Here is a 114,415-nt window from a genome sequence, read left to right on the forward strand (position 1 = left end):
GGGCTCACGGTCTGCGCCGGCACCGGCCGCCGGGCCTCCGAGGCCCGCCCGGCCGACGAGTCCTTCCGGCCCCACGAGCAGGACACCGCGCTGCTGCTGACGCTCCCGCGGGGCCTCGACTGGCGGACCCAGCCCTTCTCCCACGTCGGCGGCCCGGGCTCACGCCCGATGCGGGTGCCGACGATGCGGCGCGAGGCGGCCTAGCCAGGGCCTGTCCGGCGGATCAGGCCGCAGGAGGGGTGCGGCGACTGGTGCGTCCGGCTGCACGGCGCAGGAGGGCGGCAACGCGATGGGGGGGTCCCCCGCTCGAGCTCAGTCGAGCCTGGGGCGCGTCCGCGGCGTGATCCGCCGGGCGGGCCTCGGGACGCGGTTCGGCGCGCCTCCCCCGCAGCACGGGTGGGCGGCGCGCCGAGGCAGGTCGGGCAGGGTGCGGCAAGGACGGATTGGTGCCGGACGCCCGCGAACTCACTCTCGATTCCGCGGGCCGGTGACCTGTCCGCACGGTGCCGCGTTGCCCTGGTATGACCCCCACGTACTCGGCGACCGGGCCTCGGCGCCGCGTGTTCGTCCCGGTGCCCGCCGGTCCGGTCCCGCCGGCTCCGCAGCTCCCGGACCCGCCGATCTACCGTGAGCTGATGCGCACCTGGGCCGACCGCGGCCGAACCCTGCCCGGGCGCGACGATCCCGAGTGGGTGAGGCTCGCGGCGCCCCCGCGCGGGCTCGGGGACTTCTTCGCCACCGGTGACTTCCGGGTCACCGGTGACTTCAGCGTCCCTCGGGACCCGCGAGATGACGGGCGATGACCATCCGCTGGATCTGGTTGGTGCCCTCGACGATCTGCAGCACCTTGGCCTCGCGCATGTAGCGCTCGGCCGGGAAGTCGGCGGTGTAGCCGTAGCCGCCGAGGATCTGCACGGCGTCGGTGGTGACCCGCATCGCCGTGTCGGTGCAGTGCAGCTTGGCCATGGCCGCCTGCTTGGCGAACGGCAGTCCGGCGTCGCGCAGCCGCGCCGCCGTCAGGTACAGCGCGCGGCCGGCCTCGATCTGGGTCGCCATGTCGGCGAGCATGAAGCGCACCCCCTGGAAGTCGGCGATCGGCTTGCCGAACTGGCGCCGCTCCGCCGCGTAGGTCACCGCCTCGTCGAGCGCCGCCTGGGCCACGCCGATCGCGCAGGCGGCGATGCCGAGCCGCCCGGAGTCGAGCGCGGACAGGGCGATCGCGAAGCCCTGGCCCTCGTCCCCGATGCGCCGGGTGTCGGGAACCCGCACGCCGTCGAGGTGGACCTGCGCGGTGGGCGATCCCTTGAGCCCCATCTTCTTCTCCGGCACCGCGGCGCTCAGCCCCTCGGCGCCGCCGGGGACCAGGAAGGCGGTGATGCCGCGCGGGCCGTCCTCCCCGGTGCGCGCCATGACCGTGTAGAAGTCGGCGATGCCGCCGTGCGTGATCCACGCCTTGGTGCCGGTGATGACCCAGTCGTCGCCCTCCCGCACCGCCTTGGTGCGCAGGGAGGCGGCGTCCGAGCCGGAGGCGGGCTCGGAGAGGCAGTAGGCGCCCAGCAGCCCGCCGCCGAGCATCGCGGGCAGGTGCTCGGCCTGCTGCTCCTTGGTGCCGTAGGCGGCGAGCGCGTAGGAGGCGAGGGTGTGCACGCTGACGCCGAGGCCGACGGTGAGGCGGGCCGCGGCGAGTTCCTCGAGGACCTGGAGGTAGACCTCGTACGGCTGCTCGCCGCCGCCGTGCTCGGTGTCGTAGGGCAGGCCGAGCAGGCCGGATTCGGAGAGCAGGGCGAAGACCTCGCGCGGGAAGCGTCCGGCGTCCTCCTCCTCGGCCGCGCTCGGGGCGATCTCACGGAGCGCGATCTCGCGGACGAGTGAGATCAGGTCCCGTGCCTCGTCCGTGGGCAGTTGCCGGTCCACCGGCTGCGGGGCGCGGTCGGGCATGGCGACGCTCTCCTCCCTGTCGGGCGCGTCGGCGGAGGGGCGCCTTGGGTGGACGCGGTTCCGCCGGCTCTGTTCGGCTGGGCCGATGCTCGCACTCCCGGGTCGCGGAAGCGGCTGACCAGCGGCTGTGGCCTGTGAGTATGCCCGATCGGAGGCACGGCGTCACCAGTTAACGACCGCTTACTTCGAGAAAGGTCCGGAAGGGCTCCGGCGGTCCCGGTCGGCCCCTGGTCAGTCCCGGCGGGCGGCGGGCGGGGCCGGGTAGGCGGGGTCCAGCTCCTCGATGGCGCGCAGGGTGCCGCCGAGCGACTTCACCAGCAGGTCGCGCATGGTGTCGCGGGGCAGTTCGGGGCGGCCGATCCAGTCCAGGGTGGCGCCCTCGACGCTGCACACCCAGGCGAGCAGGCCCATGCGGGCCAGCGGTCCGACGTCCGAGCGGCCGTACGCCCCCTCGGCGATGGTGACGACGATCGCCTCGCGCACCCCGTCCCGGATGGCGTGCACCTCGGCGTCGAAGCCGACGCCGCCGCTGACGATGGTGCGGTAGGCGGCCTGGTGGTGCTCGGCGTAGCGCAGGTAGCCGTCGATGGTGCGGTGGACGCGGTCCACCTGCGGCAGTTCGGTGCCGCCCGCGGCGGTGGTGACCAGTTCGCCGACGGAGTCCTGGATGATCGCCAGGTAGTAGCCCCGCTTGGAGCGGAAGTAGTAGTAGATCAGCCCCTTGGCGACATGCGCCTGGCGGGCGATGTCGTCCATCGAGAGCGCGTCGTACGACGTGTCGGCGAACAACTTCCGCCCGATGGCGATGAGTTCGGCGCGGCGTGCGAGCGAACGCTCGGTGCCGCGCGCCTGGGGACGGACGCCGGCGCGCTGTTGACTGATATTCAATTTCGACCCTGGTCTCCTACGGGGGGCGGGACATCCGCAGTATGGCAGGTCGGGTCGTGGGGCAGGTCACATGCGTGTCACGTCACAGCAGGCCCAGTTGGACCACGAGCATCGCGAGCACCACGACAAGGGTCCAGCCCATGACGTGCTCGAGGATCTTCGGGCCGTCGTCCTTGGGGCCGCCGGTACGGACACGGGTGGCGGTGGCGGTGTGTGCGGTCATGGCTTCTCGCTGCTCTCGGGCTTCGGCTTCGGTGAGGTCCCCCCGCTCACGGTGTCCACCTTGCCACCGTGAGCGGCTTTTGCGGCCGAGAGCTTGGTCACAGCGGGGCCGGTCAGCGCACGCCCACCGCCGCGAGGGCCTTGCGCTGGCGCGGGCTGGGGTGCGCGGGGAAGTACAGGTAGCAGACGCCGCCGGTTCCGGAGACGACCTTGCCACTGGCGTTGTACCGCTTGGTCCGCAGCCAGATGTTCTCCCACTCGCGCCGCTGGTAGACGCGGCGCACGGCCTCGTTGTCGTCCGAGGCGGGGTCGTTGGCGATGACGTCGCCGTCGGCGGTGAAGCCGACCACGGTCATCAGGTGGCCCGAGGTGCCGTAACCGGCCCCGGTCAACTCCTCCTCCAAGAAGGACTGGGACGTGATGGCCGGAATGCCGGCCGCGATCAGCGTCTCCAGGTCGGTGAGGGAGCCGAGGCGGGTGACCACGCCCTGGAGGTCCTTGAAGGTGGCCGCGTAGGCCGCGTTGAAGGGCCAGTTGCCGCAACCGGCGTACTGGTGGTCGTACGTGTACCGGGCCGCGTGGCAGACCTGCGGGTCGGCGTAGGAGGGGTCGACCCAGGCGAGCTGCTCCTCGGTGAGCCGGCCGCCCCAGTACTCGACGATCATCTGCGAGGAGGTGGGGCTGCACCAGGCCTCGCCCCCGTTGTCGTACTCGGGGTACTGGCCCTTGTGGATCTCCTGGGAGTAGCGCGGGACGCGCAGTTCCCGGGCGAGACGCGGGGTGGAGGCGGGCACGGTGAAGCGGTCGGGGACGTCGGAGCCCATCGCGCCGAGCCGCCAGACGGTGGGCGTGGCCTTCGTGCCCGGGCGGCGGTACAGCGTGAGCCGGAGCCGGTACGAGGCCAGGCACAGGCCGGTGGAGGCGTCGTCGATCGAGAAGGTGTCCGTCCAGACGCTGCTGCGGCCGTCGCCCTGGCCGTCGACCGAGGTGCGCCGGATGTCCTGGTCGCCGTCGCCCGCCGCCCAGCGGCCCATCACGTACCAGGGCGTGTCCGTGCCGTCGGAGTAGGTCCCCTTCAGCTCGACCTGGATCCAGGTGCCGGACGGGGTGTGCGCGTTCCAGGAGGCGATGGCCTCGGTCGCGGGCACGGCGAGCCGGTGGGCGGGCGAGGTCCAGGTCGCGTACTCCCAGGCGGCGGCCTCGCCGGTGTGCGGGTCGGTGTAGTCGGCGGTGCCCGCCGGTGCGCCGATCACGACACCGGGCCGGGCACCGGCGACGGGGCGGGCGCCCCGCACGGTTCCGCACCGCCAGTCCCGGAACGTGGTCCAGGCTCGGTAGTCGACCTGTCGGCCGGGGGTGCGGTCGGCGTCCGCCGGTCCGCCGCCCTCCCCCGGTGCGGCTTCAGCGGCGGTGGCCGGGATCGCACCGCCGGTCACCGCGGCGGCGACCGCGGCGGCCAGGACGATTCTGCGGGACGGCTGTTCGGCTCTGCTCATGGGTGGAAGACCCCCAGGTGTCCGAGTCGGGCGTGTCCTTGCACGGTCGTGCGCCAACTATGGCCGCAGGCGTCCGCTCCTGCCAGCACTTCTGCGCGCGCCACGCCATGAACATTGGTGTCTACCAGTGGCGGGGTTAGGGTGCCTGCGAAACGCCGTCCGCACCTCCGCACCGCCCGGGACCAGCCATCCACGACCTCGCAGCCCAGCTCCGCCGGCTTCCCCCGTCCTGCGGCCCCGTACGCCTGATCGGCGTCGACGGGCACGCCGGTTCCGGGAAGTCCACCTTCGCCGGGCTGCTGGCCGCGGAGCTGGGGGGCGCGCCGGTGCTGCACCTCGACGACATCGCCAGCCACGACGAGCTCTTCGACTGGACCGGACGGCTGCTGAGCCAGGTGATCGAGCCCCTGCGGCGGGGCGACACCGCGCACTACGCCCCCTACGACTGGCGGGCCCGGCACTTCTCCGCGCCCCGCCCTCTGCCGCCGGCCCCGGTGGTCCTGGTCGAGGGTGTGGGGGCGGGGCGCGAGGCGCTGCGCCCGCACCTGGCCCGGCTGTTCTGGATGGAGTTGCCGCGCCAGGAGGCGTGGGCGCGCGGACGGGCGCGCGACGGAGCGGAGCAGCGGGCGTTCTGGGACGGGTGGGTCCCGGCGGAGCGCCGGCACTTCGCCACCGACCCGTCACGCCCTTTCGCGCACCTTCTGGTGCTGCGGAGCGAGGAGGGGTACGAGGTGCTGCCGGGGCCCGCGGGATGCGACTTCCCACCCTGATTCCTCACTCAGAGTGACGAGCCGTCCGCAATGTGCTGAACTCGTGAAGATCGCCGCGCGACACCGGGCCGAAGCGCCTCAACTCCGCTTGACCCAGGGCCCGTACAGGTCTTACTTTCTGGTTGTGCGGCCGTTCGGAGCCGCCCGCAGACGCGAAGCCCCCGGTTGTTCCCCCGTGACCGGGGGCTTCGTTCTGCCCTGAGCCCGTTTCGCGGCTGCTCCGCGACGCTGTCCGCTCACCCTCGGTGACGTTCCCGCACGCGCCCCGTCGGCTCCGACCTCGTGCAACGGGCCTCCCCGGCGCCCTTCGGAGGGAAGACCGCCGCGGGTACGATGCCCTCGGTGCGACCCGGGGCGCAGTTGCCGCGCGCACCTTGCAACTCCGGCCCGCGGCAGAGCCGTTGGCCGAGGCGGCCGGCGGGCGACGGCCCGGCGGCATACCGACGGGGGCACGGTACGTGGGGGACGGGATGGACTTCGGCACGCAGGGCCCGCAGGCCCCGGCCGACCTCGCCTGGCTGCGCGGCGTGGACGCCTACACCATGGGGGCCTATCCGCAGGCCGAGGAGGAGTTCCGGGCGGCGGTACGCATCGATCCCGCGATGGCCGACGGCTGGCTGGGACTGCACGCGCTGCGCGTCGACACCACCAACGCCCTGCTCAGGATGTTCCGGCACCGCGAGCGCTTCGGCGAGCAGCGCGCCCGCCACCGCCGGACCCTCAACTCCTGGTACTGGCTGGGCTGGTGGGTGCAGCCCGTGCTGGAGAGTCCCCGCGACCTGCTGCTCGCGCACGCCTCCCACTGGCTGGACGGCCGCCACGTCCCGGAGCTGGACCGGGCCCTGGCCGGGCTGCCGCCCGTGGACACCGACCCCCAGGTCCGCTTCCTGCACGCCTGCCGTGCCTACCTGGTCAAGGACTGGGAACAGCTCGTCCGGCACACCGACCCGCTGCTCGGTGACCCCCTGCTGGGCATCGAGGCCGGTCTGTTCAGCGGCATGGCCCGGGTGCGGCTGGAGATGTACGGGCAGGCCGAGCCGCTGCTGTCGGCGGCCCTGATGCGGTGCCGCAGCGAACAGCCGCAGCGCAAGGAGCTGCGGTACTGGCTGGCGCGGGCGCACGAGGGCACGGGCCGCAGCGCGGCGGCGCTACCGCTGTACCGGGCCGTGCACCGCGTCGACCCCGCCTTCATGGACACCTCGGCCCGGCTGGCCGCGATCGCCGAGGGCGACGGCTACGACGACGCCGCCGACCTCGCGGGGCTGGCGCCGGCCGGCCTGGGGCCGGATTGCCTGGACGGGCTCGACGCCCTGTCCGGCGCCGACGAACGCGACCTCAAACTGTCCGTCCCCGAGCCCGGTCCGGCCGCCCCGCTGCCCTCGCTGTCCGGACCGCCGGTGCGCGAGAAGACCGACGGGACGGACCCTTCCCTGCCCACCGGTCCCACCGACCCCGCGTTGCTGGAGGAGGCGCTCGCCGAACTGGAGCGCATGGTGGGGCTCGAACCGGTCAAGCGGCAGGTCAAGGCCCTGTCCGCCCAGCTGAACATGGCGCGGCTGCGGGCCGGGCAGGGGCTGCCGGTCCAGCCGCCCAAACGTCACTTCGTCTTCTCCGGCCCCTCGGGCACCGGCAAGACCACCGTCGCCCGCATCCTGGGCCGCGTCTTCTACGCCCTCGGCCTGCTCGGCGGCGACCACCTCGTGGAGGCGCAAAGGGCCGACCTCGTCGGCGAGTACCTGGGCCAGACCGCCGTGAAGGCCAACGAGCTGATCGACTCCGCGCTCGGCGGCGTCCTCTTCGTGGACGAGGCGTACTCCCTGTCCAACTCCGGATACGGCAAGGGGGACGCGTACGGCGACGAGGCCTTGCAGGTGCTGCTGAAGCGGGCCGAGGACAACCGCGACCACCTGGTGGTGATCCTGGCCGGCTATCCGGAGGGCATGGACCGGCTGCTGGGCGCCAATCCCGGGCTGTCCTCGCGCTTCACGACACGGGTCGACTTCCCCTCGTACCGGCCGCTGGAGCTGACCTCCATCGGGGAGGTGCTCGCGGCCGAGAACGGGGACGTGTGGGACGAGGAGGCGCTGGACGAGTTGCGGTCGATCGCCGGGCACGTGGTGGATCAGGGGTGGATCGACGAGTTGGGGAACGGGCGGTTCCTGCGGACGCTGTACGAGAAGAGCTGTGCGTATCGGGATCTGCGGCTGTCGGTGTATCCGGGGGTGTTGAGCAGGGACGACCTGGCGACTTTGCGGTTGCCGGATCTGATGCAGGCGTACGGGGAGGTGCTGTCGGGGAGGGGGCCGGGGGATCCGTCGGCCCTGTGAGGTGCCCCGCAGCTGGGGCGGCTACGTAGCCAGGGTCACCTCGCGGTGGGCCGGGTCGCGTACCTCGCCGACCAGGAGTTCCAGCACGTCCTCCAGGGCGACCAGGCCCAGGACCTTGCCCGACGCGTCCGTGACCTGGGCCAGGTGGGTGGCGGCGCGGCGCATCACGGTGAGGGCGTCGTCGAGGGGGAGGTCGGGGCGGAGGGTCGTCATCGGGCGCCAGAGGTGCTGCGGGACGGCCCGGTCGGGGTCCTCGGCGTCGAGGACGTCCTTGACGTGGAGGTAGCCCATGAAGGGGCCCTGCCCGGCCGCGACCGGGAAACGTGAGTACCCGGTGCGGGCGGTGAGGGCGACGATCTGCCCCGGGGTGACCGACGGGCCGACCGTCACCAGGGACTCGCGGCCGAGCAGTACGTCCGTCACCGGGCGGGAGCCCAGTTCCAGGGCGTCCTCCAGGCGTTCCTGCGCCTCGGGGTCGAGCAGGCCGGCCTGACCGGCGTCCTCCACCAGCCGGTTGAGCTGTTCACTGGTGAAGACGGCCTCGACCTCGTCCTTGGGCTCGACGCGGAACAGCCGCAGGATGCCCTGGGAGCAGGCGCCCAGGGCGAAGGTGATCGGCTTGCAGAGGCGGGCGAAGGCGACCAGGCCGGGGCTCAGCCACAGCGCGGTCCGCTCGGGGGCGGCCATCGCGAGGTTCTTCGGGACCATCTCGCCGATGACGAGGTGGCAGAAGACCACGGCGGCCAGCGCGATGACGTAGCCGAGCGGGTGGATGACTCCGTGCGGCAGGTGCATCCACTCGAAGACCGGTTCCAGCAGGTGCGCGACGGTCGGTTCGGCGACCGCGCCGAGGGTGAGGGAGCAGACCGTGATGCCGAACTGGGCGGCGGCCATCATCTGCGGCAGCCGCTCCAGGCCGTACAGCACCTGGCGGGCTCGGGCGGTGCCGAGCGGTTCGATCTGGCTGCGGCGGACCGAGACGAGGGCGAACTCGGCGCCGACGAAGAAGCCGTTGGCGAGCACGAGCAGCGCGGCGAAGAGGAGTTGCAGGAAGCTCATCGGGCGGCCTCCAGCACGGAGACCGGTGCGGTCCGCACCAGTCGTATGCGCTCGGCGCGGTAGTGGCCGACCTGGCGGACGGAGAGGCGCCAGCCGGGCAGTTCCGCGCGGTCGCCGACGGCCGGGATGCGGCCGAGCAGGTCGGCGACGAGGCCGGCCACGGTCTCGTACGGGCCCTCGGGGGCGTCGAGGCCGATGCGGCGCAGGGCGTCGACGCGGCAGCTGCCGTCGACGTCCCATGCGGGCCGGCCGTCCTCGGGCGGGGCGACGGCGAGTTCGGGGGCGTCCAGGCCGTCGTGCTCGTCGCGGACCTCGCCGACGAGTTCCTCGACGATGTCCTCCAGGGTGACGACGCCGGCCGTGCCGCCGTACTCGTCGACGACGACCGCGATGGGCTGCTCGCTGCGCAGGCGGGTGAGGAGGGGCCGGACGGGCAGGGTCTCGGGGACCAGCAGCGCCGGCTGGGCGATACGGCCGGCGGGGGTGCGCAGCCGGTCGTGCGCGGGGACGGCGAGGGCGTCCTTGAGGTGGACCATGCCGACGATCTCGTCGATCTTCTCCCGGTAGACGGGGAAGCGGGACAGGCCGGTGGCGCGGGTCAGGTTGACCACGTCCTCGGCGGTGGCCGAGGAGTGCAGGGCGCTGACCTTCACGCGCGGGGTCATGACGTGCTGCGCGGTCAGTTCGCCGAGCGACAGGGTGCGGACGAACAGGTCGGCGGTGTCCTGTTCCAGGGCGCCGGCCCGGGCGGAGTGCCGGGCCAGGGAGACCAGTTCGTCGGGGGTGCGGGCGGAGGCCAGCTCTTCGGCTGGCTCGACGCCGAGCGTGCGGACCAGGCGGTTGGCCACGGCGTTCAGCGAGGCGATCACCGGGTGGAACAGGCGCGCGAAGGCATGCTGGGGGCCCGCGACGAAGCGGGCGACCTGGAGCGGCCTGGACACCGCCCAGTTCTTGGGCACCAGCTCGCCGATCACCATCTGGACCGCCGAGGCCAGCAGCATGCCGACGACGACCGCGACACCGGGGACGGCGCCGTCGGGGATGCCGATCGCCGTGAACGGGCCGTCCAGGAGGCGGGCGAGCGCCGGTTCGGCGAGCATGCCGACGACGAGGGAGGTGATGGTGATGCCGAGCTGGGTGCCGGAGAGCTGGAAGGACAGCTCCTTCAGGGACTCGACGACGCGGCGGGCACGCCGGTCGCCGTCGGCGGCGGCCTGTTCGGCGTCGGGGCGTTCGACGGTCACCAGGCCGAACTCGGCGGCGACGAAGAAGCCGTTGGCGAGGATCAGCACGAAGGCGGCTGCCAGGAGCAGCAGGGGGGTGGTCATGATGCCGCCGCCTGTGGGGATTCACAGCAGGGGGCGGCGCAGGTACTGCAGGACGATCCGTCCATCGCCGGAGGGAGTCACTCCTCGGGTAGCGGGGACCCCCGCGCACCGGGCGGAGCGACGGGGGCGAGGACGCGACGGCCGCGTCCTCGTTCCCAGATTAATCACGAAAAGGGCGCCCGCGGCAGGGGCGGCGCCCCCGCGTCAGCCGCGCGGCGCCTCGGGGGCGGCGGTGGAGCGGGCCTCGACGAGGGCGCGCAGGGCGCGCGCGTCGTGGATGGCGCGCTGCCGGGCGATGCCCGGCTGGATGCCGAGCGCGGGCAGGCTGGTGCCGTCGCTGAGGTCGAGGAAGGCCCAGGGGTCGCCCTGCCGGAGGTTGACCCGGAGGATCTCGGCCCAGGCCAGGCGCCGCTTGGTGGTGAGGTTGACGACGGTGACACCCGTCTCGTCGGCGGTGACGTGGGGACGGGCCAGCAGGAACAGGACCCCGGCGAGGAGGAGGGCGGTCAGCATGAAGCTGAGGCGCTCCCCCGTACCGAGGCCGTCCAGCACCATGCCGACCGCCGTGATGGCCGCGAAGGTGAGGACGGCGAGGACGGTCAGGACGGCGCGGGTGCGGCCCGGCCGGAAGGTGACGGGCAGGGCCGGCAGGTCCGGCGTGGTGTCGGGCATGGCGTTGCTCCGGTGTCCCGCTCAGAGGCGGCAGGCGTGGATGGCCGTGGTGAGGATGGCGCGGGCGCCGATCTCGTAGAGGTCGTCCATGATCCGCTGGGCGTCCTTGGCGGGGACCATGGCGCGGACGGCGACCCAGCCCTCGTTGTGCAGCGGGGAGACGGTCGGGGACTCCAGGCCGGGGGTGAGGGCGACGGCCTTCTCCAGCTGCTCCACGCGGCAGTCGTAGTCCATCATCACGTACGTCCGGGCCACCAGGACGCCCTGGAGGCGGCGCAGGAACTGCTGGACCTTGGGCTCCTCGGCGTCCGCGCCGGAGCGGCGGATGACGACGGCCTCCGACTTCATGATGGGCTCGCCGAAGACCTCCAGGCCCGCGTTGCGCAGCGAGGTCCCGGTCTCGACGACGTCCGCGATGACCTCGGCGACGCCCAGTTCGATGGCGGTCTCGACGGCGCCGTCGAGGTGGACGACGGAGGCGTCGACGCCCTGCTCCGCCAGGTGGGCGGCGACGATGCCCTCGTAGGAGGTGGCGACGGTGCGGCCCTTGAGGTCGGTGACGCCGTTCGCGGTGCCCGGCTTTCCGGCGAAGCGGAAGGTGGAGCGGGCGAAGCCGAGGGGGAGGATCTCCTCGGCGTCGGCGCCGGAGTCGATCAGCAGGTCGCGGCCGGTGATGCCGATGTCGAGCTTGCCGGAGGAGACGTAGATCGCGATGTCGCGGGGGCGCAGGTAGAAGAACTCGACCTCGTTGGTCGGGTCGACGATGCGCAGTTCCTTGGACTCGCGGCGCTGCTGGTAGCCGGCCTCATGCAACATCTCCCCCGCGGGGCCTGACAGGGAACCCTTGTTGGGGACGGCGATGCGCAGCATGAGGTCGGCTTCCTTTGCGTGAAGGGGTGGGAAGGGCTTTACGAGAGCTGGGCTTACAGGTGGGCGTAGACGTCGTCCAGGGAGATGCCGCGGGCGACCATCATCACCTGGACGTGGTACAGCAGCTGGGAGATCTCCTCGGCCGCCGCGTCCTTGCCCTCGTACTCGGCGGCCATCCAGACCTCGGCGGCCTCCTCGACGACCTTCTTGCCGATGGCATGGACCCCCTTGTCCACCAGTTCGGCGGTGCGGGAGGTGGCGGGGTCGCCGTTCGCGGCCTTGTGCTGGAGCTCGGTGAAGAGCTCCTCGAAAGTCTTCTTGGACATGGTGCCGACCACTCTACGGGTTGTGCCGGTCGACCTAACGCCAGGGTTCAGATACTGAACGGAGCGTAGCCGCCGTCGCGACGGCCGCGGTCACCGCCTCGTGGCCCTTGTCCTCGTTGGAGCCCTCGATACCGGCCCGGTCGAGGGCCTGCTCCTCGGTGTCGCAGGTGAGGACGCCGAAGCCGACGGGGACGCCGGTCTCCACGGAGACCTGGACCAGGCCCTGGGTGACGCCCTGGCACACGTAGTCGAAGTGGGGGGTGCCGCCGCGGATGACGACGCCGAGGGCGACGATCGCGTCGTAGCCGCGGCCCGCGAGGACCTTGGCGACGACCGGGAGCTCGAAGCTGCCGGGGACCCTCAGCAGGGTCGGCTCGTCGATGCCCAGCTCGTGCAGGGCGCGCAGGGCGCCGTCCACCAGTCCGTCCATCACCTTGTCGTGCCACAGCGACGCGATGACGGCGACCCTGAGGTCCCCGACGTTGCGTACGGACAGTTCCGGTGCACCCTTGCCGCTCACGTGTCTCCTAAGGTCCCTTGCTTACTGGTTGCCGCAGGTGGACACGGGCGTCGTGTCCAGCCAGGGCAGGTCGTGTCCCATCCGGTCCCGCTTGGTGCGCAGGTAGCGGAGGTTGTGTTCGCCCGCCTGGACGGGCATCGGCTCGCGGCCGGTGACCTGGATGCCGTGCCGTTCCAGGGCGTCGCTCTTGTCAGGGTTGTTGGTCATCAGGCGGACGGAGCGTACGCCGAGGTCGTCGAGGATCTGGGCGCCGGCGCCGTAGTCGCGGGCGTCGGCGGGCAGGCCGAGTTCCAGGTTGGCGTCGAGGGTGTCGCGGCCGCGCTCCTGGAGTTCGTAGGCGCGCAGTTTGGACATCAGGCCGATGCCGCGTCCCTCGTGGCCGCGCAGGTAGACGACCACTCCCCTGCCCTCGGCCTGGATGCGGTCGAGGGAGGCGTCGAGCTGGGGGCCGCAGTCGCAGCGCTGGGAGCCGAAGACGTCGCCGGTGAGGCATTCGGAGTGGATGCGGACGAGGACGTCCTTGCCGTCGCCGATGTCGCCGTGCACGAGGGCGACGTGCTCGACGCCGTCGACGGTGGAGCGGTAGCCGTACGCCGTGAACTCGCCGTGCCGGGTGGGCAGGTGGACCTCGGCCTCGCGGCGGACGGTGGGTTCCTCGCTGCGGCGGTAGGCGATCAGGTCCTCGATGGAGATGATCGTCAGGCCGTGCTTGCGGGCGAACGGGATCAGCTCGGGCAGCCGCAGCATGCGCCCGTCCTCGCCGGCGATCTCGACGATGGCGCCGGCCGGGCGCAGGCCCGCGAGGCGGGCGAGGTCGACGGCGGCCTCGGTGTGGCCGTTGCGCACGAGGACGCCGCCGGAGCGGGCGCGCAGCGGGAAGACGTGCCCGGGGCGGACCAGGTCGGTCGGCTCGGCGGTGCCGCTCGCCAGGAGCCGGAGGGTGGTGGCGCGGTCGGAGGCGGAGATGCCGGTGCTGACGCCGTGCGCGGCGGTGGCGTCCACGGAGACGGTGAAGGCGGTCTTCATCGACTCGGTGTTGTCGACGACCATCTGCGGGAGCCGGAGCCGGTCCAGTTCGTCGCCCTCCATGGGGGCGCAGACCAGACCGCGGCACTCGCTCATCATGAAGGCGACGATCTCCTCGGTCGCCTTCTCGGCGGCGATGACGAGGTCCCCCTCGTTCTCGCGGTTCTCGTCGTCGACGACGACGACCGGGCGGCCGGCGGCGATGTCGGCGACGGCCCGCTCGACCGGGTCGAGGGTCAGGTCGTCGAGGCCGTCGGTGCTGTAGAGGATGGGTGCCGTGCTCATGCGGGCGCTCCTTCCGGGACGGGCCGCGCCGCGGTGCGGGAGCGCAGCCACCAGTCGCGCAGGCCCCACAGGACGAGCGCGCCGTAGATGACGTAGACGAAGCCGGAGAAGGCGAAGCCGTTGGCGAAGTTCAGCGGTACGCCGACCAGGTCGACCAGCAGCCAGGCGAACCAGAACTCGACCATGCCGCGCGCCTGGGCGTACATGGCGACGACGGTGCCGACGAAGATGTACGCGTCCGGCCAGGGATCCCAGGACAGGGTGGGGAAGGCGGTGAACAGGCCGCCGACGGCGAGGGTGCCGACGACGGCGGCGGCGACGAGGGCGCCGCGCTCGCGCCAGGTGGCGAACCGGACGGCGATGGAGCCGTCCTGCGTCTGCTGCCGGCCGCGGTTCCACTGCCAGAAGCCCCAGGCGGCGACGACCATCACCACGACCTGCTTGCCGGCGCTGCCGGAGAGGTGGGCGGTGGCGAAGGCCGTGAAGAGGATCAGCCCGGAGACGAACTGCACGGGCCAGGTCCAGATCGAGCGCCGCCAGCCGAGGGCGAGGCCGAGCAGACCGATCACGTTGCCGATCATGTCCGACCACTTGATGTGCTGGTCGAAGAGGGTGAAAGCCTCGGAGTTGAGCCAGTTCACCGGGTGCCCCCCTGGGTGCCGAGCAGCCGCTCCACGTACTTGGCGATGACGTCCACCTCGAGGTTGACCGGGTCGCCGGGCTGCTTGATGCCGAGCGTGGTCAGGGCGAGGGTGGTGGGGATGAGGCTGACGGTGAAGAAGTCGGGGCCGGCGTCGACGACGGTGAGGCTGATGCCGTCGACGGTGATGGAGCCCTTCTCGACGACGTAGCGGGCGAGGTCGGCCGGGAGGGAGATCTTGACGAGCTCCCAGTGCTCGGAGGGCTTGCGCTCCAGGATCTCGCCGGTGCCGTCCACGTGGCCCTGCACGATGTGTCCGCCGAGGCGGGCGCCTACGGCGGTGGGGCGCTCCAGGTTGACGCGGGAGCCAGTGGTGAGGACGCCCAGGCTGGAGCGGTTCAGGGTCTCCGCCATCACGTCGGCGGTGAACTCGTCGCCCTCGTGGTCGACCACGGTGAGGCAGACGCCGTTGACGGCGATGGAGTCGCCGTGCCGTGCCCCTTCGGTGACGACGGGGCCGCGCAGGCGGAAGCGGCAGGCGTCGTCGAGGGTCTCGACGGCGGTGACCTCGCCCAGCTCTTCGACGATTCCGGTGAACACTTCCCGGGTCCTCCTGCCTCTTCGGGCACGGACTCCGGGGCTGTCGAGAGCGACAGAGATCGCGAGCGAGGACACCGGGAGCGACGCCGGACGGGCCCACCCGTGACGGGCGAGCCCAGAGATCGGCGGCGCGCACGCATGCTCGCCCGCCGCGCACTGCCTCCCATCCGGACTTTAACCGTCGGTCCAGGAATTTCACCTGGTCAACCGGTCGCTGGAGGCGACCGGGTCGCGGACTGTAACCGCCGGTTCGGACTTTCACCGACCCCGGAGTGCGCTGCTTCTGGTACAGGGCCAGTGTGCCACGCCCGATGACCGTCCATGCGGACGGAGTGTGTGGGGTGGCTCACAGAGCGCTCCTCCAGTGCGGCTCCACCGCGCCGTGGTGACCCAACTGGGCCGCCGTCCAGGCGCCTTGAGATTGGTCCATACCTATTGACTCACTGGTCTAGTCCTCTCTAGGGTCTGCGCAACTTCCGTGGAGAGGAACCGACTGTGCCTTCCCCCTCACGCTCCAGAACCGGCCGCGGAGCGAGACCTGCCCTGTTCGCGGCGGCCGCCGCCGTCGCGGGCCTGGTGCTCGCCGGCCTCCCGGCGACCGCGTCGCAGGCCGCCGGCCAGGAGAGCTGCCGCCCCGACGGGCTGTACCAGACCCCCGGCGTCGACGTCCCGTACTGCTCGGTCTACGACGCCGAGGGCCGGGAGAAGATGGGCGCCGACCACCAGCGCCGGGTGATCGGCTACTTCACAGGCTGGCGCACCGGCAAGGACGGCAAGCCCGCCTACCTCGCCTCGGACATCCCCTGGGACAAGATCACCCACATCAACTACGCCTTCGCGCACGTGGACGGCGGCAACAAGCTCTCCGTCGGCTCGGACCGCGCGACGAACCCCGCCACCGGCATGACGTGGCCCGGGGTCGAGGGCGCCGAGATGGACCCTGACCTCCCCTACAAGGGTCACTTCAACCTGCTCAACAAGTTCAAGAAGCAGCACCCGGACGTCAAGACGCTGATCTCGGTGGGCGGCTGGGCCGAGACCGGCGGCTACTTCGCCGACGACGGCACCCGCGTGGACTCGGGCGGCTTCTACTCGATGGCCACCAACGCCGACGGCTCGGTCAACAAGGCGGGCATCGACACCTTCGCCGACTCGGCGGTCGACTTCATCCGGAAGTACGGCTTCAACGGCGTCGACATCGACTACGAGTACCCGACGACGATGAAGGACGCGGGCAACCCCCTCGACTGGTCCTACGCCAACGGACGCCGGGCGGGGCTGGTCAAGGGCTACGCGGCGCTGATGAAGACGCTGCGCGAGAAGCTCGACCGCGCGGGCGCCGCCGATGGAAAGCACTACCTGCTCACCGTCGCCGCGCCGTCCTCCGGTTACCTGCTGCGCGGTATGGAGACCTTCCAGGTCCAGAAGTACCTGGACTACGTCAACATCATGTCGTACGACCTGCACGGCGCCTGGAACGAGCACGTCGGCCCGAACGCCTCGCTCTTCGACGACGGCAAGGACCCCGAGCTCGCCGGCGCGGGCGTGTACACGACCTCCCAGTACGGCGGCATCGGCTACCTCAACACGGACTGGGCGTACCACTACTTCCGCGGTTCGATGCCGGCCGGGCGGATCAACATCGGGCTGCCGTACTACACGCGCGGCTTCAAGAACGTCACCGGCGGCACCAATGGGCTCTGGGGCAAGGCACCCTCCACGGACTGCCCGGCCGGCTCCGGTCTGACCAAGTGCGGCGACGGGGCGGTCGGCATCGACAACCTGTGGCACGACCTGGACACCGACGGCGAGGAGTCGCCCGCCGGTTCCAACCCGATGTGGCACGCGAAGAACCTGGAGAAGGGCATCGTCGGCGACTACGTCACCGACTACGGCTTCCCGGCCGACACGAAGCTGACCGGGACCTACGAGCGCAACTACGACGCCACGCTGGTCGCGCCCTGGCTGTGGAACGCCGAGAAGAAGGTCTTCCTGTCCACCGAGGACGAGCAGTCGGTGCAGGCCAAGGCCGACTACGTGGTCGACCGCGGCATCGGCGGCACGATGGTGTGGGAGCTCGCGGGCGACTACGCCTGGGACGAGGCCAAGGGCCAGTACGTGCCGGGTTCGACGCTCACCGACACGATGTACCAGGCGTTCAAGAACGCCTCCCCGTACGGTGCGAAGCGCGCCACGACCGACATGCCGGCCGAGGCGCTGGACGTCGACGTGGAGTTCGGGGAGTTCCCGCTCGGCGACTCCAACTACCCGATCAGCCCCAAGCTGAAGATCACCAACAACACGGGGACGGCCCTGCCCGGCGGTACGGAGTTCCAGTTCGACTACTCCACCTCCGCGCCCGGCAATGCCAAGGACCAGTCCGGCTGGAACACCTCGGTGATCCGCAGCGACCACACGGGCGACAACGTGGGCGGTCTGAAGGGCGACTACCACCGCGTCTCGCTGAAGCTGCCGGCCTGGCAGTCGCTGGCGCCGGGCGCGTCCACGACGGTCGACTTCGTCTACTACCTGCCGGTGTCGACCCCGTCGAACTGGACGGTGTCCTTCGGCGGTAAGACGTACGCCCTGGCGGGTGACCTGGCCCGGGGAACGACCGTGGTGGAACCGGGGACGGAGACCCCGGCCCCGACGCCCACGCCGACGGAGACCGGGTCCCCGAGCCCGACGCCCGGCCCGACGGACGGCACCGGGCAGTGCACGACGCCGGCCTGGGACGCGACCTCCCCGTACGGCGGGGGCGTGACCGTCTCCCACGAGGGGCACTCGTGGAAGTCCAAGTGGTGGACGAAGGGCGAGGAGCCCGGAACCACCGGCGAGTGGGGCGTCTGGCAGGACCTCGGCGCCTGCTGAGCCCCGGCAGTACCGGCCCGGCGGCGGTGACGACGGCCCTTGCCCGCCGCCGGGTCTCTCAACGGTTACCCGCGTGTCGCGTCCGTGGGCTGAACAGCCTCTGCCACGACCCTGGTGACCGGCGACACCGGCACGCTCGGCCGTCCCGTCCCGTCCCGTCACGTCACGTCACGTCACGTCACGGAGCGGCTGCGCCCGGACCGGCACGAGGTGCGGGGCCCATGGACGCTCCACGCGCCGGCACGGTCGCGCCGTGCGCGAGCAGTACGGCGTGCGGTGCCCGGACCGGGCAGGGGGTGAGGCCGGCGGCCCGGCGGTCCGGGCAGGCCCGCACCCGCCGGTCTGCCCGGTGCGCCGCCGGCTACCGCTCCGGCGGCGCGAACAGCTCGTCCTGCGCGCGGTCCCGGGCCGTCAGCAGTGCCCCTCGCAGGACGGCGCCGCCGCCCAGTGCGGTGGCCCGCACCTCGGTGGCCAGCGGCGACATGCGGGTGAGACGGTCCTGGACGCGGGCGGCGAGCGCGTCGGCGCCGGCCCGGCCGACCTCGCCGGCGAGCACCACGCAGCCGGGGTCCAGGACGGAGACGACGGCGGCCGCGCCGAGGGCGACGCGGTCGGCGAGGGCGTCCAGGAAGCCGGCGGCCTCCGGGGCCGTGGCCGACCGGCGCACCGCCTCCCGGACCAGCGCGGCGGCGTGCGGCTCGGGCCCCTCGGGCACGGCCGTCACCCCGTGCTCCGCCGCCAGCGCGCTCACCGCCGCCGCACCGGCCACGGAGTGGAACCCGCCGTCGCAGTCGGTGGCCGACGGCAGGCCCGCGGTGCCCGGCACCGGCATGAAGCCGATCTCGCCCGCGCCACCGGAGACGCCCCGGCGCAGCGTGCCGTCGAGGACGACCGCGGCGCCGATGCCGAGGCCGAGCCAGAGCAGGACGAACGTGTCCCGGTCCCGGGCCGCCCCGTCGCGCTGCTCGGCCAGGGCGGCGAGGTTCGTCTCGTTCTCCACGCCGACCCGCGCCTCGGGGAACCTGTCCTGAAGGGCGGCCGTCAGCCGGCGGTGCCACGCGGGCAGGCCCGTGGACGGGCGGAGGTCCCCGCTCGCCGGGTCGATCAGGCCGGGCGCGCCGATGCCGACGGTGTGCAGCCGGTCGGCCCCGGCCTCCTTCGCCGCCCGCTCGACCAGGCTCACCGCCTGCTCCACCGCGGGCCCCGTCCCGGTGTCGTCGCCGATCGGCACGGAGGCCTCGGCGAGGACGCGGCCGAGCAGGTCGGACACGAGGACGGTGACGCTCTCGGTGCGCACGTCGAGGGCGGCGAGGTACGCGCGGCCGGCGACGATGCCGTACAGCTTGGCGTTGGGGCCGCGGCGCTGCTCGCCCGACTCCCCCACCACCTCGACCAGTCCGGAGGCGGTGAGGCGTTCGACGAGGTCGGCGACGGTGGGCCGGGACAGGCCGGTCAGCGTCTTCAGCTGCCCCGCCGTCAGCGGGCCCTCCTGCTGGAGCAGGCGCAGGGCGAGCCGGTCGTTGATGGCCCGGGCGGTGCGCGGTGATGCGGGCATGCCGGGATCCTTCCAGATCGGCGGCGCGGTGGCCCGCGCCTGATATCCCCTATCCATCAGGAAGGGTCCCTGATAGTTTACCCGGCGCAGCGCGGCAGCGAGCGATGCACAGGGAGACGAGCCGGGGCAGACCCGACGGAGGGGCCGAGAATGAGCGCAGTGGTCTACGAGCAACGCCAGGTGAGGCGCGCCCGGTACGCCGTGGCGGCCGTGTTCGCCGTGCACGGCGCGGTCACCGGTTCGTTCGCGACCCGGGTGCCGTGGATCCAGGACCACGCCGGAGTGAGCGCGGGCCAGCTGGGTCTGGCGCTCGCCTTCCCGGCGCTCGGCGCGTCGGTCGCCATGCCGCTGGCCGGCAGCGTCACCCACCGCTTCGGCGCCCGCACCGCCCTGCGCGGGCTACTGGCCCTGTGGACGCTGGCGCTGGTCCTGCCCTCCCTCGCCCCGAACCTGCTCACCCTGTGCCTGGCCCTGTTCGTGTACGGCGCCACGGCGGGCATGTCGGACGTCGCGATGAACGCGCTCGGCGTCGAGATCGAGAACCGGCTGGACAAGTCGATCATGTCTGGCCTGCATGGCATGTGGAGCGCGGGCGCCCTGATCGGCTCGGCGGCCGGCACGCTCGCCGCCCACCTGGGCGCGGACGCCCGCCTGCACCACGTGCTGGCCGCCGCGGTGCTGACCGTGGCAGGACTGGTGGCCTGCACCTGGGTGCTGGACCTCCAGCCCACCGAGGACGAGGACCCGCCGCCGAGGTTCGCGCTGCCGCCGAGGTCGGCCGTGCTGATCGGCGCGGTCGGGTTCTGCGCGGTGTTCGCGGAGGGCGCCAGCCTGGACTGGTCGGCCGTCTACCTGCGGGACGAGCTGGAGACGTCGGCCGGACTGGCGGCGGCGTGCACGACGGGCTTCACGCTCACGATGGCCGTGGCCCGGCTCGTCGGCGACAAGGTGGTGGACCGTTTCGGCGCGGTGCGCACGGTGCGCGTGAGCGGGGTGCTGGCCTCCCTCGGCGGCCTGCTCGTCGTCGTCGGCGGCCATCCTGCGGTGGCGATGGCCGGGTTCGCGCTGATGGGGCTCGGTATCGCCGTGGTCGTCCCGCTGTGCTTCGCGGCGGCCGGGCGGGCCGGATCCAATCCGAGCCTGGCCATCGCGGGCGTCGCCACCATCACGTACACCTCGGGTCTGGTCGCCCCGAGCGCGATCGGCGGACTGGCCCAGGCGACCAGCCTGGTGGTGTCGTTCGGCCTAGTGACCGTGCTGGCCTGCTGCCTGGTGGTGTTCGCGAAGGTGCTGCGCGCCGGGGACCGGGACCGGCCGAAGATCAGTCCGTCGAACGCAGGAGTGCTCGACCGGCAGTCTTGAAGCTGTCGCTCCACGGCGCCGGGCGCAGGGTCTCGGAGTCCAGCCGGACCAGCACCCGGGTACCGCGGGCGTACGTGGTGGTGCCGTCCGCCGAGCAGAAGCGGAAGCCGTAGGTCAGCCCGGTCGTGCCGAGCCGGTCCAGCCAGAGGTGGACGGCGTACGCGCCCGGCCGGGTGACCGGTGCCTCGTAGGTGATGGTCAGTTCCTTGACCGCGTTGCAGGCGTCGCCGGCCGCCGCCCAGTCGCCCTCGAACCGGAAGCCGTGCTCCGTCCACAGCTCGGCCCAGGCGCGCTCGGCCATCACCGGGTAGCGGGCGTTGTGCAGCAGGCCGAGCGCGTCGAGGTCGTCGAAGTGCACGGTGACGGGGACGAGGCGGCCGTACGACACGGCGGGGGCGGCGGGGGCTTCGGCGGTCACGGTGGGCTCCTGGGTGGTGCGGGGTGGTACGCGGTGCTGTGGGCGTACGGGCGATCCCCGCCATCCTAAGCGGACGCTCAGGACACTCGCCGGGGAAGGGTGCAGGTCAGCCGCACGGCCGGGCACCCCCGACAATGGTCCGGACAGTCATCACGTACAGAGAAAGCGAAACCTCACCATGGACCTCGGCGTGCGCTGGAAGCTGCACGGGGACGGGAAGGTCCCCGCCCCCGGAGCGGTGGTCCGCCCCGACGAACGGCTCTCGTGGCCCCGCACGTTCGGGCTCGGCGCCCAGCACGTGGTGGCCATGTTCGGGGCGTCCTTCGTGGCTCCGGTCCTGATGGGCCTGGACCCCAACCTCGCGATCATGATGTCGGGTGTGGCGACCGCCATCTTCCTGCTCGCCACCCGCGGCCGGGTCCCCAGCTACCTCGGCTGCTCGCTGTCCTTCGTCGGTGTCGCCGCGGTGATCCGGGCCCAGGGCGGTACGAGTGCCACGGTGACCGGCGCGGTGCTGGTGGTCGGGGCCGCGCTGTTCCTGGTGGGGCTCGCCGTGCAGCGGTTCGGGGCGCGGATCATCCATGCCGCGATGCCGCCGATCGTCACCGGCGCGGTGGTGATGCTGATCGGCTTCAACCTGGCCCCGGTCACCGCCTCCACGTACTGGCCGCAGGACCAGTGGACGGCGCTGCTGGTGATGCTGTTCACCGGTCTGGCCGTGGTCTGCCTGCGCGGTTTCTGGTCCCGGATCGCGATCTTCCTGGGGCTGGTCTTCGGGTACGTGCTCTCCTGGGCCCTGGACCGGATCTTCGGCAAGATCCACTCGGTGGACGGCAGCGGCAAGGTCACCGACCACTGGCGCCTGGACTTCTCCGCCGTGGGGCAGGCCGACTGGATCGGGCTGCCCTCCTTCCACGGGCCGAGCTTCGAGTGGTCGGCGATCCTGGTCGCGCTGCCGGTCGTCATCGCGCTGATCGCGGAGAACGCCGGGCACGTGAAGGCGGTCGGCGAGATGACCGGCGACCCGCTCGACGACAAGCTGGGCACCGCGATCTCCGCGGACGGCGTCGGCTCGATGCTGTCCACCGCGGTCGGCGGCCCGCCGAACACCACGTACTCCGAGAACATCGGCGTGATGGCCGCGACCCGGGTCTACTCGACGGCCGCGTACTGGGCCGCCGCCTGCTTCGCGCTCCTCTTCGGCGTCTGCCCGAAGTTCGGCGCGGTCGTCGCCGCGATCCCCGGCGGTGTGCTGGGCGGCATCACCGTCATCCTCTACGGCATGATCGGCCTGCTCGGCGCGCAGATCTGGATCAACGCCGGGGTGGACCTGCGCAACCCGCTGAACCTGGTGCCGGCCGCCGCGGGCATCATCATCGGCGTCGGCAACGTCAGCATGGAGATCAGCGACAACTTCTCGCTCAGCGGCATCGCGCTCGGCACCCTCGTCGTCATCACCGGCTACCACGCGCTGCGCGCCTTCGCCCCGGCCCACCTCAAGACGCAGCAGCCGCTGCTCGACGAGGGCACGTCGTCGTACGACGAGAAGGTCACGGACGGCGGCGGGTCCGGCGAGGGGCCGGGCGACGGGTCTCAGCGCGCCAAGTCGTAGGCGTAGGACGGCGTGAAGGTGCCCGGCTTGCCCTTGCAGCCGTCCGACTCCCCCGGCAGCTTGACCCACAGGTAGGCGTCGATGCGGCCCAGGCCGGTGCTCAGGGTCGGCGTCCGGCCGATCTCGCGGCCGGCCGGGTCGCACCACTCGCCGTCGGGCGGGGCGCCGTTGCCGTTGCGGCTGGTGTCGATGACGGCGCCGAGGCTCGCCGGGCCGCCGAGGGCGTCGAGGACCGCGCGGTCGTAGGCGACCTCGTCGGCGGTGGTGTGGAAGTTGGAGACGTTGCTGAAGATGCCGTCGGAGGAGGCGGCCGAGGCGGCGCCGGCCTCCTTCAGCCACCCCGCCTGCTTGGCGGGCGCGTGCCAGCCGGAGTGCCCCGCGTCGTAGTACACGCGGGCGTGGGGATTGGCGTCCTTCAGCACACGGCCGGCGCGGGCCAGGGAGGCGAAGCGGTCGGCGCGCTCCCCGGCGGACAGGCACTCCGCCTGGGCCACCGAGTCGGGCTCCAGGACGACCACGACCTCGCCGGAGCCGAGCCCGGCGGCGAAGAGGTCGATCCAGTCGTCGTAGGCGTCGAGGTCGGGCGCGCCGCCCTGGGAGTGGCCGCCGCAGTCCCGGTCGGGTATCGCGTACGGCACGACCACGGGCACCCGGCCCTCGGCGGCACCGCCCGACGTCACGGCCCGGACCCGGGAGGTGATGGTCGAGGGCGTGTAGTCGGCGAACCACACGGCGGCCGGATGATCGGCTATCCGCGACCGGATGACGTCCTGGCGCGGATCGTCGGGGTGGGCCCGGACCCAGGACAGGACCTGCGACTCGGGATGCCGGTAGAGCCGGGTGGACGCCGGGGTCGCCCGGGACTTCGCCTCCGGTGTCGTCTTCCGCGAGGGGCTGGGACCCGCCTTCTTCGCCGGGGCCGAGACCGAGGCGGAGGCGGACGGCGAGGCGGAGGCCGACGGTTTCGCCGACGGGGACGGGGACGGCACGACGGGCAGGGAGTGCAGCCTCGGCGAGCGCGTCACCTCCGGCCGGGCCTCGTCGGTGCCGCCGTCGTCGTCGCCGAGCGCGGTGAGCATGCCGGTCGCGGTGCCGACCGCGACGACGACGGACGCCGCCGCGACCATCGCGCTGCGGCGGGCGGCACGCCTGCGCTCGGCCCTGCGAGCGGCCAGGCGTCGGGCACGAAGGCCTGACACGTACGGTTCCCCCTCCCCCGCACGGCGGGCGCGTTCCCCCGTTCTGGGGAAGCGTCGGGCCCGCCGGCACTCCCGTCAGCCTAAAGCTGCGACCCTGCCGCCATGGCGCACTGCGAGCAAGTCCCGACGGCCGTCCGGTCGGTGGACACGGTCCTGACCCGGATGCGCGCCCTCGACGCGGCGCTGCCCGCGCCGGACGGGGTGGCGGTCTTCAATCGCGTCTACCTGACCGTCACGGAGGAGGTCGACCGGCACATCGACGGCGGCCGGTTCCCGGACGCCCGCTCGGCGATCGCGCTGGACGTGCGGTTCGCGGAGCGCTATCTGGCGGCCGTCGACGCGGTGGAGGACGGCCGCCGTCCGCCCGCCTGCTGGCGGCCCCTGTTCCAGTTCCGACGCCATCCCGGCGTACGTCCGCTGCAGTTCGCGCTGGCGGGCATCAATGCGCACATCGGGCACGACCTCGCGCTGGCCGTGGTGGACACCTGCCGTACGCTCGGCTGCGAACCCGTCGACGTGGAGGACGAGTTCGACCGGGTGGGCGATCTCCTCGTGACGCTGGAGGAGCGGGTCCGCGAGGAGCTGATGCCGGGTCCCGACCTCCTCCAGATCGCCGACCCGCTGACCCATCTGCTCGGCTCCTGGAGCCTGGAGCGCGCCCGCGACGCCACCTGGGCGGCGGCCCGCGCGCTGTGGGCGCTGCGCCGACTGCCGGACGTCGCCGGGGAGTTCACCGAGCGGCTGGACGCGGCGGTCGGCTTCGCGGGCCGCATGCTGCTCACCCCGCTGCCGGACTGATCCGGCCGTTCCCCGGCGCGCACCTCCGGAACGCCCGTCCGGTCGTTGTACGTTGCACCCTTGAGCGACATCGCGTCCCGACGGCGAAGGAGCACCCGGACATGGCGACCCGGCTCGGCCTCGGCCTCCCCCAGATGCGGCAGTACGACCTCGGCAAGGACGTTCCCGACGTGGCCCGCGCGGCGGAGGGGATGGGCTACCAGAGCCTGTGGGTCTTCGAGCGTGCCCTGTTCCCCGAGCCCGCCACCCAGGGGCTGTACGGCATCGAGGGCCTGCCCTGGCCGGACTCCTACCGGAACGTGGCGGACCCGCTGATCACGCTGACCCTCGCCGCCGCGGCCACCGAGCGGGCGGAGCTGGGCAGCAGCGTGCTGGTCGCCCCGCTGCACGGGCCCTTCCAGCTGGCCAAAGCGCTGGCCTCGCTGGACGCGGCGAGCGGGGGCAGGGTGGTGGCGGGTTTCGGCACGGGCTGGTCGCACGACGAGTACGCGGCGGCGGGCGTGCGGCCGTTCGCCGAGCGCGGGCAGGCCCTGGACGAGCTGATCGGGGTGTGCCGGGCGGTGTGGGGCCCGGACCCCGTGGTGTACGACGGGCATGTCACGAAGATCGCGTCCGCCGTGGTGGGCCCCAAGCCCGCCCGGCCGATCCCGGTGCTGCTGGCGGCGGGCAGCGGCAAGGCCCGGCGCCGGCTCGTGGACCACGCCGACGGCTGGCTGCCCAACGGCCTGGGCGCCGAGGTCGTGGCCGGCCAGTGGCGGCAGCTGCGGGAGCTGGCCGAGGAACGCGGCCGTACGGAGCCGATCCGGACGGTGCTGCGGGTCAACGCCCGGTACAGCGCGTCGGCCCGGACGGGCGCCGACCGCCGTCCCTTCCACGGCAGCGTCGACCAGATCGTCGAGGACCTCGCCGCCCACGCGGAGATCGGCCTCGACGAGATGCTGCTCGACCTCCAGGGCTCGGCCCGCGACGCCGGGGAGCTGAAGGACCTGGCCGCCCAGGTGTACGAGAAGGCCCGGGCGGCCGGGGTCTAGAGCCGTTCGAAGGGTCAGTCCTCGGGCAGCTCGACCGGCGCGATCTCCTCGTACACGTCGCCCGGGCCGGGGTTGGTCGCGTCGGTCTGCCCGCCGAAGTGGTGCATGACGCCCCAGACCGCGTTGAGCGCGGTCTGGACGGCTCCCTCGGCCCAGCCGGCCGTCCACGAGATGTCGTCGCCGGCGAGGAAGATGCCCCGCTTGTCCTCGGGCAGCTCCTCCTGCATGAAGTGCGTGAACAGGCGCCGCTGGTAGCGGTAGTGGCCGGGGAGGTTGGCCTTGAACGCGCCCATGAAGTAGGGCTCGTTCTCCCAGGAGACGGTCACCGGGTTGCCGATGATGTGCTTCCTGATGTCGACCTTCGGGTAGATCTCGCCGAGCGACTTCAGCATGACCTCCATCCGCTCGTTCGCGGACAGCGGCAGCCACTTCAGGCTGTCGTCGCACCAGGTGTAGGAGAGGCAGATGACGGCGGGCTTGTCGGGGCCGTCGTCGAGCAGGTAGGTGCCGCGGGTCATGCGGTCGGTGAGCGTCATCGACATGACGTCCCGGCCGGTGTCCTCGTCCTTGTCGAGCCAGAAGGGCCGGTCCACGGGCACGAAGAGCTTGGAGCTCTCCATGTAGTGGGTGCGCTCGATCGCGGTCCAGTGGTCGATCGGGAAGAGCGAGTCGTCGCAGGCGATCTTGGAGAGCAGCATCCAGGACTGGGCGGTGAAGATCGCCGCCTGGTACGTGCGGATGTCGCCGTCGGCGTCGGTCACGGTGATCCGGTTGCCGGCGGTGCGGTTCAGCCGGGTCACCGCCGGGCGCGGCTCGCCGTCCGTGTGCAGGGACTTCAGCGAGGTGCCGTACGGCCAGTGGACGATCTTCTCCGGCTCGCGCTCCCACATCCTCAGCGGCAGCTGCTGGGAGCCGCCGACGATGCCGCGGTGGTGGTCGTCGGCCTCGGTGTAGACGACGCGGAGGATCTCCAGGATGGAGTTGGGGAAGTCGGTGTCCCAGCCGCCGGTGCCGAAGCCGACCTGGCCGAAGATCTCGCGGTGCCTGAAGGACTTGAAGGCCTCGGAGTCGCAGAGGAAGCCGTAGAAGGTCTGGTTGTCGAGCTTCTCCACCAGCTTGGCCCAGATCTCGCGGATGCGCGGCACGTCGCGCTCGCGCAGGGCGCGGTTCATGTCGGAGAAGTCGGCGCCCTCCTCCAGGCACTTCGCCCAGGCGTCGGCGACGTCCCGGTAGACCTGCGGCAGGTCGTCGAGGGTCTCGGCGTAGTGCGACTCGCCCTTGAGGTCGACGACGGTGGAGGGCGTGGCCTCGGCGAGGGGGTTGGGGAAGGGGCTGGTCTTCAGGCCGACCAGGTCGATGTAGTGCTGGAGCGCGGTCGAGGAGGGCGGGAAGCGCATCGCGCCCATCTCGGCGGTCAGCGACTCGTCGCAGCCGTCGAAGCCGACGGTCCGCAGGCGGCCGCCGATCCGGTCGGCCTCGTAGACGACGGGCCTGAGGCCCATCTTCATCAGTTCGTAGGCGGCGACGATGCCGGACAGTCCGCCGCCGATGACGGCGACCTCGGTGCCGTGCTCGGTGGCCGGTATCTGGCCGAGGCCGGCGGGGTGGGCGAGGAAGTCGTCGTACGCGTACGGGAAGTCCGGCCCGAACATGGTGATCGGCGGCTGCTGCTCGTCTGCGTGCTCGATCGCGTTGGGCACGGTGGACGTCATGGGGTACGGACTCCTTGCGGGGTGAAGCGGGGGGCTGGGCTTCTCGGGGTTCAGCGGTTGCGGACGAGGGACCCGTAGAGGCCGGGAAGGCGGTCCTTAAGGTACGGGTTGGCCTCGCGGGAGGCGGCGAGGAAGGCCGGGTCGGCGTCGGCGAGGACCAGTTCCTCACCGCGTCCGGCGCGGGCACGGGACGTCCCGTCGGGGCCGGCGAGCACGGACAGCCCGACGAACTCGAAGTCGCCCTCCGGCCCGACCCGGTTGACGTACGCGACGTACATCTGGTTCTCGAAGGCCCGCACCGGCACGACGGACTCGGCGACGAACTGGAACGGGTGCATCTGCGCGGTCGGGACCAGCAGCAGGTCGGTGCCGGCCAGGGCGTGGGCTCGGACGTTCTCCGGGAACTCCACGTCGTAGCAGATCATCAGGCCGACGGTGAGGCCGTTCAGCTCGGCCTGGATGACGGGCTGCTCGCCGGGGGTGAAGTGGTGGCGCTCGAAGCAGCCGAAGAGGTGGGTCTTGCGGTAGTTCGCCAGACGGGTGCCGTCGGCGGCGATCAGCTGCACGGAGTTGAAGACGCGCTCGCCGTCCCGTTCGGGGTAGCCGTAGGCGACGGCCAGGCCGTGGCGCCCGGCGATCTCCGCGACGGCGTCGGCCGAGTCGCCGTCGGCGGGCTCGGCGAGGGCGTCGATGCCGTCGCCGATCGCGTACCCGGTCAGGAACAGCTCCGAGGTGACGAGCAGCCCGGCGCCCGAGGCCGCGGCGCGGGCGGCGGCCTCGTCGAGGACCTTGAGGTTCTCGGCGACGGAGCCGGGCCGGCCGGAGCTCTGGAGCAGGGCGGTGCGCATGCGTGTTCCTCACCGGAGGGAAGGGGGTCGGGGGGCCAGATAGACGGTACGGTCGGCGCGCTCGGCCGGACAAGAAGGACGTGTTGCGCGCCGGTGAGCGGATCGTTGCGTGCGCCCGGCATCCCCCGGCGATTCGTTGCGCCACCCCCGTGCCCCCTCCCGTCATCCCCGGGGAGGGGGTCCGTCCGCCTCTCCCCCGCCGCGCGGCGGAGGCCGCTCCCGCCCTGAGCGCGATGTGGTGCGGGCGCGGCGCCGGGACAGTGGTGACCGTTCGGTTCACCGGCTTCGATCTTTGGGAGAGGACCCGCCATGAAACGCCGTACGACGACCGCCGCGCTCTGTGTCGCACTGCTGCTGACCGCAGTCACCACGGGGGCGGCCGTCGCCTCCGGGCCCCACGAGGGGCAGCCCCCGCGGGAGGCGGCCGCGCTGACCGGCACCGCCAAGCTGTACCGGTCGGCCGGGGACGACATCACCTTCACCTTCGACGCCCATCTGGCGGCCAGGCACAACGACGATCCCCTGAAGGCCACCGGGACCTTCGAGTTCAGCCACTACCTGAACGGCTGGGGTGCCCGGGCGAAGGCCGAGGTCGACTGTCTGGTGACCGGCGGTGACGTGGCCGTCGTCTCCGGCGTCATCACCGACTCCGACCTGCCCGGTGCCGAGGGCAGGCGGGTCGGCGTCACCGTGCACGACCGCGGGCACCACGACCGGCTCGGCTACAGCTGGGCCGCGACGGGCAGTCCCGCCGAGGGCGGGGAGCTGCCCCGGTGCGTGTCGTCGGCGCCCTTCGAGAAGGTCGCGAAGGGGACCGGCGACTTCACGGTCGTGCCCTGGCAGCCGCGGCTGTAGTCCGGGCGGCGGCGGCCAGCAGCAGCGCCGTCAGCAGGTACGGCACCGCGGCCCAGGCGAACGCGGTGCCGTGCCCCGTCACCGAGGCGGCCGCCGCGTAGGCGCCGTACGTGGCGAGGGTGCCCAGCTCGGTGCCCAGGCCCGCGACCGAGGTCAGCGTGGCCCGTCCGGAGTCGTCGATACGCCGCTGGAGGCGGGCGTCGGCCAGCACGGTCGCCAGCTGGAAGCCGCCGAAGGCCAGGGCGACGAGGATCAGGGCGGGCGGGGTGCCCGCCGCGGCGCCGACCGCCAGGGCCAGCGCGGAACCGGCGAGCAGGACGGCGAACCCGGTGGTGGTCAGGCGTTCGGCGGGGCCGGCCAGCAGGCTCCCGGCCGTGGCGCCGGCCCAGATCACCAGCAGCAGCCAGGGAACGGTCTCCTGCGCCACGCCGGTGTCGTGTGCCAGCAGCGGCGTGTACTCGTCGAGCGCGCCCCACACCGCGGTCACGGCCGGGACGAGCAGGAGCGCCCCGCGCACGGAGCGGTCGGTGCGGGCCTCGGCGAGCCCGGCGCGCAGGGTCGCGGTCCAGCGGTCGCCGTCGGCGGACGGTGTGCGGTGCTCGGGGAACCGGCTCGCCACGGCCGCCCCGGCCAGGCAGACCAGTACGCTCGCCGCGCCCACCGCGTCGTAGCCGCCCCAGGCGAAGACGGGGCCGGCCAGCCCCATCGCGGCCATCGTCGCGGCGATGCCGATCGCCCGTGCCCGGCCCATGATGCGGGCGTACCGGTCGGCGGCGCCGGCCCGGTCCAGTTCGTCGTAGACCAGCGCTTCCAGCGCCCCCGAGCCGAGCGCCCCGCCGGCGCCCCACAGCACGAAGCCGAGCGCGAAGGCGCCGTAGGAAGGCACGAGGACCCACAGGGCGAAGCCGGCGGCGGTGAGCAACGGGCCGAGCACCAGCAGCAGCCGCCGGGAGAACGCGTCCGCCCAGGCGCCGGAGGGCACCTCCAGCAGGACGCCGGTCAGCGACCACAGGGCGAACAGGGACGACATCTGCCAGACGGACAGACCGGTGTCGCTGAACAGCAGCGCGTACACCGGGTAGAGCAGGACGAACTCGTCGCAGAACGCGGATGCGTACAGCGTGCGCGTCAGCCGCCGGACACCGGCGGTCGTGGGGGCACGCTCGGGTGAGAGAGTCATGAGGCCTTCCCGAGGGGGCGGATCGGACACCGGAGGTACGGCGTCCGAGGCGGCCCTCGGGAGGAGGCGCGGCTGGTGGATCAATGTCGCCAGGTCATGGCACCGATGGTAGTCGGGTGACCCCGCCTCGGTCTCGGGATTACGTGGGCGATCCAGACGAGTAGCGCCGCAGCAGCGGCGACAGGATCAGCACGGACTTGGTCCGCTCGACGAACGGCTCCCCGGCGATCCGCTCCAGGACCCGTTCGAAGTGGCGCATGTCGGAGGCGAATACCTGGGCGACCGCGTCCGCGTCCCCGGTGACGGTGGACGCGGCCACGACCTCCTGGTAGCGCTCCAGGCCTCGCTGGATGGTCTCCGGCGAGGTGTTGCGGCGGCAGAAGATCTCGACGAACCCCTCGGTCTCCCAGCCGAGCGCGGCGGGATCGACCCGTACGGTGAAGCCGGTGATGGCTCCGGTGGCGCGCAGCCGGTCCACGCGCCGTTTCACGGCGGGCGCGGACAGGCCGACCGACTGCCCGATGTCCGCGTAGGAGCGGCGGGCGTCCTCGGCGAGGGCGTGCACGATGCGTTCGTCGAGATCGTTCAGCACTGCGGGTGGTTCACTTCGCTTCTGGTGTCACGGTGTCCGGTGCGGCCAGCCGGGAGCGGCGGTGGCCGTACACGAAGTAGAACACGAGCCCGACCGCCATCCAGACACCGAACACGACCCAGGTCACGGTGGACAGGCTGCCCATCATCCAGACGCAGAAGGCGAAACCCAGCGCGGGCAGGACCGGCGACAGCGGCACCCGGAAGGTGCGGCGCATGTCCGGACGGGTCCGGCGCAGCACCACGACGGCCACGTTGACGAGGGCGAAGGCGAAGAGGGTGCCGATGCTGGTGGCGTCGGCGAGCTGCCCGAGCGGGATGGCGGCGGCCAGGACGCCGCAGAACAGGGAGACGATCAGCGTGTTGGCGCGGGGCGCGCCGGTCTTCGGGTGGACGCGGGAGAACACCTTGGGCACCAGCCCGTCGCGGGACATGGCGAACAGGACGCGGGTCTGGCCGTAGAGCACGGTCAGGACGACGCTGGCGATGGCGACGACCGCGCAGAAGGCCAGCAGGGTCCCCCAGAAGTCCTGCCCGGTGACGTCGGTCATGATCTGGGCGAGGGACGCCTCGGAGTCGGTGAAGGTGCGCCACGGGCGGGCGCCGACGGCGACGGCGGCGACGAGGACGTACAGCACCGTCACGATGACCAGGGAGAGCATGATCGCGCGGGGCAGGTCGCGCTGGGCGTTCTTGGCCTCCTCACCGGCGGTGGAGGCGGCGTCGAAGCCGATGTACGAGAAGAAGAGCGTCGCGCCGGCCGCGCTGACCCCGGCCATGCCGAGGGGCATGAAGTTCTCGTAGTTGCCGGAGCGGAAGCCCTGGACGCCGATCGCGCAGAACAGCACCAGCGCGGCGATCTTCACGACGACCATGATCGTGTTGGCGCGGGCGGACTCGCGGGCGCCGCCCAGCAGGAAGGTCATGGCGAGGAGCACGACGATCAGCGCGGGCAGGTTGAAGATGCCGCCGTCGCCGGGCGGGGCGGACAGGGCGGCCGGGATGGTGACGCCGATGGTGCCGTCGAGGAGTTCGTTGAGGTACTCGCCCCAGCCGACGGCGACGGCGGCGACGGACACGCCGTACTCCAGGACCAGGCACCAGCCGCAGACCCAGGCGACCAGCTCGCCCATCGTGGCGTAGGCGTACGAGTAGGAGGAGCCGGAGACCGGGATGGTGCCGGCCAGTTCGGCGTAGGACAGGGCCGAGAAGAGCGCCGTGAGTCCGGCGATGACGAAGGAGAGCGTGACCGCCGGGCCGGCCTTGGGGACGGCCTCGCCGAGGACGACGAAGATGCCGGTGCCGAGGGTGGCGCCGATGCTGATCATCGTGAGCTGCCACAGGCCGAGGGAGCGGCGCAGCGTGCCGCCCTCGCCCTGGCCGCCCTCGGCGACCAGCGTTTCCACGGGCTTGCGGCGCATGAGGCGCGCGGCCAGGCCCGGGGACGCGGGGCCGGCCGGTGGGTCGTGGTGCGGGGGTGCGCCTTGGTCGAGCACGCGTTGACTCCTTTGTCGCTGCCGGTCGGGCCCGTCGGTGTGAGCGGACGGGCTCGCGGCGGGCTCTGGAGCGGCGGGGACGCGGCGGGCACCCGTGCACAAGCACCGAGACCCACCGAGCGGGGTCCCCGCCACGCCACGTACAGCGCAGAACACTACGAGGGGGGCACCGCGCCGGTAATGCAGCAACCTTGCGCATCTGGGCACGATCGTTGCGTTGGCCGGGGCAGGGCGTGTGTTCGTTGCGCGGGCGGTGCACGGCGTTGCGCACGGGCTCGGCTGTCGACGGATCGAGCCTGGTCGGGGCCCGTTCGCAGGGCCGGGTCAGTCGCCGTCCGGGTCGCCCGCGACCGCCCGTGCCTCCGCCGCCTGGGCCGCGTCGAACCCGATCTGCCCGGGTCGCCCGCGGGCGGCCTCCTGCCCCTCGATCCAGCGCATGTGCGCCTCCCAGGCGGCCTGCTTGCTGGTGCCGAGCGCGGCCCCGATCAGGGACCAGGAGGCGCCGGCCTCGCGGGCGGCCCGGACGGTGAGCTGGCGCCCGTAGGCGGCCTTGCGGGCCACCACCTCGCTCAGCGCGAGCAGTTCGAGGAGCTGGGTGCGGTCGAGCTCCTCCTGGTCGCTGCCGCCCCCGGCCAGGGACTCACGGGTGCGCAGCTCGTCGAGGCGGGCCACGGCGGTCAGCAGGGTGTGCTGCGGCTCGATGCTCTGCGGTGTCGTCATGTGGTCAGCGTCTCGTCAGGCTGGCTTGACGTCAAGGTGCCCTGACGGGCGTCCGCTGTCGGCCGAACGGTACGAGGCGTCCGCTGCCGTCCCGGAAGCGTCCGCCCTCGTCCGGAATGGGAGCGGCCCCCATTCCTTCCCGGGCGGCGGGAGGAGCGGGGGCCGTGCGGCAGGCAACGGACGCGCGGCGTCAGCTCCAGCTGGCGTGCAGCGGCTTGCCCTCGGCGTAGCCGGCGGCGCTCTGGATGCCGACGATGGCCTTCTCGGCGAACTCCTCCAGGGAGCCGGCACCGGCGTAGGTGCAGGAGGAGCGGACGCCCGCGATGATCGCGTCGATCAGGTCCTCGACGCCGGGGCGGGTCGGGTCGAGGAACATGCGGGAGGTGGAGATGCCCTCCTCGAACAGCGCCTTGCGGGCCCGGTCGTAGGCCGACTCCTCGGAGGTGCGGTTGCGCACCGCGCGGGCGGAGGCCATGCCGAAGGACTCCTTGTAGGCGCGGCCGTTGGCGTCGTGCTGGAGGTCGCCCGGGGACTCGTAGGTCCCGGCGAACCAGGAGCCGACCATCACGTTGGACGCGCCGGCCGCGAGGGCCATCGCCACGTCGCGCGGGTGGCGGACGCCGCCGTCGGCCCACACGTGCTTGCCGTACTTCTTGGCCTCGGCGGCGCACTCCAGGACGGCGGAGAACTGCGGCCGGCCGACGCCGGTCATCATGCGGGTGGTGCACATGGCGCCGGGGCCGACGCCGACCTTGATGATGTCGGCGCCCGCCTCGATCAGGTCGCGCACGCCCTGGGCGGAGACGATGTTGCCCGCGACGATCGGCACCCGCGGGTCGAGGGCTCGCACCACCTTGACCGCGCTGATCATCGACTCCTGGTGGCCGTGCGCGGTGTCGATGACGAGGGTGTCGACGCCCGCGTCGAGCAGCTGCTTGGCCTTGCCGGCCACGTCGCCGTTGATGCCGACGGCGGCGGCGATGCGGAGCTTGCCGTTGGCGTCGACAGCCGGGGTGTAGAGGGTGGCGCGCAGGGCGCCCTTGCGGGTGAGGATGCCGGCCAGGCGGCCGTCGGCGTCCACGGCAGGCGCGTAGCGGCGGTTGGCGTGGTCGAGGGTGTTGAAGGCCTCGCGCGGGTCCAGGTCCGCGTCGATGAGGAGCAGGTCCTTGGACATGACCTCTTCGAGCTGGGTGAAGCGGTCGACGCCGGTCAGGTCGGTGTCGGTGACCACGCCGACCGGCTTGTTGTCCTCGTCGACGACGACACCGGCGTTGTGCGCCCGCTTGGGCAGCAGGGACAGCGCGTCGGCGACGGTCTGGTGCGGGGCCAGCACGATGGGGGTGTCCAGGACGTGGTGGCGGCTCTTCACCCAGGTGACGACGTCGGTGACGACCTCGATCGGGATGTCCTGCGGGATGACCACGAGGCCGCCGCGCCGGGCCATCGTCTCGGCCATGCGGCGCCCCGCGATGGCGGTCATGTTGGCGACGACCAGCGGGATGGTGGTGCCCGTGCCGTCCGGGGAGCCGAGGTCCACGCCCTGCCGGGAGCCGACGGCGCTGCGGCTGGGCACCATGAAGACGTCGTCGTACGTCAGGTCGTACGAAGGCTGGATGTCATTGAGGAAACGCACGTGCTGCACATCCCAGTCGATCAGAGGTGGCCCCCGGACAGGTCAGCCAGGGGGAAAGAGCACGTACTTCATTCTCCCATGCCGGGTGGCCGATAATCCCCGGGCAGATCATCCAGGCTGGTCAGCGGCCTCCTTGGAGGAACCTCCAGGGCCGAGGGTGACGAAGAGCCCCGGGCCCCGGTCCGTCGCCTCGGCGAAGACCTCCTCGGCGACGGCCCACTCGTCCGGCCGCTCCTCGGCGTACGCCCGCCAACCCCGTACGACCAGGACCAACCCCCGGTCCACCGCGCCCTCGGGCCAGACGGAGGGGTCGGCGAGGGAGTCGGCGAGCGCGTCCCAGTTCCGCCCGAACCAGTCGGGCAGCGCGAGGTCACGGGCGCAGCGGTCCATCAGGCCCGCCTTGTCCGTGACGCCGTCGAGGTCCAGCGTGACCACGAGCCGCCCCGCGGGGTCCTCGGCCATCGTCCTGCCCCTTCCGTCCGTGACCGGTCCGACTGGCCGTCAGACGCCGTCCGGGTCCGTCCTGTTGAGCGTCGACTTGGGCGTCGGGCCGGCCGTCATCAGGTAGTCCGCCGCCGACGTGTCCGTCACCAGGCTGGTGACCAGCCCGGAACGCAGCACCGCGTCGATGGCCGCCGCCTTGCGCTGCCCGCCCGCGATCGCCACGACCTCGGGGATACGGCGGAGCTGGTCGGCCTTGACCGTGATGCACCGCTCCCCCAGGTCGCGCCCGACCCGACGCCCCTCCGCGTCGAAGAGGTGCGCGGACATCTCGGCGGCGACACCGAGCGAGGCGTAGTGCGCGCGCTCCTCGTCGCTGAGCATGTCGTGCACCGTCGAGATGCCCGGCTCCCAGGAGCCGATGGAGACGCAGGCGACCGTGACCTTGTCGAAGTACTCGAAGGCCCGGGCGATCCCGGTCTGGTGGCGCAGCGCCTGCGCGGTCGCCGCGTCCGGGAGCAGCATCGGCGCGTAGATGGGGTGGGCGTCGCCGCCCGACACCTGGGCGGCGCGGCGGACGGCCTCGACCGAGCCGCGTTCGGCGGTCCCGGCGTCGTACACGCCCGTCAGCTGCACCACGGTGCACGGCGGCAGCCGGTCCAGCGCCGCCGCCATGTGGATGGTGGACCGGCCCCAGGCCAGCCCGAGCACATCGCCTTCGTTGACCAGCTCACCGAGCAGGTCGGCGGCCACCTCGCCCAGGTTCTCCGGGTCGGGCGTCTCCTCGGCGTCCGCCGGGGACTCCACGACCACGGCGTGCCTGAGGCCGTAGCGGGCCCGCAGGGCGTCCGAGCGCTCGGCGTCCAGCTCGGCCGGCACCCGGATCTCGATTCTCACTAGGTCTCTCTCGAGGGCGGTCTCGAGAACCCGGGCCACCTTGAAGCGGCTGACGCCGAACTCCTCCGCGATCTGGATCTTGGACTTGCCCTCGAGGTAGAAGCGGCGGGCCATGGCCGCCGCCTGGACCAGCTCAGCGGGTCCCATCCGCATGGCTGAACGGCCCGCCGACATACCCGACACGGCGTTCTCCTCACTGCTGTTCACACTCTGGATTCGCCGTTCATCCTTGCAGATTCGGCGCGCTTGATCAGCCCTGATGGGAGCCGTTCACGTTCTGTTCCTCAGTGGTCGCACGCCCAGGACGCCTTGGCGGTGGCCGAGTCGGCCTGGGTGCGCAGTGCACGTACCGCCTCGGCCGGGTCGGACGCCCCGTACACGGCGGAACCCGCGACGAAGACGTCCGCGCCGGCGTCGGCGCACTGCTCGATCGTCGACGCCGAGACTCCTCCGTCGACCTGGAGCCACAGCTCCAGACCATGCTTCTTGATCAGCTCACGGGTGCGGCGGATCTTCGGCAGCATGATGTCCAGGAACGCCTGCCCACCGAAGCCGGGTTCAACCGTCATGATCAGCAGCATGTCGAGCTCGGGGAGCAGGTCCTCGTACGGCTCGATCGGCGTCGCGGGGCGCAGCGCCATCGAGGCGCGGGCGCCCTTGGCCCGGATCTCGCGGGCGAGCCGCACGGGGGCGGTGGCCGCCTCGACGTGGAAGGTGACGGAACCGGCGCCGGCCTCCACGTACTGGGGGGCCCAGCGGTCGGGGGCCTCGATCATGAGGTGGCAGTCCAGCGGGGTGTCCGTCGCCCGGGCCAGGGACTCCACGATCGGGACGCCGAGGGTGAGGTTGGGGACGAAGTGGTTGTCCATGACGTCGACGTGAAGCCAGTCGGCTCCCTCGACCGCCTTGGCCTCGTCCGCGAGGCGGGCGAAGTCGGCGGACAGGATGCTGGGGTTGATCTGCGCGGCCATGCCCCCAAGCCTGCCATGCCCTCCGGGGGTCGGCGGCATCGGTCCCGGGGGCGGCCGGGGTTGGTCGTCGGGTGCGGGTGGGTGGGGGCTGGGCGCGCAGTTCCCCGCGCCCCTGGGGGTGACGGTGTGGGCGTGGGGGGACAGGGCCCCTCCGCGGAGGGCCCCGCGCGGGGTGCGGTTGTTCGTCGAGTGCAGGCCGGTGGGGGCTGGGCGCGCAGTTCCCCGCGCCCCTCGCGGGGCGTGTCAAGCGGTGCGGCGGATCAAGGTGAGGTACATCGCGTCGGTGCCGTGGAGGTGGGGCCAGAGTTGGATGTCGGGGCCCTCGCCGAGGTGGGGGACGTCCGGGAGGAGGGGGCGGGCGTCGATGAGGTCGGTGTCGGGGTGCTGCTTGAGGACGTCCGCGACGACCGCGCGGGTCTCGGCGAGGTGGGGGGAGCAGGTCGCGTAGGCGACGACGCCGCCGACGCGGACGGCTTCGAGGGCACTGCGCAGCAGGGCGCGCTGGAGCGGGGCGAATCCGTCCAGGTCCTCGGGGCGGCGGCGCCAGCGGGCCTCGGGGCGGCGGCGCAGGGCGCCGAGGCCGGTGCACGGCACGTCGACCAGGACGCGGTCGAAGCTGCCCGGGCGCCATGCCGGACGGGTGCCGTCGGCGGTGATCACCTGGTACGGGCCCGGGTTGCCGTCCAGGGCCTTGGCCACGAGCCCGGCCCGGTGCGGCTGCTTCTCGGAGGCGAGGAGGAAGGCACCGCGTTCGGCGGCCAGGGCGCCGAGCAGCGCGGCCTTGCCACCGGGGCCCGCGCACCCGTCCAGCCAGCGCCGGTCGGGGCCGTCCAGGGGCGCGTTGGCCAGGGCCAGGGCGACGAGCTGGCTGCCCTCGTCCTGGACACCGGCCCGGTTCTCGCGTACCGCGTCGACGGCGCCGGGCTCGCCGCCCTCGCTCAGGCGCACGGCGTACGGGGACCAGCGGCCCGGCACGGCGGCCTCCTCGGCGAGCAACTCGTCGCGCGTGGCACGCCCGGGGCGGGCGACCAGGGTGACCTCGGGACGCTCGTTGTCCGCGGCCAGCAGCTCCTCCATGCCGGCCCGGCCGCCACCGAGCGAGTCCCACAGCGCCGAGACGACCCAGCGGGGGTGCGAGTGCACGACGGCGAGGTGGTCCTCGGGGTCCTCGTCGTAGGGCGGGGCGACCCGCTCCAGCCACCCGTCGAGATCGTCCCGCGCGACCTTGCGCAGCACGGCGTTGACGAACTTGGCCCGCCCGTCGCCGAGCACGACCCGCGCCAGCTCCACGGTGGCGGACACGGCGGCATGGCTCGGGATCCGGGTGCCGAGCAGCTGGTGCACGCCGAGGCCGAGCACGTCCAGCACCGGCGGGTCGACCTCCCGCAGCGGCCGGTCGACGCAGTCGGCGACGATCGCGTCGTACGTCCCCTGCCTGCGCAGCGTCCCGTACACCAGCTCGGTGGCGAGGGCCGCGTCCCGAGCGTCGAAGTCGTCCCGCTCCCGCGCCTTGCGCAGCAGCGGCGGCAGCACGAGGTTGGCGTACGCGTCCCGCTCGTCCACGGCCCTGAGCGCCTCGAAGGCGAGGATGCGGACGGGGTCCTTCTGGGGCCTGCGGTACGGCTTGCCGGGCTTGCGGGGACGGCGGGGCTGCTCGCTCACGAAAAAGGTGCTCCGGGTGTGGGGTGAAGTGCGCTCACCAGCGTACGCCGGGCCGGTGAACGGTGCTGCGCATGCGCAGGTCAGCCGCCCAGCAGCTCGCCCTCGGCGATCCGCACGCCGCGTGCCCAGTCCGCGGCACGCATCGGCTTCTTGCCCTGGGCCTGCACCCACAGCAGCTCGACGGCGTGCGAGCCGGTGCCGACGTACACGTTGTTCTTGCCGACGGCGAGCTGCCCTGGGGCGAGGTCGGTCCGGTCGGGGGCGGGGACCGCCTGCACGAGCTTCAGCCGCTCGCCGCGGAAGGTGGTCCAGGCGCCGGGGGCGGGGGTGCAGCCGCGCACCACCCGGTCCACGCGCAGCGCCGGGGCGGCCCAGTCGACCCGGGCGTCCTCGACGGTGATCTTCGGCGCGAGGGTGACGCCGTCGGACGGCTGCGGCACCGCCTTCAGGCTGCCGTCCTCGATGCCGTCCATGGTGGCCGCCAGCAGCCCGGCACCGGCGAAGGCGAGCCGGGTCAGCAGGTCGCCGCTGGTGTCGGTGGAGCGGACGGTCTCGGTGACCGTGCCGTAGACGGGGCCGGAGTCCAGGCCCTCCTCGATCAGGAAGGTGGACGCGCCGGTGATCTCGTCGCCCGCCATCAGCGCATGCTGCACGGGCGCGGCGCCGCGCCAGGCGGGCAGCAGCGAGAAGTGCAGGTTGACCCAGCCGCGGGCGGGCACGTCGAGGGCGACGCGGGGCAGCAGCGCCCCGTAGGCGACGACGGGGCAGCAGTCGGGCGCGATCTCGCGCAGCCGCTCCAGGAACTCCGGCTCGCGCGGCTTGGCGGGCTTGAGCACCTCGATGCCGGCCTCCTCGGCCCGCTCGGCCACGGGAGAGGCGACCAGCCGGCGACCGCGCCCGGCCGGAGCGTCGGGCCGCGTGACGACGGCGGCCACCTCGTGGCGCCCGGAGGCGATCAGGGCGTCCAGGGCGGGAACGGCGACCTCGGGGGTACCGGCGAAGACGAGCTTCATGGGAGGGACGGGCCTCTCGGGCAGGGACGGACAGCGGGCAGCGCACCAGTCTACGAGCCCACCCCGAACGGAAAGCCGCCGACGGCGCCCCGCCCCCGCGGCAGACCCCAGCCTCTCGACCGACTGGAAACGGGTGGTGCGTGGGCGGGAGAGAAACACGCCAAGGGCCGAAGGCCGAGGCGCACACCCCCCGAAAACAGGCGCACGCATATGCCGCCACGCCCCCACCCCGTGACCAGCGGAGCGCCCACGCGTTGGTCAAGGAAGAGTTGACCACCGGGCCGCCCGCGCGGCCCGATTCCTTTCAACGCCGGTTCGAGAGGCTTGTTCATGGCCGACCACGCAACCCACGACGCCCAGGCTCGGGCCAGCCTGCACTTGCTGGTGCGGGACATCGAGCGGGTCCGCCGGCAGGTGGACGCACTGCGCACCCTCACCGCCCAGCTGGGCAACGTCTACCGCCCGCGCCGCTCCGGCCCCTCCACGGGCTTCGTCGTCTACGGACGCGCCCCCGCCCCGACGGTCCGCCTCGCCCAGGAACTCCGGGACAGTGTCGAGACCCTGGTCACGGCCGCCGTGGACTTCGACCGCTCGCTCGGCTTCTCGTGGGACGCGGTGGGCTCCGCGCTCGGCGTCACCAAGCAGGCCGTGCACCGCCGCTACGGTTCCCGCCGTGCCGCCGCCCAGACGGCGCCCGCGGCGGAGACCACCGAGCACGCACCGGAGCCGGCCGGCACCCGCCCGGTCAACGTGGGCTCCGGACTGCCCACCGTGCCCACCGTCCCGGCGGCCCGTTCGATGCCGACCCAGCCGACGGCGGGCAGTCCGGCCCTGCGCGACGACGTCCGGCCGACGGCCTTCCCCGGCCCGCGCAACGGCTGAGCCGCACGCACCGGGGCTCACACCGGCCCTCCGCCTCCCCGCTCCTCCGGGCAGACGGAGGGCCGGGCCGTGTGCGGGCGGTCTCAGCCGATGTCGGGCGGATCGATCCGCACCCACACCGCCGTGTCGCTCCCCCGCGCCATCCGCGCCGCCTGCGCGGCCTTCAGCGCACCCGCCAGCGCCGCCCCGCGCCCCGGCGGCACCCGGATCAGCGCCCGCTCCCAGTGTTCGCCCGGCGGCGGCGCGCCCACGCGACGCGGACGCCCCACGGCCGTGACCGGCAGCGGCACGGGACCGAGCACCTCGGCCTCGCCCGGCAGTCCGGCCGCCCGGAGGAAATCGGCCACCGCCTCCGCGGGCCCGGCCACGGACGCCATCCGCGAAACCGGCGGGAAGCCCAGCTCGGCCCGCTCGGCCAGCTCCCGCAGCGCATGGCCGACGGGATCCCAGCGCACCAGTGCCTGCACCGGCCGCAGGGTCGGCTCGGCGACCGCGACGACGGTGCCCCCGGCGCCCTGCGGGCGCACCAGCGCGGCGGCGGCCAGCCAACGCCGCAGCGCGTCCTCACCGGCGCGCAGGTCGGGCCGCCCGAGCATCGCCCAGCCGTCGAGCAGCAGGGCCGCCGCGTAGCCGCCCTCGGCGACGGGTTCGGCGCCCGGGGTGCTCACCACCAGCGCGGGTGCCTCGGACACGGTGTCGAGCACGTGCTCGCGCCCGGAGGTGCGCACGGGCACGGCCGGGAAGGCGCGTCCCAGTTCCTCGGCGGTGCGACGCGCCCCCACCACCTGGGCGCGCAGCCGGAACGCCCCGCACTCCGGGCAGTGCCAGGCGCCCTCCTCGCGCCCGCACCAGCCGCACCGCAGCGCGGAACCGGACTCCTGGCCCTCCAGCGGCCCCGCGCAGTGCCGGCACCGGGCGGGCGTCCGGCACGAGGCGCACGCCATCCGCGGGACGTAGCCCCGCCGGGGCACCTGCACGAGCACCGGTCCGCGCCGCAGCCCGTCCCTGACGGCCTGCCAGGCGAGGGTCGGCAGCCGGGCGGCGCGGGCGGCCTCGTCCCGGGCCAGGTCCTGGTCCCCCACGGTCCGCACCAGCGGGGCGGCGGCCCGTACCTCCTCGCGTGCGGCGATCAGGGGCCGGGCCCAGCCGGTCTCCACGAGCTGGGCGGCCTCCACGGTGCAGCCCCAGCCGCCCAGCAGGAAGGCGCACCGGTCCTGGGCGGCGCGCAGCAGCAGCACCTCGCGCGCGTGCGGCTGCGGTGCGTGCGGCTCGCTGTGGCTGTCGTCGCCGTCGTCCCAGAGGGCGACCAGGCCGAGGTCCCGCACCGGCGCGAACATGGCGGCCCGGGTCCCGATCACGGCCCGTACCGACCCCCGGCGTACCGCGAGCCACTGCGCGTACCGCTTCTCGGGCCCGGCGTCGGCGGTGAGCACCGCGTGCCGTCCCTCGCCCAGCAGGGCGGTCAGCGCGGCGTCGGCGCGGGCGACCGCCCGCCCGTCGGGCAGGACGACGAGCGCGCCCCGCCCTGAGGCCAGCGTCGCGGCGACGGCCCGCGCCAGCTCCTCGGCCCACTGCGGGCCGGGCAACGCGTTCCACACCGCGCGCGGCGCACCCCCCGAGGCGAGGGCCGCCAGGAACGCCTCCCCCTGCTCGTACCGCGTCCACGGCCCCGGCTCCGGCACCGGCGGCGGGGGCAGCGGGTCCGGCGACGTCCGCTTCTCGGCGCGCGCGCTGCGCGGCGGTACGGCGAGCTGCAGTACGTCGGCGAGGCTGCCCGCGTACCGGTCCGCGACCGCCCGCGCGAGTCCCAGCAGCTCCTCGTCGAGCACCCGCTCGGGCGAGACGACCTGGGCCAGCGCGGCGAGGGGGCCCGAGTAGTCGGACTGCGCGAGTCGCTCGATCAGGAAACCGTCGACGAGTCCGCCGCCCTCGCGCCGCCCGTCCCGCACCCGGTGCCGCCCGGCCCCGAAACGCACCCGGACCCGCACTCCGGGTTGGGCGTCGGCGTCGAGCTCCTCGGGCACGGCGTAGTCGAAGTAGCGGTCGAGATGGAGCACGCCCTTGTCGACGAGGACCCTGGCGACGGGCAGCTCCCTGGCGAGGGCCGCTCCGCGCCAGGTCCTCGGCTTGGCCCGCGGCGCCTTCGCCTGGCGCACACTCTCCCGGATGAGCGCGAGCTGCTCGGGCGGCGCGTCCCCCGCGCCACCGCCCGTCGCTTCGTTCTCGCTGCTCACGCCTGCATTCTTACCAAAGACCACTGACAACCGACGGCGCCCGAGTCGCACCGCGTCTCACCGGCGACCGGTCCGACTCTGCCTTGGAGCACTCGGCCCCGCCGCACCGGACGCGCCGAGGCCCGGCGTCCCCACCGGGACACCGGGCCTCGTCACATGCCGTCCGGCAGGGACGGCGGTGGCCTGTCGGGGTTGTTACAGCCCCGCCGCCTGCCGCAGCGCCTCCACGCGGTCCGTGCGCTCCCACGTGAAGTCGGGCAGCTCACGGCCGAAGTGGCCGTACGCGGCGGTCTGGGCGTAGATCGGGCGGAGCAGGTCGAGGTCGCGGATGATGGCGGCCGGGCGCAGGTCGAAGACCTCGTCGATCGCCTTCTCGATCTTCTCGGCGTCGATCTTGGCGGTGCCGAACGTCTCGACGAAGAGACCGACGGGCTCGGCCTTGCCGATCGCGTAGGCGACCTGGACCTCGCAGCGGGAGGCGAGGCCCGCGGCGACGACGTTCTTGGCGACCCAGCGCATCGCGTACGCGGCGGAACGGTCGACCTTGGACGGGTCCTTGCCGGAGAAGGCACCGCCACCGTGGCGGGCCATGCCGCCGTAGGTGTCGATGATGATCTTGCGACCGGTGAGGCCGGCGTCGCCCATCGGGCCGCCGATCTCGAACCGGCCGGTCGGGTTGACCAGGAGGCGGTAGTTCTCCGTGTCGAGCTTGATGCCGTCGTCCAGCAGCGCCTTGAGCTCGGGCTCGACGACGAATTCCTTGATGTCGGGCGCGAGCAGCGACTCCAGGTCGATGTCGCTGGCGTGCTGGGAGGAGACGACCACGGTGTCGAGGCGGACGGCCTTGTCGCCGTCGTACTCGATGGTGACCTGCGTCTTGCCGTCCGGGCGCAGGTAGGGGATGGTCCCGTTCTTGCGGACCTCGGACAGGCGCTTGGACAGGCGGTGCGCCAGGAAGACCGGGAGCGGCATCAGCGTGGGCGTCTCGTCGGACGCGTAGCCGAACATCAGGCCCTGGTCGCCGGCGCCCTGGCGGTCCAGCTCGTCCTCGTCGCCCTCGACCCGGTTCTCGTAGGCCGTGTCGACGCCCTGCGCGATGTCCGGGGACTGCGCGCCGATGGAGACCGAGACTCCGCAGGAGGCGCCGTCGAAGCCCTTCTTCGAGGAGTCGTAGCCGATCTCCAGGATCTTGCCGCGGACCAGGTTGGCGATGTCCGCGTAGGCCTTGGTGGTGACCTCGCCGGCCACGTGCACCAGTCCGGTGGTGATCAGGGTTTCGACGGCGACCCGGGAGGTCGGGTCCTCACGCAGAAGCGCGTCGAGAATGGTGTCGCTGATCTGGTCAGCGATCTTGTCGGGGTGACCTTCGGTCACGGACTCCGAGGTGAACAGGCGACGGGACACAACGCTCCCTGGGGTTGCAGCGGCTGCTGGCTGATCATTGGTGGACGGCACGGGGAGCTGCACCCGGCGACGTCCGAGAACAGTTTATCGGTCGCGCTTCGCCACCGGCCCACCCGTCTCGGCTGTCGGAAGGGCTGTGACCTGCGGCACGGGCATTCTGCCCAGAACGGAGCGCCCTTGGCCAGGGTCGCCACGCTCGAATGCGCGGGGTTGGCGGGGACCGTGGAGTGAATGAGTCATTCAGCCGAGCCGTTCCGCCACGAGGTCCCACACGGTTTCGGCCAGTGCTTCCTTCGGACCGCGTGTCACCGGGGTCTCGCTGCCGTCGGCGCCAAGGATGACCGCCTCGTTCTCCTCGGAACCGAAGGTCTTGTGCTCCCCCACCTCGTTCACCACGAGCAGGTCGCAGCCCTTGCGCTTCAGCTTGGCCCGCCCGTTGGCGAGGACGTCGTCGGTCTCGGCGGCGAAGCCGACGATCACCTGGCCGGGGCGCGCCCGGTCGCCCGCGATCTCGGCGAGGATGTCCGGATTACGCACCAGGGTGATCGGTGCGGGTTCCTGGTCGTCCTTCTTCTTGATCTTTCCGGCGGCGTACGTGGCCGGGCGGAAGTCCGCGACCGCCGCGGCCATGACGACGGCGTCGGCGTCGGCCGCGGCGCGCAGCACGGCCTCGCGCAGCTCCACCGCCGTACCCACCGGGACGACGTCCACGCCGGCCGGGTCCGGGAGTGACGCGTTCGCGGCGAGGAGGGTGACGCGGGCACCTCGCGCGGCGGCGCTGCGGGCCAGGGCGTAGCCCTGCTTGCCGGAGGAGCGGTTGCCGAGGAAGCGGACCGGGTCGAGGGGCTCCCGGGTGCCGCCGGCGCTGACCACGACGTGCCGTCCGGCGAGGTCCGGTTCGCGCACACCGCGGGCGAGCACCCTGCGGCAGACCTCGAAGATCTCCCCCGGGTCGGGCAGCCGGCCCTTGCCGGTGTCGACGCCGGTGAGGCGGCCGACGGCCGGTTCGATGACGACGGCGCCGCGGCGGCGGAGCGTCGCCACGTTCTCCTGGGTGGCCGGGTGCTCCCACATCTCGGTGTGCATGGCGGGGGCGAAGACGACCGGGCAGCGGGCGGTGAGCAAGGTGTTGGTGAGGAGGTCGTCGGCGAGGCCGTGGGCGGCCTTGGCGAGCATGTCGGCGGTGGCCGGAGCGACGACGACGAGGTCGGCGTGCTGGCCGATGCGCACGTGCGGGACCTGGTGGACGTCGTCCCACACCTCGGTCGAGACCGGGTTGCCGGACAGGGCGGACCAGGTGGCGGCGCCGACGAAGTGCAGCGCGGAGGCGGTGGGGACGACGCGGACCTCGTGCCCCGACTCCGTGAGTCTGCGCAGCAGCTCACAGGCCTTGTACGCGGCGATCCCGCCGCTGACCCCCAGAACGACCTTGGGCTGCTTGTCCACCGTCTCTCCCCGGCTCGGATGACGCGCTCGGGCAGCGCGTACGACCCATCACACACCACAGGCCCGACAGTCGGGCTGCCGGGCCTGTGGATAAGTCAGCTTCAGGCTGAAAATACTACCGTCGATGTCGGCAGTGGCACTGCTTACTGCGCCGGGCCTTCGATGGCCTCGGAGGTCAGCAGACCCGCGTTGATCTCGCGCAGGGCGATCGAGAGCGGCTTCTCGTGGACATGGGTGTCGACGAGCGGACCGACGTACTCGAGAAGACCCTCGCCGAGCTGCGAGTAGTACGCGTTGATCTGGCGGGCCCGCTTGGCCGCGTAGATCACGAGGCTGTACTTCGAGTCCGTGGCCTCGAGGAGCTCGTCGATCGGCGGGTTGATGATGCCCTCGGGCGCGGAGATGGAAGAGGACACGCTCTACCTTCCGATGGATGGGAAAGATTCAGTCAGGATGACCGCAGGGTGACCAGTAACGATCACACGACGTTCGTCAAGGCTAGCAGCTCGCGCGCCACGTCCTCGACGGAGGTGTTCACCAGGGTCTGGTCGAACTCCGGCTCGGCGGCCAGCTCGACCCGGGCGGCGGCGAGGCGGCGCTCGATGACCTCTGGCGGCTCGGTGCCCCGGCCGGTGAGCCTGCGCACCAGCTCCTCCCAGGAGGGCGGCGCCAGGAACACCAGCTGGGCCTCCGGCATGGACTCCCTGACCTGCCGCGCGCCCTGGAGGTCGATCTCCAGCAGCACCGGCTCACCCGCCTCCAGGCGCTCCAGCACGGCCGCTCGCGGCGTGCCGTAGCGGTTGCCGGCGAACTCGGCCCACTCCAGCAGCTCGCCGTTGGCGATCAGCTTGTCCATCTCCTCGTCGGTGACGAAGAAGTAGTGGACTCCGTGCTGCTCGCCGGGACGAGGCTTGCGGGTCGTCGCCGACACCGAGAGCCAGACCTCGGGGTGTTCCTTGCGCATATGGGCGACGACCGTGCTCTTGCCGACCCCCGAGGGGCCGGAGAGCACGGTCAGCCGCGGACGTGATTCCGGGGGTACGGGGGTCGTCCCCCGGGATGTTGCAGCCATGCGGCGATTATTCCAGTTGTTCCGCAGTGGTCCGGACTCAGCTTCTGCCTCAGCTGCCGGTGCTGCCGAACTCGCGCTCCAGGGAGGCGATCTGGTTGGAACCGAGGCCGCGCACGCGGCGGCTCTCGGAGATGCCGAGCCGCTCCATGATCTGCTTGGCGCGGACCTTGCCCACGCCCGGCAGGGACTCGAGCAGGGCGGAGACCTTCATCTTGCCGATGACGTCGTTCTCCTGACCCTGCTTGATGACCTCGTGGAGGGAGGCGCCGGAGTGCTTGAGTCGATTCTTGACCTCGGCCCGCTCCCGGCGAGCCGCGGCGGCCTTTTCGAGCGCGGCTGCGCGCTGTTCAGGGGTAAGGGGCGGAAGAGCCACGCCTACGTCACCTCGGATGTCGAACTGTCGGATACGGACCGGTGAGGAACCTAGTCGCCCCACACCTGGGGAGTCGCGAGCAACACGCTTGCCCGTTGACTCTCGACGGAGACTAGCGGTCAAGTCCGCCAGAGTCAGCGAGAACGGCGGAAAAGTCCTGGTCAGCCTCCGTCAGGCCAGACATTTCAGACATATTGCCTCGGATTTGAGGATGTATCCAGGGTCTGGAAGCCTAGGCGGCCGCAACCGCGGTCCTGACCTCGTCGGCGAAGCGGTCCGCCGCGTTCCGCAGCGCGGTCACGTCGGGACCGTGACGAAGGACACCCCGGCTGACGTTCGGCACGACGTTGCGCACCGCCGCTCCGAACACCCGCGGCAGGTCGGCCGGCGTCGCGCCCTGGGCACCGATGCCGGGTGCGAGGAGCGGGCCGTTGACGTCCAGGTCGTACGACGAGAGATCGCCGAGTGTGGCGCCGACCACCGCGCCGAAGGAGCCCAGGGGCGTCTCGCCCGCGTTCTCGGCGGCCAGGTGCGCCAGCATCGTCGCCCCGACGCTCCGCCCGTCGGCCCGCACCGCGTGCTGGACCTCGCCGCCCTCCGGGTTCGAGGTGAGCGCCAGCACGAACAGGCCCGCGCCGCTCTCGCGCGCCAGGTCGACGGCGGGCTTCAGCGAGCCGTAGCCGAGGTACGGCGAGACGGTCAGCGCGTCCGAGAACAGGGGCGCGTCCTTGTGCAGGAAGGACTCGGCGTACGCGGCCATGGTGGAGCCGATGTCACCGCGCTTGGCGTCCATGACGACCAGCGCGCCGGCCGCCCGCGCCTCCTCGACCGACTTCTCCAGGACCGCGACACCGCGCGAGCCGAAACGCTCGAAGAAGGCGCTCTGCGGCTTGAGGACGGCCACCCGGTCGGCCACGGCCTCCACGACGGTGCGGCTGAAGCGCTCCAGCCCCGCCACGTCGTCGTTCAGGCCCCACTCGGCCAGCAGGGAGGCGTGCGGGTCGATGCCCACGCACAGCGGCCCGCGTTCGTCCATGGCACGGCGCAGTCGCGCGCCGAACGGCTCGGTCATACCGTCTTCCTCACATCGGCGCCGACCGCGTCGGCGAGGGTGGCGTAGGGGCTCTGCCGCAGACGCGCGGCGAGTCCCTTGTGGATGGCTCGACCCCAGAAGGGCCCCTCGTAGATGAACGCGCTGTAGCCCTGGACCAGCGTGGCCCCCGCCAGGATGCGCTGCCAGGCGTCCTCGGCGGTCTCCACGCCACCGACGCCCACCAGGGTGATCCGGTCGCCCACGCGCGCGTAGAGGCGGCGCAGGACCTCCAGGGAGCGCTCCTTGAGCGGGGCGCCGGACAGGCCGCCGGTCTCCTGGACGAGGGCCGGCGAGGACGTCAGGCCGAGACCCTCGCGGGCGATCGTCGTGTTGGTGGCGATGATGCCGTCCAGGCCCAGCTCCACGGCCAGGTCGGCGACCGCGTCGACGTCCTCGTCTGCGAGGTCCGGCGCGATCTTGACCAGCAGCGGGACGCGCCGCGTGGTGACCACGCGGTCGGCTGCCTCGCGCACGGCGGTCAGCAGCGGGCGCAGCGCCTCGGTGGCCTGGAGGTTGCGCAGGCCGGGCGTGTTCGGGGAGGAGACGTTGACGACCAGGTAGTCGGCGTGCGGGGCGAGGCGTTCGGCGGACTTCACGTAGTCGCCGACGGCCTCGTCCTCCGGGACGACCTTGGTCTTGCCGATGTTGACGCCGACGACCGTCTTGAACACGGGCGTACGGGAGGCCAGGCGGGCGGCGACGGCCAGGGAGCCGTCGTTGTTGAAGCCCATGCGGTTGATCAGCGCGCGGTCGCTCACCAGCCGGAACAGCCGCTTCTTGGGGTTGCCGGGCTGCGGCTCCCCCGTCACGGTGCCGATCTCGACGTGGTCGAAGCCGAGCATCGCCATGCCGTCGACGGCGACGGCGTTCTTGTCGAAGCCGGCGGCCAGTCCGAAGGGGCCGTGCATGCGCAGGCCGAATGCCTCGGTGCGCAGCTCCTTGTGGCGGGGCGCGAGCACGGCCGCGACGAAGGTGCGCAGGACGGGGACGCGGACGGCGAGGCGGATCCAGCGGAAGGCGAGGTGGTGCGCCCGCTCCGGGTCCATCCGCTTGAAGACGAGGGAGAAGAAGATCTTGTACATGGTGTCCTCATGAAGCCGCATGAAGAGGGGGACACCGTTTCCGGTGTCCCCCTCGGGGCTGGCTGCTAGTCGCGGGCCGCGGTCAGGAATTCCGCGTGTTCCTGGAGTGAGCGCACTCCCACGTCTCCGTGGTTGAGAGCGTCGATGCCCTGAACCGCCGCCGCCAGCGCCTGGACCGTCGTCAGGCACGGCACGGAGCGGGCCACGGCCGCCGTACGGATGTCGTAGCCGTCGAGGCGGCCGCCGGTGCCGTACGGGGTGTTGACGATGAGGTCGACCTCGCCGTCGTGGATGAGCTGGACGATGGTCTTCTCACCGTTCGGTCCGGTGCCCTCGGACTGCTTGCGCACGACTGTGGCGTTGATGCCGTTGCGCTTGAGGACCTCGGCGGTGCCGGAGGTGGCGAGCAGCTCGAAGCCGTGGGCGACCAGCTCGCGGGCCGGGAAGATCATCGAGCGCTTGTCCCGGTTGGCGACCGAGATGAACGCCCGTCCCTTGGTCGGCAGCGGGCCGTAGGCACCGGCCTGCGACTTGGCGTACGCCGTGCCGAAGACGGAGTCGATGCCCATGACCTCGCCGGTGGAGCGCATCTCCGGGCCGAGCACCGTGTCGACGCCGCGGCCGTGGATGTCCCGGAAGCGGGACCACGGCATCACGGCCTCCTTGACGGAGATCGGCGCGTCCATCGGGAGCGTGCCGCCGTCGCCGTTCGCCGGGAGCAGGCCCTCGGCGCGCAGCTCGGCGACGGTCGCGCCCAGCGAGATGCGGGCGGCGGCCTTCGCCAGCGGCACCGCGGTCGCCTTCGAGGTGAAGGGGACGGTGCGCGAGGCGCGCGGGTTGGCCTCCAGGACGTACAGGATGTCCCCGGCCAGCGCGAACTGGATGTTGATCAGGCCGCGCACGCCGACGCCCGCCGCGATGCCCTCGGTGGAGGCGCGCAGCCGCTTGATGTCGAAGCCGCCGAGCGTGATCGGGGGCAGGGCGCACGCCGAGTCGCCGGAGTGGATGCCGGCCTCCTCGATGTGCTCCATGACGCCGCCGAGGTACAGCTCCTCGCCGTCGTACAGGGCGTCGACGTCGATCTCGATGGCGTCGTCGAGGAAGCGGTCGACCAGGACCGGCCGGGACGGGCTGATCTCGGTCGACTCGGCGATGTACGCCTCCAGGCGGGTCTCGTCGTAGACGATCTCCATGCCGCGTCCGCCAAGGACGTAGGAGGGCCGCACCAGGACCGGGTAGCCGATCTCGTCGGCGATGGCCTTGGCCCCGGCGAAGGTGGTGGCGGTGCCGTGCTTGGGGGCCGGGAGCCCGGCCTGCGCCAGGACCTGGCCGAAGGCGCCGCGGTCCTCGGCGGCGTGGATGGCCTCGGGCGAGGTGCCCACGATCGGTACGCCGTTGTCCTTGAGCGCCTGGGACAGGCCCAGCGGGGTCTGGCCGCCGAGCTGGACGACGACGCCCGCGACCGGTCCGGCCTGCTGCTCCGCGTGGACGATCTCCAGGACGTCCTCCAGGGTGAGCGGCTCGAAGTACAGCCGGTCGGAGGTGTCGTAGTCGGTGGAGACGGTCTCCGGGTTGCAGTTGACCATCACGGTCTCGTACCCGGCGTCGCTGAGCGCGAAGGAGGCGTGGACGCAGGAGTAGTCGAACTCGATGCCCTGGCCGATGCGGTTCGGGCCGGAGCCCAGGATGATGACGGCGGGCTTCTCGCGCGGCGCGACCTCGGTCTCCTCGTCGTAGGAGGAGTAGAAGTACGGCGTCCTCGCGGCGAACTCGGCGGCGCAGGTGTCGACCGTCTTGTAGACCGGGCGGATGCCGAGCGCGTGCCGCACCTCGCGGACGACGTCCTCGCGCAGGCCGCGGATCTCGCCGATCTGCTGGTCGGAGAAGCCGTGCCGCTTGGCCTCGGCGAGCAGGTCGGCGGTCAGCTCGGGGGCGGCGGCCAGCTCGTCGGCGGTCTCCTTGATCAGGAAGAGCTGGTCGACGAACCAGGGGTCGATCTTCGTGTACTCGAAGACCTCCTCGGGCGTGGCGCCCGCGCGGATGGCCTGCATGACGGCGTTGATGCGGCCGTCGGTGGGCCGGACGGCCTCCTCCAGCAGCGCCTTCTTGTCGCCCGTCTCGCCGACGAAGGTGAACTGGCTGCCCTTCTTCTCCAGCGAGCGCAGCGCCTTCTGGAAGGCCTCGGTGAAGTTGCGGCCGATGGCCATGGCCTCGCCGACCGACTTCATGGTGGTGGTGAGGGTGGAGTCGGCGCTCGGGAACTTCTCGAAGGCGAAACGCGGGGCCTTGACGACCACGTAGTCGAGGGTCGGCTCGAAGGAGGCCGGGGTCTCCTGCGTGATGTCGTTCGGGATCTCGTCGAGGGTGTAGCCGACGGCGAGCTTGGCGGCGATCTTGGCGATCGGGAAGCCGGTCGCCTTGGAGGCCAGCGCGGACGAACGCGACACGCGCGGGTTCATCTCGATGACGATCACGCGACCGTCCTCGGGGTTCACCGCGAACTGGATGTTGCAGCCGCCGGTGTCGACGCCGACCTCGCGGATGATCGCGATGCCGACATCGCGCAGCACCTGGTACTCGCGGTCGGTCAGCGTCATCGCGGGCGCCACGGTGATCGAGTCGCCGGTGTGCACGCCCATGGGGTCGAAGTTCTCGATGGAGCAGACGACCACGACGTTGTCGTTCTTGTCGCGCATCAGCTCCAGCTCGTACTCCTTCCAGCCGAGGATGGACTCCTCCAGGAGCACCTCGGTGGTCGGCGAGAGGGTGAGGCCCTGGCCGGCGATGCGGCGCAGCTCCTCCTCGTCGTGGGCGAAGCCGGAGCCGGCGCCGCCCATGGTGAAGGAGGGGCGGACGACGACCGGGTAGCCGCCGAGCTCCTCGACGCCCTTGAGGACGTCGTCCATGGAGTGGCAGATGTAGGACCGGGCGGACTCGCCGTGGCCGATCTTCTTGCGGACCTCCTCGACGACCTCCTTGAACAGGTCGCGGTCCTCGCCCTTGTTGATGGCCTCCACATTGGCGCCGATCAGCTCGACGCCGTACTTCTCCAGGACGCCGTTGCCGTGCAGGGAGATCGCGGTGTTGAGGGCCGTCTGGCCGCCCAGGGTGGGCAGCAGCGCGTCGGGGCGCTCCTTGGCGATGATCTTCTCGACGAACTCGGGGGTGATCGGCTCGACGTAGGTGGCGTCGGCGATCTCCGGGTCGGTCATGATCGTCGCCGGGTTGGAGTTCACGAGGATGACCCGCAGGCCCTCGGACTTCAGCACCCGGCACGCCTGGGTGCCGGAGTAGTCGAACTCGGCGGCCTGGCCGATGACGATCGGGCCGGAGCCGATGACCAGGACGGACTGGATATCGGTGCGCTTAGGCACGCTGGCCCTCCATGAGGTTCACGAAGCGGTCGAACAGGTAGGCGGCGTCGTGCGGGCCCGCTGCCGCTTCGGGGTGGTACTGGACGCTGAAGGCCGGCTTGTCGAGGAGCTGGAGGCCCTCCACCACGTTGTCGTTGAGGCAGACGTGGGAGACCTCGGCGCGGCCGTAGGGGGTGTCGGAGACCTTGTCGAGCGGGGCGTCGACGGCGAATCCGTGGTTGTGCGCGGTGACCTCGACCTTGCCGGTCGTACGGTCCTGCACGGGCTGGTTGATGCCGCGGTGGCCGTACTTCAGCTTGAAGGTGCCGAAGCCGAGGGCGCGGCCCAGGATCTGGTTGCCGAAGCAGATACCGAAGAGCGGGGTGCCGCGCTCCAGGACACCCTGCATGACGGAGACGGGGTGGTCGGCGGTGGACGGGTCGCCGGGGCCGTTGGAGAAGAAGACACCGTCCGGGTTGACGGCGTAGACGTCCTCGACGGTGGCGGTCGCGGGCAGCACGTGCACCTCGATGCCGCGCTCGGCCATCCGGTACGGGGTCATGCCCTTGATGCCGAGGTCGACGGCGGCGACGGTGAACTTCTTCTCGCCCATCGCGGGGACGACGTACGCCTCGGTGGTGGCGACCTCGGCGGAGAGGTCGGCGCCCGTCATCTCGGGGGCCTCCTGGACGCGGGCCAGCAGCGCGGCGTCGTCCTGGATGGCGTCGCCGCTGAAGATGCCGACGCGCATGGCGCCGCGCTCGCGCAGGTGGCGGGTGAGCGCGCGGGTGTCGATGCCGGAGATGCCGACGACGCCCTGGGCGGCCAGTTCGTCGTCCAGCGTGCGGCGGGAGCGCCAGCTGGAGGGCACGCGCGCGGGGTCGCGCACGACGTAGCCGGAGACCCAGATCTTCTTGGACTCCATGTCCTCGTCGTTGATGCCCGTGTTCCCGATGTGCGGGGCGGTCATCACGACGACCTGGCGGTGGTACGACGGGTCGGTGAGGGTCTCCTGGTAGCCGGTCATGCCGGTGGAGAACACGGCCTCGCCGAACGTGGCCCCCACGGCCCCGTAGGCGCGGCCGCGGAAGATCCGGCCGTCCTCCAGGACGAGTACGGCGGGAGCCTTGTCGGCTCCCCGGGTGGAGGTCGTCATCGTGCGCCTTCCGTTTCCGTCTTGTTGATCATGTCGTTCAGGGTTTCGACCCACTCGTTGTGCTCGGCCGCGTGGTCGGAGCGGAAGCCGGAGTCGATCTGCTTGTCGCCGTGCTCCCAGGTGACGACCAGCAGGCCGCCCTCGGTGAGCACCTTGCCGGCGATGCCCTTGTCGAGCCGGGCCTCGCGCAGCGCGGCGACGGGGACGAAGAAGTCGTTCGCGCCGGGGCGTACGACGTCCAGGCCCGCGTCCGTCAGGGTGAGCTCGACCCGGCTGCGGGTGCCCAGGCCGTGCGCCACGATGCGGTCCAGCCACTGCCCGGCGGTGGTGGAGCCGTGGTAGCGGCCACTCATCGTCAGTTTGGCCGCACCCGGGTCGTCCGGCGCGCCGGGCAGCTCCGGGAGGTCGCCCTGGAGGGTGCCGCGCCACTTCCAGCCCTCGCGCATCAGCCAGTAGACGAGCGCGACGAACAGGCCGAGGCCGACGACCCAGCCGATCCGGGCGGCCCAGTCGGTCACTTCCGCCGATTCCTTCTCGGCGGCCAGCAGGATTACCGGTGCTACAGATGTCACGTGAGCTTCCCGTCGACGAGCGTGGCCTTGCCCCGCAGCCACGTGTGCGTCACACGGCCCGGCAGCTCGCGACCCTCGTACGGGGTGTTGCGGCTGCGCGAGGCGAAGCCCGCGGGGTCCACCTGGCCACGGTATTCCGTGTCGACGAGGGTGAGGTTGGCGGGCTCACCAGCCGAGACGGGACGGCCGTGTCCGGTGGCCTGTCCGATCTGCGCGGGCTTGAAGGACATCCGGTCGGCGACGCCGGCCCAGTCCAGCAGGCCCGTGTCCACCATGGTCTCCTGCACCACCGACAGCGCGGTCTCCAGGCCCACCATCCCCATGGCGGCGGCGGCCCACTCGCAGTCCTTGTCCTCGTGCGGGTGCGGGGCGTGGTCGGTGGCGACGATGTCGATCGTGCCGTCGGCGAGCGCCTCGCGCAGGGCCAGCACGTCGCGCTCGGTGCGCAGCGGCGGGTTGACCTTGTAGACCGGGTTGTAGGACCGGACCAGCTCGTCGGTGAGGAGCAGGTGGTGCGGGGTGACCTCGGCGGTGACGTCGATGCCGCGGGACTTGGCCCAGCGGACGATCTCGACGGACCCGGCGGTCGACAGGTGGCAGATGTGGACGCGGGAGCCGACGTGCTCGGCGAGCAGCACGTCCCGCGCGATGACCGACTCCTCGGCGACGGCCGGCCAGCCGCCGAGGCCCAGCTCGGCGGAGACGACACCCTCGTTCATCTGGGCGCCCTCGGTCAGCCGGGGCTCCTGGGCGTGCTGGGCGACGACGCCGCCGAAGGCCTTCACGTACTCCAGGGCACGGCGCATGATCACCGCGTCGTGGACGCACTTGCCGTCGTCGGAGAAGACGGTGACGCCGGCCGCGGACTCGTGCATGGCGCCCAGTTCGGCGAGCTTGGCGCCCTCCAGGCCGACGGTGACGGCGCCGATGGGCTGCACGTCGCAGTAGCCGGACTCCTGGCCGAGCCGCCACACCTGCTCGACGACACCGGCGGTGTCGGCGACCGGGAAGGTGTTGGCCATGGCGAACACGTTGGTGTAGCCGCCGCTCGCCGCCGCGCGGGTGCCGGTCAGGACGGTCTCGGAATCCTCGCGGCCGGGCTCGCGCAGGTGGGTGTGCAGGTCGACCAGGCCGGGCAGCAGCACCTTGCCGCCCGCCTCGATCACCTCGGCGCCCTCGGCGGAGAGGTTCTCGCCGACCGCCTCGATGACGGTGCCGTCGATCAGCACGTCCTGCGGCTCGCCGCCGAGCACCTTCGCACCGCGGATCAGGATCTTGCTCATGTTCTTACTTCTCCTCGGTGGGGCGGGCGTGGGTGACGGCGGGCTCGGCTCCGCCGAGCAGCAGGTAGAGGACGGCCATCCGGACGGAGACGCCGTTGGTGACCTGCTCGACGACGGTGCAGCGGTCGGAGTCGGCGACCTCGGCGGTGATCTCCATGCCGCGGACCATCGGGCCGGGGTGCATCACGATGGCGTGGTCGGGCATCTTCGCCATGCGGTCGCCGTCGAGGCCGTAGCGGCGGGAGTACTCGCGCTCGGTGGGGAAGAACGCGGCGTTCATGCGCTCGCGCTGGACGCGCAGCAGCATCACCGCGTCGGACTTGGTCAGGGTGGAGTCGAGGTCGTAGGAGACCTCGCAGGGCCAGGTCTCGACGCCGACCGGCAGCAGGGTGGGCGGGGCGACCAGGGTGACCTCGGCGCCGAGGGTGTGCAGCAGGTCGACGTTGGAGCGGGCGACGCGGCTGTGCAGGATGTCGCCGACGAGGGTGACGCGGCGGCCGTCGAGGTCCTTGCCGAGGCCGGCGTCGGGGCCGACCAGGCGGCGGCGCATGGTGAAGGCGTCCAGCAGAGCCTGGGTGGGGTGCTGGTGGGTGCCGTCGCCGGCGTTGATGACGTGGGCGTCGATCCAGCCGGAGGTGGCCAGGCGGTAGGGGGCGCCGGAGGCGCTGTGCCGGATGACGACGGCGTCGACGCCCATGGCCTCCAGGGTCTGGGCGGTGTCCTTGAGGGACTCGCCCTTGGAGACGCTGGAGCCCTTGGCGGTGAAGTTGATGACGTCCGCCGACAGGCGCTTCTCGGCGGCCTCGAAGGAGATCCGGGTCCGCGTCGAGTCCTCGAAGAAGAGGTTGACGACGGTCCGGCCGCGCAGGGTCGGCAGTTTCTTGATCGGCCGGTCGGCGACCCGGGCCATCTCCTCGGCGGTGTCGAGGATCAGGACGGCGTCGTCGCGGGTGAGGTCGGCGGCCGAGATGAGATGACGCTGCATCTGTCAGGCTCCGTAGGGCGATTCATGCGGAAGAGCGGGATAATTCGGGCGGCCGTGCGTGCGGGCACACCGAGCGGGCGTACGGCACGGCTGGGCGCGTACGCGGGGTGCTACGGGTGGGCGCCCGGGGAGGCCGGCTTGGCACCGAGCAGCACGGTGTCGCGACCGTCCTCCTCGGCGAGCTGGACCTTGACCGTCTCCCGCAGCGACGTCGGGAGGTTCTTGCCGACGTAGTCGGCGCGGATGGGCAGTTCGCGGTGACCGCGGTCGACGAGCACGGCGAGCTGCACCGCGCGCGGGCGGCCGATGTCGTTCAGCGCGTCGAGGGCGGCGCGGATGGTGCGGCCGGAGAAGAGCACGTCGTCGACGAGGACGACCAGGCGGCCGTCGATGCCGTCGCCGGGGATCTCGGTGCGGGCCAGGGCGCGCGGCGGGTGCATGCGCAGGTCGTCGCGGTACATGGTGATGTCGAGCGAGCCGACCGGCATCTTGCGTTCGGTGATCTGCTCGAGCTTGTCGGCGAGCCGCCGGGCGAGGAAGACGCCGCGGGTCGGGATGCCGAGGAGCACCACGTCGTCGGCGCCCTTGGCGCGTTCGACGATCTCGTGGGCGATGCGGGTCAGCACCCGCGCGATGTCGGGGCCTTCGAGAACGGGCCGCGCATCGGATTGTGCGCCCGAGGGCGTTTCCTGCTGCTTGTCCATACGAAACGGACCTCCTTCTCCGCCTCACGGGACGGACCTTAAAGGACGTCGGGCTGTGCACCACCTACGGTATCAGGCTCACAGAACCGTCTTGACGACCCCCCGGACACTCCCGCGTCACCCTTCCGCCATCCCGCCACCACCCGTTCGGAGCAATGGAAGGCGAATACCACGGAAGAGTCGGTGCGGACCATTCGGCTTGACGCAGAAGAGTAACGCTGCGTAACCTCACAGTGAGTTACCAGCCGCGCGGGTGCGCACCCTGTGCAGACCGCGTCGACACCTTGTCCGGGGAGCCATATGTCCAGCGAATACGCCAAACAGCTCGGGGCCAAGCTCCGGGCCATCCGCACCCAGCAGGGCCTTTCCCTCCATGGTGTCGAGGAGAAGTCCCAGGGCCGCTGGAAGGCCGTCGTGGTCGGTTCGTACGAGCGCGGCGACCGCGCCGTGACCGTGCAGCGCCTCGCCGAGCTGGCGGATTTCTACGGCGTTCCCGTGCAGGAGCTGCTTCCGGGCACCACCCCGGGCGGTGCCGCCGAGCCCCCGCCGAAGCTGGTCCTGGACCTGGAGCGGCTGGCCACGGTGCCGGCCGAGAAGGCGGGCCCGCTCCAGCGCTACGCGGCCACGATCCAGTCGCAGCGCGGTGACTACAACGGCAAGGTGCTCTCGATCCGCCAGGACGACCTGCGCACGCTCGCCGTCATCTACGACCAGTCGCCCTCGGTCCTGACCGAGCAGCTGATCAGCTGGGGCGTCCTGGACGCGGACGCGCGCCGCGCGGTGGCGTCCCACGAGGACATCTGAGCCGCAGCAGCCTCAGCAGAAACGTGCCGCCGGGGTGGCGGGAACCGAACGGTTCCCGCCACCCCGGCGGTTTTGGCACGTCGTGGAGCTAGTCGCGACGCAGCGAAGGCTTGAGCTCCTTCAGCCGGCCGAGCAGTCCGTTGACGAACGCGGGCGACTCGTCCGTGGAGAACTCCTTCGCCAGCTGCACCATCTCGTCCAGGACGACGGCGTCCGGGGTCTCGTCGACCCAGATCAGCTCGTACGCGCCCAGGCGCAGGATGTTGCGGTCGACGACCGGCATCCGGTCGAGCGTCCAGCCGACCGAGTACTGGGCGATGAGCTCGTCGACGCGCTCGGCGCGCGCGGCGTAGCCCTCGACCAGCTCCATCGTGTACTCGCTCACCGGCGGCTGCCGGGTGTCGGACCGGGAGTGCCGGACCCAGTCGGCGAGGACCGTCAGGACGTCGGCGCCGCGCTGATCGCCCTCGAAGAGGATCTGGAAGGCGCGCTTGCGGGCCGTGTTGCGGGCAGCCACGGTTAGCTGTTCACCCGGCCGAGGTAGCTGCTGTCGCGGGTGTCGACCTTGATCTTCTCACCGGTGGTGATGAAGAGCGGGACGTTGATCTGGTGACCGGTCTCCAGGGTGGCGGGCTTGGTGCCGCCGGTGGAGCGGTCGCCCTGGACGCCCGGTTCGGTCTCCTGGATGACCAGCTCGACGGCGGCCGGCAGCTCGACGAAGAGCACCTCGCCCTCGTGCTGCGCGACGGTGGCCTCGAAGCCCTCGATCAGGAAGTTGGCGGCGTCGCCGACGACCTTGCGGTCGATGTGCAGCTGGTCGTAGGTCTGCATGTCCATGAAGACGAAGTACTCGCCGTCCATGTACGAGAACTGCATGTCACGCTTGTCGACAGTGGCCGTCTCGACCTTGACCCCGGCGTTGAAGGTCTTGTCGACGGTCTTGCCGGAGAGCACGTTCTTGAGCTTGGTGCGCACGAAGGCCGGGCCCTTGCCGGGCTTGACGTGCTGGAACTCGACGACGGACCAGAGCTGGCCGCCTTCGAGCTTGAGCACCAGGCCGTTCTTGAGGTCGTTCGTGGAAGCCACGGTTTGGGAATCTCCTGGACTGGACTGACGTGGACGACCTCGGTGCGGACATGCGCACAGCGCGAAGGCTAGAGCGCGAGCAGCTCCTTGGTCGTGATGGTGAGTAGCTCGGGTCCGCCGTCCGCCTCGGGGCGCACGACGAGCGTGTCATCGATCCGGACCCCGCCCCGGCCCGGGAGGTGGACCCCCGGTTCGACGGTGACCGGCACACAAGCGTCCAGTTTACCCATGGCCGCGGGGGCCAACTGCGGGTCCTCGTCGATTTCGAGTCCGACCCCGTGACCGGTGAGGGCGGGAAGGTGCTCAGCGTACCCGGCCGAATCCAGTGCCTGTCGGGCGGCCCGGTCCACGTCCCGGCAGGCCGCGCCGGGTGCGAGGGCTTCCCGGCCGGCCCGCTGGGCGGAGAATACGAGGTCGTACAACTCGATCTGCCAGTCGGCCGGCGAGGTCCCGATGACGAACGTACGGCCGATCTCGCAGCGGTACCCGCGGTAGGTGGCACCCAGGCAGACGGAGAGGAAGTCGCCCTCCTCCACCCGCCGGTCGGTCGGGCGGTGGCCGCGACGCCCCGAGTTCGGACCGGTGCCGACGGACGTCGGGAAGGCAGGGCCGTCGGCGCCGTGGTCCACCAGGCGGCGTTCCAGCTCCAGGGCGAGGTGCCGCTCGGTACGGCCCACGAGGATGGACTCCAGCAGCTCACCGAGGGCCTGGTCGGCGATCTCTGCGCCGATGCGCAGGCAGGAGATCTCCTCCTCGTCCTTGACCACCCGGAGCTGCTCGACCGCCTGGCCGAGGTCGGTCAGGCGCAGACGCGGTGCGACCGAGCGCATGGCGCGGTGCCGGACCACGGTGAGGTGGTGGTCCTCGGTGGCGAGGGACTCGGCGCCCTGGGCCGCCGCGAGGCCGGTGGCCGCGACGGCCGCGTCGCCGCCGGGGCCGGGCAGCGCGCGCACCGGGAGTGAGTCGTCGGGCCTTCCGTCGGCCGGCCGGTCGTCCGGAGGGGCGGAGCAGACCAGGAGATCCTCGCTCTTGCCCAGGAGCAGCACGGCGCCGTGCGGGGCGGTGCCCGCGAGGTAGCGCACGTTGGCGGGGCGGGAGACGAGCGCCGCCGCGCTGCCGCCCGCGTTGCAGCGTTCTCGTAGGCGGGTTCGGCGGGCCGCGTACACCTGTGACATGAGCCGAGCGTATGAGCTTCGCTGAGCGGGCGCCGCTTGGGAGAGGCCGAGTGGGCTTGCCGGGTGCGCCAACTGGGGTGGGGGTGGTTGTTGTGTGGCGTCCGACCGCCGGTGGGGCTTCTCGCGCAGTTCCCCGCGCCCCTTCCGGCGCTGCCCCTCCCCGCGCTTACCAGTTCGGTGGGCTTGCTATCGAGCGGGAGAGGACCTCGTTCAGGACCCTTGCCGTTTCCGGTACGTCGAGTTGGGAGTTGTCGATGATCGGGAGGCCGGAGCCGTACCAGCCGGCCATGCGGCCGTGGATGCGGGCGACCTCCTCGTCGGTGAGGCGGCGGTTGCCGCTGCGTTCGGCGTTGCGTTCCAGGACGATGTCGAGGCCCGGCAGGAGGACGACCGGGAGCAGGCCGGGTCCGACGTGCCGCTTCCAGCCGCCGAGGCCGACGACCGGGCGGTCCGGGAAGACCGCGTCGTCGAGGATGCAGGAGATGCCGTTGGCGAGGAAGTTCCGGGCGGAGAAGCCGCAGGTGCGGCGGGCGAGGCGGTACTGCGCCTCGCTGTTCTCGTTCCACCCGGTCTGGGGGTCGGCGAAGCCGGAGCGGACCCATTCGCGGACGTCGTCGAGGCTGATGTGCGCGGTGGGCACCCGGCGGTGGTCCGCCCAGTACTTGGCGACGCTGGTCTTGCCGGCGCCCGCGGGACCGATGAGCAGTACCGCGAGGGTGGCCGAGGCGGGGTCGGGCAGGGCCGTCGCGGCGGGCGGGACGCTGGGCACGGCCACGGGGGCGCCGGGCGGCAGCGGAACGTGGCCGGTGGTGCCGCCGGTGTCCGGCGCGGGCGGTACGGGGGCGGCCCGGTGGGGCCCTGGCGCCTGGTGCGGGCCCGGGGCGTGCTGGGGGGCCACGGGGTGTGGAGGCGGGGCCTGCGCGGGGTGTCCCGGCGCCACGGGCGGCGGTACCGGGGCGGCCCCCTGGTGCGGGCCCGGGTGGTGTGCGGCCGGGGACCAGCCGACGGCCGGTCCGTGCCCCGGCTGAGGGGGCGGCGGCAGCGGAGAACCCACTGCGTGCTGCATCCGGTGCCACTCCGTCTCGTACAGGCGATGGGCGCTGACGGCGGGAGGGGGTGGCCCGCCCGCTGCTACCGAACGGTACCGCCCCCGGCCGTCGTTTGGTGAACGGCCGGGGGCGGTGTGAAGTGCCCGTCACGCAAGGCGAATCGGACGGAAGGTACGCCGGGGTACTACTCGCCCACCTCGCCGTAGGCGGCGAGGAGGACGGCCGGGTCGGGGCCCTCCAGCACCGTGGGCTTGGCGAGGCCGTCCAGGACGATGAAGCGCAGGAGGTCGCCGCGGGACTTCTTGTCGACCTTCATGTTCTCGACGAGCTTGGGCCACTGGTCGTAGCGGTAGTGCAGCGGCAGGCCGACCGCTTCGAGGATGCTGCGGTGCCGGTCGGCGGTGGCGTCGTCCAGGCGGCCCGCGAGGCGGCCCAGTTCGGCGGCGAAGTGCATGCCGACGGAGACGGCGGCGCCGTGGCGCCATTTGTAGCGCTCGTTCTTCTCGATGGCGTGGCCGAGGGTGTGGCCGTAGTTGAGGATCTCCCTGAGGCCCGCTTCCTTCAGGTCGGAGGAGACGACTTCCGCCTTGACCTTGATGGAGCGCACGATCAGCTCGGCGGTGTGCGGTCCGGCCGGGGTGCGCGCGGCCTGCGGGTCGGCCTCGATCAGGTCCAGGATCGCCGGGTCGGCGATGAAGCCGGCCTTGATGACCTCGGCGAGTCCGGAGACGTAGTCGTTGACCGGCAGCGAGTCCAGCGCGGCCAGGTCGCACAGGACACCGGCCGGCGGGTGGAAGGAGCCGACGAGGTTCTTGCCCTCGGCGGTGTTGATGCCGGTCTTGCCGCCGACGGCCGCGTCCACCATGGCCAGCACGGTGGTGGGCACGGCGATCCAGCGCACGCCGCGCAGCCAGGTCGCGGCCACGAAGCCGGCCAGGTCGGTGCTGGCGCCGCCGCCGACGCCGACGATGACGTCGGTCCGGGTGAAGCCGGACTGACCGAGCGCCTTCCAGCAGTAGGCGGCGACCTCCGCGGTCTTGGCCTCCTCCGCGTTGGGCACCTGGATGGCGATCGCCTCGTAGCCCTGCTCGGCGAGGTCGGCGCGCAGCGCGTCACCGGTCTCGGCGAGGGCCTCGGGGTGGATGACCGCGACCCGCTTGGCCTTGGCGCCGATCAGGCCGCCCAGTTCGCCCAGGAGCTGACGGCCCACCAGGACCTCGTAGGGGTCGGAACCCGGGGTGCCGCCGACCTGGATCCGGGTGACTGCCTCGCTCATGCTTCTTTCAACTCCAGTGCGTCCAGGGCGGCTTCGGCGACTTCTTCGGGCGTACGGCCGTCGGTGGCCACGACGACCGTGGCGGCCTCCTCGTAGAGGTGGCGGCGGGCCTCCATCAGCTCGCGCCACTGTTTGCGCGGGTTGACCGCGAGCAGCGGGCGCGCGGCGTTCAGGCCGGTGCGCTTGACGGCCTCCTCGACGTTCATCGAGAGGTAGACGACGCGCTGCCCGGCGAGCAGCGCGCGGGTGTCCGCGTCCAGGATCGCGCCGCCGCCGAGGGCGAGGACGCCCTCGTGCTCGGCGAGCGCGGTCCGCACGGACTCCTTCTCCAGGGCCCGGAAGGCGGCTTCGCCCTCGTCGACGAAGATCTCGGCGATGGCCCGCCCCTGCGTGGTGACGATGTCCGCGTCCGTGTCCCGGTAACCGGTGCCCAGGCGCTCGGCCAGCAGCTGCCCCACCGTGGACTTGCCGACTCCCATCGGGCCGACCAGGACGATCAGCGGGGCGCTCACCGGATCGCCAGGTTGTCGAGGTAGGACCGCACGTTGCGGCGGGTCTCGGTCACGCTGTCGCCGCCGAACTTCTCCGCCACCGCGTCCGCCAGGACCAGGGCGACCATCGCCTCGGCGACGATGCCGGCGGCCGGCACGGCGGACACGTCGGAGCGCTGGTGGTGTGCCTGCGTGGCCTCGCCGGTGGTGACGTCCACGGTCTTCAGGGCGCGCGGCACGGTGGCGATCGGCTTCATCGCGGCGCGCACCCGCAGCAGCTCGCCGGTGGTGAGGCCGCCCTCGGTGCCGCCGGAGCGGCCGGAGACCCGGCGGATGCCGTCGGCCGTGTTCACGATCTCGTCGTGGGCCTGGGAGCCGGGCACGCGGGCCAGCTCGAAGCCGTCGCCGATCTCGACGCCCTTGATCGCCTGGATGCCCATGAGCGCGCCCGCGAGCCGTGCGTCGAGCTTGCGGTCCCAGTGAACGTGCGAGCCGAGGCCCACCGGCACGTCGTAGGCGAGGACCTCGACGACACCGCCGAGGGTGTCGCCGTCCTTGTGGGCCTGGTCGATCTCGGCGACCATCGCCTTCGAGGCGTCGGCGTCCAGGCAGCGCACCGGGTCGGCGTCCAGCTTCTCGACGTCGGCCGGCGTCGGGTACACGCCCTGGGGTGCCTTGGCGGCGGCCAGCTCGACCACATGGCTGACGATCTCGACGCCGGTCGTCTCCTTGAGGTACGACCGGGCGACCGCGCCCAGCGCCACCCGGGCCGCCGTCTCCCGCGCGGAGGCGCGCTCCAGGATCGGGCGGGCCTCGTCGAAGCCGTACTTCTGCATGCCGGCGAGGTCGGCGTGCCCGGGGCGCGGGCGGGTCAGCGGCGCGTTGCGGGCCAGACCGGCCAGTACCTCCGGGTCGACCGGGTCGGCCGCCATGACCTGCTCCCACTTGGGCCACTCGGTGTTGCCCACCATGACCGCGACCGGGGAACCGAGGGTGAGTCCGTGCCGGACGCCACCGAGGAAGGTGACCTCGTCACGCTCGAACTTCATCCGCGCACCGCGGCCATAGCCGAGCCGCCGCCTCGCCAGATGGTCCGCCACCATGTCCGTGGTGATCGGCACGCCGGCGGGCAGACCCTCCAGCGTCGCGACGAGTGCGGGACCGTGGGACTCCCCCGCGGTCAGCCAGCGCAACCTGCTCAACGGTGCTCCTCAGTGCTCGCGCCCCGGTTATGCCTTGCGTACGCGTCCTGACCACGTACGGCAACGGCCCGGCCGGGTGCGCGGCCCCGGCCCGCCACCTCCGATCCTCCCACGTCCGCGGGCAGGGCCCGGAATCGGTCCGCTGGACGGACAGTGCGCGAGCGGGCCCCCGGCTCCGCGAGGGAGGGTCAGCCGGCGAGCGCGCGCTCCCCGGCCGCACGCATCGCCGCGAGCGGCGCCGGCGACCGGCCGGTCATCTGCTCCACCTGGAGCACCGCCTGGTGCAGCAGCAGGTCGAGGCCGCCGACGACGGCGCCGCCGTACGCGGACCAGCGGGCGGCGAGCGCGGTGGGCCACGGGTCGTAGAGCACGTCGAAGAGGGTCGCGGGCATCTCCGGGACGGCGGCGGCGAGGGCGTCGGTGGTGCCGGCCGGGGTGGTGGCCACGACCAGCGGGGCGCGCAGCGCCTCCTCGGCGTCCGCCCAGTCGGCGATGCGCACGTCGGCCTCCAGGCGCTCGGCCCAGCCCCGCATCTCGGCGGCGCGCGCCTCGCTGCGGACGTAGACGGCGATCTCGCCGGTGCAGATCCGGGCCAGGGCGGCCAGCGCGGAGGAGGCGGTGGCGCCGGCGCCGAGGATCGCGGCGGTCTCGGTCTTATCGATGCCGTGCTCGCGCAGGGCGGCGACCATACCCGGGATGTCCGTGTTGTCGCCGGTCCTGCGGCCGTCCTCGGTGAAGACGACGGTGTTGACCGCGTCCACGGAGGCGGCGGTCTCGCTGATCGAGTCGAGCAGCGGGATGACCGCCCGCTTCAGCGGCATGGTCAGCGACAGCCCGGCCCACTCGGGGCCGAGTTCCCCGAAGAAGCCCGGCAGGGCCGCCTCGTCGACGTCGAAGCGGTCGTACGTCCAGCCGTCCAGGCCCAGCTCCGTGTAAGCGGCGCGGTGCAGCACCGGCGACAGGGAGTGGGCGATCGGGGAGCCCAGAACGGCGGCTCGACGGCGTGCGGGCATCAGTTCTTCCTCGAGGCGTTCCACTTGTCGACCAGCTTCTGGTGTTCCTTGTTGGTCTTGGTGAACTCACTCGTCTTGCCGTCGAGCGAGATGAAGTAGTACCAACCGCCGTCGGTCGGGTTGAGCGCGCCCTTCAGCGCGTCCTCACCGGGGTTGCTGATCGGTCCGGGCGGCAAGCCCTTGTAGTAGTACGTGTTGTACGGGTTGTCGTAGTTGCGCAGCTTGCTGAGCGACAGGTCGAGCTTGCTCTGGTTCTTGACGTAGTTGTACGTCGAGTCGAACTCGAGCATCCCGTTGGTCTGCGTGTTGCCTGGCTTCAGGCGGTTGTAGATGACTTCGGCCATCATGCGGAAGTCCTCGTGGCTCCTGCCCTCGGCCTGAACCAGGCTCGCCACGGTCAGCAGCTGCCACGGCCCTTCGAGGTTGAGCTCCTCGGCCTTCTCCTCCAGCCCCAGTTCGTCGTACTTCTCGGTGGCCCGCGCCACCATCTGCTTCAACACTTCCTCGGGCTTCTGCCCCTTGGCCGCCGAGTAGCTGGACGGGTAGAGGAACCCTTCCAGCGGGTCCTTCACGTCCTTGTGGTTCATCGCCCACTCGGGCAGGCCGAGGCTCTTCCACTCGGTCTTGGCGACCTTGGCCGTGGTGCCCTCGTCCACGCCGAGCTGCTTGTCGATCATCTTGTAGATGTCGACGTTGCGCTTGCCCTCGGCGATGATCAGGTTGCTCCGGCTGTCGGGGTTGAGCAGGAGTTCGACCGCGCTCTCGGCGGACATCTCCTTCTGCAGCGTGTACACGCCGTCCTGGATGCTCTTGCCGCGCGGGTTGCTCTGCTGGGCGGCGGTGAAGGCGTCGACGCTCTTCACCACGCCCTTGCGTTTGAGCTCCTGGCCGATCGTCGAGCCGCCGGCGCCCTTGGGGATGGTGACGGTGACCTGCTCGCCGTTGCCGTCGCCCGCGTAGTCGGGGGCCGCGCCGAAACGTTCCTGGTAGAACTGGTAGCCGAAGTACCCGATACCCGCGACGCCGCCGCCGAGCACCAGGCAGACCACCAGGCACGCGCACCCGTTGCGGCGCTTCTTGGGCTTCCCGCCGCCCCGGGCCCTGCGCTCGCCGCGGCCGTTGTCGGCGGGCTCGTCGTCGTCCTCCTCCGCGTCCCCGCCCGCGAAGAAGGCGTGCTCGCCCTCGTCGGGGCCCGGGTCCCAGTCGGTCCGCTGCGGTTCGGGCTCGGCGCGCCGGCGCGTGGGCGGTTCCGGCGGCGGATAGGCCTCCGGGGTGCCGTAGTAGTCCGGCTGGTCCGGGCCGTAGGCGGCCTGCCGGCCGTAGGGGTCCGACGGGTCGGCGGGGTACTGCGCCTCGGGCTGGGCGCCGGAGCCCCAGCCGCCGTCGCCGTAGCCCTGCTGGTGCTGGGGGTGCGCTTGGTCGCCGTACTGCTGGTCGCCGTACTGCTGGTCGTACTGCGACTGGTCATGCTGCGACTGGTCGTACTGCGGCCGGCCGTACTGGTCGTACTGCTGCTCGGGGTGCTGCTGCCCGTACGGGTCGTACTGCGGCTGGTGACCGTATGCGGGCTGGCCGCCGTTGCCCCAGTCGCCGTACTGCTGCTGCGACTGCGGCTGCTCCGGATACTGCTGCGGCTGGCCGCCGTAGGGGGGCTGCTGACCCGTGTGGGTCTGCTGCCCGCCCCATCCGCCGTCCCCGTACAACGGGTCCTCCGGATGCCACGGTTCGGGGCCTTGGCCCCGGCCATACTCAGTCATCGATCCCCTAGAGCCGCGAGGCGGGGGCGCGCGGCCTGTCATGGGGGCCGGCTTCCGTTCCGCCTCTTGCTGTGCGGTGGCTGTTCGAATGCCTCCGCATCGCGCGGAACGTTACCGTATCGCGATCAGATGACCACTTCGACGCCCTCGCCGGGTGGCCTGCCTGACACCCGTTCGGATTCCAGGGCCTGCTGGAGGATGATCACGGCGGCGGCCTGGTCGATGACGGACCGGCCCTTCTTGGACTTCACGCCCGAGGCGCGCAGCCCCTGGGTCGCCGTCACCGTCGTCATCCGCTCGTCGACGAGCCGGACCGGGACCGGCGCGATGCCCCGGGCCAGCTCCTGCGCGAAGCGCCTGACCTTGGCCGCGGCCGGGCCCTCGCCCCCCTTGAGGGAGCGGGGGAGGCCGACGACGACCTCGATCGGCTCGTACTCCTCGACCAGCGCGCGCAGCCGGCGGTGCGCCGCCGGGACGTCGCGGCCGGGGACGGTCTCCACCGGGGTGGCGAGAATCCCGTCGGGGTCGCAGGAGGCGACCCCGATGCGGGCGTCCCCGACGTCGACGGCCAGGCGGCGGCCGCGGCGCATGACCGGGCCGCCGTCCGTCTGATCATCCGTCCGGCTGCCCGTAGGCTCGTCCGTCCGGCCGTTCGCACGGTCGTCCGTCCGGCGGTCCGCTCGCTGGTCCATCTGGCCGTCGTCCCTCCGGCCGTTCGCCGCGCCGCTCACTTGGCGGTGTCCGCCACGAGGCGCTCGACGGCGTCGACGGCCTCGCCGATGGCGGCCGGGGTCTGGCCGCCGCCCTGGGCGACGTCCGGCTTGCCGCCACCGCCGCCGCCGAGGGTCTTGGCGGCGGTGCGCACCAGGTCACCGGCCTTGAGGCCGCGGTCGCGGGCGGCGTCGTTGGTGGCGATGACCGTGAGGGGCTTGCCGTTCACCGTGGTGAACAGGGCGACGACCGCGGCCCGGCCGCCCTGGATGCGGCCGCGCACGTCGAGGACGAGCTTGCGCAGGTCGTCGGCGGTGGTGCCGTCGGGGACCTGGCCGGTGACGACGGCCACACCGCGTACGTCCTTGGCGGACTCGGCGAGGCCGGCGGCGGCCTGGAGGACCTTCTCGGCGCGGAACTTCTCGATCTCCTTCTCGGCGTCCTTGAGCTTGCCGAGCATGGCGGAGACCTTCTCCGGGAGCTCCTCCGGGCGGCCCTTGATCAGCTCCTGGAGCTGGGCGACGACCGTGTGCTCACGGGCGAGGAAGTTATAGGCGTCCACGCCGACCAGGGCCTCGATACGGCGCACGCCGGAGCCGATGGAGGACTCGCCGAGCAGCTTGACCAGGCCGAGCTGGGCGGTGTTGTGCACGTGGGTGCCGCCACACAGCTCCTTGGAGAAGTCGCCGATGGTCACGACGCGCACGCGCTCGCCGTACTTCTCGCCGAACTCGGCGATGGCGCCCTGCTTCTTGGCCTCGTCGATGCCCATGACGTCGGCGCGCACGTCGAGGTCGCGGGCGAGCACCTCGTTGATCTTCTGCTCGACGTCGCTCATCACGGCCGTCGGCACGGCGGCCGGCGAGCCGAAGTCGAAGCGGAAACGGCCCGGCTGGTTCTCGGAACCGGCCTGGGCGGCCGTCGGGCCGAGGGCGTCGCGCAGCGCCTGGTGAGTGAGGTGGGTGGCCGAGTGGGCGCGGGCGATGGCCTTGCGGCGCCGGTCGTCGATGGAGGCGTGGGCCTTGGCGCCGACGGTGATTTCGCCGACCTGGACGACGCCCTTGTGGACGTAGACGCCCGGGACCGGCTTCTGGCAGTCGCGGATCTCGACGACGGCACCGGTGTCGACCTTGATCCGGCCGGTGTCGCCGATCTGGCCGCCGCCCTCGGCGTAGAACGGGGTGCGGTCGAGGACGATCTCGACCTCGTCGCCCTCGGTCGCGGCCGGGGAGGAGGCGCCGTCGACGAGGATGCCGACGATCGTGGACTCGGTCTCGGTGTCCGTGTAGCCGACGAAGTCGGTGGCGCCGGCCTGGTCGGCGATCTCGCGGTAGGCGCCGGCACCGGCGTGGCCGGTCTTCTTGGCCTGGGCGTCGGCCTTGGCACGCTCCCGCTGCTCCTTCATCAGGCGCCGGAAGCCGTCCTCGTCCACGGACAGGCCCTGCTCGGCGGCCATCTCCAGGGTGAGGTCGATCGGGAAGCCCCAGGTGTCGTGGAGCAGGAAGGCCTTGTCGCCGGCGAGGACGGTGCCGCCGGAGGCCTTGGTGTCGCTCACGGCGGTGTCGAGGATGTTGGTGCCGGCCTTCAGCGTCTTCAGGAAGGCGTTCTCCTCGGCGAGGGCGACCTTCTCGATCCGCTCGCGGTCGGTGATCAGCTCGGGGTACTGCTGCCCCATCATGCCGATCACTACGTCGATCAGTTCCTTGACGACCGGGCCGGTGGCGCCGAGGAGGCGCATGTTGCGGATGGCGCGGCGCATGATGCGGCGCAGGACGTAGCCGCGGCCCTCGTTGCCGGGGGTGACGCCGTCGCCGATGAGCATCACGGAGGTGCGCATGTGGTCGGTGACCACGCGCAGGGAGACATCCGAGGCCTGGGCGTCGCCGTAGGCCACGCCGGTCAGCTCGGTGGCCTTCTTGATGACGGCCATGGAGGTGTCGATCTCGTACATGTTCTGCACGCCCTGCAGAATCATGGCGAGGCGTTCCAGGCCGAGGCCGGTGTCGATGTTCTTGCTCGGCAGCTCCCCGAGGATCTCGAACTCCTCCTTGCCGATGCCCTCGCCACGCTCGTACTGCATGAAGACGAGGTTCCAGATCTCCACGTACCGCTCGTCGTTGACGGCGGGGCCGCCCTCGGCGCCGAACTCGGGGCCGCGGTCGTAGTTGATCTCGGAGCAGGGGCCGCAGGGGCCGGGGACGCCCATGGACCAGTAGTTGTCCTTCTTGCCGAGGCGCTGGATGCGCTCGGAGGGGACGCCCACGACGTCGTGCCAGATGCGCTCGGCCTCGTCGTCGTCCTGGTAGACGGTGATCCACAGGCGCTCGGGGTCGAGGCCGTAACCGCCCTTGTCCTGGGCGCTGGTGAGCAGCTCCCAGGCGTACTTGATGGCGCCTTCCTTGAAGTAGTCGCCGAAGGAGAAGTTGCCGCACATCTGGAAGAACGTGCCGTGGCGGGTGGTCTTGCCGACCTCTTCGATGTCCGGCGTGCGCACGCACTTCTGCACGCTGGTGGCGCGGTCGAAGGGCGGCTTGACCTCACCCAGGAAGTAGGGCTTGAACGGCACCATGCCGGCCGGGACGAGGAGCAGAGTCGGGTCGTCCGCGATGAGCGACGCCGAAGGGACGACGGTGTGACCGCGCTCCTCGAAGAAGCTCAACCAGCGGCGACGAATCTCGGCCGACTCCATCAGTGGTCCTCATTCCGGTTGTACGAGTGCGTCGTCTGGACGTCGACGACGGACTTCGGGTTCTTGCGGTGTTCGGTGTTGCGGTTCTCGATGGCGGCGTGGTGCCGCAGTGCGGGCAGTTCACGGTCGACGGGGGCGTTCAGCCCGAGCGCGTCGTCCAGTTCGGCCTCCCGCTGGGCCATGTTCTCGCGGACGTCGAGGGCGAAGCCCACCGCGCGGTCCCTGAGCCGGGTGCCCGCGTCCAGCGCCTTGTTCGCCGCGGTCGCGGCGAGGCTCTCCGGGGTCAGCTGCTTGAGCTTCCGGTTGACCTTGGTGGTGGCCCACACACCGGCGGCGACACCGGTGCCGAACCAGAACGTACGGCGGAACATCGCTGGATCAGTCCTTCTTCCGCTTCATCCGCCGCGCGGCCGGGATCGTACGGCCGACGATCACGGTGCGCCGCGGCTGCTTGGCCGGGCTCGCCGGCCCGTCCTCCTTGCGGCCGCCGAGTGCCCGGCGCACGCCGTACCCGAACGCGGCGACCTTGACCAGGGGGCCGCCGAAGGTGGAGGCCACGGTGGTGGACAGCGCCGAGGCGTTCGACGTGACCTCCTGGACGTCCGAGGCGATCGCGTCGACGCGGTCGATCTGGGTCTGCGCGGAACGCACCGCCGACGAGGCGTCGGACAGCAACGGGACGGCCTGGTCGGTCACGTCCGCCACCAGCTTGGTGGTCGCCCTGAGCGTCTGGGCCAGCCTCGCCAGTGCCACGGCGAGGAAGGAGACCAGGATCGCCCAGAAGACGGCCACCAGGATTCCGGCCACCTCGCCACCGGACACTGTCGCACCCGCTCCCTGAAAGACGTGCCTGAACATCAAAAAGTCGTGCACCGAGCCTATCGCGCCGGGCGCGGGGCTCCGTACCGGATTACCGTCCGCGTCCCGGGGAGAACGAGGGAGTCGGGCGAAGCGATTGTACGGAGTGAATACGGTTCAGTACGCTCCGTGTCTCATGCGAGACCTTCGGCGCGACCGCATCCCCCACGGCAACCTCCCGCTGGAACTGGACGCCTTCGTGGGAAGAGCCGCGGAACTCGCGGAGCTGGCCCGGGCACTGGGCTCGGGGCGGCTGGTGACGGTGACCGGGGCGGGCGGGGTCGGGAAGTCCCGGCTGGCGGTGCGGACGGCCGCGCGGTGCGCGCCCAGGGACGGGGTGTGGCGGGTGGAGCTGTCGCCGGTGCGCGACGAGGAGTTCGTCGACTACGCGGTGGTGGAGGCGTTGGGCCTGGTCGACCACACCACCCGGTTGCCGCGCGAGACGCTGCTGGCGCACCTCGCCGACCGGGAGCTGCTGCTGGTCCTGGACGGGGTCGAGCACCTGGTGGACGCGTGCGCCTCGCTGGTGGCCGAGCTGCTGGGCCGTGCCCCCGGGCTGCGGGTGCTGGCGGTCGGCCGCAGGCCGTTGGCGGTGGCCGGTGAGCAGGTGCTGCCGCTGGCGCCGCTGCGCCCGGAGGAGGCGGTGGAGCTGCTGACGGTGCGTGCGGGGCAGCGGCAGGCGGGACGCGGGTACGGCGCTGCCGCGGACGAGGGCGACGGGGAGGTGCGCGAGCTGTGCCGGCGCCTGGACGGCATTCCGCTGGCCATCGAACTGGCTGCGGGCCGGCTGGGCGCGCTGTCCCCGCGGCAGATGCTGCAACGGCTGGACGACCGGTTCCGCCTGCTGACCGGCGGGGACCGCACCGCGCTGCCCCGGCACCGGACCCTGCGCACGGCGATCGGCTGGAGCCACGAGCTGTGCACGCCCGGGGAGCGGCTGCTGTGGGCGCGGCTGTCGGTGTTCACGGGCTCGTTCGACCTGGAGGCGGCCGAGTACGTGTGCAGCGGCGACGGGCTGCCCGCCGACGAGGTGCTGGACGTGCTGTCCGCGCTGCTCGCCCAGTCCGTGCTGGCCCGCGAGGAGACCCCGGCCGGGGTGCGCTACCGGATGCTCGACACGGTGCGGGCCTACGGCGCCGACTGGCTGGAGGCGACGGGGGACGCGGCGCGGCTGCGGCGCCGGCACCGGGACTGGTTCGTGGGCCTGGCGACCTGGTGCGAGCTGGAGTGGTTCTCCCCGCGCCAGATGGAGGTCGCCGCGCGCGTGGAGGCGGAGCTGCCGAATCTGCGCGGGGCGCTGGAGCACTCCCTGACCGAGCCGGACGAGGCGCATCTGGGCCAGTACCTCGCGGGCGCCCTGTGGTTCCACTGGGTGGGCTGCGGACGGCTGTCGGAGGGGCGGCGGTGGCTGGAGCAGGCGGTGCGGCTGGACGCGGAGGGCACGGCGGGCGAGCAGTCCCGGCTCAAGGCACTGTGGGTGCTCGGCTACGTGGCGGTCCTCCAGGGCGACACCGCGCACGCGCTCGCGGCGCTCCACGAGTGCCGGGAGGAGGCCGAGCGGTCGGCCAACCCGACGGCGGTGGCGTACGCGGAGCACCGCACCGGTTGTCTGGCGCTGGTCACGGACGACATGCCGCGCGCGGAGACGCTGTTGCGCTCGGCGCTGCACCGCTACCGGGAGATCGGCGAGCTCAACAGCAACGTCCTGATGGGTCAGGTGGAGTTGGCGATGGCCCTGGCGTTCCAGGGCGACCTGCCGGACGCGGTGCTCCTGTGCGAGGACGTGCGCCGGGTGTGCGAGGACCACGGGGAGCGCTGGGCCAGGGGCTACGCCCTGTACGTGCTGGCCTACGCGGCCTGGAACGACGGTGAGCCGGCGCGGGCCCGCGAGTTGCTGGTCGACTGTCTGCGCGGTGCGCACCGCTTCCGGGACCAGCTGGGATCGGTGCTGGCGGTGGAACTGCTGGCCCTGGTCACCGTGGCGGAGGGCGACGCCGCGGAGGCGGCGGTGCTGCAGGGCGGGGCGGGGCGGATGTGGCCGTCGGTGGGGCTGCCGCTGTTCGGCTCGGCGCACTACAACGCACCGCACGAGCTGTGCGAGGCGGCGGCGCGGGAGCAGCTGGGCGACGAGCGCTACGAGGAGTGCGTACGGCACGGGGCGCGGCTCGGCCGCCGGGAGGTGGTGACGCGGGCACTCAGGCGGCCCGGGACGGCGCCGGTCCCGCTGCCCGTGCCGCGCGGGAGCGGGCGCCGGGCCGCGGCGGGCACGGGGGCGGCGAAGCCCGCCGCCTCGCCCACCCGGAAGGGCGGGGAGACGGCGGGCTGAGGTACCGCGGGCGTACTGCGCCGGGGCTGGGATCAGCGGGCGTAGTACTCGACGACGAGCTGCTCGTCGCAGATCACCGGGATCTCCTTGCGGTTCGGCTCGCGGTCCAGGCGGAACGCCAGGGCCTTGAGGTTCACCTGGAGGTAGCGCGGGGTCTCGCCGTCGGGGGCGAAGCCACCCTCACGGGCGATCGTGAAGAGGGTCTTCTCCTTGGAGCGCTCGCGCACCTGCACGACGTCGTCCGGACGGACGCGGAAGGACGGCTTGTCGACCTTCTGGCCGTTGACCTGGATGTGGCCGTGGACGACCATCTGGCGGGCCTGGTAGATCGTGCGGGCGATGCCCGAACGCAGGACCAGCGCGTCGAGACGGCGCTCGAGCTCGATGACCAGGGCCTCGCCGGTCTTCATGTTGGTCTTGGAGGCACGCTCGTAGGCGCGGACGAGCTGGCGCTCGCTGAGGTCGTACTGCGCGCGCAGACGCTGCTTCTCGAGCAGACGGACCTTGTAGTCCGAGTTCTGCTTGCGGCCGCGGCCGTGCTCACCCGGCGGGTAGGGGCGGGCCTCGAAGTACTTGACGGCCTTCGGGGTCAGCGCGATGCCGAGGGCACGCGACTTCTTGACCTTGGGGCGGGACTGGTTCGCCACTGTGTCTCTTTCCTAGTTCTCCGGCTTGTCAGGGTTGAGGGAGGTCGCAATCCGCAGCCGGGGAAACCCGCCGGGCCCGCGTGGGACCTGCCGGGCAGCCGCTCCCCTGGTCTGGGCACATACGTGCAGCACGCGAGTGGCCCACCGACCTCTCCCGGAGCTCCGGGCGGTGGTGGGCTGCCCGCGACACCTTCGACGGTGCGCGACGCTCCTGGAACCCCGAAGGGTTCCGGCCGGTTGTCCCGTTCTGACTGCACGGGACTCGGCACTCCGGGCGATTCTACAGGCTGCTCAGGACCGCTTGCGACCGAGGTGCCCGCGGGTCCACTCCACCGCGTCCGCGTACCTGGCCTCGGCGCCGTGCCGGGTCGGGGTGTAGTAGCTGCGGTCCTTCAGCTCGTCCGGGGCGTACTGCTGGGCGGCGATGCCCTCCGGCAGGTCGTGCGGGTACACGTACCCCTGCCCGTGTCCGAGTTTTCCGGCGCCCTTGTAGTGGCTGTCGCGAAGGTGCGCCGGGACCGGCCCGGCGTGCCCCTTGCGCACGTCGTCCAGGGCGGCACCGATGGCGGTGGTGGCGGCGTTGGACTTGGGGGCCAGCGCCAGGGCGATGGTGGCGTGGCTGAGGGTGAGGGCGGCCTCGGGGAAGCCGATCATGGCGACGGCCTGGGCGGCGGCCACGGCGATCGGCAGGGCGTTCGGGTCGGCGAGGCCGATGTCCTCGCTGGCGGAGATCATCAGGCGGCGGGCGATGAAGCGGGGGTCCTCGCCGGCCTCGATCATCCGGGCCAGGTAGTGCAGGGCGGCGTCCACGTCGGAGCCGCGGATGGACTTGATCAGGGCGCTGGCGACGTCGTAGTGCTGGTCTCCGTCGCGGTCGTACTTCACCGCGGCCCGGTCGACGGTCGCCTCCAGCGTCGCCAGGGTGATCTCGGCCTCGCCCTTGTCGAGCGCGGCCCCGGCGGCGGCCTCCAGCGCGGTCAGCGCGCGGCGGGCGTCGCCGCCGGCGATGCGCAGCAGGTGCTCCTCGGTGTCCTCGGGGAGCGTGACGGCCTCCCCCAGGCCCCGCTCGTCGGTCAGGGCGCGGCGCAGCAGGCCCCGGACGTCGTCGTCGGTGAGCGGTTCGAGGGTGAGGAGGAGGGAGCGGGAGAGCAGCGGGGAGATCACCGAGAAGTACGGGTTCTCCGTGGTGGCGGCGATGAGGGTGACCCAGCGGTTCTCCACGGCCGGGAGGAGGGAGTCCTGCTGGGCCTTGCTGAAGCGGTGGATCTCGTCGAGGAAGAGGACGGTCTCCTTGCCGTACCCGCCGACCGCACGGCGGGCGCCGTCGATGACCGCGCGGACCTCCTTGACGCCCGCGGTGATCGCCGACAGCTCCACGAAGCGCTTGTTGGTGGCCTTGGAGACGACGTACGCCAGCGTGGTCTTGCCGGTGCCGGGCGGTCCCCAGAGGATGACCGAGGAGGGCCCGGCGGGGCCGGAACCTCCCTCGCCGACCAGTCGGCGCAGGGGGGAACCGGGCTTGAGCAGGTGCTGCTGGCCGACGACCTCGTCGAGAGTGCGCGGGCGCATCCGCACGGCGAGGGGGCTGCCGGTCGGGTCCTTCTCCTGGCGTTCTTCTGCTGCGGCGGTGAACAGGTCGGGCTCCACGCTCTGAACCCTAAATCACCGCACTGACAACCCGACGGCCCCGGTGGACTCTGCGCACCAGGCCGGTCAGCTGGTCCAGAAGTCCCACCAGCGGGTCAGGATCATCATGCCGATGATGCCGGTGTGCAGCACCGGCAGGACCCAGGTGAACTCGCCGAAGAAGCTCTTGAGCCAACCCGGCGCGGGCAGGAAGCCCTTGCGGACGTTGAAGGAGGTCACGTACCAGAACATCACGATCGTCGCGACCCAGGCGAGGCAGCACCACAGGCACAGCGAGTTGATCCGGTACAGGGACTGGAACTGCAGCCAGGTGACGAACCCGACGCCGAAGAGGCAGCCGGCGTTGAAGGTGAGCCAGTACCAGCGCGGGAAGCGGGCGCGGCCGAGCAGGCTCATGCCGACGCAGATGACCATGCCGTAGGCGACGAGGCCGAGCATCGGGTTGGGGAAGCCGAAGACGGAAGCCTGGTCGCTCTCCATGATGTTGCCGCAGGAGACGACCGGGTTGAGGCTGCAGCCGGGCGTGAAGGTGGTGCCGGCGACCTTGGCCTCGAGGATCTTCTGCTTGTCGAGCGTGATGACCCAGGCAGCGAGCAGACCGGCCGCGCCCGTGATCACCAGCAGCAGTGCGAGGGCGCGGCTGCCGCCCTCGGTGCGCGGGGTGCGGGCGCCGGGGTCCGGCGCGGACTCTGCCACGGTGGAGACGTCCTTCACTGTCGTCTTGCTCATCACGCCGATTCCGTCACTGGAGGGTCGGACCTGCTTCGGGCAGGGGCCATTGTGCCGCACGGACCTGTATGACCACCGTTCGATGAACCTATGAACGGTGCGGCGATCACTCCTGAGCGGTGCGTTCCGGCCACCGTCCGTTCCTCAGGGGCACGCGTGAGCGAATGCGCGTGCCCCTGGAGGGTGACGCCGTGCTAACCGAGCCGCGACTCCAGCTCCGCGACGATCTCGTTGACACCGATCGCGGCCTGTTCGCCGGACTCCATGTCCTTGAGCTGGACGACGCCCTCGGCGAGGTCGCGCTCGCCGAGGACCAGGGCGTAGCGGGCGCCGGAGCGGTTGGCGGCCTTCATCGCGGCCTTCAGGCCCTTGCCGCCGTAGGAGAAGTCGGCGGCGACGCCGTTCTTGCGCAGCTCGGTGACCTTGGCGAACAGGATCCGGCGGGCCTCCTCGCCGAGCGGGACGGCGAAGACGGAGGTGGCGGACGGGATGTCCAGTTCGATGCCCTCCGCCTCCAGGGCGAGGACGGTGCGGTCGACGCCGAGGGCCCAGCCCACGGACGGGAGGGACGGGCCGCCGATCATCTCGGACAGGCCGTCGTAGCGGCCGCCGCCGCCCACCGCGGACTGGGAGCCGAGGCCGTCGTGGACGAACTCGAACGTCGTGCGGGTGTAGTAGTCCAGGCCGCGCACCAGCTTCGGGTCGTCCTCGAAGACGACGCCGGCCGCCGTGATCAGTTCGCGGACCTCCTCGTGGTACGCCTTGCAGGCGTCGCACAGGTAGTCGCGCAGCAGCGGGGCGTCGGTGAGCTGCTTCTGGACCTCCGGACGCTTGTCGTCCAGGACGCGCAGCGGGTTGATCTCCGCGCGGCGCAGCGTCTCCTCGTCCAGGTCCAGGCCGCGCAGGAAGTCCTGGAGCGCGGCGCGGTAGACCGGGCGGCACTCCTTGTCGCCCAGGGAGTTGAGGAGGATGCGGAAGTTCTGCAGGCCGAGCGCGCGGTACGACTGGTCGGCGAGGATGATCAGTTCGGCGTCGAGTGCCGGGTCCTCCGCACCGATCGCCTCGGCGCCGACCTGGGAGAAGTGGCGGTAACGGCCCTTCTGGGGGCGCTCGTAGCGGTACTGCGAGCCGGAGTACCAGACCTTGACCGGCAGGTTGCCCGCCTTGTGCAGGTTGGCCTCCAGGACCGCGCGCAGCACGGGGGCGGTGGTCTCCGGGCGCAGGGCGAGGCGGTCGCCGCCCTTGGTCTCGAAGACGTACATCTCCTTGGTCACGATGTCGGTCGACTCACCGACACCGCGCGCGAAGAGCTCGACGTTCTCGAAGCCGGGCGTCTCGATGTAGCCGTAGCCGGAGTTGCGCAGCGGGGCGGCGATCGCCTCGCGGACCGCCAGGAACTTCGCGGAGTCGGGCGGCAGCAGGTCGTACGTGCCCTTGGGGGCCTTGAAGGTGCTCACGGAAGGTCTCTCGTCACATTCCTCGTCGGGGAGCCCCGGGGGCTCCCTGGCCGGCCGCCACCTGCCGCAGGTAGGGGTTGGTGGCGCGTTCCTGGCCGATGGTCGTCTGGGGGCCGTGTCCGGACAGCACCACGGTCGAGTCGTCGAGCGGCAGGCACACGCGTGCCAGGGACTCGAGCATGTCGTCCATGGAGCCACCGGGGAAGTCGGTGCGTCCGATGGAGCCGGCGAACAGCAGGTCGCCCGAGAACATGACCGGCGGGATGTCCGCCGCCTCGGGCAGGCCGAAGGTCACCGACCCCTTGGTATGGCCCGGCGCGTGCGCGACCGACAGGTTCAGGCCGGCCAGCTCCAGCCGCGCGCCGTCGGTCAGCTCCTTGACGTCGTCCGGCTCCCCGACGGTCAGCTCGCCCATGAGCGGCATGCCGATGGTGCGGCCGATCCCCTTCTCGGGGTCGCTCATCATGTAGCGGTCCTCGGGGTGGATCCAGGCGGGCACGTCGTGCGCGCCGCACACCGGGACGACCGAGGCCACGTGGTCGATGTGGCCGTGGGTGAGGACGACGGCGACGGGCTTGAGACGGTGCTTCCTGATCGCTTCCTCGACTCCGGGGGCCGCCTGGTGGCCCGGGTCGATGATCACGCACTCCTCACCGGCGGCCGGGGCGACGAGATAACAGTTCGTCCCCCAGGCTCCGGCGGGGAACCCGGCAATGAGCACGATCGTCCTTCGTTTGTGTCGGTACGGGTGGGCTTGCGAACGGGTCGCGCCCATGGTCAGAGACTACCGGCGGTGCCGATTCCTCAGCGAACCCATATACGGTACGGGGCTACACGCCCACGGTCGGCTCATCGCACCCACGCGTACCGGTCGGCACACGAAGACGCATGAGGAGAGAACCCGGTGGTCAGCCAGGAGCAGCGGCGGCGTCAGCTCGCCCGGGAGAAGTTCTTGCGGCAGCAGCAGCGGCGCACGTCCGCGCGGCGCAAGGCGCGCACGCGCAACGCCGCGATCGCGTCGGTGCTCGGCGTGATCCTGATCGGCAGTGTCGCGCTGTACACGACCGGCGTGGTGCTGAAGGACGACGACAGCAAGACGAACGCGAGCGCGGAGGTCACCCCCAGCGCCTCCGCGTCCAGCAAGGCGCCGGACCCGTGCGACAAGCCGGCCGAGGGCAAGGTCAAGACGCAGACCTGGGAGAAGGAACCTGCGATGACCATCGACAAGTCGGCGAAGTACACGATGAAGCTGGAGACGACCTGCGGCGACATCGACATCGCGCTGAAGGCGAAGGCGGCGCCGCACACCGTCAACTCGTTCAACTTCCTGGCGGGCAAGGGCTTCTTCGACCACACGAAGTGCCACCGGCTCACCACCGAGAACATCTACGTGCTCCAGTGCGGCGACCCCACCGCCCAGGGCAACGGCGGACCGGGCTACACCATCCCGGACGAGAACCTGAAGGACAAGAGCCTCAAGGACAACATGTACCCGGCGGGCACGGTGGCGATGGCGAACACCGGTCAGCCGGACTCCGGCGGCAGCCAGTTCTTCCTCGTGTACCAGAACAGCCCGCTGCCGCCCAGCTACACCCCGTTCGGCACCATCTCGGACGAGGGCATGACGGTGCTGAAGAAGATCGCCTCCGCGGGATCCCAGCCCGCGGACCCGACCGGCAACACCGCGCCCAACGCGACGGTCGTCATCGACAAGGCCACCGTCACGAAATCCTGACCCTCATCAGCGAAAGTTCGGTCGCGCGGGATGCGGACAGGCCCCCCGCCGGTCGCCTATGTTGGCCGTGACGAAACTGTGGACGATGCCCGGGGGTAGCGAAGCCCTCCGCAGGCATCATGTGGAGGAGGCGCTGTGAGCAGCGACCCGTGGGGCCGCGTCGACGAGACGGGGACCGTGTACGTGCGTACGGCCGACGGCGAGAAGGTCGTCGGTTCCTGGCAGGCGGGCTCCCCCGAGGAGGCGCTGGCCTATTTCGAGCGCAAGTACGAAGGCCTGGTTGTCGAGATCGGCCTCCTCGAGAAGCGCGTGAAGACCACCGACCTGTCGGCGAAGGACGCCCAGACCGCCGTCGACCACCTGCGGGAGCAGGTCGACGCGCACCACGCGGTGGGCGACCTGGACGCCCTGCGGACCCGGCTGGACAAGCTCGTCGAGCTGGTGGAGAAGCGCCGCGAGGAGCGGAAGGTCCAGCGCGCGAAGCAGTCCGACGAGGCCCGTGCCGCCAAGGAGGCGCTGGTCGCCGAGGCCGAGGAGCTGGCCCGGTCCGACCAGTGGCGGTCGGCCGGTGAGCGGCTGCGGTCCCTGGTGGACACCTGGAAGGGTCTGCCGCGGCTGGACCGCAAGTCCGACGACGAACTGTGGCACCGCTTCTCGCACGCGCGGTCGGCGTTCTCCAAGCGGCGCAAACAGCACTTCGCCCAGCTCGACGCCCAGCGCGAGGAGGCCCGCCAGACCAAGGAACGGCTGGTCTCCGAGGCGGAGGCGCTGTCGAACTCGACGGACTGGGGACCGACGGCCGCGCGCTACCGCGACCTGATGTCCGAGTGGAAGGCCGCGGGCCGTGCGCAGCGCGAGCACGAGGACGACCTGTGGAACCGCTTCCGCGGCGCCCAGGACGTGTTCTTCGCCGCCCGCAGCTCGGTCTTCGCCGAGCGCGACGCCGAGCAGGCGGAGAACCTGAAGCTCAAGGAGGAGCTGGCCGAGGAGGCCGAGAAGCTCCTGCCCGTCACCGACCTGAAGGCGGCCCGCGCCGCGTTCCGCTCGGTGAACGAGCGCTGGGAGGCCATCGGCCACGTGCCGCGCGACGCCCGGCCCAAGGTCGAGGGCCGGATGCACGCCGTGGAGCGGGCGCTCCAGGAGGCCGAGGAGACCGAGTGGCGCCGGACGAACCCGGAGGCACGCGCGCGTGCCGAGGGTCTGACCGGTCAGCTGCAGGCCGCCGTCGACAAGCTCAGGGGCCAGATCGAGCAGGCCCGCGCCCAGGGCAACAACGCGAAGGCCGACAAGCTGGAGCGTGAGCTGCAGGGCCGGCAGGCACTGCTGGACCAGGCGCTGAAGGGGCTGCACGAGTTCGGCGGCTGACGGCATCACGAGAGAGGGGCTTCCGTACAACGCGTACGGAAGCCCCTCTGCCGTGTCTGTCGCGGCCTACGACGGCCTGCGCGCCGATGTCACCCGGTAGACGTCGTAGACGCCCTCCACGCCGCGTACGGCCTTCAGGACGTGGCCCAGGTGCTTCGGGTCACCCATCTCGAAGGTGAAGCGGGAGGTGGCCACGCGGTCGCGGGAGGTCTGGACGGCCGCGGAGAGGATGTTGACGTGCTGGTCGGACAGCACGCGGGTGACGTCCGAGAGGAGCCGGGAGCGGTCCAGGGCCTCCACCTGGATGGCGACCAGGAAGACGGAGGACTGGGTGGGTGCCCACTCGACCTCGAGGATGCGCTCGGGCTCGCGGGAGAGCGAGTCCACGTTCACGCAGTCGCTCCGGTGGACGGAGACGCCGCTGCCGCGGGTGACGAAGCCGATGATCGGGTCGCCGGGCACGGGTGTGCAGCAGCGGGCCAGCTTGACCCACACGTCCTCGACGCCCTTGACGACGACGCCCGGGTCGGCACTGGTCCGGCGTTTGCGGCCGCGACCGCGGGCCGGCGGGACCGACTCGTCGATCTCCTCGGTGGCCGCCTCCTCGCCGCCGAGCGCCTGGACCAGCTTCTGCACGATGTTCTGCGCGGAGACATGGCCCTCGCCGATCGCCGCGTACAGCGCTGAGATGTCCGAGTAGCGCATCTCGTGCGCCAGGGTGACCAGGGAGTCGCCGGTCAGGATGCGCTGGATCGGCAGGTTCTGCTTGCGCATCGCGCGGACGATGGAGTCCTTGCCCTGCTCGATCGCCTCGTCGCGGCGCTCCTTGGAGAACCAGGCCCGGATCTTGTTGCGGGCGCGCGGCGACTTGACGAAGCCGAGCCAGTCGCGGGACGGGCCCGCGCCGGCCGCCTTGGAGGTGAAGACCTCCACCAGGTCGCCGTTGTCGAGGGTGGACTCCAGCGGGACGAGGCGGCCGTTGACCCGTGCCCCTATGGTCCGGTGACCGACCTCGGTGTGGACGGCGTAGGCGAAGTCCACGGGGGTGGCCCCGGCCGGGAGCGCTATGACGTCGCCCTTGGGCGTGAAGACGAAGACCTCGTTGCGGGAGAGGTCGAAGCGCAGGGACTCCAGGAACTCGCCGGGGTCCTCGGTCTCCTTCTGCCAGTCGAGGAGCTGGCGCAGCCACGCCATGTCGTTGAGGTGGTCGTCCTTGCCCTTGCCGGACGACTTGGGCGCGTCGGAGCGGACCTTGGAGGCGCCTGCGACGGCCTCCTGCTTGTACTTCCAGTGCGCGGCGATGCCGTACTCCGCGCGGCGGTGCATGTCGAAGGTGCGGATCTGCAGCTCGACCGGCTTGCCGTTGGGCCCGATGACCGTCGTGTGCAGCGACTGGTACATGTTGAACTTGGGCATCGCGATGTAGTCCTTGAACCGCCCGGGAACCGGGTTCCAGCGGGCGTGGACCGTACCGAGCGCCGCGTAGCAGTCGCGGACGGTGTCCACGAGGACGCGGATGCCCACCAGGTCGTAGATCTCCGCGAAGTCACGGCCGCGGACGATCATCTTCTGGTACACGCTGTAGTAGTGCTTGGGGCGGCCGGTGACGGTCGCCTTGATGCGGGCCGCGCGCAGGTCCTGCTGGACCTCGTCGGTGACGATCGCCAGGTACTCGTCGCGCTTGGGGGCGCGCTCGGCGACCAGGCGGACGATCTCGTCGTACATCTTGGGGTAGAGGATCGCGAAGGCGAGGTCCTCCAGCTCCCACTTGATGGTGTTCATTCCCAGGCGGTGGGCCAGCGGCGCGTAGATCTCCAGGGTCTCGCGCGCCTTCTTCTCCTGCTTCTCCCGCTTGAGGTAGCGCATGGTGCGCATGTTGTGCAGGCGGTCGGCGAGCTTGATGACCAGGACGCGCGGGTCCTTCGCCATGGCGACGACCATCTTGCGCACGGTCTCGGCCTGCGCGGCCTCGCCGAACTTGACCTTGTCGAGTTTGGTGACGCCGTCGACGAGGAGGGTGACGACGTCGCCGAAGTCGCGGCGCAGGTCCTCCAGGCCGTACTCGGTGTCCTCAACGGTGTCGTGCAGAAGGCCCGCCATGAGCGTGGCCGGGTCCATGCCCAGCTCGGCGAGGATGGTGGTGACGGCGAGCGGGTGCGTGATGTACGGGTCGCCGCTCTTGCGTTTCTGACCGCGATGCCAGCGCTCGGCGACCTGGTAGGCGCGTTCGATCTGGCGCAGCGTCGCCGTCTCGATCTTGGGGTCGTTGCTGCGCACTATCCGCAGCAGGGGTTCCAGGACCGGGTTGTACGGGTTGGCGCGCTGCACGCCGAGGCGGGCGAGGCGGGCGCGGACGCGGTTGGAGGAACCGGAGCGGGCGGGCTGCCCGGCGGGAGTGCGGACCACGGGCGCGTTGCGTTCGCGCTCGGGCGGCATGGACTTGGGACGCGGCTGCTGCTCGGCCGGCTTGTCGACGGGCGCGGACGGGGCGTGCTGGATCGGCCCGCGGGTGTCGTTCTTGGCCTGGGGCGCACTCGGCGCGGGCTTCGCCGCGGGCGCCGAGGAGGACTCGGGCTTTGCGGCGGTCAGTGGCTGGGCCTCGTCTGGCAAGAGGACTCCTCGTGCGCGATCCGGGTCCCCCGGTCAGGCTCCGGAGTCCCCATGGTAGCGATCCTGCACGCCAGGATCGCCTTCAGGCCGATGTGAGGGCCGTCAACCCGTGAAACGCCTGGGGCGGGCGCCGGATTCCTCCGGGCCCGCCCCAGGTGTGCGGTACGTGCGCTCAGACGGTGAGCAACGCCTTCAGCGGCGCCCCGGCCAGGGCCGGCTCCAGGCGGGCCCGGCCGCCCAGGAAACCCAGCTCCATCAGGACGGCGAGGCCACAGACCTCGGCACCGGCCCGGCGGATGAGCTCCAGCGACGCCTCGGCGGTGCCGCCGGTGGCGAGGACGTCGTCGACGACCAGCACGCGGTCGCCCGCGCTCAGGTCCTCGGCGTGCACCTCGATCTCGGCGGAGCCGTACTCCAGGTCGTAGGCCTGGCTGAGGGTCGCTCCGGGGAGCTTGCCCGCCTTGCGTACGGGGATGAAGCCGAGGCCCGCCCGCAGCGCCACGGGGGCGCCCAGGATGAAGCCCCGGGCCTCCAGGCCGACGACCTTGGTGGCGCCGGTGTCCCGGGCCACCCCGGCGAGCGCGTCGGTGAGCGCGGCGAAGGCCGCCGGGTCTGCCAGGAGCGGGGTGATGTCCTTGAACACCACGCCCGGCTCCGGGTAGTCCACCACGTCCCGGATGCGGCTGAGCAGCAGTTCCGTGAGGTCGGTCGTCTCGGTCATCGGCGCTTCCCCGAGGGTCGGCCGCGGCCCCGGGCACGGGAGGCGGGCTGGTTGCGGGGGCCGACGACGGCGGGCGCCGCGTCGTCGGGCTCGTCGGCCTCGTCGGCCGCTTCGTCGGCGTATCGCTCGTCGGCGTCGGACTCGACCGGCTCTCCCTTGGCCGCGGCCTGGGCGCGCTTGGCGAGGACACGCTTCTTGAGGGACTTCATCTGCGGCTCGGCCTCCTTGAGGTCGGCGACGAGCGGCGTGGCGATGAAGATCGACGAGTACGCACCGGCCGCGAGGCCCACGAACAGCGACAGGGAGATGTCGTTGAGCATGCCGGCACCGAGGACACCGCCACCGATGAACAGCAGGCCCGCCACCGGCAGCAGCGCGACCACCGTGGTGTTGATGGAGCGGACCAGGGTGCTGTTGATCGAGCGGTTGGCGATCTCGCCGTACGTCCAGCGGGTCTGTTTGGTGATGTCTCTCGTCTGTTCCTTGAGGCTGTCGAAGACGACGACCGTGTCGTAGAGCGAGTAACCGAGGATCGTGAGCAGACCGATCACCGTGCCGGGCGTGACCTCGAAGCCGACGAGGGCGTAGATGCCGACGGTGATGGTGATGTCGTGGACCAGCGCGACGAACGCGGCCAGTGCCATGCGCCACTCGAAGGCGATGGCCAGGTAGATGACCACGAGGACCATGAAGATCCCGAGGCCCTGCCACGCCTTGTTCGCGATCTGGTCACCCCAGCTGGGCCCGACCAGGTCGGCGGCGATCTTAGCCGCCGGAACGTCGAGGTCCTTGGAGAGCTGTTCCTTGATCTGGTCCGAGGCCTCGGTGTCGGTGCCCGAGATCTGGATACGGAGGCTGCCGTCGCCGAGCTTCTGGACGATCGCGTCGTGGCCCGAGGCCTCTTCCGCGTAGGACTCGGCCTGGGAGACCGAGGCGCTCATGTTCTTCGGGGTGGTGAAGACCGCGCCGCCCTGGAACTCGATGCCCATGTGCAGACCGCGCACCGCCAGGCCGACGATCGCCGTGATGGTGATCAGGATCGAGATGCCGTACCAGAGCTTGCGGTTCTTGACGAAGTCGTAGCCGACCTCGCCGTGGTGCAGTCGGGCGCCGAGGTTGCCGAGCTTTCCCATCTCACGCCTCCTTCGGGTCGACGGGGCCGGCGACGGGGCGCGCGGGACGGCGGGTGCGGCGCAGCGGCGGCTTGGCGCCCAGGCTCTTCGGGTCGAGGCCGGACCACTTGTGGCCGCTCGCGAAGAACTTGCGGCGGGCCATCAGCGTCAGCAGCGGCTTGGTGAAGAGGAACACCACCACCACGTCGAGCAGGGTGGTCAGGCCGAGCGTGAACGCGAAGCCCTGGACCTTGCCGACGGTGACGACGAACAGGACCGCGGCGGCGAGGAAGGAGACGAAGTCGGAGACCAGGATGGTGCGCCGGGCGCGCGGCCAGGCCCGCTCGACGGCGGGGCGCAGCGTGCGGCCCTCCCGGATCTCGTCGCGGACGCGTTCGAAGTACACGATGAACGAGTCCGCTGTGATGCCGATCGCGACGATGGCACCGCACACGGCCGGCAGGTTGAGCGCGAAGCCGATGGCCGGGCCGAGCAGCGACATGATCACGTACGTGAGCCCCGCGGAGACGAAGAGCGAGGCGATCGCGATGAACGACAGGCCGCGGTAGTACACCAGCAGGTAGATGATGACCAGGGCGAGGCCGATCGCGCCGGCGATCAGACCGGCCTTGAGCTGATCACCGCCGAGCGCGGCGGTGACGGTGGTGACGCTGTCCTCCTTGAAGGTCAGCGGCAGGGCACCGTAGGAGAGCATGTTGGCGAGGCCCTCGGCCTCCTCCTGGTCGAAGTTGCCGGAGATCTCCGCGCTGCCGCCGGTGAGCGCCTGGCTGACGTAGGGGTCGGAGACGACCTCGTTGTCCAGGACGATGGCGAACTGGTTCTGCGGGGACTGGTTCTGGGCGAGCTTGCCGGTGATGTCGGCGAACTTCTTGGCGCCCTTGTCCGTGAACTTCATCGTCACGGTCCAGCCGGCGCCGGTCTGGGTGTTCAGTACGGCTTCGGACTCGTCGACGTCCGTGCCGTCGACCGCGGCGGGGCCGAGGATGTACTTCTGCCACTGGCCCTGCGCGTTCTGACCGCAGGCGACCATCGACTCGCCGGGCTTGGAACCGTCACCGGCCTTGGCGCGGGCGCCCGCGTCGGTGCAGTCCAGCTTCGCGTACTGCTCCTGCAGCTTTGCGGTGGCGTCGTCGCCGGAGGCGCTGGCGCTCGGGGACGGGGAGGCGCCGTCGGACGCCTTGGCGGAGGCGGAGGGGCTGGGGTCGGCCTTCAGGGCGTCGCTGGCGGCGCGGCCCTGGGGACTGGCGCTGGCGGACGCGGCGTCGGACGGCGTGCCGCTCGCCTTGTCGCCGTCGGTGGCCTTGTCCTTGTCGGCCGCGCCATCGGTGGCCTTGTCCGTGGCCTTGTCGGTCGCCTTGTCCGTCGGCTCGCCGGAGGCGTTGCCGGTGGGGCTCGCCGAGGGGCTGCCGGTCGCGTTGGCCCCGGAGAGCTCGGTGGCTACGACGGGACGGAAGTACAGCTTGGCGGTGGTGCCGACCTGCTGCCGGGCTTCCTTGGAGTTCGTCCCCTTGGGGATGTTGACGATGATGTTCCGGTCGCCCTGGGTCTGGACCTCGGCTTCGGAAACACCCAGACCGTTGACACGGCGGTTCATGATCTCGACCGCGGTGTCCATGTTGGTCTTGTTGATCGCGGACTCCTGGCCCTCTTCCGGGACCGCACGGAGCGTGATGCTCGTGCCGCCGGCGAGGTCGATACCGAGACGCGGAGTCGTGTGTCCGGAGGCGAACATGCCCCCGGTGAGCGCCACGATGGCGATCAGAATCAGGGCCAGCGAGCGCCCGGGCTTACTCTGAGCGCTCGCATTCTTTCCCTTTTTAGGTGCTACCACCTTTGCGTACTCCCTCTCGGGCCGCGTCGCGCCGGGTAGGCGTCACCGGCGGCCATCACATGGTGTCGGAATCCGTGCGAGCCGCGCATCGCACGGGGTGCGCGGGAACGGTCCGCGCACCCCGGAGCACGGCTTACTTCGCCTCGGAACCGCCGTCGGACTTCTTCGCCTGCTCGTCCGTCTTGGCCTCGGCGGACGTGGCGTCGGCCGTCGGCTCGTCGGCCGGCGTGTCGTCGGCGTCCTTCTTGCCGAGGTCGACGGACTTGTCGCCGGAGGCGTCAGCGTCGTCGGCGGAGGCGTCGGTCCCGGTGAGGGAGGAGGCATCGTCCGGGACGATGTCGGAGTCGGACTTCAGGTCGTGCTCGATGCCGTGGACGATGCGGTTGTACTCCTCGTCCGTGAGGACGGCACCGATGGAGTTCTTGGCGAAGAGCAGCTCCACACCCGGGCCGGCGTCAAGGAGGACCGTGTCGTCGCTGACCTCCTTGACCGTGGCGTACATGCCCCCGATGGTGCGGACGCCGGAACCGGGCTGCATCTGGTTCCGCATGTCGACGGCCTGCTGCTGCTTCTTCTTCGCCGACCGGGTCATCAGGAACATGGCCCCGATGAGCACGATGAACGGGAGGAGGGTCACGAGACTCACGGGTCGGTACTTCCTTCACACGACCGCAAATGGTGAGCGGCCTGATGGTTGGGGGTGTGTGCGCCGCCGACAAGGGCGGCATCGGCGGAGTCTAAGCGAGTCCGCGCGCATGGAACAACGCTCAGCATGGCACCGGGGTTCCTGCTCCGGCGAATGTCCTCTTCGTGACGGTGCCGTCACGTCCCGAACAAGTCCTGTTGTCCGTTTCCGGGACTCTGCGCGTGCGGCGGGGTGAGGCCGAGATGCGCCCATGCTGCCGGGGTCGCCACCCGTCCGCGCGGTGTGCGGGCCAGCAGGCCCTCCCGTACGAGGAACGGTTCGGCGACCTCTTCCACTGTCTCACGCTCCTCCCCCACGGCGACGGCGAGCGTGGACAGGCCGACCGGGCCGCCGCCGAACAGCTTGAGCAGCGCCTCCAGCACGCCCCGGTCCAGCCGGTCCAGGCCACGGGCGTCGACCTCGTAGACCGCGAGGGCGGCGGCGGCGATCTCCTGGGTGATCAGACCGTCGGCCTTGACCTGGGCGTAGTCGCGGACCCGGCGCAGCAGGCGGTTGGCGATGCGTGGGGTGCCGCGGGAGCGGCCGGCGATCTCGGCGGCGCCGGCCGGGTCGATCTCGACGTCGAGCAGGCCGGCGGAGCGGTGGATCACCCGTTCCAGTTCGGCCGGTCCGTAGAACTCCATGTGGGCGGTGAAGCCGAAGCGGTCGCGCAGCGGCGGCGGCAGCAGTCCGGCGCGCGTGGTGGCGCCGACGAGGGTGAAGGGGGGCAGTTCCAGGGGGATGGCGGTGGCGCCCGGTCCCTTGCCGACGATGACGTCGACGCGGAAGTCCTCCATCGCCATGTAGAGCATCTCCTCGGCGGGCCGCGACATGCGGTGGATCTCGTCGAGGAAGAGGACCTCGCCCTCCTGGAGGGAGGAGAGGATCGCCGCGAGGTCGCCGGCGTGCTGGATGGCGGGGCCGGAGGTGATGCGGATGGGGGCGCCCATCTCGGCCGCGATGATCATCGAGAGGGTGGTCTTGCCGAGGCCCGGGGCTCCCGAGAGCAGGACGTGGTCGGCGGTCGCCCCGCGCGCGCGGGCGGCGCGCAGAACGAGGTCGAGCTGCTCGCGGACCTTCTCCTGGCCGATGAACTCGCCCAGGTCCTTGGGGCGCAGGGCGGCCTCGACGGCCTGGTCCTCGCCGTCGGCGGCCGGGCCCACCAGCCGCTCGGCGGCAGCGGTGCCGGTCGTGTCGTCGTCCCAGTTCACGGTGTGCGTCTCCTAGCCGGCTAGCGGGCGCGGTTGAGCGTCTGGAGGGCCGCCTTCAGCAGCTGTCCCACCTGGGGCGTGCCCTCGGCGGCCTCCGCCTGGGGCGTCACGGCGGTGACGGCCTCGTCGGCCTCGCGGGTGGCGTAGCCGAGGCCGATCAGGGCGGCGTGCAGCTGGTCGCGCCAGCCGGTGCTGACCGGGGCGCCGACGGCGGGGGCGCCGACCGGTTCGCCGAGGCGGTCCTTCAGTTCCAGCAGCAGCTTCTGGGCGCCCTTCTTGCCGATGCCGGGGACGGCGGTGAGCGCCTTCTCGTCGCCGGTCGACACCGCTCTGCGCAGGGCGTCGGGGCTGTGCACGGCCAGCATCGCCTGCGCCAGGCGGGGGCCCACGCCGCTGGCGGTCTGGAGGAGCTCGAAGACCTGGCGCTCGTCGTCGTCGGCGAAGCCGTAGAGGGTGAGCGAGTCCTCGCGCACGACGAGGGAGGTGGCGAGTTTGGCGGGCTTGCCCAGGCGGAGCGTGGAGAGCGTGTTCGGCGTGCACTGGACGGCCATGCCGACGCCGCCGACCTCGACCACCGCGGCGTCGGGGGCGAGGGCGGCGACGGTGCCGCTGACGAAGGCGATCATGTCGTACGGCCTTTCGGGACGTGCGGGGTGCGGGGGGCACGGGACGCGTGCAGGGCGACGGCCTGCTGGAGCCGGTTCTGTGCGGGGGCGCGCCAGATGTGGCAGATGGCGAGGGCGAGGGCGTCCGCGGCGTCGGCGGGCCTGGGGGGCGCGGCGAGCCGCAGCAGACGGGTGACCATGGCGCCGACCTGCGCCTTGTCCGCGCGGCCGCTGCCGGTGACGGCGGCCTTCACCTCGCTCGGGGTGTGCAGGGCGACGGGGATGCCGCGGCGGGAGGCGCACAGGATCGCCACGGCGCTGGCCTGGGCGGTGCCCATGACCGTGCGGACGTTGTGCTGGCTGAAGACGCGCTCCACGGCGACGAACTCCGGCCGGTGCTCGTCGAGCCACTGCTCGATGCCCTGCTCGACGGCGACGAGGCGGTGGCCGAGGTCCGCGTCCGCCGGCGTGCGGACGACGCCCACGCCGACCATGGTGAGCGGTCTGCCCGCCACCCCCTCGACGACCCCGACCCCGCAGCGGGTCAGTCCGGGGTCCACCCCCAGCACGCGCACACGGCCCCCTCTCGTCGATCACCTGTTTGTGCAGGCTATCGGGTGCCACTGACAAAGCGGCGGGCCGACGGGGTGTGTGTCCCGTCGGCCCGCCGGAGCCGTGCGCGCGTTACGCGTCGACCTTCTCCATGACCTCGTCGCTCACGTCGAAGTTGGCGAAGACGTTCTGCACGTCGTCGCTGTCCTCCAGGGCGTCGATCAGCTTGAAGATCTTCCGGGCGCCCTCCTCGTCCAGCTCGACCTGCATGGTCGGGACGAAGTTGGCGTCGGCGGACTCGTAGTCGATGCCGGCGTCCTGGAGGGCGGTGCGGACGGCGACCAGGTCGGTGGCCTCGCTGAGCACCTCGAAGGACTCGCCGAGGTCGTTGACCTCCTCGGCGCCCGCGTCCAGGACGGCACCGAGGACGTCGTCCTCGCCCAGCTCGCCCTTGGGGACGATCACGACGCCCTTGCGGTTGAACAGGTACGACACCGAGCCGGGGTCGGCCATGGAGCCGCCGTTGCGGGTCATGGCGACGCGGACGTCGGAGGCGGCGCGGTTGCGGTTGTCGGTGAGGCACTCGATGAGCACCGCGACGCCGTTCGGACCGTAGCCCTCGTACATGATCGTCTCGTAGTCGGCGCCACCGGCCTCGAGGCCGCCGCCGCGCTTGACTGCGGAGTCGATGTTCTTGTTCGGGACCGACTGCTTCTTCGCCTTCTGGATGGCGTCGTACAGCGTCGGATTGCCCTCGATGTCGACGCCGCCCATGCGCGCCGCGACCTCGATGTTCTTGATCAGCTTCGCGAAGAGCTTGCCGCGCTTGGCGTCGATCACGGCCTTCTTGTGCTTCGTCGTAGCCCATTTAGAGTGGCCGGACATCTGCCTGTCTCCTTCGCGTAACCCATCACTGCAACGAACGCAGGAATCCTACAAGGACTCCGGGGCCCCGTTCGCGCGCACCATGTCGGCGAAGAGGCGGTGCACGCGGTGGTCGCCGGTCAGCTCCGGGTGGAACGACGTGGCCAGCGCGTTGCCCTGGCGGACGGCGACGACGTGGCCGTCGTGCTCGGCGAGCACCTCGACCGAGGCGCCCACGGACTCCACCCAGGGGGCGCGGATGAAGACGCCCTCCACGGGCTCGCCCCCGACGCCCTTGACGTCGACGGCGGCCTCGAAGGACTCGTTCTGCCGTCCGAAGGCGTTGCGGCGCACGATCATGTCGATGCCGCCGACCGTCTCCTGCCCGGAGCGCGGGTCGAGGATCTTGTCGGCCAGCATGATCATGCCGGCGCAGGTGCCGTAGACGGGCATGCCGTCCCGCACGCGCGCGCGAAGGGGCTCCATCACTCCGAAGAGGACGGCCAGCTTGGAGATGGTGGTGGACTCGCCGCCGGGAATGACCAGGCCGTCGACCTCGGCGAGTTCTTCGGGGCGCCTCACCGGCCTGGCCACGGCGTCGGCCGTGGCCAGGGCGACGAGGTGCTCCCGTACGTCGCCCTGGAGGGCCAGGACGCCGATCACGGGGGTCTCGCTCATGGGAATCGGTGCCTTACCAGCCGCGGTTGGCGTAGCGCTCGGTCTCGGGCAGGGTGTCGCAGTTGATGCCGACCATGGCCTCGCCGAGGTTGCGGGAGGCGTCCGCGACGATCTTCGGGTCGTCGTAGAAGGTGGTCGCCTTCACGATGGCGGCGGCGCGCTTGGCGGGGTCGCCGGACTTGAAGATGCCGGAGCCGACGAAGACGCCCTCGGCGCCGAGCTGGCGCATGAGCGCGGCGTCCGCCGGAGTGGCCACACCGCCGGCGGAGAAGAGGACCACCGGCAGCCTGCCCAGCTCGGAGACCTCCTTGACCAGCTCGTACGGGGCGCGCAGCTCCTTGGCGGCGGCGTACAGCTCGTTGTTGTCGTAGCCGCGCAGGCGGGCGATCTCGTTCTTGATCTGGCGCAGGTGGCGGACGGCCTCGACGACGTTGCCGGTGCCGGCCTCGCCCTTGGAGCGGATCATCGCCGCACCCTCGGCGATGCGGCGCAGGGCCTCACCGAGGTTGGTGGCGCCGCAGACGAAGGGGGTGGTGAAGGCGAACTTGTCGCTGTGGTTGACCTCGTCGGCCGGGGTGAGGACCTCGGACTCGTCGATGTAGTCGACGCCGAGGGACTGCAGCACCTGGGCCTCGACGAAGTGGCCGATGCGGGACTTGGCCATCACGGGGATGGAGACGGCCTCGATGATGCCCTCGATCATGTCCGGGTCGGACATCCGGGCCACGCCGCCGTCCTTGCGGATGTCGGCGGGGACGCGCTCCAGGGCCATGACGGCGACGGCGCCCGCGTCCTCGGCGATCTTCGCCTGCTCGGGCGTGACGACGTCCATGATCACGCCGCCCTTGAGCTGCTCGGCCATGCCGCGCTTCACGCGGGCGGTGCCGGTCTCGGGGGCCTGGTTTTCGGAGAGCGTGCTGGACACGGGTACCTCGCTGGGAGAAGGGGGTTTCTGCAGCAACGAGGAAACGTGAGGGGACCAGGCCACAGCAAGGGCCAATGGGAAGGCGGTGGATCGTTTTCGGTGCCGGGGCGCGCTACGCGGCCCGCTCGACGAGCGCGGCCGGCGACTCGTCGTCCATCTCGAAGGCCAGCGGGAACGGCGCGTGCCCGGCGAGGCGGAACCAGCGGACCTTGCGGTGCTCGCGCAGCCGGCGCGCGGCTCCCACCGCGTCGTTGTGGAAGCGCCGGGCCATCGGGACGCGTCGCACGGCCTCGGCCAGCTCGTGGGCCGCCTCCACTCCCCCGGGCGCCTCGCGCAGGGCGTCCACCTGCTGCGGATCGGCGAACACCGCGCGCAGCGCCTGGCTCAGCTCGCTCTCGGCGACCTCCCGCTGCTCCTCCTCCGCCTGCCGGGCGGCGTGCGCCGCCTCGTACAGGACGATGGAGGCGGCCGGGTCGAGGACGCCCGAGGTGGCCAGTTCCTGGGCCACGGACGCCCTGCGCAGCAGCTGCGCGTCGAGGGCGGCACGCGCGGCGTCGATCCGGGCGTGCAGGCGGTCCAGTCGGCCGGCCGTCCAGCTGAGGTAGAGGCCGACGGCGACGAGGACGACCAGGATCCAGATGAGGGTTGCGGTCACGGGCGGTAACCCTAGTCAACCCCGGGGCGGGCGGATAATCCCGATGCGCCGCCGGGGCCCCGCGCTCAGTCCCTCGCCAGCCCGAAGCGGGCGCGCAGGCCCGTCGCCCGGTCGTCCGTGGCCACGGCCGCCGCGCCCGCCGTCACCGTCTCGTAGACGGACAGGATGTCCGCGCCGACCGTGGACCAGTCGAAGCGCCGTACGTGGGCGCTGCCGCGCTCGCGCAGCGCCGCCCGGCGTTCCGGGTCCGCCAGCAGCCGCACGGCCGCGTCGGCCAGCGCGTCGGCGTCCTCGTTGGGGAACAGTTCGCCGGCCGTTCCCTGGTCGAGGACCTGGGCGAAGGCGTCGAGGTCCGAGGCGAGCACGGGCGCGCCGGCCGACATCGCCTCGACGAGGATGATGCCGAAGCTCTCGCCGCCGGTGTTGGGGGCGACGTAGAGGTCGACGCTGCGCAGGAAGCGGGCCTTGTCCTCGTCGCTGACCATGCCGAGGAACTCCACGCGGGAGCGCAGCTCGGCGGGCAGGGAGGCCACGGCCTCCTTCTCGTCGCCGCGTCCGGCGACCAGCAGCCGGGCCTGTGGGCGGGCGGCGAGGATCTTCGGCAGGGCCCGCATGAGCACCGGCAGGCCCTTGCGGGGCTCGTCGATGCGCCCGACGAAGCCGATGGTGTCCCCCTGCCACTCGGGCTTGGGCTCGGCGCCGGCGAAGAAGTCGACATCGACGCCGTTGGGGATGACGACCGCGTCCCCGCCCAGGTGCTCGACGAGGGTGCGGCGGGCGTACTCGCTCACCGCGATCCGGGCGCTGATCTTCTCCAGGGCGGCCTGGAGGATGGAGTACGCGGCGATCATCGCGCGGGAGCGCGGGTTGGACGTGTGGAAGGTGGCCACGATCGGGCCCTGCGCGGCCCAGCAGGTGAGCAGGCCGAGCGAGGGCGAGGTCGGTTCGTGGATGTGGATGACGTCGAAGGCGCCGTCGTGCAGCCAGCGCCGTACCCGGGCCGCCGACAGGAAACCGAAGTTGAGGCGGGCCACGGAGCCGTTGTACGGCACTGGCACCGCGCGGCCGGCCGAGACGACGTACGGGGGCAGCGGGGTGTCGTCGTCGGCGGGGGCGAGGACGGACACCTCGTGGCCGAGGCGGATGAAGTACTCGGCCAGGTCCCGGATGTGGAACTGGACTCCGCCCGGCACGTCCCAGGAGTACGGGCAGACGATGCCGATCCTCACCGGTCGCCCCGCTCGCGCGCCCCGGGTGCCTTGGCCGGGTCGAGATCCTTCAGCCACAAGCGCTGCAGCATGTGCCAGTCCTCCGGGTGCTCGGCGATTCCCGTGGCGAAGGCGTCGGCCAGCGCCTGTGTCATGACAGACGTCTTCTCGGCCCGGGTACCTGACTCGGGGACCTCGACCGGCGGGTGCACCCGCCCCTGCATCACGGGCGAGTCGTCGTACCAGAGCGTCACGGGCAGCAGCCGTGCGCCGGTCTGCTGGGCGAGCAGGGCGGGACCGGCGGGCATGCGGGCCGTCTCCCCGAAGAAGTCGACCTCCACGCCGGAGGCGGACAGGTCGCGGTCGGCGACCAGGCAGACCAGGCCGCCGTCGCGCAGCCGCCGGGCCAGCGTGCCGAAGGCGGTGCCGCCACTGTGCGGCAGGACCTCCATGCCGAGCCCTTCGCGGTAGGCGACGAAGCGGTCGTACAGGGTCTCCGGCTTGAGGCGCTCGGCGACCGTCGTGAAGGGGATGCCGAGCTTGGTGGTGACCCAGGCGCCGGCCAGGTCCCAGTTGGCCAGGTGCGGCAGGGCGAGGACGACGCCCTTGCCCGCGTCCATGCCGTCGGTGAGGTGGTGCAGGTCCTTGGGGGCGAAGCCCGCCTTGACGCGCTCGGTGCTCCACGCCGGGAGACGGAAGGACTCCATCCAGTAGCGCAGGTAGGACCGCATGCCCGCGCGGGAGAGCGCGGCCAGGCGCTCGGGGCTCGCGCCGGGCACCACGCGCGCGTAGTTGCTCTCCAGCCTCCGCACTCCCGCGCCGCGCTGCTTCCAGGCGACGTCCGCGATGGTGCGGCCGAGGCGCGCCGCGACCGGCTCGGGGAGCTTCTTCACCGTGCCCCAGCCCGCGCCGTACAGGGCGTCGGCCAGCCGGTCCTGAGCGCTCACTTCGCCGCCTCGGTGCCCTGGTCCTCCTGCGCGGCGGCGTCGGCCTCGGCGGCCTCCCGGCGGACCGTGACGACGCGCTGGACCAGCGTGACCAGGCTGCCGACGGCGACGATCCACAGGGCGACGGGCAGCAGGTACTGGATGCCGGGCACGCCGAACTTGTGCAGGCCCGCGAACCCGGCCGCGACCAGCGAGACGACCAGGCGCTCGGCCCGCTCGACCAGGCCGTTGACCGCGACCGGCAGCCCGATCGACTCGCCGCGGGCCTTGGTGTACGACACCACCTGGCCGCTCGCCAGGCAGAAGATGGACACGGCGCACAGGACGTTGTCGTCACCGGCGCCCGCGTACCAGAGGGCGAAGCCGCCGAAGATCGCGCCGTCGGCGACCCGGTCCAGCGTGGAGTCCAGGAACGCGCCCCAGCGGCTGGAGCGGCCGAGCTGGCGGGCCATGTTGCCGTCGACCAGGTCGGAGAAGACGAAGAGCGTGATCACGACCGTGCCCCAGAAGAACTCGCCCATGGGGTAGAAGACCAGCGCTCCCGCGACCACACCCGCGGTGCCGATCAGCGTGACCGTGTCCGGGCTGACGCCCCGGCGGATGAGAAACGCGGCGAACGGTGTGAGGACACGCGTAAAAAATGCACGCGCGTACTTGTTCAGCATGGCCTTCCCGACGGTCGGTGTGGCCGCGGCCCCTGCTGGCCACCGGCTGGCCCATCGTAGTCACGCACGCGCGCGTGCGACGGACGGGCACCCGGACCCGCTGGTGGGCGGCCGGTGGGCGGCGGGATCGGGTCCTTCGTATGGACGCGGCGTGACGGGAGTGGAAAGCTCGAAGAACCGCGGGCGTCGCCGGAGCCGCCAGTGCACGCGGTCCCGCGTGTCCGCGCCCACAGTGACCTCACCGTGCACGGGAGGCAAGGACATGGGCGACAAGGCACACACCCACCCCGGAGCCGCCGGCAGGGCGTCGGCGGCCGACCATCCCACGTCCGTACGGAACGTGGTGCTGGTCGGCCACTCCGGAGCGGGCAAGACGACTCTGGTGGAAGCCCTCGCGCTGACCGCGGGGGCACTGAACCGGGCGGGCCGCGTGGAGGACGGCGGCTGCGTCTCGGACTACGACGAGATGGAGCACCGGCAGCAGCGCTCCGTACAGCTCTCCCTGGTGCCGGTCGAATGGGACGGCATCAAGGTCAACCTCCTGGACACCCCCGGGTACGCCGACTTCGTCGGTGAGCTGAGGGCCGGTCTGCGCGCGGCGGACGCGGCCCTCTTCGTCGTCTCGGCCTCCGACGGGGTGGACGGCTCGACCCGCATGATCTGGGAGGAGTGCGCCGCCGTCGGCATGCCCCGCGCCATCGTGATCACGCACCTGGAGGCCGCCCGCGCGGACTTCGAGGAGATGACCCGGATCTGCGCGGAGACCTTCGGCGGGGACGACCCCGACGCCGTACTGCCGCTGTACCTGCCGCTGCACGGCCCGCCGGCGCCCGACGGGCACGCGCCCGTGACGGGGCTCACCGGACTGCTGACGCGGAAGCTGTTCGACTACGCCTCGGGCGAGCGCGTGGAGTCCGAGCCGGGCGAGGAGCAGCTGCCGCAGCTCGACGAGGCCCGTTCCATGCTGATCGAGGGGATCATCTCGGAGAGCGAGGACGAGACCCTCATGGAGCGCTACCTCGGCGGCGAGCAGGTCGACGTCAAGACGCTCATCGAGGACCTGGAGCGGGCCGTGGCGCGCGGGGTCTTCTTCCCCGTCCTGGCCGCCGCCCCCGCCGCCGAGGGCGCCCGGCAGGGGCTCGGCACGGTCGAGCTGCTGGAGCTGGTCACCCGGGGCTTCCCGACGCCCCTGGAGCGCGCGGCGCCGCAGGTCACCACTCCCGACGGTGCACCGCGCGAGCTGCGGATGTGCGATCCGGCCGAGTCGCTGGTCGCGGAGGTCGTCAAGACGTCCTCCGACCCGTACGTGGGGCGGATCTCACTGGTCCGCGTCTTCTCCGGCACCCTGCGCGCCGACCAGACGGTGCACGTCTCCGGGCACGGACTGGCCGACCGGGGCCACGAAGATCACGACGTCGACGAGCGGATCGGCGCCCTGTCGACGCCGTTCGGCAAGCAGCAGCGGCCGGTCTCGCACGTGATCGCGGGCGACCTGGCGTGCGTGGCCAAGTTGAGCCGCGCGGAGACCGGGGACACGATCTCGGCCAAGGACGACCCGCTGCTGATGGCCCCGTGGGAGATGCCCGACCCGCTGCTGCCGCTCGCCATCCAGGCGCACAGCAAACCCGACGAGGACAAGCTCTCCCAGGGCCTGGCGCGGCTGGTCGCCGAGGACCCGACGATGCGCCTGGAGCAGAACCAGGACACCCACCAGGTGGTCCTGTGGTGCCTGGGCGAGGCGCACGCCGACGTCGCCCTGGAACGGCTGCGCGGCCGCTACGGCGTCCAGGTCGACGTCGTACCCCACCGGGTCTCCCTGCGGGAGACGTTCGGCGGCAAGGCGGCCGGGCGGGGGCGGCACGTCAAGCAGTCCGGCGGGCACGGGCAGTACGCCATCTGCGAGGTCGAGGTGGAGCCGCTGCCGGGCGGCTCGGGCATCGAGTTCGTGGACAAGGTGGTCGGCGGCGCCGTGCCCCGGCAGTTCATCCCGTCCGTCGAGAAGGGCGTGCGGGCACAGGCCGCCAAGGGCGTCGCCGCGGGCCATCCGCTGATCGACGTGCGGGTGACGCTGCTGGACGGCAAGGCGCACTCCGTGGATTCCTCGGACGCCGCGTTCCAGACGGCGGGCGCGCTGGCGCTGCGGGAGGCCGCGGCCGAGGCGAGGATCCACCTGCTGGAGCCGGTCGCCGAGGTGAGCGTGCTGGTCGGCGACGACTACGTGGGCGCCGTGATGAGCGACCTGTCGGGGCGGCGCGGCAAGGTGCTCGGCACCGAGCAGACCAGCGGCGGGCGGACCGTGATCCGGGCCGAGGTGCCCGAGATGGAGATCGGCCGGTACGCGGTGGACCTGCGCTCCCTCTCGCACGGCACCGCGCGCTTCGACCGCCGCTACGCACGGCACGAACCGATGCCGCAGCAGGTCGCGGAGCGCCTGCGGGAGGAGCTGCGGGCCGCGTCGTAGCACCGCCGGCCTCGGCGGGACCGGCGCGGGCCCGCCCCTCGCGCCGGACGCGCTCCCCCGGCGCACGAGGGCGCGCCCCTGCGCCAACCCGCGCGTGCGGGGGCGCCTTTGGCCGTCCGGTGACGCATGTCGGTGCCTGCGGATACGCTGATGACCTGATCAACAGGTGTGCGGGGCAGGGAAGTCGGGAAGGCCGCAGGAGCGACAGTGGTGGCGATCGGGGGCGGGAATGACCGTTGACGGCGGTTACGCGGACTTCTTCGGACCGCAGGTGCCGCGTACGGACGACGGCGGGCAGACGGCCACGTTCGCGCTGGCCTCGGCCGCCTACCGGGACAACCCGGTGAAGGAGATCAAGAAGGCCGACAACGAGTGGCACCAGACGACCGTCAACACCGGCCGTTCCTGGGCCAGCATCTTCCGGCCCAACCTCGGCGAGGCGTTCTCCCGCGCGGTGGCCGACCGCATGCTGGGCGACGGCCGCAAGCCCCTCATCCAGTCCTTCGGCGCCGAGCCGCAGGTCGTGGTCGAGCACTGCCTCGCGGCCAACGGCATCCGCAAGGCCCGCGACAACCGGCTGACCATGGTCAGTGTCGTGTGCGGACTGCTGTTCCTGCCCGGCGCACTGGTGTGGCTGCTCGGCTTCCAGATCCGCACCACCGTCGCCAAGGCGGAGAACAAGCAGGCCGGGGCGCTGGGCACCGCGGTGCTCGTGGCGATCGCCGCGCTGGCCGTGCTGTTCCTCGTCAAGATGCCCTTCTCCGGCTTCTGGGCCTGGTATGCGCGTGCGGCGGTCGTGATGCCGGTCGTCGGCTGGTTCTGGGCCAAGAGGATCTGCGAGGGCACGGCGAAGGACCTCCGGGAGCGCTGGGACGGCCTGCTGTCGGGCAGCGGCGTGGGCGCCAAGGTGCCGGAGGCGGTGCCCAGCAACCCGGGCGAGACCGCGGCCGAGCAACTGCGACAGTCCCTGGCCAAGCTCGGCGCCGAGCAGCAGTCCAACTCCGTCTTCTACGCCGGTCCCAAGGGCATACTCGGGATGGGCACCCGCTGGGGCAGCTGGCAGCTCGCCGAGAACCTGGAGCCGGCCGACCCCACCCGGGAGATCCACCCCTTCCGCAGCTGGGACGTGGTGAAGTCCATCCACGACCAGCTGCGCATGCTGGAGCGCGGACCGCTGAACACGGGCGGTTTCACCAAGCCCTCCGTACGGCACTGGATCGTCACGCCGATCGGGGAGAACGCCAAGGCGGTGTCCCGGCCGGAGGGCACGGACGTCGAGGCGTACCAGGTCAAGTCCCACGCGATACAGGACATCTGCAACAAGCAGCAGTTCGGCGCCGGTGACCGGCACTACCTGGGCGTGCAGTGGACGCTGTGGGACGGCCAGCTGGTCATCACCATGCTGATCACGGTGACCGTGCTGCACGAGACGCTGCGCATCGAGGTGACCGGTCACGCCCTGGGCCCGGTGAACCCGTTGTTCACCACCAAGCCGGAGGCGCCCTCCAAGGAGGTCGCCAAGTCGTTCAAGCCGTGGGAGACCCGCAAGGTGATGCTCCCGCTGATCACCGCCAACGAGGTGGTGCGGCTCGCCGTCCGCGCGCCGCTCACCTGGTACCCCCCGCTGCTGAACTGGCTGGGCGGCACGATCACGCTGCCGGAGCCGTTCGGGCTGCGGCACGCGTGGGCGGACCAGCCGTGGCGGCACCGGTTCATGGCCGACGACGCGTTGCGGGCGGCGGCGCCGGTGCTGCGGGTGGTGCACTCGGCGGCGATCCGGGTGCTGGAGGAGAACGGCGTGGACACGGAGAAGTTCGGCACGCGGTCGGCGTTCCTGAGTACGGCTGTGCAGGACCCGACGCCGGGTAAGGCGGATCTGTACAACGCGTAGGTCCCGTTGCCGGGGGCCCGCGGTGCTAGGCGGAGGGCCACGCCTCCGCGAGCATCTTGCGGGTGTCTCCCAGCAACTGCGGCAGCACCTTCGTGTGGCCGACCACCGGCATGAAGTTCGTGTCGCCGCCCCAGCGGGGCACGATGTGCTGGTGGAGGTGGGCGGCGATGCCCGCGCCGGCCACCGTGCCCTGGTTCATGCCGATGTTGAAGCCGTGGGCGCCGGAGGCGGTGCGCAGGGCCGTCATCGCCTGTTTGGTCAGCTCGGCGAGCTCCGCGGTCTCCACGGCGTTCAGCTCGGTGTAGTCGGCGACGTGGCGGTAGGGCACGGTCATCAGGTGGCCGCCGTTGTACGGGTACAGGTTGAGCACCGCGTACACATGCTCGCCGCGCCGGACGATCAGCCCGTCCTCGTCGGACTTGGCCGGGATCGAGCAGAAGGGGCAACCGTCGTCGGCGCCGGGGCCGCTCGGCTTGTTCTCGCCCTGGATGTAGGCCATCCGGTGGGGCGTCCACAGGCGCTGGAACGCGTCCTGCGTCCCCACTCCGATCTGCTGCTCGGGCTCACTCGTCATGCGTGCAGCATATGGCGTCGCGTGCGGTGACAGGGAAAGGCCCCCGGGATCTCCCCGGGGGCCCTCCGTGGTGGTCGCTCAGACCTGCGCCCGCTCCTCGACGACCTTCGCGATCTTCGCGATGGCCTCGTCGACGGGGATGCCGTTCTCCTGGGAGCCGTCGCGGTAGCGGAAGGAGACGGCGCCGTTCGCCATGTCCTCGTCGCCCGCGATGACCATGAAGGGCACCTTCTGCTTCTGGGCGTTCCTGATCTTCTTCTGCATGCGGTCGGAGGAGGAGTCGACCTCGACGCGCAGGCCCTGCTTGCGGGCCGCCGCGGCGAACTCCTCCAGGTACCCGACGTGCGCGTCGCCAATCGGGATGCCGATCGCCTGGACGGGGGCGAGCCACGCCGGGAACGCACCCGCGTAGTGCTCCAGGAGTACCGCGAAGAAGCGCTCGATGGAGCCGAACAGGGCGCGGTGGATCATGACCGGCTGGGTCTTGGTACCGTCCGCCGCCGTGTACTCCAGGTCGAAGCGCTCGGGCAGGTTGAAGTCGAGCTGGATGGTCGACATCTGCCAGGTGCGGCCGATGGCATCGCGGGCCTGGACGGAGATCTTCGGGCCGTAGAACGCGGCGCCGCCCGGGTCCGCCACGAGTTCCAGGTTCTGCTTCTCGGCGACCTGGCGCAGCGTCTCGGTGGCCTCCTCCCAGGCTTCGTCGGTCCCGACGAACTTCGTCTCGTCCTTGGTGGACAGCTCCAGGTAGAAGTCGGTCAGGCCGTAGTCGCGCAGCAGGTTGAGGACGAAGGTGAGCGTCTTGTCGAGCTCCTCCGACATCTGCTCGCGGGTGCAGTAGATGTGGGCGTCGTCCTGGGTGAAGCCGCGGGCGCGGGTCAGGCCGTGCACGACGCCCGACTTCTCGTACCGGTACACGGTGCCGAACTCGAACAGCCGCAGCGGCAGTTCACGGTAGGAACGCCCGCGCGCGTCGAAGATCAGGTTGTGCATCGGGCAGTTCATGGGCTTGAGGTAGTAGTCCACGCCCTCGTCGAGCTGCATGGGCGGGTACATGCCGTCGGCGTACCAGTCCAGGTGGCCCGAGGTCTCGAAGAGCTTCCCCTTCGTCGCGTGCGGGGTGTAGACGAACTCGTAGCCCTCTTCCTCGTGGCGGCGCCGCGAGTAGTCCTCCATGACCCGGCGGATGATGCCGCCCTTGGGGTGGAAGACGGCGAGGCCGGAGCCGATCTGCTCCGGGATGGAGAAGAGGTCCAGCTCGCTGCCGAGCTTGCGGTGGTCGCGCTTCTCGGCCTCGGCGAGGAACTCCAGGTGCGCCTTCAGCTCGTCCTTGGTCGGCCAGGCGGTGCCGTAGATGCGCTGGAGCATCGGGTTCTTTTCGCTGCCCCGCCAGTAGGCGGCGGCGTTGCGCATCAGCTTGAAGGCCGGGATGGCACGGGTGCTGGGCAGGTGGGGGCCCCGGCAGAGGTCCTTCCAGCACAGGTCGCCGGTCTTGGCGTCCAGGTTGTCGTAGATCGTCAGCTCGCCGGCGCCGACCTCGACGTCCGCGCCGTCGTCGTGCGAGGCGGAGCCCTTGAGGCCGATCAGCTCCAGCTTGTACGGCTCGTCGGCCAGCTCCTCGCGGGCGGCCTCGTCGGTGACCACCCGGCGGGAGAATTTCTGCCCCCGCTTCTGGATCTCCTGCATCTTCTTCTCGATGGCCTTGAGGTCATCGGGGTGGAAGGGCTTCTCGACGTCGAAGTCGTAGTAGAAGCCGTCCTTGACCGGCGGGCCGATGCCCAGCTTGGCCTCGGGGAACAGCTCCTGCACTGCCTGGGCCATGACGTGCGCGGTGGAGTGGCGCAGGATGTTCAGGCCGTCCTCGGAGGAGATCTCGACGCCCTCGACGGTCTCGCCGTCCTTGACCTCGTAGGCGAGGTCCTTGAGCTCACCGGCCACCCGCGCCGCGATGATCGAGCGCTGGCCGACGAAGAGCTCGGCGGCCGTAGTGCCCGTCGTCACCACGCGTTCTTCCTGCTCCGAATCGCGTTGGATGATCACACGGACGTCTGACACCGGTCTCTCCTGACTGAAGGTGGGGCTGCGGCGCCATACCGGAGCGCACGCATGAGGGCGATCGTACCGACCCGGGCCCGCCCACCGCGAAATCAGTCCCCGCGGTCGCCGCCGTCCTCTCCGGCAATGCCGTCCTCGCCCTCCCCGCCGCAGGTCTCCTCGAAGAAGGCGGCCACCTCCACGTGCTCCTGCACCGCCTTCAGCAGCCGGTCCCGTTCCGCGTCGTCGACCGGCACGGGGGCGATCTCGCAGGCCCCGGTGAGCCGCCGGAAGCCGCCGCGGCTCTCCAGGCGGCCCAGCACCCGCACCGGCAGCCCGAGGAGGTGGGCATGTCCGGCGATCCGGTAGGCCTCCTCGTCCAGGGTGATCCGCACGTGCGGCACCTCCGCTCCGGCCAGCACCCGCAGCCGTACGGTGCCCGCCCCGCGCGGCCCCGGTCGGCGCATGCGGACGACGGTGCCGGTGAGCCGCACCGGCACGGAGGGCTCGGCGCGCAGGTAGCGGGCGGCGGCCTCGCGCAGGGCGGGCAGGTCGCCGGGCGAGAACTCGACGGGTTCGGCGAGTGAGGCGCAGCCCTCGGGGACGCCTGCGGCCGGTGCCCAGTCGATGCCGACGCGGGCGCCCTGAGTGCCGCGGACCAGGGCGACGAGCGCGTCGGTGAGTTCGTGGCTGACGCCGGCCGCCACGGCCGCGTCGAAGGCCCCCATGCCGCCGGTGGCCCGCCGGTAGTCGACGGCCTCGCGGGCGGCGTACAGGGCGTGGTGAAGGCGTACGGCGAGCGGGCGGCCGGTGGTGACGGGCACGAACGCCGTGAGGCGGCGACCGCCGGGGGCGGCACCGACCAGGACGTTCTCCAGGACCTCGGCGGCGGAGCGCCGGTGCCGGGCGCCGTAGTAGCCCGCCCGCGCGCGGGTGGCGAGCGCTCCGGCGAGCAGCATCCGGCGGGCGGCGGAGCGCAACTGTTCCTCGGCGGGCCACGACGCGGCGTCACCGGGTCCGGCCGCTGGTATGTCGCGGCCCCAGCGGATCTCGTCGCTGGGCACGGCGAGGGAGACCAGGATCTCGCGGGCGGCGGGGGTGCCGCTGCGGGAGAGGGCGAGCAGGGCTTCGGTGAGCAGGTCGTCGCTGTCGGGGAAGGCACGGCTGACGGGCACGAGCAGGCTGGTGGCGCCGGCACCCGGTCCGGGCGGGGTCCAGCGGCCGTAGCGGCCCGGTGCGCCGCCGCGCCGCCGCCAGCCGTGCCGGTGGAGCAGGGCGGTCAGCACCGCCGGGTCGACGGTGCCGGGCTCGGGCGGGTGGCCCTCGCTCCAGGCCGTGGCGTCGGCGGGGTGGGGCCGCACGGCGCGCAGGGGCTCTCCGGTCGGGCGGTGCGTCATGGTTTCCCTCCCGTCCCGACCCGCGTCATGATCTCGCACAGCGCCCGGTCGTCGAAGATCCGCGCGGTCGGTATCCGCACGGTGGTGCGTCGCCGGCCGGTGACCGGGTGTCCGGCGAGGTTGGTCCAGTAGCAGCAGTGCCTGAGGTCGAGCCGGTCGTGGCCGGCGCGCAGCCACTGGTCCCGGGACCGGGGGACGATCATCACGACGAGGATCTTGTGCACCGAGACCGGGGTGCGGGCGAGCTTCGCCAGGTGGTCGTTGTCGAGGGTGAAGGAGAAGTAGCGGCCGGGTGGGCCCGGCGGTATCTGGTACGTCGCCTTGAGCTGCACCTTGATGGTGACCTCGTCGTCGACCGTGTGCCCGGGGGCGCTGTGGCTGACGTGCCAGTCGATGCCGTTGTCCGGGAAGGGCTGGGAGAGCGAGCAGCCCGCCGCGGCGGCGACCGCGTGGAGGTAGCCGACCTGCAAGGTCTCCATGCAGGCGGTGGTGGCGAGGGAGCCGCGTGTGGGCGCGGTGCGCTCGGGCAGCAGCCCGCCCCGTTCGGGCTGCGCTATGGCCATGACCAACAGCCTTCCAGAACTGGTGAATCCCCGCTGCGGGCCTGTGAACTGCAAAGACCCTCACTCCTGTTGTGTCCTTCCGGCGTACGGCGCAAACAGCCCGGGTATCACCGAACCGGGACAGAAGACGGCGTGTCAGCTGCCGTGCCTGGACGAGGAGTTGAGTGCCCTATGACGTGCTGGTTCGAGGGGCCGCTGGCCGCCTTCGACACGGAGACGACGGGTGTGGACGTCGAGACCGACCGGATCGTGTCGGCGGCCCTCGTCGTCCAGGACGCCCCCGGGCTCAGGCCGCGGGTCACCCGGTGGCTGGTGAACCCGGGTGTGCCGGTGCCCGAGGCGGCGACGGCGGTGCACGGGCTGACCGAGGAGCATCTGCACCGGCACGGCCGGTGGCCGGCGCCGGTGATGTGGGAGATAGCCGAGGCGCTGAGCGAGCAGGCGCGCGCCGGACGCCCGCTGGTGGTGATGAATGCTCCGTTCGACCTGACGCTGCTGGACCGGGAGTTGCGGCGGCACCGGGCCTCGTCGCTGGGGCGCTGGCTGGAGCAGAGGTCGCTGCACGTGCTGGACCCGAGGGTGCTCGACAAGCACTTTGACCGGTACCGCAAGGGCCGCCGCACCCTGACCGACCTGTGCGCGCACTACGGCGTCGAGCTGGCCGGCGCGCACGACGCGGCGGCCGACGCGCAGGCGGCGCTGGAGGTCGTACGGGCGGTGGGCCGCCGCTTCCCGTCGCGGCTGGAGCGCCTGTCCGCCGCGGAGCTGCACACGCTGCAGGCGGTGTGGCACGCGGGGCAGGCGCGGGGACTGCAGGCGTGGTTCGCGCTCAACGGGACGGAGGAGGCGGTCGACCCGGCCTGGCCGCTGCGGCCGGATCTGCGGGCGGCGGCGTGAGTGCATGAGTGAGCACATGAGAAAGCCGGTCCGCCTGCGACGGACCGGCTCTTCCCGGTGGGCGATACTGGGTTCGAACCAGTGACCTCTTCGGTGTGAACGAAGCGCTCTCCCACTGAGCTAATCGCCCGGGAACGCACTGAACAATACAGGGACCGGCCTCCTTCCATCAAACCGCTTGCAGACGAGTGGCCAGTCCGCGCCGTCCCGCCCGCATCATCAGCCGGTGGTTGACCCGGAACAGGGGCCGCCCCGGCACCGCGAGGCGGCGCAGGAGCGGCTTGCGTACGACGACCTCCTGGTCGTACCGGGCGAGGGTGCCCGGGCCGTGCTCGCTGACCGTCCAGCGTGCCCAGCCCTCCAGGTCGCCGCTCATCTCGACCTCCAGCACCCCCGCCTCAGGGTCGCGCCTGCCCTCGTGCAGGGTCGTGGTCAGGTCGTACGGGAGCAATGAGCGGACCCTCAGGACGGCGGTGGTGTCGTCGAGCCGGGTGACCTCGCGGGTCTGGGGCCACCAGCGGGGGTAATCCTCGAGGCGTTCCAGCTCCCGGTAGACCGCCGGGGCGGGCGCGGGCAGGGTCCACAGGCTGCGGAATCGGTAATGGTTCCAGTCCACCCGGGAAGTGTGCCCGCACCCGCGCCCGTCACGTGCCGGTTACGGCATCCGGTCCCCCAGAAGTGCCAGGTTCTCGATGGCGGCGAGGCCGTAGAGCGCGGTGTCGTTGGTGGAGACCCAGGTCGCCTCGCTGCCCGGCACCAGGGCGGTCGGGCCGCTCACCTTCTCCGTCTTCCAGGGCGCCGACTCCTTGTAGCCGTCGGAGTCGTAGAACTTCTGCCAGGCGCGGGCGGCGAGCTTGGCGTCCCCGGTCCGCACGGCGGCGTAGGCGTCGAGGCGCGAGTGGCCCTGGAAGAGGATGAGGCTGCCGAAGTTGCTGCCGTAGCGGGCCGCCTGTTCGGCCTTGGTGGCGTTGAAGTAACGGCAGTAGTCGTAGTACGCCTCGTTGAACTCCGGCATGTCGACGAGGTCGATGAGTTCGGCGCACAGTTCGTTGAGGCCGAAGACGGCCGACAGGTGGGAGACCTCGACCTTCGGGGTGTCGGCGATCGCGAACCGGCCGGTGTCCAGGTCGTAGAGGCCGCTGCCCTGGACGAAGCCGTTGGGCTGGGCGGCGATGGTCTCCATCGTGGACAGCACGCGGGCCTTGGCCTTCTCCCACTTGGGGCCCTTGCGTTCCCACTCGGTGAGCCACGCCGAGACCAGGCCGCTCCAGTCGGTGCCGAAGCCGACGGACAGGGCGTTGCGGTCGGGGGTGTAGGGCTCGGTGCGGATCTTGCGGAGCGGGTCCAGGGCGAGGAAGGTCTCGTCGGAGTCGACGTTGGCGTGCATGAGGTCGCCGACGCGTTCGTCGGCGGTGAGGAAGTAGTAGTAGCGCCGGTAGGTGGTGTTGGCGATGCGCTGCTGCTTGGCGCTGTCGGCGTAGTGCTGGACGCCGTGGCGGGTGCCGAGGCCGGCCCATTCGCCGAGGTGGTAGACGTCGACCTCGCCGGTGTGCCGGGTCATGGCCTCGGCGAAGCGGAAGATGTCGGCGCGGCCGGAGCGCAGGTAGGCGTACCAGAGCCAGAGGTCCGGGGAGAGTTCGGAGTTGTCCCAGGCGTAGCCGCCGATGTCGTAGCGCCACTGGTGCCGGGCGGCGTCGTAGGTGTGCATGATGTCGCCGTAGTCCCAGAAGCCGTACCAGCGGCGCTGCTCCACCTGGTCCTTGTAGTAGGTGAAGAGGAAGTCGAGGTGGTCCTCGATCTTCGCCTTGGCGGGCGTGGAGCGGTCGGGCTCGGAGTAGAGACCGGGTCCGAAGACGCCGGCCTTGATGAGCTGCCCCGGCGGGGCGGCGAGCTGCGGCAGGACGCGTACGGCCTCGACCTGTTCGGCGAGTTTCTCGGCGCTCGGGGTGGCGGCGTTGGCCCAGAAGAGCAACTCGGAGGTGCGGGCGATGCCGTAGGGGGCGCCGAAGCCGGGTTCGTAGTCCTCGTAGGTGATGTTGAGGCCTTCCAGCTGCTCCTCGTAGGTGTCCTGCCCCATGCCGTCGTGGTAGAAGCGCAGATCCATGGGCTGGGCCTCGGGCGACCAGAGCCAGAGGGTGACCTCGGCCTCGTCGGTCTGCGCGTCGCGGATGTCGAGCTGGGCGGGGTGTTTCTCCCAGAAGTCGCGCAGACCGAAGGAGAGGCCGCCGCTCACGCCCCCGACGTAGCCGAAGCCGGAGGCGCGCCGTCCGCCGCCGGCGCCGATCCAGCCGTGGCCCTTCTTGGTGCGCTTGCGCAGGGTGAAGCCGTCGGCGGAGAGCTGGGAGAGGGTGTGGTCGCCCCACTCGGGGATGTACTTCAGGCGGGTGGTGACGCGCTGGTCCCAGGTGGCGGGGTCGGGCAGCTTCTCGCCCGCGTACTGGGCCGCCTGCACGGCGGCGCCCGGGTCGCGGCGCAGGCCGGTGATGCCCTTGACGGCCTCGCGCAGCAGGCCGGTGCCCTCACCGCCGATGCGGATGTGGCGGTCGTAGGACTCGTCGCGCATCGGGACGGTGAAGCGGACGCCGAGGCCACGGATGAAGTCGCCGCTCGCCTTGCCGGGTTCCTGCTTCCCGTCGAAGGTGATGGTGTGCACCATGCGGAAGGAGTCGGCGCCCGCGTAGAAGTAGAGGCGGATGGAGAAGGGGAGCCAGCCGCGGTGTCCCTTGCGGTGCTTGCCGTCGATGCGGACGACGGCGCGGACCGGGCCCTCCTGTTCGACCTTCACCTCGTCGATGGCGCCGTCGAAGCGCTCGTACTTCACCATGCCCTGGTCGCCGTCCTCGATCTCGGGCTGGCGCAGCAGGACGAGGCGGCCGTTCTTCGCGATCTCGGTGGAGCCTCTGGTGACGGACTTGACGAGGGTCGATCCCGACTTGCCGATTCTGGCGGTGATGACGCCGGTCGATATGTCGATGGTGCCGCCGCGCCGGTCGACGGTGACCTTCTTCTCGGGCGCGGCTGGGGTGCCGGCGGTCAGGGTGAGTTTGCCGTTGCCGGAGCCGACGGCGTGAGCGGTCCACTTCAGGGAGCCGTCCGGCCAGTAGGCGAGGGGCCAGGACTGGGTGGGTACGGCCTTGCCGTCCGCGTCCGTGACCGCGAAGGACTGGTCCTGCTGGTAGGTGCCCTTGGGCCAGGGGACGCCGACGGTGGAGCCGGGGGCGGCACCGAGGCCGCCGTCCTCCAGCCAGGTCAGGGTGACGGGGCTGTCGTCGGCCGTCTCGGCGGCGGGGGCGGCCTGGGCGTTCTTCGCGCCGAGGGCCCAGCTGAACTGGGCGGCGGCTCCGGCGACGGCGGCCGCCTTGAGGAGGGACCTGCGGGGGATGGGGGACATGGCCTTTCCTTTCCGTTCCGTGCGGATGCAGAGGGGTGGTCAAGGTGTCAAGGGCATGACAGGAAGAGGCGCGACGCCGGGGCGCCGGCCTTCAGGAGGAGGCAGGGCGGTCAGCGGCGCCGGTAACGCTCCTCCACGGCGACGGCCGCCGCCGCGACGGCGCCGAGGACGGCGACCGCCAGCGGCGCGCTGAACCAGGCGGAGCAGACCACCACGGCCAGCCCGCCGACGATCAGGAAGGAACCGGCCGGGTCGAGCACGGTGCGCCGGCCGGCCCGCGCGAGCAGCGCACGCCAGGAGGCGCCGGGGCGCCAGGCCGCCGCCGCGCGCAGCCCGGCCACGGTGGCGCCGATCAGGGCGAGCACGCCGACGGCGCCCACGAACGGACCGCCCGGCAGCCCGCTGCGTACGGCCTGCACGTCCACCCACACCGCGGCCAGGGCGGCCCATCCGGCGACCCCGACGAGCCACCCGCGGCGCACGGCCGAACGGAAGTCGGCGGTGAACTCCCGCCAGCCACCGCGCTCATGGGCGAGCCGCCGCCCGAGGTGCCGTGTCCCCGCCGCGAACGCGGCCGGGTAGGTGACCAGCGGCAGCGAGGCCACCGCGATCCACACGCCGGTGAGCAGGCACTCGGCGAACAGCGCGAACCCCTCGGCGAACCGCGACTCGCCCCGCTCCCCCGCCCGCTCCGCACGGGCCTTCGCACGCACCTCGGTCATGATCGGTTCACCTCAGCCCTTCAGGCCGGACGTGGCCATTCCGTCGATCAGATAGCGCTGGAAGGCCAGGAAGAAGGCGAGGACGGGCAACAGGGCGACGAGCGACATGGCGATCATGCCGCCGTAGTTGGCCAGCCCTTCCTGGTCCACGAACATCTTCAGGCCGAGGGAGACGGTGTACTTGCTGGGCTCGTTGAGGTAGATCAGCGGGCCCATGAAGTCGTTCCACGAGTTGATGAAGGTGAAGATGGCGCTGGTGATCAGGGCCGGGCGGCACAGCGGCAGCACGATCGACCAGTAGATGCGGAAGTGCCCGCAGCCGTCCAGGCGCGCCGCCTCGTCGAGTTCCTTGGGCAGGTTCCGCATGAACTGCACCATCAGGAAGACGAAGAACGCCTCCGTGGCCAGGTACTTCCCCAGCAGCAGCGGGGTGTACGTGTTGATCAGGTCCATGTTGCGGAAGAGCACGTACTGCGGGATGAGGAGCACGTGGTACGGCAGCAGGAGCGTGCCGATCATCAGCGTGAAGAGCAGGTTGCGGCCGGCGAACCGGATCTTCGCGAAGGCGTAGGCGGTCAGCGAGCAGGACGCCACGATCCCGATCACCGAACCCACCGCGAGGACGAGTGAGTTGACGAAGAAGGTGGAGATCGAGATGTCGGCGATGCCGTCGGCGAGGCCGGTGTAGTTCGAGATGATCGGGTCGGCCGGGAACAGGTCCAGGCTGCCGACGATGTCCCCGCTCTCCTTGAGGGAGCCGCCGATGACCCAGAGCACCGGGTAGAGGATCACCGCCAGGATCGCCAGCGACCCGATGTGCCAGGCGAGCGAGCCCGGCAGCCTGCGCCGCAGGGCCCCCTTCGCGGTCGGGGCCGGCGTGACGTCGGTGGCCTGTGCGCTCATCGGCCGCCCTCCTCGTAGTGCACCCAGCGCTTCTGCGACCAGAACAGCACCGCGGTGACCAGGGCGACCGCGACCAGCAGCATCCACGCCATGGCGGAGGCCAGGCCCATGCGGCTGTTCTCGAAGCCCTGGATGTACAGATAACAGGTGTAGACCATGGTTCCGTCGGCCGGTCCGCAGGAACTGCCGCCCGCGCCGCCGCCGACGATGTAGGCCGAGCTGAAGATCTGGAAGGAGTGGATGGTCTCCAGCAGGACGTTGAAGAAGAGGACCGGGGAGATCATCGGCAGGGTGATGTTCCAGAACTGCCGCAGCTTGCTCGCGCCGTCCACGTCGGCCGCCTCGTACAGCTCGCGCGGCACCTGCTTGAGGCCGGCCAGGAAGATGACCATCGGGGCGCCGAACTGCCAGACGGTGAGCGCCACCAGACTGTAGATGATCAGGTCCGGGTCGCCGGTCCAGCCGCCGGCGTCGATCCCGAAGAACTGCTGCGTACGGTCGACGACCGCGTCGTCCGAGAAGATCGCCTTCCACACGATGGCGACGGACACGCTCGCGCCGATCAGCGACGGGGCGTAGAACGCGGCCCGGTAGAAGGCCTGCCCGCGCCGCTTCTGCGCCAGCAGCAGGGCCACGCCGAGCGCGGCGATCAGCTTGATCGGCGTGCCGACGACGACGTACCAGAGCGTGACCTGGACCGAGTGGCGCCAGCGCGGGTCGCCGAACATCTCGGAGAAGTTGTCCAGGCCGATCCACCGGGGCGCGTCGAACAGGTTGTAGTCGGTGAACGCGAAGTAGAGCGAGGCGGCCATCGGTCCGGCCGTCAGCAACAGGAACCCGGCGATCCAGGGGGACATGAAGAGGTAGCCGGCCAGGTTCTCCCGGCGGCCCCGCCGCTTGAGTTCGGCGGGGCGCGGGGACTTCGCCGGACCGTGCCGCGGCTCGGAGCCCTTGACCAGGTCCTCCACGGCGGGGGCGTGTGTCACGGCGCTTCCCATCAGCCGGCGAGAGCCGTCTTCGACTCGGTGAAGAACTGCTTGACGGCGTCCTCGACGGACCGCTCGCCGAGCGCCATCTCCTCGGCGATGCGCAGGAAGGCGGCCTCGCAGATGTCGGCGCCGTTCGGGTGCGGGGTGATGGTCTCCAGGACGCCCGCGTCGACGAGGGACTGCTCGTAGGCGGCGATCGCCTTGTTGACGGGATCGGTGGGCCGGTACGCGTCGTACTGGACCTGGGTCGTCGGCACCCCGCGGTCGTAACCCATGATCTTGGCGACCTCGGGGTCGTGGACCATGAAGTCGATGAACTGGGCGACTTCCTTCGGGTGTTCGGTGCGCTTGTAGCCACTGAGCATCAGCGAGCCGAGGTACTGGCCGGTGCGCTTGCCGTCCGTGGTGGGGATCGGCGCGAGGCCGTACTCGCTCTTGCCCTCGGAGGTGTAGCGGACGGTGAAGTTGTCCCAGGTGAACTCGCTGCCGGCGAGTTCGGCGGAGAGCGCCGACTTGGGCTTGATCTGGGCGACCTTCTTCGGGTCGGCGAACAGGCCGGACTTCACGCCCTTCTCCGCCTTGGCCCACCAGGTGGTCAGGTCGGCCTCGGTGAAGCCGAGTCCGTCCTCGGTGAAGAAGGCCTTGCCGTTCTGACGCAGGTACAGGTCGTAGAGGTACATGACGCCGTACATACCGCTGTCGCCGGCGCGGCCCGTCCTGTCGCGGATCCTCGTCATCGCGTCGTCGAAGTCGTCCCAGGTCCAGCCCTGTTCGGGCTTGACGCCGGCCCGGGTGTAGACGGGCTTGTCGATGACGAGCGCCATCGAGTTCGAACCGACCGGCACGCCGAGGAGCTTGCCGTCGATCTCGCCAAACTTCTCCAGACCCGCCCGGAAGCCGTCCATGGAGAGATTGCCGGCCTTCACCTGCTCGCTCAGGTCGAGCAGTACATTCTTGGCGTCGTATTTCCGGAGAAATCCGATGGCATTCTGGAAGACGTCCGGCGGATTCCCGCCGGAGGCCTGGGTGTTGAACTTCTTCCAGAAGTCGGTGTACGGCTGGAAGTCGGTCTTCACCTTGATCTTCGGGTACTTCTTCTCGAAGAGCGCGATGGTCTTGTTGATGCGTTCCGCCCGGTCCTCGGCACCCCACCAGGAGTAACGAATCGTCACCGTCCCGTCCCCGGATCCGCTGCCGCCGCCGCACGCGGTGGCCGTCGCCCCCAGCCCCGCGACGGCCAGCGAGGCCCCCGCCGCCTTGAGGATCGTCCGCCTCTCCACATTCCCGCCCTGCTGCATATGAGCCTCCCCGCGACGTCGCGTCCGCCTCATGAATCGTTTCAAGTAAGCGCTTGCTGGCACAAGGTACGGAGGGCCCCGGGGCGCGTCAATGATTCGGACAGGAATTGACGGGCACCGCCCGTCGGCCGCGGGAGCGCCCTCTCCGCCGCCATCGGCTGGCAGCCGGGGTGAACTCCCAGGTCGGCGCTGCGTGACCGACGGGCCGAACGCGGACGGGTCCGCCTGGACGGGCGGCAGGGAAGGTCACGGTTGAGTGAAGGCGCGCGGAAGCGGAATGCCCGGACGCTCGGACGCACCCCACACGAAGGCGGCCCGGCTCACGATCGTGAGCCGGGCCGCCTGATGATCCGGTGGGCGATACTGGGTTCGAACCAGTGACCTCTTCGGTGTGAACGAAGCGCTCTCCCACTGAGCTAATCGCCCGGACGCAGGAAGAACATTACCCCATGTCAGGGGGTGCCCGTGACCAGCGGGGGCCGGGTCGCCGCACCCCCGCCGCGGGTCACTGGTCCTC

104 protein-coding genes, 2 tRNA genes and 1 riboswitch (2 of these 107 only partly in view) are annotated in these 114,415 nt (G+C 71.6%); of the genes, 18 read left to right on the forward strand and 88 right to left on the reverse strand.

All coding sequences use genetic code 11. The features are described from left to right. Together KUM03_RS35050 and KUM03_RS38765 are read left to right on the forward strand one after the other, a co-directional pair. A protein-coding gene (locus KUM03_RS35050) for a hypothetical protein (RefSeq protein ID WP_217254600.1) crosses the window boundary here: on the forward strand, positions 1-204 show its 3' end. The gene continues 234 nt to the left of window position 1, outside the view; only the last 204 of its 438 coding nucleotides appear in the window; its start codon lies beyond the left edge, outside the window; its stop codon occupies positions 202-204. A gap of 317 nt (positions 205-521) precedes the next feature. Beyond that, a complete protein-coding gene (locus KUM03_RS38765; RefSeq protein ID WP_254400345.1) occupies positions 522-803 on the forward strand; it encodes a hypothetical protein in 282 nt (93 codons plus the stop codon). On the opposite strand, the gene KUM03_RS35055 is transcribed toward KUM03_RS38765, so the two are convergent. The 4 genes from KUM03_RS35055 to KUM03_RS35070 all read right to left on the reverse strand — a co-directional run bounded on the left by KUM03_RS35055 (position 766) and on the right by KUM03_RS35070 (position 4,544). Next, positions 766-1,938, reverse strand: coding sequence for an acyl-CoA dehydrogenase family protein (locus KUM03_RS35055; RefSeq protein ID WP_217254601.1), 1,173 nt, complete (start codon positions 1,936-1,938; stop codon positions 766-768). The two genes, KUM03_RS38765 and KUM03_RS35055, sit on opposite strands and share 38 nt — an antisense overlap. A 231-nt stretch (positions 1,939-2,169) precedes the next feature. After that, complete coding sequence (locus KUM03_RS35060; protein WP_217254602.1) at positions 2,170-2,826, reverse strand: TetR/AcrR family transcriptional regulator; 657 nt, start codon at positions 2,824-2,826, stop codon at positions 2,170-2,172. Positions 2,827-2,908: 82 nt separating this feature from the next. Further along, a complete protein-coding gene (locus tag KUM03_RS35065; protein ID WP_217254603.1) occupies positions 2,909-3,049 on the reverse strand; it encodes an SCO1431 family membrane protein in 141 nt (46 codons plus the stop codon). Between the two features lie 112 nt (positions 3,050-3,161). Further along, positions 3,162-4,544, reverse strand: a complete 1,383-nt coding sequence (locus KUM03_RS35070) for a peptidase C39 family protein (protein WP_217254604.1) — start codon at positions 4,542-4,544, stop codon at positions 3,162-3,164. 188 nt (positions 4,545-4,732) lie between these two features. Between KUM03_RS35070 and KUM03_RS35075 the strand changes: the two genes are divergently transcribed. Together KUM03_RS35075 and KUM03_RS35080 are read left to right on the forward strand one after the other, a co-directional pair. After that, a complete protein-coding gene (locus KUM03_RS35075) occupies positions 4,733-5,314 on the forward strand; it encodes a uridine kinase (RefSeq protein ID WP_217254777.1) in 582 nt (193 codons plus the stop codon). Positions 5,315-5,784: 470 nt separating this feature from the next. Beyond that, entirely contained in the window at positions 5,785-7,641 is a 1,857-nt protein-coding gene (locus KUM03_RS35080; protein WP_217254605.1) for an AAA family ATPase, read from the forward strand. 21 nt (positions 7,642-7,662) lie between these two features. Here KUM03_RS35080 and KUM03_RS35085 read toward each other — a convergent pair whose 3' ends face one another. The 9 genes from KUM03_RS35085 to KUM03_RS35125 form a co-directional block, all read right to left on the reverse strand. Then, positions 7,663-8,700 carry a hemolysin family protein gene (locus tag KUM03_RS35085; protein ID WP_217254606.1) on the reverse strand — a complete coding sequence of 346 codons (1,038 nt, stop codon included), beginning with the start codon at positions 8,698-8,700 and terminating at the stop codon, positions 7,663-7,665. After that, positions 8,697-10,028 (reverse strand): hemolysin family protein, encoded by a 1,332-nt coding sequence (locus tag KUM03_RS35090; RefSeq protein WP_217254607.1) that lies wholly within the window; start codon positions 10,026-10,028, stop codon positions 8,697-8,699. The genes KUM03_RS35085 and KUM03_RS35090 overlap by 4 nt, the downstream gene beginning before the upstream one ends. A 204-nt stretch (positions 10,029-10,232) precedes the next feature. After that, on the reverse strand, positions 10,233-10,700 hold the full coding sequence (locus KUM03_RS35095; protein WP_217254608.1) for a PH domain-containing protein: 468 nt from the start codon (positions 10,698-10,700) through the stop codon (positions 10,233-10,235). A gap of 21 nt (positions 10,701-10,721) precedes the next feature. After that, positions 10,722-11,570, reverse strand: coding sequence for an ATP phosphoribosyltransferase (gene hisG, locus KUM03_RS35100; protein WP_073730767.1), 849 nt, complete (start codon positions 11,568-11,570; stop codon positions 10,722-10,724). Positions 11,571-11,623: 53 nt separating this feature from the next. Further along, positions 11,624-11,896: a phosphoribosyl-ATP diphosphatase gene (locus tag KUM03_RS35105; RefSeq protein ID WP_011027788.1), complete on the reverse strand. Its 273-nt coding sequence runs from the start codon at positions 11,894-11,896 to the stop codon at positions 11,624-11,626. Between the two features lie 34 nt (positions 11,897-11,930). Continuing rightward, positions 11,931-12,416 carry a 6,7-dimethyl-8-ribityllumazine synthase gene (ribH, locus tag KUM03_RS35110; RefSeq protein ID WP_217254609.1) on the reverse strand — a complete coding sequence of 162 codons (486 nt, stop codon included), beginning with the start codon at positions 12,414-12,416 and terminating at the stop codon, positions 11,931-11,933. A 21-nt stretch (positions 12,417-12,437) separates the two neighbouring features. Continuing rightward, a complete protein-coding gene (locus KUM03_RS35115) occupies positions 12,438-13,727 on the reverse strand; it encodes a bifunctional 3,4-dihydroxy-2-butanone-4-phosphate synthase/GTP cyclohydrolase II (RefSeq protein WP_217254610.1) in 1,290 nt (429 codons plus the stop codon). After that, on the reverse strand, positions 13,724-14,368 hold the full coding sequence (locus tag KUM03_RS35120) for a nicotinamide mononucleotide transporter family protein (RefSeq protein ID WP_217254611.1): 645 nt from the start codon (positions 14,366-14,368) through the stop codon (positions 13,724-13,726). The genes KUM03_RS35115 and KUM03_RS35120 overlap by 4 nt, the downstream gene beginning before the upstream one ends. Further along, positions 14,365-14,967: a riboflavin synthase gene (locus KUM03_RS35125; RefSeq protein WP_217254612.1), complete on the reverse strand. Its 603-nt coding sequence runs from the start codon at positions 14,965-14,967 to the stop codon at positions 14,365-14,367. The genes KUM03_RS35120 and KUM03_RS35125 overlap by 4 nt, the downstream gene beginning before the upstream one ends. Positions 14,968-15,116: 149 nt before the next feature. Next, positions 15,117-15,247: riboswitch (FMN riboswitch) on the reverse strand. 215 nt (positions 15,248-15,462) lie between these two features. Between KUM03_RS35125 and KUM03_RS35130 the strand changes: the two genes are divergently transcribed. Further along, positions 15,463-17,838 (forward strand): chitinase C-terminal domain-containing protein, encoded by a 2,376-nt coding sequence (locus KUM03_RS35130; protein ID WP_217254613.1) that lies wholly within the window; start codon positions 15,463-15,465, stop codon positions 17,836-17,838. Between the two features lie 361 nt (positions 17,839-18,199). Here the strand turns inward: KUM03_RS35130 and KUM03_RS35135 are convergent, their stop codons facing one another. Continuing rightward, positions 18,200-19,393, reverse strand: coding sequence for an ROK family transcriptional regulator (locus tag KUM03_RS35135; protein ID WP_217254614.1), 1,194 nt, complete (start codon positions 19,391-19,393; stop codon positions 18,200-18,202). 150 nt (positions 19,394-19,543) lie between these two features. Here KUM03_RS35135 and KUM03_RS35140 point away from each other — a divergent pair, with 150 nt between their 5' ends. Further along, positions 19,544-20,755 carry an MFS transporter gene (locus KUM03_RS35140; protein ID WP_217254615.1) on the forward strand — a complete coding sequence of 404 codons (1,212 nt, stop codon included), beginning with the start codon at positions 19,544-19,546 and terminating at the stop codon, positions 20,753-20,755. Here KUM03_RS35140 and KUM03_RS35145 read toward each other — a convergent pair. Continuing rightward, a complete protein-coding gene (locus KUM03_RS35145) occupies positions 20,715-21,173 on the reverse strand; it encodes a thioesterase family protein (RefSeq protein ID WP_217254616.1) in 459 nt (152 codons plus the stop codon). The two genes, KUM03_RS35140 and KUM03_RS35145, sit on opposite strands and share 41 nt — an antisense overlap. A gap of 178 nt (positions 21,174-21,351) precedes the next feature. Here KUM03_RS35145 and KUM03_RS35150 point away from each other — a divergent pair, with 178 nt between their 5' ends. Further along, positions 21,352-22,785, forward strand: a complete 1,434-nt coding sequence (locus tag KUM03_RS35150) for a uracil-xanthine permease family protein (RefSeq protein ID WP_217254617.1) — start codon at positions 21,352-21,354, stop codon at positions 22,783-22,785. Here KUM03_RS35150 and KUM03_RS35155 read toward each other — a convergent pair. After that, positions 22,767-23,912, reverse strand: coding sequence for a glycoside hydrolase family 6 protein (locus KUM03_RS35155; protein ID WP_217254778.1), 1,146 nt, complete (start codon positions 23,910-23,912; stop codon positions 22,767-22,769). The genes KUM03_RS35150 and KUM03_RS35155 overlap by 19 nt on opposite strands. Positions 23,913-24,086: 174 nt before the next feature. Here KUM03_RS35155 and KUM03_RS35160 point away from each other — a divergent pair, with 174 nt between their 5' ends. Continuing rightward, positions 24,087-24,782, forward strand: a complete 696-nt coding sequence (locus KUM03_RS35160) for a DUF5995 family protein (protein ID WP_217254618.1) — start codon at positions 24,087-24,089, stop codon at positions 24,780-24,782. A 101-nt stretch (positions 24,783-24,883) separates the two neighbouring features. Continuing rightward, positions 24,884-25,813: an LLM class F420-dependent oxidoreductase gene (locus tag KUM03_RS35165; protein WP_217254619.1), complete on the forward strand. Its 930-nt coding sequence runs from the start codon at positions 24,884-24,886 to the stop codon at positions 25,811-25,813. A gap of 14 nt (positions 25,814-25,827) precedes the next feature. Here KUM03_RS35165 and KUM03_RS35170 read toward each other — a convergent pair whose 3' ends face one another. Further along, entirely contained in the window at positions 25,828-27,525 is a 1,698-nt protein-coding gene (locus KUM03_RS35170) for an NAD(P)/FAD-dependent oxidoreductase (RefSeq protein WP_217254620.1), read from the reverse strand. 50 nt (positions 27,526-27,575) lie between these two features. Beyond that, entirely contained in the window at positions 27,576-28,373 is a 798-nt protein-coding gene (locus KUM03_RS35175) for a carbon-nitrogen hydrolase family protein (RefSeq protein WP_217254621.1), read from the reverse strand. Positions 28,374-28,682: 309 nt separating this feature from the next. On the opposite strand from KUM03_RS35175, the gene KUM03_RS35180 reads away from it, so the two are divergent. After that, a complete protein-coding gene (locus tag KUM03_RS35180) occupies positions 28,683-29,228 on the forward strand; it encodes a Repetin (RefSeq protein WP_217254622.1) in 546 nt (181 codons plus the stop codon). On the opposite strand, the gene KUM03_RS35185 is transcribed toward KUM03_RS35180, so the two are convergent. The 10 genes from KUM03_RS35185 to fmt form a co-directional block, all read right to left on the reverse strand. Beyond that, positions 29,197-30,408, reverse strand: a complete 1,212-nt coding sequence (locus tag KUM03_RS35185; protein ID WP_217254623.1) for an MFS transporter — start codon at positions 30,406-30,408, stop codon at positions 29,197-29,199. The genes KUM03_RS35180 and KUM03_RS35185 overlap by 32 nt on opposite strands. Positions 30,409-30,547: 139 nt before the next feature. After that, positions 30,548-31,000, reverse strand: coding sequence for an Lrp/AsnC family transcriptional regulator (locus tag KUM03_RS35190; RefSeq protein WP_217254624.1), 453 nt, complete (start codon positions 30,998-31,000; stop codon positions 30,548-30,550). Between the two features lie 10 nt (positions 31,001-31,010). Then, a complete protein-coding gene (locus KUM03_RS35195; protein ID WP_217254625.1) occupies positions 31,011-32,495 on the reverse strand; it encodes an amino acid permease in 1,485 nt (494 codons plus the stop codon). 324 nt (positions 32,496-32,819) lie between these two features. Continuing rightward, complete coding sequence (locus KUM03_RS35200) at positions 32,820-33,215, reverse strand: hypothetical protein (RefSeq protein WP_217254626.1); 396 nt, start codon at positions 33,213-33,215, stop codon at positions 32,820-32,822. Positions 33,216-33,405: 190 nt separating this feature from the next. Further along, positions 33,406-34,848 carry a GuaB1 family IMP dehydrogenase-related protein gene (locus KUM03_RS35205; protein WP_217254627.1) on the reverse strand — a complete coding sequence of 481 codons (1,443 nt, stop codon included), beginning with the start codon at positions 34,846-34,848 and terminating at the stop codon, positions 33,406-33,408. A 108-nt stretch (positions 34,849-34,956) separates the two neighbouring features. Further along, positions 34,957-35,310 (reverse strand): barstar family protein, encoded by a 354-nt coding sequence (locus KUM03_RS35210; RefSeq protein ID WP_217254628.1) that lies wholly within the window; start codon positions 35,308-35,310, stop codon positions 34,957-34,959. Positions 35,311-35,349: 39 nt separating this feature from the next. Further along, positions 35,350-36,393, reverse strand: a complete 1,044-nt coding sequence (locus KUM03_RS35215) for a sugar-binding transcriptional regulator (RefSeq protein WP_217254629.1) — start codon at positions 36,391-36,393, stop codon at positions 35,350-35,352. A 77-nt stretch (positions 36,394-36,470) separates the two neighbouring features. Next, positions 36,471-37,157, reverse strand: coding sequence for a ribulose-phosphate 3-epimerase (rpe, locus tag KUM03_RS35220; RefSeq protein WP_019325057.1), 687 nt, complete (start codon positions 37,155-37,157; stop codon positions 36,471-36,473). Positions 37,158-37,400: 243 nt separating this feature from the next. Next, positions 37,401-38,819: an RsmB/NOP family class I SAM-dependent RNA methyltransferase gene (locus KUM03_RS35225; protein WP_217254630.1), complete on the reverse strand. Its 1,419-nt coding sequence runs from the start codon at positions 38,817-38,819 to the stop codon at positions 37,401-37,403. Positions 38,820-38,899: 80 nt separating this feature from the next. Next, positions 38,900-39,832 carry a methionyl-tRNA formyltransferase gene (gene fmt, locus KUM03_RS35230; protein WP_217254631.1) on the reverse strand — a complete coding sequence of 311 codons (933 nt, stop codon included), beginning with the start codon at positions 39,830-39,832 and terminating at the stop codon, positions 38,900-38,902. A gap of 330 nt (positions 39,833-40,162) precedes the next feature. Between fmt and KUM03_RS35235 the strand changes: the two genes are divergently transcribed. Further along, positions 40,163-40,714: a hypothetical protein gene (locus KUM03_RS35235; protein ID WP_217254632.1), complete on the forward strand. Its 552-nt coding sequence runs from the start codon at positions 40,163-40,165 to the stop codon at positions 40,712-40,714. Between the two features lie 83 nt (positions 40,715-40,797). Here KUM03_RS35235 and KUM03_RS35240 read toward each other — a convergent pair whose 3' ends face one another. The 14 genes from KUM03_RS35240 to pyrR form a co-directional block, all read right to left on the reverse strand. Beyond that, a complete protein-coding gene (locus tag KUM03_RS35240; protein ID WP_217254633.1) occupies positions 40,798-42,948 on the reverse strand; it encodes a primosomal protein N' in 2,151 nt (716 codons plus the stop codon). A gap of 195 nt (positions 42,949-43,143) precedes the next feature. Next, on the reverse strand, positions 43,144-44,352 hold the full coding sequence (metK, locus tag KUM03_RS35245) for a methionine adenosyltransferase (RefSeq protein WP_073730792.1): 1,209 nt from the start codon (positions 44,350-44,352) through the stop codon (positions 43,144-43,146). 240 nt (positions 44,353-44,592) lie between these two features. Beyond that, positions 44,593-45,798, reverse strand: coding sequence for a bifunctional phosphopantothenoylcysteine decarboxylase/phosphopantothenate--cysteine ligase CoaBC (coaBC, locus tag KUM03_RS35250; protein ID WP_217254634.1), 1,206 nt, complete (start codon positions 45,796-45,798; stop codon positions 44,593-44,595). 143 nt (positions 45,799-45,941) lie between these two features. Beyond that, positions 45,942-46,214, reverse strand: a complete 273-nt coding sequence (gene rpoZ / locus KUM03_RS35255) for a DNA-directed RNA polymerase subunit omega (RefSeq protein ID WP_003977348.1) — start codon at positions 46,212-46,214, stop codon at positions 45,942-45,944. Positions 46,215-46,276: 62 nt separating this feature from the next. After that, positions 46,277-46,870, reverse strand: a complete 594-nt coding sequence (gene gmk, locus KUM03_RS35260; protein WP_217254635.1) for a guanylate kinase — start codon at positions 46,868-46,870, stop codon at positions 46,277-46,279. A gap of 49 nt (positions 46,871-46,919) precedes the next feature. Continuing rightward, the gene (locus KUM03_RS35265) at positions 46,920-47,243 is read right to left on the reverse strand and encodes an integration host factor (RefSeq protein WP_003977346.1); all 324 of its coding nucleotides are present in this window, start codon (positions 47,241-47,243) and stop codon (positions 46,920-46,922) included. A 232-nt stretch (positions 47,244-47,475) separates the two neighbouring features. After that, the gene (gene pyrF, locus KUM03_RS35270) at positions 47,476-48,315 is read right to left on the reverse strand and encodes an orotidine-5'-phosphate decarboxylase (RefSeq protein ID WP_217254636.1); all 840 of its coding nucleotides are present in this window, start codon (positions 48,313-48,315) and stop codon (positions 47,476-47,478) included. Then, positions 48,312-49,418 carry a quinone-dependent dihydroorotate dehydrogenase gene (locus KUM03_RS35275; RefSeq protein ID WP_217254637.1) on the reverse strand — a complete coding sequence of 369 codons (1,107 nt, stop codon included), beginning with the start codon at positions 49,416-49,418 and terminating at the stop codon, positions 48,312-48,314. Before KUM03_RS35275 ends, pyrF begins: the two co-directional genes overlap by 4 nt. Before the next feature lie 65 nt (positions 49,419-49,483). Beyond that, entirely contained in the window at positions 49,484-52,792 is a 3,309-nt protein-coding gene (gene carB, locus KUM03_RS35280; protein WP_217254638.1) for a carbamoyl-phosphate synthase large subunit, read from the reverse strand. Then, positions 52,785-53,927, reverse strand: coding sequence for a glutamine-hydrolyzing carbamoyl-phosphate synthase small subunit (gene carA / locus KUM03_RS35285; protein ID WP_217254639.1), 1,143 nt, complete (start codon positions 53,925-53,927; stop codon positions 52,785-52,787). The genes carB and carA overlap by 8 nt, the downstream gene beginning before the upstream one ends. After that, positions 53,924-54,499 (reverse strand): hypothetical protein, encoded by a 576-nt coding sequence (locus KUM03_RS35290; protein ID WP_217254640.1) that lies wholly within the window; start codon positions 54,497-54,499, stop codon positions 53,924-53,926. Before KUM03_RS35290 ends, carA begins: the two co-directional genes overlap by 4 nt. Next, positions 54,496-55,782, reverse strand: coding sequence for a dihydroorotase (locus KUM03_RS35295; protein ID WP_217254641.1), 1,287 nt, complete (start codon positions 55,780-55,782; stop codon positions 54,496-54,498). Before KUM03_RS35295 ends, KUM03_RS35290 begins: the two co-directional genes overlap by 4 nt. Positions 55,783-55,786: 4 nt before the next feature. Continuing rightward, positions 55,787-56,767 (reverse strand): aspartate carbamoyltransferase catalytic subunit, encoded by a 981-nt coding sequence (locus KUM03_RS35300; RefSeq protein WP_125633233.1) that lies wholly within the window; start codon positions 56,765-56,767, stop codon positions 55,787-55,789. 110 nt (positions 56,768-56,877) lie between these two features. Then, positions 56,878-57,471, reverse strand: coding sequence for a bifunctional pyr operon transcriptional regulator/uracil phosphoribosyltransferase PyrR (gene pyrR / locus KUM03_RS35305; RefSeq protein WP_217254642.1), 594 nt, complete (start codon positions 57,469-57,471; stop codon positions 56,878-56,880). A gap of 300 nt (positions 57,472-57,771) precedes the next feature. Between pyrR and bldD the strand changes: the two genes are divergently transcribed. After that, positions 57,772-58,275, forward strand: coding sequence for a transcriptional regulator BldD (bldD, locus tag KUM03_RS35310; protein WP_019325075.1), 504 nt, complete (start codon positions 57,772-57,774; stop codon positions 58,273-58,275). Positions 58,276-58,363: 88 nt separating this feature from the next. Here the strand turns inward: bldD and nusB are convergent, their stop codons facing one another. The 13 genes from nusB to KUM03_RS35375 all read right to left on the reverse strand — a co-directional run bounded on the left by nusB (position 58,364) and on the right by KUM03_RS35375 (position 71,546). Further along, positions 58,364-58,792, reverse strand: a complete 429-nt coding sequence (nusB, locus tag KUM03_RS35315; protein ID WP_217254643.1) for a transcription antitermination factor NusB — start codon at positions 58,790-58,792, stop codon at positions 58,364-58,366. 2 nt (positions 58,793-58,794) lie between these two features. Continuing rightward, positions 58,795-59,361: an elongation factor P gene (gene efp / locus KUM03_RS35320; RefSeq protein WP_217254644.1), complete on the reverse strand. Its 567-nt coding sequence runs from the start codon at positions 59,359-59,361 to the stop codon at positions 58,795-58,797. A gap of 68 nt (positions 59,362-59,429) precedes the next feature. Continuing rightward, positions 59,430-60,536, reverse strand: a complete 1,107-nt coding sequence (locus tag KUM03_RS35325) for an aminopeptidase P family protein (protein WP_073730806.1) — start codon at positions 60,534-60,536, stop codon at positions 59,430-59,432. 166 nt (positions 60,537-60,702) lie between these two features. After that, a complete protein-coding gene (locus KUM03_RS35330) occupies positions 60,703-61,602 on the reverse strand; it encodes a Pro-rich N-terminal domain-containing protein (protein WP_217254645.1) in 900 nt (299 codons plus the stop codon). A 167-nt stretch (positions 61,603-61,769) separates the two neighbouring features. After that, positions 61,770-62,861 (reverse strand): 3-dehydroquinate synthase, encoded by a 1,092-nt coding sequence (gene aroB / locus KUM03_RS35335; RefSeq protein ID WP_217254646.1) that lies wholly within the window; start codon positions 62,859-62,861, stop codon positions 61,770-61,772. Then, a complete protein-coding gene (locus tag KUM03_RS35340; protein ID WP_217254647.1) occupies positions 62,858-63,373 on the reverse strand; it encodes a shikimate kinase in 516 nt (171 codons plus the stop codon). Before KUM03_RS35340 ends, aroB begins: the two co-directional genes overlap by 4 nt. Continuing rightward, a complete protein-coding gene (aroC, locus tag KUM03_RS35345) occupies positions 63,370-64,554 on the reverse strand; it encodes a chorismate synthase (RefSeq protein WP_217254648.1) in 1,185 nt (394 codons plus the stop codon). The genes KUM03_RS35340 and aroC overlap by 4 nt, the downstream gene beginning before the upstream one ends. Before the next feature lie 188 nt (positions 64,555-64,742). Then, positions 64,743-65,567 (reverse strand): shikimate dehydrogenase, encoded by an 825-nt coding sequence (locus tag KUM03_RS35350; RefSeq protein WP_217254649.1) that lies wholly within the window; start codon positions 65,565-65,567, stop codon positions 64,743-64,745. Next, positions 65,567-67,324: an endolytic transglycosylase MltG gene (gene mltG / locus KUM03_RS35355; RefSeq protein ID WP_217254650.1), complete on the reverse strand. Its 1,758-nt coding sequence runs from the start codon at positions 67,322-67,324 to the stop codon at positions 65,567-65,569. The genes KUM03_RS35350 and mltG overlap by 1 nt, the downstream gene beginning before the upstream one ends. Positions 67,325-67,449: 125 nt before the next feature. Next, the gene (gene ruvX / locus KUM03_RS35360) at positions 67,450-67,914 is read right to left on the reverse strand and encodes a Holliday junction resolvase RuvX (RefSeq protein WP_217254651.1); all 465 of its coding nucleotides are present in this window, start codon (positions 67,912-67,914) and stop codon (positions 67,450-67,452) included. 137 nt (positions 67,915-68,051) lie between these two features. Next, the gene (alaS, locus tag KUM03_RS35365; RefSeq protein WP_217254652.1) at positions 68,052-70,724 is read right to left on the reverse strand and encodes an alanine--tRNA ligase; all 2,673 of its coding nucleotides are present in this window, start codon (positions 70,722-70,724) and stop codon (positions 68,052-68,054) included. Then, positions 70,724-71,095 carry a hypothetical protein gene (locus KUM03_RS35370; protein WP_217254653.1) on the reverse strand — a complete coding sequence of 124 codons (372 nt, stop codon included), beginning with the start codon at positions 71,093-71,095 and terminating at the stop codon, positions 70,724-70,726. The genes alaS and KUM03_RS35370 overlap by 1 nt, the downstream gene beginning before the upstream one ends. Before the next feature lie 7 nt (positions 71,096-71,102). Then, positions 71,103-71,546: a DUF948 domain-containing protein gene (locus KUM03_RS35375; RefSeq protein WP_217254654.1), complete on the reverse strand. Its 444-nt coding sequence runs from the start codon at positions 71,544-71,546 to the stop codon at positions 71,103-71,105. 172 nt (positions 71,547-71,718) lie between these two features. Here KUM03_RS35375 and KUM03_RS35380 point away from each other — a divergent pair, with 172 nt between their 5' ends. After that, positions 71,719-73,908, forward strand: a complete 2,190-nt coding sequence (locus tag KUM03_RS35380) for a regulator (RefSeq protein WP_217254655.1) — start codon at positions 71,719-71,721, stop codon at positions 73,906-73,908. A 32-nt stretch (positions 73,909-73,940) separates the two neighbouring features. Here KUM03_RS35380 and rpsD read toward each other — a convergent pair whose 3' ends face one another. From rpsD to KUM03_RS35405, 5 genes are all read right to left on the reverse strand, one after another. Continuing rightward, entirely contained in the window at positions 73,941-74,555 is a 615-nt protein-coding gene (gene rpsD, locus KUM03_RS35385; protein WP_030185023.1) for a 30S ribosomal protein S4, read from the reverse strand. Between the two features lie 291 nt (positions 74,556-74,846). Further along, complete coding sequence (locus tag KUM03_RS35390; protein ID WP_217254656.1) at positions 74,847-76,202, reverse strand: replication-associated recombination protein A; 1,356 nt, start codon at positions 76,200-76,202, stop codon at positions 74,847-74,849. Positions 76,203-76,268: 66 nt separating this feature from the next. Beyond that, the gene (locus KUM03_RS35395) at positions 76,269-76,931 is read right to left on the reverse strand and encodes a vitamin K epoxide reductase family protein (protein ID WP_217254657.1); all 663 of its coding nucleotides are present in this window, start codon (positions 76,929-76,931) and stop codon (positions 76,269-76,271) included. Between the two features lie 194 nt (positions 76,932-77,125). Beyond that, a complete protein-coding gene (gene hisS / locus KUM03_RS35400) occupies positions 77,126-78,388 on the reverse strand; it encodes a histidine--tRNA ligase (RefSeq protein ID WP_217254658.1) in 1,263 nt (420 codons plus the stop codon). 13 nt (positions 78,389-78,401) lie between these two features. Further along, positions 78,402-79,109: an MBL fold metallo-hydrolase gene (locus KUM03_RS35405; RefSeq protein WP_217254659.1), complete on the reverse strand. Its 708-nt coding sequence runs from the start codon at positions 79,107-79,109 to the stop codon at positions 78,402-78,404. 183 nt (positions 79,110-79,292) lie between these two features. On the opposite strand from KUM03_RS35405, the gene KUM03_RS35410 reads away from it, so the two are divergent. Together KUM03_RS35410 and KUM03_RS35415 are read left to right on the forward strand one after the other, a co-directional pair. Beyond that, positions 79,293-80,123, forward strand: coding sequence for a peptidylprolyl isomerase (locus KUM03_RS35410; protein ID WP_217254660.1), 831 nt, complete (start codon positions 79,293-79,295; stop codon positions 80,121-80,123). 135 nt (positions 80,124-80,258) lie between these two features. Further along, positions 80,259-81,488, forward strand: coding sequence for a DUF349 domain-containing protein (locus KUM03_RS35415; RefSeq protein WP_217254661.1), 1,230 nt, complete (start codon positions 80,259-80,261; stop codon positions 81,486-81,488). A 66-nt stretch (positions 81,489-81,554) separates the two neighbouring features. On the opposite strand, the gene relA is transcribed toward KUM03_RS35415, so the two are convergent. The 15 genes from relA to pgsA all read right to left on the reverse strand — a co-directional run bounded on the left by relA (position 81,555) and on the right by pgsA (position 96,778). After that, positions 81,555-84,098: a GTP pyrophosphokinase gene (gene relA / locus KUM03_RS35420; RefSeq protein WP_217254662.1), complete on the reverse strand. Its 2,544-nt coding sequence runs from the start codon at positions 84,096-84,098 to the stop codon at positions 81,555-81,557. A gap of 172 nt (positions 84,099-84,270) precedes the next feature. Next, a complete protein-coding gene (locus KUM03_RS35425; RefSeq protein WP_217254663.1) occupies positions 84,271-84,819 on the reverse strand; it encodes an adenine phosphoribosyltransferase in 549 nt (182 codons plus the stop codon). Further along, positions 84,816-85,952, reverse strand: coding sequence for a protein translocase subunit SecF (secF, locus tag KUM03_RS35430; protein WP_217254664.1), 1,137 nt, complete (start codon positions 85,950-85,952; stop codon positions 84,816-84,818). Before secF ends, KUM03_RS35425 begins: the two co-directional genes overlap by 4 nt. Position 85,953: 1 nt before the next feature. Further along, positions 85,954-87,783, reverse strand: coding sequence for a protein translocase subunit SecD (gene secD / locus KUM03_RS35435; RefSeq protein ID WP_217254665.1), 1,830 nt, complete (start codon positions 87,781-87,783; stop codon positions 85,954-85,956). Between the two features lie 133 nt (positions 87,784-87,916). Next, a complete protein-coding gene (yajC, locus tag KUM03_RS35440; RefSeq protein ID WP_217254666.1) occupies positions 87,917-88,429 on the reverse strand; it encodes a preprotein translocase subunit YajC in 513 nt (170 codons plus the stop codon). A gap of 176 nt (positions 88,430-88,605) precedes the next feature. Next, positions 88,606-89,679 carry a Holliday junction branch migration DNA helicase RuvB gene (gene ruvB / locus KUM03_RS35445; RefSeq protein WP_217254667.1) on the reverse strand — a complete coding sequence of 358 codons (1,074 nt, stop codon included), beginning with the start codon at positions 89,677-89,679 and terminating at the stop codon, positions 88,606-88,608. Between the two features lie 20 nt (positions 89,680-89,699). Further along, positions 89,700-90,305, reverse strand: a complete 606-nt coding sequence (gene ruvA, locus KUM03_RS35450; protein ID WP_217254668.1) for a Holliday junction branch migration protein RuvA — start codon at positions 90,303-90,305, stop codon at positions 89,700-89,702. Beyond that, the gene (gene ruvC, locus KUM03_RS35455; RefSeq protein WP_217254669.1) at positions 90,302-90,859 is read right to left on the reverse strand and encodes a crossover junction endodeoxyribonuclease RuvC; all 558 of its coding nucleotides are present in this window, start codon (positions 90,857-90,859) and stop codon (positions 90,302-90,304) included. The genes ruvA and ruvC overlap by 4 nt, the downstream gene beginning before the upstream one ends. A gap of 109 nt (positions 90,860-90,968) precedes the next feature. Then, positions 90,969-91,721 (reverse strand): YebC/PmpR family DNA-binding transcriptional regulator, encoded by a 753-nt coding sequence (locus KUM03_RS35460; RefSeq protein WP_217254670.1) that lies wholly within the window; start codon positions 91,719-91,721, stop codon positions 90,969-90,971. Positions 91,722-91,769: 48 nt separating this feature from the next. Beyond that, complete coding sequence (gene pdxT / locus KUM03_RS35465) at positions 91,770-92,378, reverse strand: pyridoxal 5'-phosphate synthase glutaminase subunit PdxT (RefSeq protein WP_217254671.1); 609 nt, start codon at positions 92,376-92,378, stop codon at positions 91,770-91,772. A gap of 13 nt (positions 92,379-92,391) precedes the next feature. Further along, positions 92,392-93,303 (reverse strand): pyridoxal 5'-phosphate synthase lyase subunit PdxS, encoded by a 912-nt coding sequence (pdxS, locus tag KUM03_RS35470; protein ID WP_217254672.1) that lies wholly within the window; start codon positions 93,301-93,303, stop codon positions 92,392-92,394. A gap of 112 nt (positions 93,304-93,415) precedes the next feature. Continuing rightward, complete coding sequence (locus tag KUM03_RS35475; protein ID WP_073730831.1) at positions 93,416-93,958, reverse strand: hypothetical protein; 543 nt, start codon at positions 93,956-93,958, stop codon at positions 93,416-93,418. Between the two features lie 65 nt (positions 93,959-94,023). Next, positions 94,024-95,187, reverse strand: a complete 1,164-nt coding sequence (locus KUM03_RS35480) for a glycosyltransferase family 4 protein (protein WP_217254673.1) — start codon at positions 95,185-95,187, stop codon at positions 94,024-94,026. Further along, entirely contained in the window at positions 95,184-96,113 is a 930-nt protein-coding gene (locus tag KUM03_RS35485; RefSeq protein WP_217254674.1) for a phosphatidylinositol mannoside acyltransferase, read from the reverse strand. Before KUM03_RS35485 ends, KUM03_RS35480 begins: the two co-directional genes overlap by 4 nt. Next, positions 96,110-96,778, reverse strand: coding sequence for a phosphatidylinositol phosphate synthase (pgsA, locus tag KUM03_RS35490; RefSeq protein WP_217254675.1), 669 nt, complete (start codon positions 96,776-96,778; stop codon positions 96,110-96,112). The genes KUM03_RS35485 and pgsA overlap by 4 nt, the downstream gene beginning before the upstream one ends. A 262-nt stretch (positions 96,779-97,040) precedes the next feature. On the opposite strand from pgsA, the gene KUM03_RS35495 reads away from it, so the two are divergent. Continuing rightward, positions 97,041-99,239, forward strand: a complete 2,199-nt coding sequence (locus KUM03_RS35495; RefSeq protein WP_217254676.1) for an elongation factor G-like protein EF-G2 — start codon at positions 97,041-97,043, stop codon at positions 99,237-99,239. A 229-nt stretch (positions 99,240-99,468) separates the two neighbouring features. Then, the gene (locus KUM03_RS35500) at positions 99,469-101,130 is read left to right on the forward strand and encodes a hypothetical protein (protein ID WP_217254677.1); all 1,662 of its coding nucleotides are present in this window, start codon (positions 99,469-99,471) and stop codon (positions 101,128-101,130) included. 25 nt (positions 101,131-101,155) lie between these two features. Here KUM03_RS35500 and KUM03_RS35505 read toward each other — a convergent pair whose 3' ends face one another. The 4 genes from KUM03_RS35505 to KUM03_RS35520 all read right to left on the reverse strand — a co-directional run bounded on the left by KUM03_RS35505 (position 101,156) and on the right by KUM03_RS35520 (position 105,698). After that, on the reverse strand, positions 101,156-101,704 hold the full coding sequence (locus KUM03_RS35505) for an HIT domain-containing protein (RefSeq protein ID WP_217254678.1): 549 nt from the start codon (positions 101,702-101,704) through the stop codon (positions 101,156-101,158). Between the two features lie 78 nt (positions 101,705-101,782). After that, positions 101,783-103,759 carry a threonine--tRNA ligase gene (thrS, locus tag KUM03_RS35510; protein ID WP_217254679.1) on the reverse strand — a complete coding sequence of 659 codons (1,977 nt, stop codon included), beginning with the start codon at positions 103,757-103,759 and terminating at the stop codon, positions 101,783-101,785. A 92-nt stretch (positions 103,760-103,851) separates the two neighbouring features. Beyond that, positions 103,852-105,135: a hypothetical protein gene (locus KUM03_RS35515; protein ID WP_217254680.1), complete on the reverse strand. Its 1,284-nt coding sequence runs from the start codon at positions 105,133-105,135 to the stop codon at positions 103,852-103,854. Further along, positions 105,132-105,698 (reverse strand): DUF4365 domain-containing protein, encoded by a 567-nt coding sequence (locus KUM03_RS35520; RefSeq protein WP_217254681.1) that lies wholly within the window; start codon positions 105,696-105,698, stop codon positions 105,132-105,134. Before KUM03_RS35520 ends, KUM03_RS35515 begins: the two co-directional genes overlap by 4 nt. Before the next feature lie 171 nt (positions 105,699-105,869). On the opposite strand from KUM03_RS35520, the gene KUM03_RS35525 reads away from it, so the two are divergent. After that, positions 105,870-106,595, forward strand: coding sequence for a 3'-5' exonuclease (locus tag KUM03_RS35525; protein ID WP_217254682.1), 726 nt, complete (start codon positions 105,870-105,872; stop codon positions 106,593-106,595). Positions 106,596-106,653: 58 nt separating this feature from the next. Here the strand turns inward: KUM03_RS35525 and KUM03_RS35530 are convergent. The 9 genes from KUM03_RS35530 to KUM03_RS35570 form a co-directional block, all read right to left on the reverse strand. Beyond that, positions 106,654-106,725, reverse strand: a tRNA-Val gene (locus tag KUM03_RS35530). A gap of 39 nt (positions 106,726-106,764) precedes the next feature. Continuing rightward, on the reverse strand, positions 106,765-107,211 hold the full coding sequence (locus KUM03_RS35535) for an SRPBCC family protein (protein WP_217254683.1): 447 nt from the start codon (positions 107,209-107,211) through the stop codon (positions 106,765-106,767). 39 nt (positions 107,212-107,250) lie between these two features. Beyond that, the gene (locus KUM03_RS35540) at positions 107,251-109,986 is read right to left on the reverse strand and encodes a Tat pathway signal sequence domain protein (protein WP_217254684.1); all 2,736 of its coding nucleotides are present in this window, start codon (positions 109,984-109,986) and stop codon (positions 107,251-107,253) included. Positions 109,987-110,096: 110 nt separating this feature from the next. Beyond that, entirely contained in the window at positions 110,097-110,708 is a 612-nt protein-coding gene (locus tag KUM03_RS35545; RefSeq protein WP_217254685.1) for a hypothetical protein, read from the reverse strand. A 12-nt stretch (positions 110,709-110,720) separates the two neighbouring features. Next, positions 110,721-111,611, reverse strand: a complete 891-nt coding sequence (locus tag KUM03_RS35550) for a carbohydrate ABC transporter permease (protein ID WP_217254686.1) — start codon at positions 111,609-111,611, stop codon at positions 110,721-110,723. Beyond that, a complete protein-coding gene (locus tag KUM03_RS35555) occupies positions 111,608-112,609 on the reverse strand; it encodes a carbohydrate ABC transporter permease (protein ID WP_217254687.1) in 1,002 nt (333 codons plus the stop codon). The genes KUM03_RS35550 and KUM03_RS35555 overlap by 4 nt, the downstream gene beginning before the upstream one ends. Further along, entirely contained in the window at positions 112,609-113,898 is a 1,290-nt protein-coding gene (locus KUM03_RS35560; RefSeq protein WP_217254688.1) for an ABC transporter substrate-binding protein, read from the reverse strand. The genes KUM03_RS35555 and KUM03_RS35560 overlap by 1 nt, the downstream gene beginning before the upstream one ends. A 354-nt stretch (positions 113,899-114,252) precedes the next feature. Further along, positions 114,253-114,324 (reverse strand) — tRNA-Val (locus tag KUM03_RS35565). 79 nt (positions 114,325-114,403) lie between these two features. Then, positions 114,404-114,415, reverse strand: partial view of a TIGR02611 family protein gene (locus KUM03_RS35570; RefSeq protein ID WP_217254689.1) — the final stretch only. It continues 444 nt past the right edge of the window; only the last 12 of its 456 coding nucleotides appear in the window; its start codon lies beyond the right edge, outside the window; its stop codon occupies positions 114,404-114,406.

Source organism: Streptomyces sp. AC602_WCS936 (assembly GCF_019049125.1).
Lineage (GTDB): Bacteria > Actinomycetota > Actinomycetes > Streptomycetales > Streptomycetaceae > Streptomyces.

Bases quoted from the DNA above. Each gene is read 5' to 3' on its own strand.
- KUM03_RS35235 (WP_217254632.1), top strand. From the start codon at position 40,163: ATGGCCGACCACGCAACCCACGACGCCCAGGCTCGGGCCAGCCTGCAC.
- carA (WP_217254639.1), bottom strand. From the start codon at position 53,927: ATGACGACCTCCACCCGGGGAGCCGACAAGGCTCCCGCCGTACTCGTC.
- KUM03_RS35180 (WP_217254622.1), top strand. From the start codon at position 28,683: ATGAAACGCCGTACGACGACCGCCGCGCTCTGTGTCGCACTGCTGCTG.
- KUM03_RS35545 (WP_217254685.1), bottom strand. From the start codon at position 110,708: ATGACCGAGGTGCGTGCGAAGGCCCGTGCGGAGCGGGCGGGGGAGCGG.
- secF (WP_217254664.1), bottom strand. From the start codon at position 85,952: ATGGGAAAGCTCGGCAACCTCGGCGCCCGACTGCACCACGGCGAGGTC.
- KUM03_RS35095 (WP_217254608.1), bottom strand. From the start codon at position 10,700: ATGCCCGACACCACGCCGGACCTGCCGGCCCTGCCCGTCACCTTCCGG.
- aroB (WP_217254646.1), bottom strand. From the start codon at position 62,861: ATGAGCGAGGCAGTCACCCGGATCCAGGTCGGCGGCACCCCGGGTTCC.
- KUM03_RS35380 (WP_217254655.1), top strand. From the start codon at position 71,719: ATGCGAGACCTTCGGCGCGACCGCATCCCCCACGGCAACCTCCCGCTG.
- KUM03_RS38765 (WP_254400345.1), top strand. From the start codon at position 522: ATGACCCCCACGTACTCGGCGACCGGGCCTCGGCGCCGCGTGTTCGTC.
- KUM03_RS35065 (WP_217254603.1), bottom strand. From the start codon at position 3,049: ATGACCGCACACACCGCCACCGCCACCCGTGTCCGTACCGGCGGCCCC.
- KUM03_RS35300 (WP_125633233.1), bottom strand. From the start codon at position 56,767: ATGCAGCGTCATCTCATCTCGGCCGCCGACCTCACCCGCGACGACGCC.
- KUM03_RS35550 (WP_217254686.1), bottom strand. From the start codon at position 111,611: ATGAGCGCACAGGCCACCGACGTCACGCCGGCCCCGACCGCGAAGGGG.
- KUM03_RS35070 (WP_217254604.1), bottom strand. From the start codon at position 4,544: ATGAGCAGAGCCGAACAGCCGTCCCGCAGAATCGTCCTGGCCGCCGCG.
- KUM03_RS35525 (WP_217254682.1), top strand. From the start codon at position 105,870: ATGACGTGCTGGTTCGAGGGGCCGCTGGCCGCCTTCGACACGGAGACG.
- ruvA (WP_217254668.1), bottom strand. From the start codon at position 90,305: ATGATCGCCTTCGTCAGCGGCACCGTCGCCGCCCTCGCCCCCGACGCC.
- KUM03_RS35185 (WP_217254623.1), bottom strand. From the start codon at position 30,408: ATGACTCTCTCACCCGAGCGTGCCCCCACGACCGCCGGTGTCCGGCGG.
- mltG (WP_217254650.1), bottom strand. From the start codon at position 67,324: ATGACTGAGTATGGCCGGGGCCAAGGCCCCGAACCGTGGCATCCGGAG.
- KUM03_RS35560 (WP_217254688.1), bottom strand. From the start codon at position 113,898: ATGCAGCAGGGCGGGAATGTGGAGAGGCGGACGATCCTCAAGGCGGCG.
- KUM03_RS35515 (WP_217254680.1), bottom strand. From the start codon at position 105,135: ATGACGCACCGCCCGACCGGAGAGCCCCTGCGCGCCGTGCGGCCCCAC.
- KUM03_RS35080 (WP_217254605.1), top strand. From the start codon at position 5,785: ATGGACTTCGGCACGCAGGGCCCGCAGGCCCCGGCCGACCTCGCCTGG.
- KUM03_RS35105 (WP_011027788.1), bottom strand. From the start codon at position 11,896: ATGTCCAAGAAGACTTTCGAGGAGCTCTTCACCGAGCTCCAGCACAAG.
- pgsA (WP_217254675.1), bottom strand. From the start codon at position 96,778: ATGCTGAACAAGTACGCGCGTGCATTTTTTACGCGTGTCCTCACACCG.
- hisG (WP_073730767.1), bottom strand. From the start codon at position 11,570: ATGCTGCGCATCGCCGTCCCCAACAAGGGTTCCCTGTCAGGCCCCGCG.
- KUM03_RS35275 (WP_217254637.1), bottom strand. From the start codon at position 49,418: ATGTACAAGATCTTCTTCTCCCTCGTCTTCAAGCGGATGGACCCGGAG.
- KUM03_RS35140 (WP_217254615.1), top strand. From the start codon at position 19,544: ATGAGCGCAGTGGTCTACGAGCAACGCCAGGTGAGGCGCGCCCGGTAC.
- KUM03_RS35210 (WP_217254628.1), bottom strand. From the start codon at position 35,310: ATGGCCGAGGACCCCGCGGGGCGGCTCGTGGTCACGCTGGACCTCGAC.
- KUM03_RS35085 (WP_217254606.1), bottom strand. From the start codon at position 8,700: ATGAGCTTCCTGCAACTCCTCTTCGCCGCGCTGCTCGTGCTCGCCAAC.
- KUM03_RS35395 (WP_217254657.1), bottom strand. From the start codon at position 76,931: ATGAGCAAGACGACAGTGAAGGACGTCTCCACCGTGGCAGAGTCCGCG.
- KUM03_RS35295 (WP_217254641.1), bottom strand. From the start codon at position 55,782: ATGAGCAAGATCCTGATCCGCGGTGCGAAGGTGCTCGGCGGCGAGCCG.
- KUM03_RS35500 (WP_217254677.1), top strand. From the start codon at position 99,469: ATGACCGTTGACGGCGGTTACGCGGACTTCTTCGGACCGCAGGTGCCG.
- KUM03_RS35090 (WP_217254607.1), bottom strand. From the start codon at position 10,028: ATGACCACCCCCCTGCTGCTCCTGGCAGCCGCCTTCGTGCTGATCCTC.
- KUM03_RS35350 (WP_217254649.1), bottom strand. From the start codon at position 65,567: ATGCCCGCACGCCGTCGAGCCGCCGTTCTGGGCTCCCCGATCGCCCAC.
- KUM03_RS35325 (WP_073730806.1), bottom strand. From the start codon at position 60,536: ATGTCACAGGTGTACGCGGCCCGCCGAACCCGCCTACGAGAACGCTGC.
- KUM03_RS35150 (WP_217254617.1), top strand. From the start codon at position 21,352: ATGGACCTCGGCGTGCGCTGGAAGCTGCACGGGGACGGGAAGGTCCCC.
- KUM03_RS35115 (WP_217254610.1), bottom strand. From the start codon at position 13,727: ATGAGCACGGCACCCATCCTCTACAGCACCGACGGCCTCGACGACCTG.
- KUM03_RS35200 (WP_217254626.1), bottom strand. From the start codon at position 33,215: ATGACGACACCGCAGAGCATCGAGCCGCAGCACACCCTGCTGACCGCC.
- KUM03_RS35370 (WP_217254653.1), bottom strand. From the start codon at position 71,095: ATGTTCCGCCGTACGTTCTGGTTCGGCACCGGTGTCGCCGCCGGTGTG.
- KUM03_RS35495 (WP_217254676.1), top strand. From the start codon at position 97,041: ATGGGCGACAAGGCACACACCCACCCCGGAGCCGCCGGCAGGGCGTCG.
- alaS (WP_217254652.1), bottom strand. From the start codon at position 70,724: ATGGAGTCGGCCGAGATTCGTCGCCGCTGGTTGAGCTTCTTCGAGGAG.
- KUM03_RS35135 (WP_217254614.1), bottom strand. From the start codon at position 19,393: ATGCCCGCATCACCGCGCACCGCCCGGGCCATCAACGACCGGCTCGCC.
- pyrF (WP_217254636.1), bottom strand. From the start codon at position 48,315: ATGACCGAGCCGTTCGGCGCGCGACTGCGCCGTGCCATGGACGAACGC.
- KUM03_RS35165 (WP_217254619.1), top strand. From the start codon at position 24,884: ATGGCGACCCGGCTCGGCCTCGGCCTCCCCCAGATGCGGCAGTACGAC.
- ruvX (WP_217254651.1), bottom strand. From the start codon at position 67,914: ATGCGCCGCGGCCGCCGCCTGGCCGTCGACGTCGGGGACGCCCGCATC.
- KUM03_RS35460 (WP_217254670.1), bottom strand. From the start codon at position 91,721: ATGTCCGGCCACTCTAAATGGGCTACGACGAAGCACAAGAAGGCCGTG.
- rpe (WP_019325057.1), bottom strand. From the start codon at position 37,157: ATGGCCGCGCAGATCAACCCCAGCATCCTGTCCGCCGACTTCGCCCGC.
- gmk (WP_217254635.1), bottom strand. From the start codon at position 46,870: ATGGCTGCAACATCCCGGGGGACGACCCCCGTACCCCCGGAATCACGT.
- KUM03_RS35505 (WP_217254678.1), bottom strand. From the start codon at position 101,704: ATGACGAGTGAGCCCGAGCAGCAGATCGGAGTGGGGACGCAGGACGCG.
- KUM03_RS35520 (WP_217254681.1), bottom strand. From the start codon at position 105,698: ATGGCCATAGCGCAGCCCGAACGGGGCGGGCTGCTGCCCGAGCGCACC.
- KUM03_RS35170 (WP_217254620.1), bottom strand. From the start codon at position 27,525: ATGACGTCCACCGTGCCCAACGCGATCGAGCACGCAGACGAGCAGCAG.
- KUM03_RS35540 (WP_217254684.1), bottom strand. From the start codon at position 109,986: ATGTCCCCCATCCCCCGCAGGTCCCTCCTCAAGGCGGCCGCCGTCGCC.
- KUM03_RS35330 (WP_217254645.1), bottom strand. From the start codon at position 61,602: ATGCAGCACGCAGTGGGTTCTCCGCTGCCGCCGCCCCCTCAGCCGGGG.
- fmt (WP_217254631.1), bottom strand. From the start codon at position 39,832: ATGAAGCTCGTCTTCGCCGGTACCCCCGAGGTCGCCGTTCCCGCCCTG.
- bldD (WP_019325075.1), top strand. From the start codon at position 57,772: ATGTCCAGCGAATACGCCAAACAGCTCGGGGCCAAGCTCCGGGCCATC.
- pdxT (WP_217254671.1), bottom strand. From the start codon at position 92,378: ATGAGCGAGACCCCCGTGATCGGCGTCCTGGCCCTCCAGGGCGACGTA.
- KUM03_RS35425 (WP_217254663.1), bottom strand. From the start codon at position 84,819: ATGACCGAGACGACCGACCTCACGGAACTGCTGCTCAGCCGCATCCGG.
- pyrR (WP_217254642.1), bottom strand. From the start codon at position 57,471: ATGGACAAGCAGCAGGAAACGCCCTCGGGCGCACAATCCGATGCGCGG.
- KUM03_RS35175 (WP_217254621.1), bottom strand. From the start codon at position 28,373: ATGCGCACCGCCCTGCTCCAGAGCTCCGGCCGGCCCGGCTCCGTCGCC.
- KUM03_RS35555 (WP_217254687.1), bottom strand. From the start codon at position 112,609: ATGGGAAGCGCCGTGACACACGCCCCCGCCGTGGAGGACCTGGTCAAG.
- KUM03_RS35160 (WP_217254618.1), top strand. From the start codon at position 24,087: ATGGCGCACTGCGAGCAAGTCCCGACGGCCGTCCGGTCGGTGGACACG.
- KUM03_RS35155 (WP_217254778.1), bottom strand. From the start codon at position 23,912: ATGGTCGCGGCGGCGTCCGTCGTCGTCGCGGTCGGCACCGCGACCGGC.
- KUM03_RS35055 (WP_217254601.1), bottom strand. From the start codon at position 1,938: ATGCCCGACCGCGCCCCGCAGCCGGTGGACCGGCAACTGCCCACGGAC.